Genomic DNA, 115,343 nt, shown 5'->3' on the forward strand with positions numbered 1-115,343 from the left:
TATGCCCGTCGCGTAGGTTCTGTCTCAGGCCACCTGCGCCCTGTGTGAGCCGGAGGGCCGTATGCCCACCCTGCGACGGGCTGACGCACCGGCCCACGGCCCCGACCCACCACGCACCTAAGGGGCGCGGGGCTGCGACATTAGCGGCTCCGCCGCGGGGCGCGACCAGCCACAACGCACCCGCACCGGACAACGAACCCAACCGCCCAACCGCCGGAGGCAACCCGCACCCGATAATGCGGGCATGGACGAGGGATCGGCACAACATCGTTGGGAGCGGCGTACTCAGCGACCGTTGATGGGGATGGCGGTGGTGTTCGCCGTCGCCTATGCGGTGCCGATCGTCTGGCCCGATGCCAGTCGGGGCGTGACCGGCGCGTGTGAGGTGGTCGAGTGGATGGTGTGGGGAGCCTTCTCCCTCGACTACCTCGTACGGCTCGTACTGGCCGAGCGGCGGGGCGAGTTCGTGCGTACGCACTGGCTCGACCTGTGCGCCGTACTGCTGCCGCTGATTCAGCCGCTACGGCTGCTCAGGGTCGTGGCCACGGTGCTGCTCGTCGGGCAGCGGGCCAGGATGGCCACGCAGATCCGGCTCACGACGTACGTCGCGGGCGCCGTGGTGGCGCTGATGATGTTCGGCTCGCTCGCCGTGCTGTCCGTCGAACGGGAGTCGCCGGACGGCAACATCAAGTCGATGGGTGACGCGGTGTGGTGGTCGTTCACCACGATGACGACCGTCGGCTACGGCGACCATGCGCCGACGACCGGTCTCGGCCGCGTGATCGCGGTCGGGCTGATGCTCTCCGGGATCGCCCTGCTCGGTGTCGTCACCGCCAATATCGCGGCCTGGTTCATCGCCCGCTTCGAGTCGGACGACGTGGAGGAGCGACGGCAGACGGCCGCGATCGAGGCTCTCACGGAGGAGGTACGGGCGCTGCGCGCCCAGGTCGCCGCGCTGTCCGAACCCTCGGCAAAGGTCCCCGAGAAGGGCCGTACATAGGGCCCGTGTACAGGTGACGGCCCCGCGCCCCTGACGGAGCGCGGGGCTCCCTCACGTCCCGCGGACCGCGGATCAGAACATTCCGGCCGCGGGAGTTCCTGCCCCGGCGAGCCAGACGATCGCCAGGACCGTGTCGATCGTGCCCAGCACCACGGCGATCAGTGCCGGTACCGGGCGGGCGCCGCTCCAGCTGCGTCCCATGGCGAGCCAGCCGCAGGCGATCGCCACCGGGCCGAGAATGATGCCCAGTGTGAAGAAGCCGGCGACCGCGCAGATGGCTCCGATGATTCCGAGCGTCGCGCGATCCGGCCCACTCCGTGACCTCGTCCGGCTACGTGAGCGGGGGTGCTTGCGCGTGGTGTGTCCGAAGCCCGCCATCATCAACTCCCTGGACTTTGCTGCTGGTTCGGGCTCGATGCGGCGAGTACCCCGGTTCGTAATCCCTAGACACGTTCTCTGGGAACACGGTTGAATCCGCGGCGCGCCATCCCCCTCCGGCGGCGCGCCGCGGCCTGGCCCGACTGCCGTGGCGTACGGATCAGTTGAACCACTCTGGCCGCCGATAAGGACCGTACGAAAGTCGTACGGACACCTGTCACCCTGATAGGCGAACGCCCCGCCGGGTGTACCCGACGGAGCGTCAGACACGGCGGCAGCTGCCTAGATGTGCCCCGCCCCCGGACCGGCGGCGTCCGCGTTGGCGCCGCGCTTGGTGAGGAAGGCGACGAGGACCGCGACGGCGGCGACCCCGGCGGCGACCAGGCTGGCCAAGCTCATACCGGAGATGAACGTGTCGTGGGCGACGTCCGTGATCTTCTCCGCGATCGGGGCCGGGGTGTCCGGCGGCACCGGCGCGGCGCCGACCTGGACCGCTTCGGAGGCCTGGTTGAGCTGGGCCTCGTTGAGCGGCGGAAGCTTGGCGTCCGCCCAGTTGCCCGCGAGGTCGTTGTCGACCTTGGAGGCCATCACGGCGCCGAGAACCGCCGTACCGAGGCTGCCGCCGATCTGCATGGCCGCCTGCTGGAGACCGCCGGCGACACCGGAGAGCTCCATCGGCGCGTTGCCCACGATGACCTCGGTGGCGCCGACCATGACGGGCGCGAGTCCGAGGCCGAGAAGGGCGAACCAGATCGACATGACGCCGCTGCCGGTGCCCTTCTCCAGCGTCGACATGCCGTACATGGCGATGGCCGTGCACGCCATGCCGCCCGCGAGCGGGATGCGTGGCCCCACCTTGGTGATCATGGCACCCGCGAGAGGCGAGCCGACGATCATCATGCCGGTGAGCGGCAGCAGGTGCAGGCCCGCGTCGATGGGGCTCATGCCGTGCACGTTCTGCAAGTAGAAGGTGACGAAGAAGAGGCCGCCCATGAAGGCGATGGCCATGAGCACCATCAGGACCACACCGGCCGAGAGCGGTACGGAACGGAACAGGGCCAGCGGGATGAGCGGTTCCCTGACCTTCGTCTCCCAGAGCGCGAACAGGGCGAAGCCGAGCACGGAGACGCCCAGGAACGTCCAGGTCATACCGTCGCCCCAGCCCCACTCGGGGGCCTTGATGAGCGCCCAGACCAGGCAGAACATGGCGCCGGACAACAGCCCGATGCCGAGCAGGTCGAAGGAGCGCGGCGCGTTCTTGGCGCGGTGGTCGGTGAGGATCACCACGCCGAGGACGACGGCCAGGATGCCGACGGGGACGTTGATGAAGAAGACGGACTGCCAGTTGACGTTCTCAACCAGCACGCCGCCGAGGATCGGACCGCCCGCGGTGGAGGCGCCGATCACCATGCCCCAGATACCGATGGCCATGTTCAGCTTCTCGGCGGGGAAGGTGGCCCTCAGCAGTCCGAGCGCGGCCGGCATCAGCAGCGCGCCGAACAGGCCCTGGAAGACGCGGAACGTCACGACCATGGCGATGGAGCTGGACAGCCCGATGACGCCCGAGGCCGCCGCGAAGCCCACGACGCCTATGAGGAAGGTCTGCCGGTGTCCGAACCGGTCGCCGAGCTTGCCGGCCGTGATCAGCGTGACGGCGAGCGCGAGGAAGTACGCGTTGGTGATCCACTGGACGTCGGCGAAGGTGGCGCCCAGGTCCGTGGCGATGGCTGGGTTGGCGATGGCCACGATGGTGCCGTCAAGGGCGACCATCATGACGCCCACGGCCACGGTGATGAGGGTCAACCAGGGGTGGCCGCGAAGCCCCCGGTCCGTTTTCCGGTCCGACGGGACGACTGGCGTCTTGTCCCCCGAGCCCGTCGTGTCGACAGTGGTCTGACTAGTCATGCCTTCGAGGCTAATGACAGCCACTGACACTTGACAAACCAATTCACAAGTCGGTAACTGTCACGTCACTCACGGATAGGGTGAGCTGGACAAAAAGGCTTGGGAGCGAACAAGGCTTGATGCGATCAGTTCGGACAGTCCGGAAGGGAGGCCCCATGGACACGCTGCCCCGGCCCGGGCTGCGCGAGCGCAAGAAGCAGCGGACCAGGGACGCGCTGGTGCGGGCCGCTCTGGAGCTGTTCACGAGCAAGGGGTACGAGCGGACGACGGTCGACGAGATCGCCGACGCCGTCGATGTGTCACAGCGCACGTTCTTCCGTTACTTCGCGGGCAAGGAGGAGGCAGCCTTCGCGGTCCTGGAAATGGCGGAGGCGCACTTCCTCGACCTGGTGCGCGAACGCCCGCCGCACGAGAGCCCGTTGGAGGCGTTGCGCCGGGCCGTCCTGGAGAACTGGGACACCCTGAACGAGACCATCGAGAGCGTCATCCCGGTCGAACTGCACATGCGCGCTTTCCAGCTGATCGAATCGACGCCCACCCTGCTCGCCGTCCATCTGCGCCGCACCGCGGAGTTGGAGGAGAAGCTCGCGCGGCTGATCGCCGAGCGTGAGGGCCTGGACGTGGACGCCGATCCGCGTCCGCGGGTGGCGGTGGCCGTGTTCACCGGGGTGATGCGAGTGACCGGGCAGCGGTGGAGCGCGGGCGACGACCTCAGTGTCGAGGCGATTCGCGCACTGACCACCGCTTATCTCGACCAGGTGGGGCCCGCGTTGGCCAAGAACTGGAACATACAAGGCAAAACGGATGATGACGCGGCGTGACGCTTCAACTTCCCTACGCAGCGTGACGCTTTAACTCCCACTGATTCCGGATTGCCCCAATTACCCAGTGAGAAACGTGATCCCCCTCACTCGGTTAACGCGAGACACTCTTGTTCTCTTAGTGTGTCCTCCCAGTGACTTCCTTCGACTCCCCTCCGCAACTCAACGTCTGGCGCGCTCTCCTCGCTCTGGCCGTCGTCTTCGTCATGCTGGCGACCACCGGCTGGACCGTCGTACGCAACCACAGAGCTGCCGCGACGCCGCTCGAGGCCTCCCTCTCCGCCTGGGAACGCGGCAGCATCGGCGGACGCGCGCTGCCGGACCCGGGCGCCGCTCCGGCCCGCCTCGCCCGCTTCTTCGCCTCGCTCGACGTCCACCAGCGCCACCGGCTCGCCGCCCGCTATCCGCTCGCGGTCGGCAATATGAACGGCGCGCCGGTGAGACTTCGCTACCGCGCCAACCACATCGCGCTCGACGAGGCACGCGAGACCGAGCGACAACGCATGCACGACGAACGGCTCTCGCCCGCGGGCCAGCACGAGGCGGGCCGCCGTATGCATCGTTACGAGGACCTGCTGCACAAGGACCGTCAGATCCTCGCCTTCGACCCGCTGGGCGCGGGCCGGATCGCCGAGGTCTTCGGAGACCTGGGCAAAGCGCAGCGGGTCTCGGTCGTCGTTCCGGGCGTCGACACGGACGTACTGAACTTCCAGCGCACCGACCGCGAGTTCTCCGCGCCCGTCGGCATGGCGAGGTCCCTGTATCTGGAGGAGCGCGCGGCGAGCCCGAGTACGCGTACGGCCGTGATCGCCTGGGCCGACTACACGGCTCCCAGCGGGCTCGGCATGGACGCGGCCACCGGCGTACGCGCCGAGGAGGGCGCGGTCCGGCTCAACACGCTCGTACGGACGCTGCCGGGCCGCTCGCCCATCGCGCTGTACTGCCACAGCTACGGCTCCGTGGTCTGCGGCGTCGCCGCGGACACGCTGCCGTCCCGGGTCTCCGACATAGCGGTCGCAGGCAGCCCCGGGATGCGAGTCGCGAACGCCTCGCAGCTGCACACCTCCGCACGGGTGTGGGCAACGCGGGACTCCGACGACTGGATCCAGGACGTGCCCTATATGGAGGTCGGCTGGCTCGGTCACGGCGCCGATCCGGTGTCCTCGGGATTCGGGGCGCGGGTGCTGTCCGCCTGGGGAGCGAAGGGCCACGCCGGCTATTTCGAGCCGGGTACGGAGAGCCTGCGCAACTTCGCCGAGATCGGCGTTGGCGCGTACCGGGCGGTGAGCTGCGCACACGAGGATGACGTGTGCCAGAAGGCTTTGTCCGACATGGCTGAAGCCGGACGCGCGTAGAGGACGAAGAAACTACGGTTCGCACGGGGAGGGGACGAGGAAGCGCATGACGCATACGATGGCCCGCATGGGTGACGTACTGGCCGGATTTCATGCCGCCTGGGAGTTCGAGTCCGACTCCGTGCTCATCCGCTTCGAACGGGGGATCCGTACGCCGAAGCTCTTCCAGGCGCTCGGCGAGCGCCGTATCCCCATCGAGGCGATCGCAGCGGTGACGCTGACCCCGGGCAGGCGCGGGACCGTCGTTCTGCGCGCCGAACCGAGACCGGGCGCGGATCCACTGATGGAGGCGGCGGCGGGACAGCTCAAGGAAGCATGCGATCCCTACCGTCTGGTGCTCCCCGGCGATCGCGAGACACTCGCCGAGTACTACGCCGACGAACTGCGGGCCCGGCTCGTGCCCGACGACGCGGCCGTGGCGGAGCGCTATCTGGTGAACGCGCCCGAGACGCCGCTGCAGTTCAAGGCGTACGACGGGAAGGCCTCCTTCGACGGCAAGTCGGTGTCCTTCCGCTGGTTCTGGACGGGTGCCTCGTCCGCCAAGTGGAAGGCCGGCGACCAGAGTTTCGCGGTCTCGGAGCTGAGCGGCGTCGAATGGCGCTCGCCCGAGGTCTTCGAGGGCCATCTGCGGCTGCTGCACCGCGAAACGTCCGTCGCCCAGCCCGCGCAGGCCGACCAGGACCCGGCGGCGGTCGTCTTCGGCCTCGGTTACGGGCCCGTGCACGAGTCGCTGCCCTTCGCGGCCTCGGTCCTCGCGGCGGTACGCGCGGCCGGGCCCCCGGCGAAGAGTGACGGCGCCCCGTCCGCCCGGCACCGCGATCCCGCGGACATCGCCGACCGGATCCGGCACCTTGGTGAGCTGCACCAGGCGGGGCTGGTGACGGACGAGGAGTTCACGTCGAAGAAGGCGGAGTTGCTCGCGGAGCTGTGACGGGACGTGTGGTGACTCGTCGTCATACCGCTCGTACCTGGGTATGAGGTGCGGCCCGGCTCTCAGGTAGGACGCGGCGGTGGGATCTTCGCGCCTACGCTGATCGGGCCATGAGCAATGCAGCGACTCCTCCCGGTCAGGAGCCCCGCGCACCGGCCGAGGAGCGGTCCGGGCACGGGGTGCGGCACCGTGCGCTCGCCGCGCTGCGTGAGGCCACGACGGCCTTCGTCCCGCCGAGCGGTGCGGCCGAGCCCCTCCTCGCGCATGCGCCCAAGCGCTGGATGCGACGGCTGCCGTATGTGATCGTGCTGGGCTTCGCCGCCGTCCTGGTCCCGGTCACGGCCCAGGTCCTGGGGAGCGACTACGGGGTGGACGACGGTCTCTCCGGGGCGCTCGGCTTCGCCCAGGCCGCGCCTCTGCTGCTGGCCGTGAGCCGACCGCTGGCCGCGTGGTGGATCGTCTTCGTGGCAGACGTCATCGGGGCGTTCGTGCTGCTGAACCACGACGACGGCCGGCCCTCTCCCTTCACCGCCATGGTCATCGTGGGCTATGTGGTGCTGTGCCTGGCGCTCTCCCTGCACGAGCCGCGCCGCACCGTGATCGGCGTCTGGGGGGCCACCGTGGCCGCGAGCCTCGTGCTGGGCGCGCTCCGGGTATCTGACAGCCAGGACACCAGCGTGCTGATGATCGTCCTCAGCGGTGCCGCACTGCTGCTCGGCACCCTGCTGCGCGAGCGGGGCGAGACCCGGCGGCGGCTCGTCGAGCAGGAGACGATCAGCGAGGCCGAGCGCGCACGGCGCACGCTGCTGGAGGAACGGGCGCGTATCGCAAGGGAGTTGCACGACGTGGTGGCCCACCACATGACGGTGATCTCGGTCCAGGCGGACTCCGCGCCGTACCGGCTCTCCGGTGTCTCCGACGACGTACGGGCGGAGTTCGAGTCGATAGCCGTCGGTGCCCGTGACTCGCTGGGTGAGATGCGGCGGCTCCTCGAGGTGCTGCGCAGTGAGGACGCGCGGGACGAGCGGGCCCCGCAGCCTGGCCTGGACAAACTGCGCCAGCTCGTCGAGGCGACCAGACGCGGCGGTGTGCCGGTCGAACTGTCGCTTCCGAAGCCGGTTCTCGAGAAGGACGAGGAGGAGTGGTCGAAGGTGTCACCGGCCGTGGACCTGTCCGCGTATCGCATCGTGCAGGAGGCCCTGTCGAACGTGGTGCGGCATTCCCCCGGCGCCCCCACCCAGGTGTCGCTGTCCACCGACGGCCGGCATCTGACGGTGCTGGTCGTCAACGGGCCCGCGGCGAAGACGGTTTCCGGGCTGGAGTCGAGCGGCACCGGGCACGGCCTGGTCGGCATGGGCGAGCGCGTCCGGCTGGTCGGCGGCACGCTGGATGTCGGGCCGCTCCCCGACGGGGGGTTCCGCGTCGCGGCCCGGCTGCCGGTGGCTGAGTCTCCGTCTTCCGCGGAGAAGCCCGTGGAACCCCTGGAATCCGTAGAGCCCGCGAAGGAGCCCGGCACTTCATGACCATCCGCGTGATCATCGTCGACGACCAGGCCATGGTCCGCGCCGGTTTCGCGGCCCTGCTGGCGGCGCAGAGCGATATCGACGTGGTGGGCGAGGCGGCGGACGGCAGAAAGGGGGTCGAACTGGCCCGTGGCACGCGCCCCGACGTCGTCCTCATGGACGTACGGATGCCGGAGATGGACGGTCTGGCCGCGGCGCGCGTGCTGCTGGACCCGCGGGAGGAGCACGAGGATCGCGAGGACACCTTGAGCCGGCCGAAGGTGCTGATGCTCACCACCTTCGACGCGGACGACTACGTCTACGAGGCGCTGCGCGCCGGAGCCTCCGGGTTCCTGCTCAAGGACGCGCCGCCCGCCGACCTGATCGCGGCGGTGCGTGTGGTGGCCGCCGGGGACGCGTTGCTCGCCCCGAAGGTGACGCGCCGTCTGATCGCGGACTTCGCGCAGCAGCGACCCGCGCCGCGCAGAAAACCGGCCGTCCAACTGGAGGGCCTGACGCCGCGTGAGACGGAGGTGCTGGAGTTGGTGGCCCGCGGGCTGTCCAACCAGGAGATAGCGGACCACCTGGTGCTGGCCGAGCAGACGGTGAAGACCCACATAGGCCGCGTACTGGCGAAGCTGGACCTGCGCGATCGCGCGCAGGTCGTGATCTTCGCCTATGAGTCGGGGCTGGTCACGCCCGGCGACCGGTAGGGCAGGCCGGGCGTGACCAGCGGTGCCGGACTCGTCCCGCGAAGTGGTGGAGCGCCTCGGAGTGTGTGACTCCGCAGGTCACTCCGGCAGAGCGCCGCTTCCGCCGCTGCGAGCGGCGCGGACGTGGCCGAGGAGCTCCTGAGGGCGTTCACCGAAGAGTCGGTCACCGGATCGCAACGGTCCGGATTCCTACGCCACTTCGAGGAACGCGACCGCGATACTCACTCGCGGCCCGCCGACGTGAACGTCATGTCGGCGTACCGGGTTCCGGCCACCTTGGAGGCGATCGGCTCCAGCAGAGCCATGTCATCCTCGCTGAGGACGATGCGGGTGGCCGCCACGTTCTCCTCGATGCGGCTGCGCTTGCGGGTGCCAGGGATCGGTACGACCGGCAGCCCGTGCATCGCCGCCTGCTGCTGCACCCACGCCAGCGCGATCTGCCCGAGCGAGGCGCTGTGGGAGTCGGCGACCGCCCGTATCGGCTCGAGGAGGGCCACATTGGCGGCCGCGTTCTCGCCCGTGAAGCGGGGCTGCATACGGCGGAAGTCGTCGGCGGTCAGGTCCTTCTCGGCGTTGGCGAAGGAGCCCGTGAGGAAGCCGCGGCCGAGCGGCGAGTACGGCACCAGGGCCACGCCCAGCTCACGGGCGGCCGGTACGACGCCGGCCTCGATGTCGCGGCTGAACAACGACCACTCCGACTGCACGGCCGCGATCGGATGCACGGCCTGCGCCGCGCGCAGCTCGCCGCCCGTGACCTCACTGAGCCCAAGGTGCTTGACCTTGCCCTCGCGCACCAGCTCGGCCATGACCCCGACGGTCTCCTCGATGGGGACGCTCGGGTCGCGGCGGTGCATGTAATAGAGGTCGATCACGTCGACGTCCAGGCGCGTCAGGCTCGCCTCGACGGCCTGGCGGATGTACGGCGCGTCATTGCGGATGATGCGCTTCGTCGGCTCGTCCGGCGGGATCGCCAGGGCGAACTTCGTCGCGATGACGACCTCGTCGCGGTGGGCCTTGAAGAACGGGGACAGGAACTTCTCGTTCTCGCCCTGGCCGTAGGCATCGGCGGTGTCATAGTGCGTCACGCCCAGTTCCAGCGCGCGCTCCAGGGTGGCCCGTGCCTCGTCGGCGTCCGTCGGGCCGTACGCGAAGCTCATCCCCATGCAGCCGAGGCCCTGTACACCGACCTCGGGGCCGCCCGTGCCGAGTTCCACCTTCGCGATCTTGCTGTCCGTCATCAGGACCTCTCCGACGCCAGGGCACGCCCGGCGTCCGCGTAGAAATTGATCTTTCGGTCGAGTACCGCGAGCGTGTCCTGGAGTTCGGCGATCCGGGACAGGACGTCCTGCCGGGTCGCCTTCAGGAGCTCGAAGCGGTCGCCATAGGTGTGGTCGCCCTCGCGCACCAGCTCCGCGTACCGCACCATGTCGGCGACCGGCATGCCGGTCAGCCGGAGCTTGCCGACGAGGTCGAGCCAGTCCAGGTCGCGGTTGCTGTAGCGGCGCTGGCCGGTGTGCGAGCGGTCGATGTGCGGCATCAGCCCGATGCGCTCGTACCAGCGCAGGGTGTGCGCCGTCAGACCGGTGAAGGCGACGACTTCGCTGATCGTGTACTTGTCCTGTCCGTCCGGGCGTCTGTCGACCTGCCGCGGGCCGGCGCAACTGTCGGTCCTGGTAGTACTCGTGGTCTCCATCACCGTCATGGCCCCCACGCTAAAACCTTGGAGTGCGCTCCAAGCAAGCGAATACGGTGAGAAAACCGGAGGACGTGACGTGAGCGCGGTGGTTAGCGTGCGGGACATGAGTCTCGTACGACGTGCCACAGTCGAGGACGCGGAAGAAGTGCTCCGGCTACGTCAGGTGATGATCAACTCGGTCTTCAGCGCGGACAGTTCAACCGAGTGGCACGCCGAGTCCCTGCCCACCGTACGCGCCAGACTCGCCGATGCGGACGGGGACTTCGCGGCCTTCGTCGTCGACCACCCAGACCGGCCGGACGCGCTCGCGGCGCTCGTCGTCGGGACCCTCGAGTACCGGATCGGGCGGGCGGACAATCCGCACGGCCGCGTGGGGTACGTCTTCAGTGTGGCCACCGACCCGGACGCGCGGCGCCGCGGGTACGCGCGCGCGTGCATGGAGAGCCTCCTCGACTGGTTCCGCGAGAAGGGCGCCGCCCAGGTCGATCTGAACGCCTCCGCCGAGGCCGAGCCGCTGTACGCGTCGCTGGGCTTCGTACGCAAGCCCGACCCCTCGATGCGGCTGACGCTGTGAGCCGCATAACCTCGTACGCATGTCACTGCACAGCCTGGCGTTGATCGAGAACTGGCCGGTGCCCTCCGCCGCCGCGGCCGTCGTACGCGCGGACGGCACCGTCCTCGGGTCGTACGGCGCGACCGGGCACCGCTTCCCCCTGGCCTCGGTCACCAAGCCGCTCGCCGCGTACGCCGCGCTGGTCGCGTACGAGGAAGGGGCGATCGAGCTGGACGAACCAGCGGGCCCGCCCGGCTCCACGGTCCGCCATCTCCTCGCCCACACCTCCGGGCTGGCCTTCGACGAGCACCGGGTGATGTCGGCGCCCGGGGAGCGGCGGCTGTACTCCAACGCGGGGTTCGAGGCGCTGGGAGATCATGTCGCGAAGGCGACGGACATCCCGTTCGCGGACTACGCGCGGCAGGCGGTGCTGGAGCCGCTGGGGATGACGTCGACGACGCTCGACGGCTCGCCCGCCAAGGACGGCGTCTCGAGCGTCGACGACCTGGTCCGCTTCGCGGCCGAGGTGCAGGCGCCGCGTCTGCTCGACCCGCGGACGGTCGCCGAGGCGATGACGGTCCAGTACCCCGGCACGAAGGGCGTCCTTCCGGGGTACGGCCACCAGAACCCCAACGACTGGGGCCTGGGCTTCGAGATACGCGACTCCAAGTCCCCCCACTGGACGGGCAGTTCATCCTCTCCACGGACCTGCGGCCACTTCGGCCAGTCGGGCACGTTCCTGTGGGTCGATCCGGACGCGCGCGCGGCCTGTGTCGCGCTGACGGACCGGGCGTTCGGGCCCTGGGCGATCGAGGCGTGGCCGGTGTTCACGGACGCGGTACTGGCCGAGCTGTAGCGCGTTCAGCAGCGAGGGTCTCGCCCTCTCCCTCCGTGTCGATGTGCGGCAGGATCTTGTCCAGCCACCGGGGCGTCCACCAGGCGTGTCGGCCCAGCAGGGTCAGTACCGCGGGCACCATGAGCAGGCGGACCACCGTGGCGTCGATGAGCACGCTGACGGCGAGGCCCAGGCCCAGCATCTTGACCACGATGTTGTCGCTGACGATGAAGGCTGCGAAGACGCTCACCATGATCAGGGCCGCGCAGGTGATCACGCGCGCGGTGATCTCCAGCGCATGGGCGACCGAGGCCTTGGCATCCCCCGTGCGCAGCCAGGCCTCGTGCACGCGGGACAGCAGGAAGATCTCGTAGTCCATGCTCAGTCCGAAGATGATGGCGAACATCATCATCGGCACATAGCTCTCGATGGGCACCTTGCCGTTGACGCCCAGCGCGGGCCCGCCCCAGCCCCACTGGAAGACGGCGACGACGACGCCGTACGAGGCGGCGATCGACAGGACGTTGAGGACGGCCGCCTTGAGGGCCACGAGCAGGCCGCGGAAGACCGCGAGGACGATCAGGAAGGCCAGGGCGACCACCACGCCGATGATCAGCGGCAGCCGGCTCGCGACGATGTCGCGGAAGTCGACCTGCGCGGCCGTCGTCCCGGTGACGTAGCCCTTGGCGTCGGTGCCGGAGACCGCCGCGGGCAGGGTGTCGTCGACGAGCCGGTTCACGAGGTCCGTGGTGTCCGCGTTCTGCGGGGACCCGGCCGAGTAGACGGTGCCGAGCAGGACGTCTCCGTCCTGCGTCGGCGTCAGTGGCGTGACGAAGGAGTTCCCGGACACGCCGTTCAGGGTCTGCTGGGCGTGCGAGGCGAGATCCGAGCGCTGTGAGTCCGGTACGGAGGTCTGGTCGATGACGACGGTGAGGGGCCCGTTGGAGCCCGGGCCGAACGCGTCGGTCATCAGGTCGTAGGCCCGCCGGTCGGTGAAGGACGTGGGGTCGGCGCCGTCGCCGATGTGGCCGAGCTGGATCGAGAACACCGGGATGGCCAGCACCGCGATGGTGGCGAGGCCCGCCGCCAGGAACTGCAGGGGTCTGCGCTCCACGCGCTGGGCGTAGCGGTGCCAGGTGCCCTGGGCCTCGGCGCCGTCGTCGGCACCGGTCTCGGCGACCGGGCGGCGCACCGTGTAGCGGTCGATACGCCGGCCGATCAGCCCCAGCAGGGCAGGGACCAGGGTGAGCGCGCCGAGGACGGCCGAGACGACCGTGACGGCCGCGGCCAGGCCCAGTTTGCCGATGAAGCTCACGCCGGACGTGAACAGGCCCATCAGGGCGACGATCACCGTGGTTCCGGACACCAGCACCGCGCGCCCGCTGGTGGCGTTGGCGTGGCCGGCGGCGCGCACCGGGTCCGCGCCGTCCATGAGGTTCTGCCGGTGACGGGTGATCAGGAAGAGCGCGTAGTCGATCCCGACGCCGAGGCCGATCATCGTGGCGAGGGTGGGTGACACCGTCGCGAACGTGAACGCGATGGCGAGCAACCCGAGGCAGGCGAGTCCGCCGACCACGCCGATCAGCGCGGTGATCAGGGGCAGTCCGGCGGCGATCACACTGCCGAAGCCGATGAGCAGGACGACGATGGCGACCGCGAAGCCGATCAGCTCGCTCACCCGGTCGTCGGCGTCGGGTCGCGCCAGCTCGCCCAGCGATCCGCCGTACTCGACCTCGACGCCGGCGTCCCTGAGCGGCTCGACGGCGTCGTCGACCCCGTCGAGGTAGCCGTCGCCGAGGAGGGACGGCTGCTCGTCGAAGCGGATGGTGACGTAGGCGGTCTTCCCATCTGAGGACACCGGGCCGACCTTCGAGGAGGTGGCCTCCAGCGGGTTCTGCACGGACAGGACGTGCGGCAGTTTCTGCAGGTCGGCGACGGTGGTCGACATCTGCGAGCCGAGCGAGGTGAGGGCCTTGTCGTCGTCGTGCAGGACGATCTGGCTGCTGTAGCCGCCGGCCTGCGGATCGTGCTCCTTCAGGACGTCCAGGCCCTCCTCGGACTGCACGTCGGACAGAGCGAAGTCGTCGGAGTACGTTCCGCCGTGGAGGTGGTTCAGCGCCTGCAGCCCGCCGAGGGCCACCAGCCAGGCGACGATCACGATCACGAAGTGGTGGGCACACCACTCCCCCAGCCGTCGCAGGCCCCCCTTCGGTGGCTTGCCCCGTCCCTCTGTGCTTTCGCGGTTGGCCATGGCCTCGGTTCTCTGCCGAGCGGGTGTCCGACCCCTTCAGTGGACACCTCTTGGATCACTTCGGCATCTCAAGCCCCACGCCTGTCCACCAGCCGCTAGCCGGCCATCTCCCAGATCAGCAGCTCCGCCGCGCTCACGCCCACCGCCTCCAGGTCTTTCGCGGCAGTGAGCCGCGCCGAGTCGCCGGGGCCCAGCTCCGTGCCGTCGAGCAGTACTCCGCCGCGTACCGCATGGACGTAGACGTGCGCCCCGTCCGGCACAGCCGTCCGCTCCCCCACCCCCAGCCGCCGCACATGCAGCATCGCCCCCGCCTCCGGAACCGCGTACGGCGTGGAGTCCGCGATGCCGTGGACGATCTCGTACGCGGGATCGCCGCCCGGCGACAGCGGGGCGAGCCACATCTGGACGAAGACCAGCGGCTCGGCGCCGTCGTTGCGCTCCACGTGCCGTACACCGCCGCCCGAGCTGAGCCGCTGCACATCCCCGGGCCGGACGACCGACTCGTGGCCCGCCGAGTCCCGGTGCGTCAGCTCGCCCGAGACGACCCAGGTCACTATCTCCGTGTGACTGTGCGGGTGCTCGTCGAAACCCGCGCCGGGCGCGAGCCGCTCCTCGTTGCAGGCGATGACCGCGCCGAAACGGAGATTGTCGGGGTCGTAGTGGGGCCCGAAGGAGAAGGCGTGCAGGGACTCGATCCCGGCCGCCGGGTCGCCTCCGCGGTAGCGCTCGCCGGAGCGCCGTACGTCCATCACAGGGCCCACCGTAGACCCGCGGCCACCCTCTTCTGAGACCCGCCGCCGCACACTCCCGTCCGGATAAGGCAGTCTTGTCCCGTGCCCGAACCCGAATCCCACGCCACCAAAGCCGCTGCGCACGCCGCCCACGCGCACGCCGCGACCCTGAAGCGGCTGGAGAAGTCCTCCGGAAGCCTCGCCGCGCAGGCCATCGCGCGCATGGACGAGACGCTGCCGTGGTACCGGGCGATGCCTCCGGAGAACCGGTCGTGGATCGGGCTCGTCGCCCAGGCCGGTATCGCCGCCTTCACCGAGTGGTTCCGGCATCCGGACGCCCCGCAGGCCATCTCCACCGACGTCTTCGGCACCGCACCCCGCGAGCTGACCAGGGCGATCACGCTGCGCCAGACCGTGGAGATGGTGCGTACGACCATCGAGGTCATGGAGTCCGCGATCGACGAGGTCGCGGCCCCCGGCGACGAGTCCCTCCTGCGCGAGGCTCTCCTCGTGTACGCCCGCGAGATCGCCTTCGCCACCGCCCAGGTGTACGCACAGGCCGCCGAGGCACGCGGTGCCTGGGACGCCCGGCTGGAGTCGCTGGTCGTCAACGCCGTCCTGTCCGGCGAGGCCGACGAGGGAGCCGTCAGCCGGGCCGCGGCCCTCGGCTGGAACTCGCCCGAGCATGTGTGCGTGGTGCTGGGCACGGCCCCCGACGGTGACAGCGAGCTGACCGTCGAGGCGATCCGGCGGGCCGCCCGGCACGCCAAGCTCCAGGTCCTCACCGGAGTCCTCGGCGACCGGCTCGTCGTCATCGCCGGTGGCAGTGACGATCCTCTGGGGGTCGCCAAGTCGCTGATCGGGCCGTATGCGGCGGGACCGGTCGTGGCCGGACCCGTCGTGCCCGATCTGCTCGCCGCGACCCGGTCCGCGCAGGCCGCCGCCGCCGGGCTCAAGGCGTGTTTTGCCTGGCAGGACGCCCCGCGGCCGGTACTGGCGGACGATCTGCTGCCGGAGCGCGCGATCGCCGGCGACCCCGCCGCGCGCGAGCAATTGGTGGAGGAGATCTACAGACCGCTGGAGGAAGCCGGGTCCGCTCTTCTGGAGACGCTGAGCGTGTATCTGGAGCAGGCGAGCAGTCTGGAGGGCGCCGCACGGATGCTCTTCGTTCACCCGAACACCGTGCGCTACCGGCTTCGACGTGTGACTGACGTCACCGGTTGGTCACCCTCCGATGTACGATCCGCCTTCACACTCCGGATCGCGCTGATCCTGGGGCGTCTGGCCGATGGAGATCCCCAGCTCTAGGCTTTTGTCGGGGCTCCACAAAACCCCCTGCTGTTCTTCGTCCCTGTCCCCACGGGCGGCGTCGGCCGTCCACAAGAGAGAGTGTGAGAGTGCTCGTACTCGTCGCTCCCGGCCAGGGCGCCCAGACGCCCGGCTTCCTGACCCCCTGGCTCGAACTCCCCGGCGCCGCCGACCGTCTCGGCACGTGGTCGGACGCCATCGGACTCGACCTTGCCCACTACGGCACGCAGGCCGACGCGGACGCGATCCGCGACACGGCGGTGGCGCAGCCGCTCCTCGTCGCGGCCGGACTCCTGTCGGCGTCCGCGCTCGGCGAGGTGGCACCGAGTGCCGTCGCGGGCCACAGCGTCGGCGAGATCACGGCCGCCGCCTTCGCAGGCGTACTGGACGACACGGCCGCCCTGGAACTCGTACGCAAGCGCGGTCTGGCCATGGCCGAGGCCGCCGCGATCACCGAGACCGGTATGTCGGCGCTGCTCGGCGGTGATCCCGAGACGACGATCCCGCATCTGGAGAAGCTCGGCCTGACCCCTGCGAACGTAAACGGCGCAGGCCAGATCGTCGCCGCCGGCACCATGGAGGAGCTGGCCGCTCTGGAGGCCGACAAGCCCGAGGGCGTACGACGCGTCGTGGCCCTCAAGGTCGCGGGCGCCTTCCACACGCACCACATGGCCCCCGCGGTCGCGAGCCTGGAGCAGGCCGCGGCGGAGCTGGCGCCGGCCGACCCGAAGATCACGTACGTCTCGAACAAGGACGGCCAGGCCGTCGCCACCGGCACCGAGGTGCTGTCCCGCCTGGTCGGCCAGGTCGCCAACCCGGTCCGCTGGGACCTGTGCATGGAGACTTTCAAGGAACTGGGCGTGACCGCGCTGGTCGAGGTGTGCCCCGGCGGCACGCTGACCGGTCTCGCCAAGCGCGCGCTGCCCGGTGTGAAGACGCTGGCGCTCAAGACCCCTGACGACCTCGACGCTGCTCGCGAGCTCATCGCCGAGCACGCTGCCTGACAAGGAGCCCGAGAGCATGTCGAAGATCAGGCCCAGCAAGGGCGCCCCGTACGCACGGATCATGGGCGTGGGCGGCTACCGTCCCACCCGGGTCGTGCCGAACGAGGTGATCCTCGAGACGATCGACTCCTCCGACGAGTGGATCCGCTCGCGCTCCGGCATCGAGACCCGTCATTGGGCCTCCGACGAGGAGACCGTCGCCGCGATGTCCATCGAGGCATCCGGCAAGGCGATCGCCGACTCCGGGATCACGGCCGAGCAGATCGGCGCCGTGGTCGTCTCGACCGTCTCGCACTTCAGCCAGACCCCGGCCGTCGCCACCGAGATCGCCGACAAGCTCGGCACGAACAAGGCCGCCGCCTTCGACATCTCGGCGGGCTGCGCGGGCTTCGGCTACGGCATCACGCTCGCCAAGGGCATGGTCGTCGAGGGTTCGGCGGAGTACGTACTCGTCATCGGCGTGGAGCGGCTGTCCGACCTCACCGACCTGGAGGACCGGGCGACGGCCTTCCTGTTCGGTGACGGCGCGGGCGCGGTCGTCGTCGGCCCCTCGCAGGAGCCGCACATCGGCCCGACCGTCTGGGGCTCCGAGGGCGACAAAGCCGACACGATCAAGCAGACCGTCCCCTGGGACCGTTTCCGGGTCGGCGATGTGTCCCAGCTTCCGCTCGACTCCAAGGGCGAGATCAAGTTCCCTGCGATCACGCAGGAGGGCCAGGCGGTGTTCCGCTGGGCCGTGTTCGAGATGGCGAAGGTCGCTCAGCAGGCGCTGGAAGCGGCCGGAATCACCCCGGACGACCTGGACGTCTTCATTCCCCACCAGGCCAACGAGCGGATCATCGACTCGATGGTGAAGACACTCAAACTGCCGGAGCACGTCACGGTCGCGCGTGACGTGCGCACCACCGGCAACACCTCGGCCGCCTCGATCCCGCTCGCTATGGAGCGGCTCCTGGCGACCGGCGAGGCGAAGAGCGGCGACACCGCGCTCGTCATCGGCTTCGGGGCGGGTCTCGTGTACGCCGCGACGGTCGTTACCCTCCCCTAGGCACCCCGTGCCAGGTCCCCGGACCCGGCGCGGACAACGCAACACCTGCCGCTGACGCGGCGGGCGCCACACCCTCTGGATATCTACGAAGGAGCGCCTCACATGGCCGCCACTCAGGAAGAGATCGTCGCCGGTCTCGCCGACATCGTGAACGAGATCGCCGGGATCCCCACCGAGGACGTCCAGCTGGACAAGTCCTTCACCGACGACCTGGACGTCGACTCGCTGTCCATGGTCGAGGTGGTCGTCGCCGCCGAAGAGCGCTTCGACGTCAAGATCCCGGACGACGACGTCAAGAACCTCAAGACGGTCGGCGACGCGACCGAGTACATCCTCAAGCACCAGGGCTGAGCAGGCCGCTGAGCCCCGGGCGCTGAAGGCCCCGCCACCCGGCGGTGGCGCCGCTGATCCTCGTAACGTTGGAGAAAGAATTCCCGTGAGCCCGACCAATCGCACCGTGGTCGTCACCGGTATCGGCGCAACCACACCGCTGGGTGGCGACGCAGCCTCGACCTGGGAGGGTCTCGTCGCCGGTCGTTCCGGTGTCAAGCCCCTGGAGCAGGAGTGGGCCGCCGAGCAGGCGGTCCGTATCGCGGCCCCGATCGCCGTGGAGCCGACCGAGGTCATCCCCCGGCCGCAGGCCCGCCGCCTCGACCGCTCGGCGCAGTTCGCGCTGATCGCGGCCAAGGAGGCCTGGGCCGACGCCGGTTACACCGACAAGGCGGGCGAGGGCGCTGACGTCGACCCGAACAGGCTGGGTGCGGTCATCGCCTCCGGCATCGGCGGCGTCACCACGCTCCTCGACCAGTACGACGTACTGAAGGAGAAGGGCGTACGCCGCGTCTCCCCGCACACCGTTCCGATGCTGATGCCGAACGGCCCGTCCGCCAACGTGGGTCTCCTCGTGGGTGCCCGCGCCGGCGTGCACACCCCGGTGTCCGCCTGTGCGTCGGGCGCCGAGGCCATCGGCTACGCGATCGAGATGATCCGCACCGGCCGCGCCGACGTGGTCGTCGCCGGTGGCACGGAGGCGGCCATCCACCCGCTGCCCATCGCCGCGTTCGGCAACATGATGGCGATGTCCAAGAACAACGACGACCCGCAGGGCGCCTCGCGCCCCTACGACACGGCGCGCGACGGCTTCGTCCTCGGTGAAGGCGCGGGCGTCATCGTCCTCGAGTCGGCCGAGCACGCCGCCAAGCGCGGCGCCCGCGTCTACGCGGAGGCGGTCGGCCAGGGCATCTCCGCCGACGGCCACGACATCGTGCAGCCGGAGCCCGAGGGCCTCGGCATCTCGCACGCCCTGCAGAACCTGCTCGACAACACCGACCTCAACCCGGCCGAGATCGTGCACGTGAACGCGCACGCCACCTCGACGCCGGCCGGCGACATCGCCGAACTGAAGGCGCTGCGCAAGGTCTTCGGTGACGACGCCGACCACTTCGCGGTCTCCGGCACCAAGTCGATGACGGGTCACCTCCTCGGTGGCGCGGGCGGCGTGGAGTCGGTCGCGACGGTGCTCGCCCTGTACCACCGGGTGGCCCCGCCGACCATCAACATCGAGAACCTCGACCCGGAGGCCGAGGCCAACGCCGATGTCGTCCGCGGCGAGGCCCGCAAGCTCCCCGTCGAGGGCCGCATCGCCGCGCTGAACGACTCGTTCGGCTTCGGCGGACACAACGTGGTACTGGCGTTCCGGACCGTCTGATCCGGCTGATTCCAGCCGCCGCAGAGCGATTTCCGGTCGTACGCGGTGTGATGTGCGTCTACACGTGCGAAGGGCCCCACCGTCTGGTGGGGCCCTTCGCACGTGTTTGAGCAGGCGTCAGACGACCTGATGGAGCCAGCGCACGGGGGCGCCCTCTCCCGCGTACCGGAAGGGCTCCAGTTCGTCGTCCCAGGGCTTGCCGAGGAGCTTGGTGAGTTCGGACTCCAGTTCCGTCTCGCCGCTCTGGGCGCGGACGAGGGCGGCGCGCAGCCGGTCCTCGGGGATCAGGATGTCGCCGTGGATTCCGGTGACGGCGTGGAAGATGCCCAGGTCAGGGGTGCAGCTGTAGCGCTCGCCCTCGGCGGTGGCGGATGGCTCGGCGGTGACCTCGAAGCGCAGCATCTGCCAGCCGCGCAGTGCCGAGGCCAGTTTGGAGGCGGTGCCGGCCTCTGCCTGCCAGGAGAACTCGGATCTCCAGGTGCCTGGCGCCGCCGGCTGCCGGATCCAGTCCAGGTTGACGCGTGTACCGAGCACGCCCGCGACTGCCCATTCGACGTGTGGGCACAGCGCACGCGGCGCGGAGTGCACGTAGAGAACTCCACGTGTCGTCACTGGGACCTCCGGGCAGAGCGGGACATCTTGTAACTTGGCGGAACCTCGTTGGCAGGCAGCCACGTGGCGAGGCTACCGCGCGAGGGCGCAAGGAGTGTGACGTACCGTCGGTCCCAGCGCCCCGAAACACCTAGGTTTCACCCGGCGGGACGCGCGTTCGGAGTCTCGGCCGGGGGTCCGGGGGTTGCCCCCCCGGGAAAACACAGCCACCCGGCGGGACGCGCGTTCGGAGTCCCGGCCGGGGGTCCGGCCCGCGGCGTAGCCACAAACGGACTACGCGTCCTCCGGAAAAACACAGCTACTCGGAGGACGCCAGAACAACGGGTTACCGTTGCACGACTAGCGAGGGGATCCGGGAATGCGGAAGCGTAGCTACCGATCACGTGCCGTTGCCGTCACAGCGGCGGCGGCACTTCTGGGCATCGTGGGGACGGCCGGCTGCGACGCGGTCGGCGGCAACGAAGCTGCCCCCACCGGTAGCACCTCGCGGTCGAAACCGTCCACGAAACCCACCCCCGCCTGGGACCTCTCCCCGAACTCGATCGCCGCGGTCGGCGATTCCATCACGCGTGCCTTCGACGCCTGCGAGGCGCTGTCCGACTGCCCCAAGGTCTCATGGGCGACCGGCACCGACGCGAAGGTCAACAGCCTCGCGCTGCGGCTGCTCGGGAAGGCCGGGGCCGCGCAGCGGAGCTGGAACTACGCGAAGACCGGCGCCCAGATGGCCGAGCTGGACGACCAAATTTCTCAGGCGGCAACAAGGAAGCCTGAACTGGTGACGGTGCTGGCCGGCGCCAATGACGCCTGCCAGCCGACGGTGGCCGCCATGACACCGGTGCCGGAGTTCCGCGCCCAGTTCGAGGACGCGATGAGCACGCTGCGCGAGGCGTCGCCCAAGACCCAGGTGTTTGTGGCGAGCGTGCCCGATCTGAAGCGGCTGTGGTCGATCGGCCGGACCAGCGAGGCCAGCAAGCGCCTATGGAAGCTGGGCATCTGCCCCTCGATGCTGGCGGACCCGGACGACCTGGGCGCGGCGTCGACGTCGCGGCGCGACAGCGTGCAGGACCGGGTCAAGGAGTACAACGCCGTACTGGAAGATGTGTGCGCGAAGGACAAGCTGTGCCGCTTCGACACCGGGGCCGTATACAAGTACCGGTTCGCCACTGCGCAGTTGAGCACCGTGGACTGGTTCCACCCGAGCACGAGCGGCCAGAAGCTGCTGGCGGAGATGGCGTATCGCGTGGTGACGGCGCCGAAGCCGGCCGACTTGAAACTGCCGACCGGCTGACGGACGCGGCGCGCGCAGGGGCCCGCAGGGGCCCCTCGGACGTCACACGTCGATCGTCGTCGTGACCCGCCGGTCCGCGATCGACCGCCCCGCCTCCACCTGGTACGAACCCTTCACGAACGCCCACGTGTTCGCGTTCTCGTCCCAGATCTCGAAGGCCCGGCGCGGAAGTTCGACCCCGACCTCGACGCTCTCACCGGGCCCGGCCTCGACACCCGCGAACCCGGCGAGCCACCGGACCGGCCGCTCGGAGTCGGCCTCCGTCGGCGCGAGGTAGACCTGGACGACCTCGCGGCCCGCGCGCGTACCGGAGTTGGTGACGCGGACCGTGGCCGTGCTGCCCTCGACCTTGACCGACTCGTACGTCCAGTCGGTGTAGCCGAGGCCGTGGCCGAAGGCGTACGAGGGGGTCCTGCCCTCCTTGTGCCAGGCGCGGTAGCCGATGAAAACGCCCTCCGTGTAAGGGAGTTCGCCGTCCACCGGGGTGACCTGGGTGACCGGGGCGTCCGTCAGCGAGCCCCAGGTGGTGGGCAGTCGGCCGCCCGGTTCGTACGCACCGGTGAGCACGTCCGCCAGCGCGGCGCCGCCCTCCTGGCCCGGGAACCAGTCGAGCAGTACGGCGGCGACCTCGTCACGCCAGGGAAGTTCCACCGGGGAGCCGGAGTTGACGACCACGACGGTGTTCGGGTTGGCGGCGGCGACCGCGCGGACGAGGTCGTCCTGGCGGCCGGGGAGCCGCAGGTCCTTCCGGTCGAAGCCCTCGGACTCCACGCGCTCGGTGGTGGCGATCACGACGACGGCGGTGTCGGCGGCGCGGGCGGCCTCGGCCGCCTCGGCGATCAGTTCGTCGGGGTCGCGCTGCGGCTCCTGGTGGGCGAAGGTGAAGGTGATGACCTTCATGGCGACGCCCTCAGGCAGGGTCACGACGTACTTGAGGGACACCTCCACCGGTTCGCCCGCCCGCAGTTCGGCCTCGGCACGCGGCACCGGGGGCGCGAAGAAGGCCTCGAACGGGTCGGCGTCCTCGGCGGGGAGCTGCTGCCCGTCGAAGTAGGTGGTGCCGTCCACCGTCAGCGTGAACTCGCCCAGGCCCCGGACGCCGAACGTGTGCGGGCCGCTCTCCCGCGGGGTGAAGGTGCCGGTCAGCTCGACGCTGTGCAGGGTGTCGTAGGTGACGCCCTCGGGGAGGTCGTCGCCCATCCACTGGAGGTGGCCGCTCGCTGCCGGCGTCGTCCCGATGACGTTGCCGTCGGCGTCCCGGCAGACGGCGCGCAGCTCAAATCCCTTGTCGGCGGGGGTGAGTTCCTCGTTCGGGTCGGCGCCGACCGCGTACGTCAGGCTGCCCTCGGGCAGGGCGGCGGTGAGTCCGTCGAGCGGTGAGACGATGCGGGCGGGGAAGACGGTGGCGGACCCGCCGCCGAGGACGCGGGCGTCGCGGGCGGCGGCGCCGATCAGGGCGACCCGGTGTCCTTCGGGCAGCGGAAGGGCGCCTTCATTGCGTACGAGGACGAAGGAGCGGCGGGCGATCTCGCGGGCCAGGGCCTCGCCGTCGACGGTCCCGGGCAGCTCGGTGACGGCGGGCTCGGCGCCCTCCAGGATGCCGGTGCGGGCTGCGAGCCGCAGCACGTTCCGTACCGCCGCGTCGAGCTTGGCCTCCGCGACCTGCCCTTCCCGTACTGCCTGCGCGAGAGCCGCGCCGTACACGGTCTGCGGGCCGGGCATCGCGATGTCGAGACCGCCGACGATGGCGGCGACGGTGGACCGGGCGGCCGTCCAGTCGGAGACGTTGATGCCGTCGAAGCCCCATTCACCGCGCAGGACTTCGTCGACGAGCCGGCGGTGCTCGGTCATTGTCGTGCCGTTGACCGAGTTGTAGGCGGTCATGATGCCCCAGGGGCGGGCGTCGGCGACGATGGCCTCGAAGGGGGCCAAGTAGAGTTCGCGCAGGGCGCGTTCGGAGACCAGGTTGTTGACCGTGAAGCGGTCGGTCTCGGCGTCGTTCGCGACGAAGTGCTTGACGGTGGTGCCGACGCCGCCCTCCTGCACACCGCTGACGTACCCGGTGCCGATCCGCCCTGTCAGATACGGGTCCTCGCTGTACGCCTCGAAGTGGCGCCCGCCGAGTGGCGACCGGTGAAGGTTGACGGTGGGCGCGAGCAGGACGTGCACGCCCTTGCGGCGGGCCTCCTGGGCGAGCAGCACCCCTGCCCTGCGGGCGAGTTCAGGATCCCAGGTGGCGGCGAGCGCGGTCGGGGACGGCAGCGCGACGGACGGGTCGTCGGCGGTCCAGCGCACGCCTCGTACGCCGATCGGGCCGTCGGACATGACCAGGGACTTCAGGCCGATTTCGGGCAGGGCGGGCAGGGACCAGGTGTCCTGACCTGCGAGCAACCGCGCCTTCGCGTCGAGGTCGAGCCTGCCGAGCGCGGCTTCGACCACGGCCTCGCGCGCCTGGTTGGCCGAGTGATTGCCCTGATTGTCCTTGCCAGCCGGGGGGTTGCCCTGCGTTCCCGCCATACCGGTGCCTCCTCATTGACGACGTCCGTCCCGTCCGTCCATCGTGCACCTGTCACCAGTAGATAGGTAGGTTCCGTTATCTCGTCGTTACATGAATCTTCACACACGTCGTGCGCATGTCGTACGGTGGCCATATGACGACGACCAGGGCAATCAAGGGTGCCGAGCGGCGTGCGGAGATTCTCCGGGCCGCCCTGGTGGTGATTGCCGAGCGTGGATACCGGGGGGCGAGTCTGGGTGCGGTCGCCGAGCGGGTGGGGCTCACCCAGCAGGGGCTGCTGCACTACTTCCCGACGAAGGAGGCCATGCTCGTCGCCGTCCTGGAGGAGCGCGACCAGTGGGACGCGATGCCGGACTCCCAATGGCGCCTCGACCTGCTCGCCTCACTCGTCGACTACAACGCGATGCGTCCGGGCATCGTGCAGACCTTCTCGGCACTGCTCGGCGAGAGCGTGACTGAGGAACATCCGGCACGCGAGTTCTTCACCGGCCGGTACGAGGCCGTGCGCGCGAACATGGCGGCGGTGCTTCGCTGCGAGTACGGCGAGCGACTGCCGAGCGGACTCACGCCGGAACGTGCGGCTCCGCTGCTCGTCGCGGTGATGGACGGGCTTCAGTACCAGTGGCTGCTGGCGCCGGAGAAGGTGGACATGCCCGGTGCGTTCCGGGACTTCCTCACGCTGCTTGGTGAGAACGGGAGTTGACACAGGGGGCTCGGTGACCGTGCCCCATGGCGTACGCCCCATCCGTCACGCAATACTGCCGCCACCCGGCATTTCGCGTGACGGAAGGACCTGAACTCCCTTGACCTATATACGTGTTCGGCTCGGCGCCCTCGGACTGGCGGCCGTCCTCGCAGGCCTCGCGACCCCGCCCGCCCTGGCTGCGCCCGCCGAGGAGCCCACGGCCGCGCCCACCGTTGAGGAACAGCGCCTCGACAGGGCGGCGCCCCAGGAGATCCTGCGCCGCTCCGGATTCGACACGGTGGCGCCGGAGTTGGCACGAGGGCTGGGCAGGGTGCGGTCGTATGCGGAGGCCGAGCGGTTGGTCGTACGGCACGGTGAGGAGCTGTGGCGCCGGGCGGTGGACCGGGCTCAGGGGCGGGGTCCGTCGGGCGGTGACCTGAGTCGGGACGATGACCGGCCACTGTACTGGGCGCGGCTCGGGATGACCCGAGAAGTACGCCAGTGGGAGCCGGAGTTCGGCCTCACCGATACCCAACGCACCAAGCTGCTCACATCACTTGAGCGAACGTCCCGAGGCCAGGACACCATCCGCTATCCGAATCGTAAGGGCGTCAAGCGGATCCTGGTCACCGGCTTCGACCCGTTCACGCTGGACCGCGACGTACGGATCTCCAACCCCTCCGGGGCCACAGCCCTCGCGCTCGACGGCACGGTGATCAAGACGGCGGATGGCCCGGCCCGTATCGAGACCGCGCTCTTCCCGGTCCGCTGGCAGGACTTCACCGACGGCACCGTGGAGCGGACGCTGCGCCCGTACCTCCCCCGCGTCGACCTGTTCACCACGGTCAGCCAGGGGCGCGTGGGCCGTTTCGACATCGAACGCACCAACGGCGCCTGGCGGGGCGGTTTCCCCGACAACGAGAACCTCTCGCGCACGGAGACCATCCCGGTGAAGGACCCGGACTCGCAGCCGCAATGGACGCCAACGACCCTGCCATACAAGGAGATTGTGGCCGCGAGCACCGGTCGCTTCCCCGTGTACGACAACACGGAGGTGACTGAGATCCCGGCGGGCGGCACGGATCCGGTCGTACGGCCCGGAGGGCCGACACCGGGTTCGACGGCGCGGGCCGGAGGCGGCGGGAACTACCTCTCCAACGAGATCGCATACCGGGCGACGTTGCTGCGCGACCGCCTGGGCCTGCGCGGCTCGCTGCCCGGCGGGCATGTGCACACGCCGGTGCTCCAGTTCGGCACGGGCAACACGGACCCGGCGACGGGTACGGTCACGGATCCGCAGTTCGTCCAGAACCGGCTGGACATCATCGCGCAGGTCCGGGAGATCGTGAGGGTGGCGGCGGAGGCGTCACGGTAGGTCAGGACGCGTATCGGCAGATCACCAGGCGACGGAGTCGCCCCGAACCTGCCCCCGGCCCTCGCCCTCGTCTTCTCCCTCTCCTTCTCCGGTCTGCTCGCCCAGCAGGTCGCGGGCCATCAGCGTGGCGCCCGCGACCGCGCCGGGCATCAGGAACACGGCGACGAACGGCACGACGAAGGCGAGGGCGAGGGGGGTGCCGAAGCCCCACACCAGGGCCTTGCGGGCGCGCAACAGGCGGAGGCGTTCGCGGAGGTCGACGCGACGGCGCTGCATTGCGACTGCCGTCAGCTCCTCGGTCAGGAAGAACCCGGTGACGAAGAAACCGATCACCGGCACGACGGTCTGCCCGGCAAACGGAATGAACCCGAGCGCGAAGAGCAACACGCCCCACACGGCCGCCCTGGCGACGATCCGCAGGCTGTCCCGCCCCGAGATCACCAACTCCCGCCACAACGGCAGCCCCGACTCGGGCGCCGTCCCGTCCGGCGAGACGTCCCGGTCCACCTTCTCGGAGAGGTTCTCGTAGAAGGGCTGCCCGATGAGCAGGGTCACGGCGGTGAAGGTGACGACAGCGAGGAGCAGGGCGAGCGCGAAGAGCACGGCGGTGAGGAACCCGCGGAAGAGTCCCAGCCAGGGGCTGTCCCAGTCGTCGGCGAAGGGGGTGGCCCAGGAGACGAGGTCACTCCCCCACAGCGCCAGGGTGACCAGGGCGCCCACGTACAGCACAAGCGTGATGAGCCCAGGGATCAGCCCCACCCCGAACTGCTTCCCATGCCGGGCCACCCAACGCTGCCCTTGCGCCAAGTAGCGGAACCCCACGCGCAGATCATGCATGGGGGCAGCCTATCGGGGTCCTCGTGCCCGGCCACCAGCGCCACTCGCCCGGGGCGGTGCTCGCACCGCCGCGCCCACGTCACACTGGTTGCACAGCCACCACAACGCCCGGCTCCGCCGCAGGCGACACCGCCGCCGATACGCGGATCGCCGCTTCCCGGGCCACCCGACCCGCCCGGGAGGCGGACGCCAGGAGCAGGGGCTGGAGGTGTTCCAGGCTGGACACCAGGAACTCCTCGCCGGCGATCAGGAGCGGGCGGCCCGCCTTGATGCCGGCGGCTGTCGCCTCTGTCAGGTCCGCCAGGGGCGGGAGTGTCGCGCGTACGACGCCCGCGCCCGCGGCAGCGGCCCGTTCCGCCAGGGCCACCTGCAAGGGCAGTAGCGGAGCCAGCGCGGCCGTCAGTGCGTCGGCTATGCGGCGGAGTTCGGGGGACGAGTCCCGGAGTACGTCTGCTGCGGTCCGTATCAGGGGAGACAGGGCGAGGAGTGTGCCCGCCGCCAGCCCGGCCGCCGCGGGGAGCAGTGGCGACGTTGCCTCCACCAGTTCGCCCAACGCCTCCGCCGCCTCCTCCAGCGCCGGGCCCACCGCGTCGAGGACCGGCAGCAGGCTGTCGCCCAGCGCGGCGAGCAGCGCCTGTGCGGGTTCGCTGACGGGGTGGGTGGCGAGCGGTGCCCCGCTCGTGCCGAGGCGCGTCAGCGTGTCCACGACGCGGTAGAAGGCTTCCTGCGCCTGTGGTGACGCGCTGGCCTCGGCCAGTTCGGCCGTGGTTTCGCGCAGTACGCGCAACGCCTCCGCCCCGGAACCGTCGCGCGGATCAAAAGTGTTGATGGCAATACGGGTGATATTGCCCGCGGTGTCCAGAAGTTGGCCGGTGATATCGGTCGTGTTCCGTGCGATACGCGCCACGTCATCCCTGCTGGGTAGCGACGGAATCGTTGCCATGGACTACTCCTCGCCTCACGCCCTGCGCTCCAGCGCCCGGCCCCCGTGGCGCCGACGCCCACTCACAGCATGCCCGCTCGCTCACGCCAACGCCCTCTTGTTGCAGGGGAATCGAACCGGTACACCTCCCGGTACCGATTAACAGGAGGTACGCGTGCGTCTACCGAGACCCGCCCTGATCGCCACCGCCACAGCCACCGCGGCGGCAACGCTCCTGCTCAGCCCGCACGGCGCCGTAGCAGATCCGACGCCCCAGCCCCCGACCCGCGAGTGGGAGACCGGATCCGCCTCGGAGGGAGCCGACACAGCTGCCAGAGCGCCCGAGAGCACCACCGACCGGGCCCTCACCTCCCCCGCCCCCGACCTCACCACAGAAGCCCGCGGTTACCCCCGCGAGCAGACCCTCACCCCGGACCCGCAGAACCCCGCGGACAAGTCCATCAAGCTCGGCCTCACCCCGTACCACGCCATCGCCCCGAAGCTGAACGCCCTCCAACAGCTCGGCGACCGCGTCAGCGTGGAGATCGCGGGCCGTTCGGCGGGCGGTCACCGCTTATACCTGGTCACCGTCACCGCCCCGGAGTCGGCGAAGCAGGCCCGCGCTCAGGAACGTATGCGCGAACTCATCGAGAACGCACCCCAGGCCGCCGCCAAGGACCCCGCCTTGAAAGCCGCGTACAAAACGCCCGTCTTCTTCAACAACAACATCCACGGCAACGAGTGGGAGGGCACCGACGCCGCCCTCAAGCTCATCGAACGGCTCGCGAAGGCCAAGGACAAGGACACCACCGGCCTCCTCGCCCAGCACCGCCTGTACTTCAACATCACCGCGAACCCCGACGGCCGTATCGCCGGCACCCGCGCCAACGCGAACGGCTTCGACCTGAACCGCGACTTCGTCACCGCCTCGCAGCCCGAGACCCGCGCGATGCGGCAGATCGAGATCGACAAGCAGCCGGCCGTCATGCTCGACCTGCACGGCTACGTCAACGGCACCCTCATCGAGCCGACCACTCCCCCGCACGGCGAGAACTACGAGTACGACCTGTTCCTCAAGAACACCTACGCCAACGCCCTCGACATGGAGTCCGCCGTCAACGGCCTCGGCTTCACACCCGAGAAGGACGGCGTGGAGCCTGTCCAGATCCCCTTCCGCGACCAGGAGGAGGGCTGGGACGACTGGCCGCCGATCTTCACCCCTCAGTACGCGGCCTTCCACGGCACGGTCGCCGCGCACACGGTCGAGATCCCGCTCGCGGTGAACAACGAGGAGTACGACGAGCTGCCGGTCGCCGAACTGCGCCGTCGCTCGGCGATCAACGTGGATGTGGCGGGCGCTGCGATGGACGCGACCCTCGACTACGCCCAGAAGCATCGCGCTTCACTCATCGCCGACCAGATCGAGGTCTTCCGGCGTGGCGCGACGGGTGCCGCGCAGGTGCCTGTCTCGCCGGAGACGGTGCCGGGTGTTCCGGGCATCGGACCCGAGGACGTCTACACGACCGACTTCCCACGCGCGTACGTCATTCCCTCCGGCGGCAATCAGCGTTCGGCCACCGCCGCGGCCCGTCTCGTCGACCATCTGCTCGCCAACGACGTTCAGGTCCGGCGCGCCACAAAGGACTTCAGGCTGGGCGGCACGTCGTACGCGAAGGGCTCGTACATCGTCGACATGCACCAGCCCAAGCGCGGTCTCGCCAATGTGATGCTGGCGGACGGGCGGGACATCAGCGACAAGGTGTCGACGATGTACGACATCTCCGGCTGGAGCCTGGGCCGACTGTGGGGCGCGACGGTCTCGGACATACGGACCGGCGGGTCCTCCGTCCCGTCCCGCACGGTCCACGAGGCCGCGCGCGTCGCCTATGTCGCCCCGTACGGCAATCTCCGTCTGCGACTGGACGACGCCCGTGAGATCGCGGCCCTCAACTCCCTTCTGCGCGACCGGGTTTCGGTACGCCGGTCGAGCGACGGCAGTGCGATCGTTCCTGGGTCGGCCCGGACGAAGGCGGCAGCACTCGCCAAGAAGTACGACGTCGCCTTCGACGCGACGAAGGCCACCGGCGGCACCCCGCTCCACCGCGTACGCGTCGCCGCGGCCGTCACCCCCGGTGAGCTCTTCGCGCTCCGCGAGATGAACTTCGACGTCACCCCCGTCTCGACGGCGATTCTCAACGCGGGCTTCGACTGGTCGAAGGCGGACGTCCTGTTCGCGTCAGCCGGACTCGACCACGAGGACCTCAACACGGCCGCCCGTACCGCCCTGGACGGCTTCCTCGCCCGCGAGGGACTCGTCGGCCGCGGAGCCACCGGAGCCGCGCTCAACGCCGCCGCGGATCTGCTCGCCGTCAAGCCCGTCGAGGGCAATGGAGATGCCAACGGCGTGGTGCGCGTGGTCAATTCACGCGGCGGCGTCACGCAGGGCGCTCCGGACCACAGCTTCGTCTACACCCCCATGTGGTTCACGGATCTCGGCTCCTCAGTCCGCGTGGAGCAGTCGTACGCGACCGGAAACCCCCTGGTCTCCGGTCACTGGCGTCCCCTGGACGACGGCACCGGCGGACCCGCACAGGCGGCGGGGCGGGCCTCGGTCGTCAGCGGCCCGCATGTCGTCCTGTTCGGCACGGAACCCCTCTTCCGCGCCCATCCGAAGGGGGAATTCCCCCAGGTGGCGCGAGCCTTGTTGACGGTGTCCCGCTGAAAACCTGAGGCACGACAGGCACGACGACTCGAGGAGTACGGATGACCCCTGAGATCCACGGCAGCGTCGCCGAGGGCTACGAAGCGGTGCGCGACGAGTTCGCGGCCGTCGTGGCCTCCGAACGTCCGGACTACGCGGGCCAGTTGAGCGCGTACGTCCAAGGGCGGCGGGTCGTCGATCTCTGGGCCGGTGCTCAGACGGACGGCGAGACGCTGTTCGGTGTCTTCTCGTCCACGAAGGGGGCGGCCCATCTGGTGGTCGCCCTCCTCGTGCAGGACGGGACGCTGGAGCTCGACCGTGAAGTGGCCCGGTACTGGCCGGAGTTCGCGGCCGAGGGCAAGTCGGCGATCACCCTGCGCGAGCTGCTCGCGCATCGCGCGGGCGTGGTCGGCTCCGACGCGGGCTTCACGGACGACGAGCTCGCCGACGACCGCGCGGTCGCCGAACGGCTCGCGGGCCAGCGCCCGTTCTGGCGGCCGGGCACCGCCTTCGGCTATCACGCGCTCGTGATCGGTGCGCTGACGGGCGAGGTCGTACGGCGGGCCACGGGCCGTACGCTCCAGGAGGTGTACGAGGAGCGGGTCCGCGCCCCGTACGAGCTGGACTTCTTCCTGGGGCTGCCCGAGGCGGAGGAGCCCCGCTTCCGCTCCGTACAGCCCTTGGTGCCCACGGCCGAGCAGCAGGCCGTACTGGACGCCAGGCCCGCCGGCCCGCACACGCTCACGTCGATCGCGTTCAACGAGCATGTGCCGGAGCCCGGAACGCTCGAGGGCTTCGCCAACTCCCGTACCGTGCGCGCCAAGGGCCAGGCGTCGGCGGGCGGTGTCGCCTCCGCGCGCGGGCTCGCGGGGATGTACGCGGCGGCGATCAGCCGGGTGGGCGGCCGGGCGCCGCTGCTGAAGCCGGACACGATGGCCGAGGCCGGGCAGGTCCACTCGATCGGCTTCGACCTGGTGATGCGCGCCCACAAGGCGTACGGGCTCGGCTTCCAGGCCACGGCGGAGAACTGGTACCCGTTCCTCGGCGCCGGGGCCTTCGGCCACAGCGGCGCGGGCGGCACCCAGGCCTTCGCCGACCCGCGCAGCGGCCTGGCCTACGGCTACACCCGGCGCCGTATGTCGTTCCCGGGCGGCGCGGCTCCGGAGAACGAGCGGCTGGTACGGGCGGTGCACATCGCCGCACTCGCCTGATCAGGGACCGCCTGGCCTCCATCGAGGAGGCCAGGCACGGGAACATCTTGTTCGGTCTATCGGACATCGTTCGAAAAGTGTTGACGGCCCCGTGTGCACCGGCTGACACTCTCGCAACACGGCGTCATACAGCCGAAACAGCAGGGTGCCCAGGCGTCAGGGCCCGCCACCCACGCTCCCTTTGTTCCTTGAGCGATGAACGACGTCTCAACGAGGAGACTTGACATGCCGCAGACCGACCGGCCTCGCCGCCGCGCGAGACGCCTGGCGGGCCATCTCGCCGGGCTGACCGCCACGTCACTGTTCCTGGGTCTCGCCGGACCCGTCGCCCCCGCACGGGCGGCCGAGATCACCGACGGCCTGGCCCTGTGGTACAAGCTCGACGCCACCTCGGGCACCGCGGCGGCCGACGCCTCCGGGAACGGCCGGAACGGCACGGTCAGCGGCACCGCCAACTGGTCCGGCAGCGGCGAGGGTCTCGCCTTCAACGGCTCCGACACCTACATCAAGGTGCCGGACAACATCATGAGCGGCATGGACTCGATCTCCGTCTCGATGGACGTGAAGATCGACTCCACCCAGACCACCCCGTACTTCGTCTACGGCTTCGGCAACACCAGCAACGGCGTCGGCAACGGCTATCTGTTCACCACCGGCAACTCGTTCCGGACCTCCATCGCGTCCGGGAACTGGTCCACCGAGAAGACGACCCAAGGCCCCGGAGCGCTGCAGCGCTCCGTCTGGAAGCACGTCACGTACACCCAGACCGGCACCACGGGCGTCTTGTACGAGGACGGCGTGGAGGTGGCCCGCAACACGTCGGTCTCCGTCACCCCCGGCTCCATCGGCTCCGGCACCACGACGGCCAACTACATCGGCAAGTCCGTCTACACCAGCGACAAGCTCTTCAAGGGCAAGATCCGCGACTTCCGGGTGTACGACAGGGCGCTGGCCGGCTCGGAGGTCGAGCAGCTCTCCCTCCCCGTCGCCACTCAGGGCGTCGCCGACGACAAGGCCGCTCTCACCCTCGGCGACACCAGCGCCGTCGTCTCCGACCTGACCCTGCCGGCCACGGGCACGGCGGGCGGCTCCACGATCAGCTGGGACAGCGACACCCCGTCGGTGGTGTCGGACTCCGGTGCCGTCACGCGCCCGGCCGCCGGCGAGCCGGACGGCCGCGCCACGCTCACGGCGACCCTGAAGAAGGGTTCGGTGACCGACACCAAGACCTTCGACATCACGGTCCCGGCCGCGTTCGACGACGCCTCGGCCGCCGAGCAGGCCGCCGAGGCACTGAAGGTCGACAACCTCGACGACGTGCGCGGCAACCTCACCCTGCCGGCGACCGGCCAGTACGGCACGGAGGTCGCCTGGTCCTCCGCGAAGCCGGACGTCGTCTCAGGCGACGGCATCGTCCACCGCCCGGCGCACGGCGACGGCGGCACCACCGTCGAGCTGACCGCGACGGTCACCAAGGGCGACGCGAAGGCGACCCGCGCCTTCACCGCCAAGGTGCCCGAACTCCCCGCCGAGGAGCCCCTCAAGGGCTATATGTTCAGCTACTTCACCGGCGAGGGCACCTCGGACGGCGAGCAGCTCTACGCCGCCCTCAGCAAGGGCAACGACCCGCTGAAATGGCGGGAGCTGAACGACGGCAAGCCCGTCCTGACGTCCACGCTCGGCGAGAAGGGTCTGCGCGACCCGTTCATCATCCGCTCCCCCGAGGGCGACAAGTTCTACCAGATAGCCACCGACCTGCGGATCTACGGCAACGGCGACTGGGACGCCTCCCAGCGCACCGGCAGCAAGTCCATCATGGTCTGGGAGTCCACCGACCTGGTGAACTGGACCGACCAGCGCCTGGTCAAGGTCTCGCCCGACGCGGCCGGCAACACCTGGGCCCCGGAAGCCTTCTACGACGAGAAGCTCGGTTCGTACGTCGTCTTCTGGGCCTCGAAGCTGTACGACAACCCCGAGCACTCCGGCGACACGTACAACCGCATGATGTACGCGACGACGCGCGACTTCCGTACCTTCAGCGAGCCCAAGGTGTGGATCGACCGCGGCTACTCGGTCATCGACTCCACGATGATCAAGCAGGGCGACACCTACCACCGCCTGTCCAAGGACGAGCGGAACAACACCTCCTCCACCCCCAACAGCAAGTTCATCTTCCAGGAGAAGAGCGACTCGATCCTCGACGAATCCTGGGACTTCGTCGCCGAGGGCATCGGCAAGGGCGCGATGAACGCCGCGGAGGGCCCGCTGGTGTTCAAGTCCAACACCGAGGAGAAGTGGTACGCGTTCCTCGACGAGTTCGGCGGCCGCGGCTACATCCCCTTCGAGACGACGGACCTCGCCTCCGGCAACTGGACGCCGTCCACGGGATATGACCTGCCGTCAAAGCCCCGCCACGGCACGGTACTTCCGGTCACGCAGGCCGAGTACGACCGGCTGTTGAGGGCCTACCAGTCGGACCAGCTCGTCGAGTCGGTCGAGGACGTCAAGGTGACGACGGGCGTCGGTGACGCACCGGTCCTGCCGGCCACCGTGATCGCCGAGTACGCCGACGGCGTCAAGCGGCCCGTCTCCGTCACCTGGGACGACGTCCCGGCCTCGGCGTACGCGCAGGCCGGCACCTTCACGGTCACGGGCAGCCTGCCCGACGGCGCCGCGCTCAAGGCCAAGGCAGAGGTCACGGTCTCCACGGAGGGCCCCGACGTGCCGGCCGACCTGCTGCTCCGCTACGACTTCGACGAGACCGGCGGCAACATCGCCCGTGACTCCAGCGGGCACGGCTACCACGGCACGTACGTCCGTACGCCCGACTTCGGAACGGGGGTGAAGGACGGCTCCTTCAGGATGTCCGGCGGTTCCAGCTCCTCCACCACCTCCCCGTACGTCAGGATCCCGAACGGCGTGCTGAAGGGCGCTGACAGCGTCACCGTCTCCACGTACGTGAAGTGGAAGGGCGGGGACAACTTCCAATGGCTCTTCGGGCTGGGCCCGGACAACAACAAGTACCTCTTCGCCACCCCGTCCAACGGCGCCGGCAAGGTCTTCTCCGCGATCACCAAGGCCACTTGGTCGGGTGAGAAGCAGATGATCGGCGGCTCGCAGCTCACCCCCGGTGCGTGGAAGCACGTCACCGTCACGGTGAACGGCGCGACCGAGACGGCGGTCCTCTACGTCGACGGCGCCGAGGCGGCCCGGGCGACCGGGGTCACCATCAAGCCGTCCGAGATGTACGACGCGTCGAAGGGCTACTCCGGCTACATCGGCAGGTCCATGTACTCCCCCGACCCCTACTTCGGCGGCGAGGTGGACGACTTCCGGATCTACAACCGGGACCTGTCGCCCGCCGAGATCCTGGAGCTCAGCGGGAACACCACGGGTATCGCCTCGGCGACCCACCCCGCGCTGAAGGTCGACGCGATCATCGACGACGCGGACAGCAGGATCACGCTCCCGCTGACCGAGGGCAGTGATGTGACCGCCCTGGCACCGGAGTTCGGCCTCGCCCACGGCGCGACCATCAGCCCCGCGTCCGGCTCGCTCCACGACTTCACCGAGCCGGTGACGTACGAGGTGACCGGCTCGGACGGCAAGAAGCGCACCTGGACGGTCCGGGCCCTCGAGATGAAGAGCCCGGTCCTGCCGGGGCTCAACGCCGACCCGAACATCGTCCGATTCGGCGACACCTTCTACATCTACCCGACCACCGACGGCTTCCCGGGCTGGAGCGGCACGCAGTTCAAGGCGTACTCCTCCAAGGACCTGGTGCACTGGAAGGACCACGGAGTCATCCTCGACCTGGGCCCGGACGTGACGTGGGCCGACAGCAGGGCCTGGGCTCCGACGATCGAGGAGAAGAACGGCAAGTACTACTTCTACTTCTCCGCCGACGCGAACATCGGCGTCGCGGTCTCCGACTCGCCCACCGGCCCGTTCAAGGACCCCCTGGGCAAGCCGCTGATCGCCTCCGGCGCCTTCACCGGCCAGATGATCGACCCGGCGGTCTTCACCGACGACGACGGCCAGTCGTACCTCTACTGGGGCAACGGCAGGGCGTACGTCGTGCCGTTGAACGACGACATGGTCTCCTTCGACTCCTCGAAGGTCACCAACATCACCCCCAGCGGCTACAACGAGGGCACCTTCGTCATCAAGCGCAAGGGCACCTACTACTTCATGTGGTCGGAGAACGACACGCGGGACGAGAACTACCGCGTCGCCTACGCCACCGGGTCCTCGCCCACCGGTCCCTGGACCAAGAAGGGCGTGATCCTGGAGAAGGACCTCTCGCTCGGCATCAAGGGCCCCGGCCACCACTCGGTGGTGAAGGTGCCGAACACCGACGACTGGTACATCGCCTACCACCGTTTCGCCATCCCCGGCGGTGACGGCACCCATCGTGAAACCACCCTCGACAAGCTGGAGTTCGACTCCGACGGCCTGATCAAGAAGGTCGTACCGACACTGGCGAGCATCGACCCGGTCACCATCGTCCGCGCCGGCCCCGACGCCGCCGGCACCGAGGGCGGCGCGATCTCGCTCACCGGCACCATCTCCGGAGCCGGTGACCCGAAGTGGACGGTGGAGGCCGGAGCGCCCTGCGCCTTCTCCGACCCCTCCGCCATCCTGACCACGATCACCTGCGACGACGACGGCGCGTACGAGGTCACGCTGACCGGCGGCCGCAGCAGCGACACGCTCACCGTCACGGTGGACAACGCGGCGCCGGTGATCACGGCGGGTACGGGCCCGAAGGACCCGGTGGCGGCGGGCAAGGAGACAGTCGTCACGGCCGACTTCACCGACCTCGGCTCCGGCGACACCCAGACCTGCCGGGTCGACTGGAAGGACGGCACCGAACCGGCCACCGGAACGGTCAGCGGCTCCCGCTGCGAAGCCGGCCACACCTACACCAAGGCGGGCATTCACCGTCCGGAGATCACGGTTACGGACGACGACGGCGGCTCGGACAGCGCCAAGCTCCCCGAACTGATCGTGTACGACCGGGCGGCCGGGCCGATCGCGGGCGTCGGCGTGATCTCCTCCCCGGCCGGCGCCTACCCCGCCAAGCCCACCCTGACCGGTCCGGCGGGCTTCTCCTTCGGCGCCACGTACAAGAGGGGTGCCACCGTCCCGAGCGGCAACGCGACCTTCGACTACGCGGCCGCCAAGCTGAAGTTCCGTTCCACCTCCTCCGACTGGTTGGTGGTCACCGCCTCCGATGCCCAGTACCAGGGCTCCGGCACGGTCAACGGCACCAGCGGCTACGGCTTCCGCATCACCGTCACCAACTCCCCCGACACGTACCGCATCAAGATCTGGAAGAAGTCCACCGGCGACGTCCTCTACGACAACCTCACCGGCAGCAAGGCCTACGGCATCATCTTCGGCTGACGGCCCAACTCCCCACGACGGAGCGGCGCCCGGGACATTGCCCCGGGCGCCGCTCCGTGTGTGAGGGGGCAGCAAGTTCGGCCGTACAACTGCAGCGACTCCGCCCTCGCTTTAGTCTTCAAATAGTAGTTTGTTCACCGGGGGCTCTTGCATTCCACAGCTCAAGCTCGCGGGGCGGGAGAAACGAGACCAGTAAAGGATGAGCCGGCACAAGGACACAGCGGGAGAAGGACCGAAGGACCCATTCGACGAGGCCGGTTCGGCGCAGGCCGTCATCGACAGCACCGGCGCCGTTGCCGAATGGGGCGAGGGCGCCCAACGGCTGTTGGGGCACACACCGCCGGACGTCGTCGGCCGGCCCGCGGAGCGGCTGCTGGCCCCGGGCAGCGAGATCGCACTTCCCGAGGCGGAGTCCGACCGCTGGAGCGGCACCCTCACCCTGCGCCACCGCGACGGCCATGAGGTGTCCGTGTGGCTGCTCGCCCATCGCAGGCGGCCGGAACTCGGCGACAGCAGCGGGTGGCTGGTGATCTGCCCACTGGAGGACAGAGATCCACTGCCGTTCGACGACCCTTTGTCGACAGCGGTGTTGGCGCAGTCTCCGTGCCCCATGGCGATCTACGACGATCGGTTGCGGCTGCGCAGAATCAACGAGGCGATGGAACGCGTCATCGGTCTGCCCGAGGAGCGCATCCGTGGCCTGACGCTCACGGAGATCGGCGGCAAGCAGCAGAGCGAGGAACTCGAGCGACATCTGCGCCGGGCCTTCCTCACCGGGCAACGGCAGGACGTGGACGTCTACTTACGGACGGGTGGGGAGGAGCACGCACACCCGTGGTCTGCGAAGTTCGCGCCGCTGACCGACGCCGACGGCGTGGTACGCGGGGTCTGTCTGACCGCCCACGACATCACGGAGCAGGACCTGGCCCGTCAGCGGCTGCAGTTGGTCAACGAGGCGAGCATCCGCATCGGCACCACACTCGACGTCACACGCACCGCCCAGGAACTGGCCGATGTGTGCGTCCCCGGTCTCGCCGACTTCGTGAGCGTCGACCTCATGGACCCGCCGGACGACAGCGGCGAGTACCCCGCGAGCACACTGGCCGCCCCCGTGGTCCTGCGCCGCGCAGCCCATCGGTCCATCACGCCGGGATGCCCCGAAGCCGTGATCGAGCCCGGCGAAGCCGACGCGTATCCGGCCTCGTCACCGCAGGCCGACTCCCTGCTGGCCGGCCGGACGACCGTGAGGTCGGACCCGGTCTCCGCTCTCCAGGAATGGCTCGCCGGGGACTCGATACGCACCGAGCGGGTCAAGGAGTACGGCGTCCACTCGGCGATGTCGGTCCCGATCCGGGCCCGCGGCGCGACACTCGGCGTCGCCGTGTTCGTGCGGTACCGCAGTCCCGAAGCCTTCACGCCCGAGGATGTGCTGCTGGCCGAGGAGATCACGGCCAGGGCGGCCGTCTGCGTCGACAACGCCCGCCGTTTCTCCCGCGAGCGCGAGACCGCGCTGGTCCTGCAGCGCAGCCTGCTGCCGCAGACACTGCCCCGCACGGCGGCGCTGCAGACGGCCTCGAGCTACCTTCCGGCGGCGCGCGCGGAGGTGGGCGGGGACTGGTTCGACGTCATTCCGCTGTCCGGTCTGCGCGTCGCCATGGTCGTCGGTGATGTCGTCGGCCACGGGATCCAGGCTTCCGCCACCATGGGACGACTCCGCTCGGCACTGCGTACGCTCGCCGACGTCGACCTGGCGCCGGACGAACTGCTGACGCACCTGGACGACCTCGTCATCCGGCTCTCCGCGGAGGCCGGGAACAGAGGGGCCACCGGCGAGGTGGGCGCCACCTGTCTGTACGCGGTGTACGACCCGGTCTCGCGCCGCTGCTCGTTCGCCAGGGCCGGCCATCCGCCACCCGTCATGGTTGTCCCGGGCCGTTCCCCCCAGCAGATCGACGTACCCGCGGGTCCGCCGCTGGGCGTGGGCGGACTGCCCTTCGAGTGCATGGAACTCGAACTGCCCGAAGGCACCGTGCTCGCTCTGTGCACCGACGGCCTGATCGAGAATCGCGGTCGGGACGTCGACGCGAGTTATGAGCTCCTGTGTCAGGTGCTGTCGCGATCCGCCGGTTCGCTGGACGAGACGTGCCAGGATCTCGTACGGACCCTGCTCCCCCCTGAGGGTGCGGCCGACGACGTGGCACTCCTGCTGGCCCGCACGCAGGGCCTGGAGGCCTCTCGGGTCGCGACCTGGGACGTTCCCCCTGACCCGGCCCTTGTGGCAAGGACCAGGAAGGACGCCGTCGAACAGCTGGACGTCTGGGGCCTGGACGAGACGGCGTTCGCGGCCGAACTCGTGGTGAGCGAACTCGTCACGAACGCCATCCGGTACGGCAGCCCGCCCGTCCGGCTGCGTCTGATCCACGAGGACGCCACGCTGATCTGCGAGGTGTCGGACGGCAGCAGCGCGGCCCCGCACCTGCGCCGGGCCAGGACCTTCGACGAGGGCGGTCGCGGACTGCTGCTCGTCGCCCAGCTCACCGAGCGCTGGGGCAGCCGCCACACGGACGACGGCAAGACGATCTGGGCGGAGCTGTCATTGAGCTGATGACCGCGACAGCGAGGGAGTCCCCTCCGAGGAGGGGACTCCCTCGCCTGCGCCGTTCGTTGACCGGAGCCTACGTCCGGTCAGGTCTTCTTACGAGCCGTCATCGCCCGCTGGATCAGGATGAAGGCGCACAGCAGCACACCGGTGGCGATTTTCGTCCACCAGGAGCTGAGCGTGCCCTCGAACTGGATGATGCTCTTGATCAGGCCCAGTACCAGCACGCCGAACAGGGTGCCGATCACATAGCCGGAGCCGCCCGTGAGCAGCGTGCCGCCGATGACGACCGCGGCGATCGCGTCGAGTTCCATGCCCGTGGCGTGCAGCGGGTCACCGGACTGGATGTAAAGGGTGAACAGCAGTCCGGCGAGCGCCGAGCAGAAGCCGCTGATCGTGTAGACGGCGATCTTCGTGCCGCCCTGCGGAAGGCCCATCAGCAGGGCCGACTGTTCGTTGCCGCCGACGGCGTACACCCGGCGTCCGAAGCGCGTGTAGTGCAGGACGTAGAACGCCACGGCGAGGACGACCAGCGAGACGATCGCACCGATCGAGAGGAAGCCCGCCCCCAGCGACACCTGCGCCCCGGCCATGCTGCTCACCGAAGAGTCGCCGATGGAGATCGACTCCTTGCTGATGACCAGGCACAGGCCCCGGAAGAGGAAGAGACCGGCCAGGGTCACGATGAAGGGCTGGATCTCGAAGTTGTGGATCACATAGCCCATCAGGAAGCCACCGAAGGCGCCCACGGCCAGCGCCATGGGGATGACGACCAGGATCGGCAGGCCCTGACGTTCCACCAGCCATGCCGTGAACATGGTCGTGAAGCCGATCACGGAGCCCACGGACAGGTCGATGCCGCCGGACAGGATGACGAAGGTGACTCCGACGGCGGCGACCAGCAGATAACCGTTGTCGATGAACAGGTTCATGAAGACCTGTGGTTCGCCGAACCCGTAGTTCTGGTACCGGCTCAGGCCCGCCACGTACATCGCCAGGAAGAGACCGGCCGTCACCAGGACGGGCAGCCGCCGGTCGCCGAGCAGCTGCGCTGCCTTGGACGGAGTACGGCTGTCCGGGGCCGGGGGGCGCTTGGTGGTCGTGGTCGTGCTCATCACGACACCTCCATCTTGGGAGCGGCCTCGGTCGCCTTGGCGGTCTGCGCCGGTGCCACGGCGGGCTGACCGGTGCCGCCCTTCGCGCCGGGCTTGTTTCCGAACCTGCCGCCGAGGACCTTGGCGCGGAACTTCGGGGACTGCAGCAGGCAGACGACGATGACGACGGCGGCCTTGAAGACCAGGTTGGTCTGGGTCGGCACGCCGATGGTGTAGATCGTGGTGGTCAGGGTCTGGATGACGAGGGCGCCGATCACCGTGCCGCCGATGGAGAACCGGCCGCCCAGCAGAGAGGTGCCGCCGATCACCACGGCGAGGATCGCGTCGAGCTCGATCCACAGGCCGGCGTTGTTGCCGTCCGCGGCCGAGGTGTTGGAGCTGATCATCAGGCCCGCGATGCCCGCGCACAGGGCGCAGAACACATACACCATGATCTTGATACGCCGGGAGCGGATGCCCACCAGGCGGCTGGCCTCCGCGTTGCCGCCGACCGACTCGACGAGCAGACCGAGCGCCGTGCGGCGGGTCAGCGCCACGGTGACGGCCACGACCACGGCCACCACGAAGATGGAGAAGGGCAGCGTCAGCCAGTAGCCGCCGCCGATGAGCTTGTACGGCTCGCTGTTGATGGTGATGATCTGGCCGTCGGTGACCAGCTGGGCGACCCCGCGTCCGGCGACCATGATGATCAGCGTGGCGATGATCGGCTGGATGCCCATCCTGGCGACCAGGAAGCCGTTCCACAGTCCGCAGACGACCGCGGCCAGCAGTCCGATGCCCATGGCGAGGAACACCCCGGACAGGGCGCTCTGATCGGACTGGTCGCTGATGTACGAACAGGTCAGGGCCCCGGTGATCGCGACCACGGCGCCGACGGAGAGGTCGATGCCGCCGGTGGCGATGACCAGGGTCATGCCGACCGCCACCAGGATGAGGGGCGAGCCGAACAGCACGATCGAGACGAGGCTGCCGTGGAGGTGGCCGTTCGTCATGCGGATCGAGAAGAAGTCAGGCGTAAAGGGAACGTTGACGAGCAGCAGCACGACCAGGACCACCACCGGCCAGAACAGGTGGTGGTGCGTCAGCGCTCGCCATCGAGGGGTGGTGGTCACTGGTGCTCTCCGCTCGCGATGGTCTCCAGGATCCGGCTGGGAGTGATCTCGGGCCCGTTGGCGATCTGCGCGACCAGCCGGCGATCGCGGAGGACTCCGATGGTGTGACTGAGCCGGAGTACCTCCTCCAGCTCGGCCGCGATGTACAGCACGGACATGCCCTCTTCGGAGAGTGAGACGACGAGCTTCTGGATCTCCGCCTTCGCTCCGACGTCGATGCCGCGCGTCGGTTCGTCGAGAATCAGCAGCTTCGGCTGGGTGATCAGCCAGCGGGCGAGCAGTACCTTCTGCTGGTTGCCGCCGCTGAGCAGGCCGACGCGGGCCTCCGGGTTGGCGGGGCGGATGTCCAGCGCCTTGATGTACTTGGCGACGAGTTCGTCACGCTGGGAGGCGGGGATGGGCCGGGTCCAGCCGCGGGCCGCCTGGAGGGCGAGGATGATGTTCTCGCGCACCGTCAGATCGGGTACGAGGCCCTCGCTCTTGCGGTTCTCGGAGCAGAAGGCGACACCCGCGCCGATCGCGTCGTTCGGGGCGCTCATCGAGACCTGCTTGCCGCCGATGGACACCTTGCCGCTGTCGGGCTGGTCGGCGCCGAACAGAAGCCGGGCGAGTTCGGTGCGGCCCGAGCCGAGCAGGCCGGCGAGTCCGAGGACCTCGCCCTTCTTGATCTCCAGGTCGAAGGGGGCGATGCCACCCGTCCTGCCGAGGCCGTCCGCCTGGACCAGCGTCTCACCGACTTCGGAGCGCAGCTGGTGCTCGTGGAGGCCCTCGAGCTGGCCCAGGGCTTTGCCGATCATGAGCTGGATCAGTCCGACCTGGTCGAGATCGCTCACCATGTGTTCGCCGACGAGAGCGCCGTTGCGCAGAACGGTCATCCGGTCGCAGATCTCGTAGATCTGGTCGAGGAAGTGGGAGACGAAGAGGATCGCGACGCCTTCGTCCCTCAACTGCCGCATCAGGCGGAACAGTTCGAGGACTTCGTCGCGGTCGAGGCTGGAGGTCGGCTCGTCCAGGACCAGCACCTTGGTGCCGGAACCCTCGCCGTCGCTGTCGCCGGTGCCCACCGACCGTACGATCGCGACCAGTTGCTGCACGGCCAGCGGGTACGAGGACAGGGGCGCGGTGACGTCGATGTCGAGGCCGAGCCGGTCGACCAGCTCCGCCGCCTCCTTGCGCATGCGCTTCCACTGGATGCGGCCCGCGCGGGTGGGTTCACGTCCGATGAAGATGTTCTCCGCCACCGACAGGTTGGGGCAGAGGTTCACCTCCTGGTAGACCGTACTGATGCCGGCCTGCTGCGCCTGCAGCGGGCTGTCGATCTGAACGGGCTGCCCGTCGAGGGTGATCGTGCCGCCGTCCAGCGAGTAGACGCCGGTCAGCACCTTGATGAGGGTGGATTTCCCAGCTCCGTTCTCGCCCATCAGGGCGTGGATCTCGCCGGGGAAGAGCCGGAAGTCGACACCCGACAGAGCCCGTACCCCCGGAAACTCTTTGACTATGCCCGTCATCTCCAGGACGGGCTGCGGCTCTGCCATGGCAGCGCTCCTCATGAATTTCGTTCAGGCCCGCAGGGAGCCCCCTGGCCGGCCCTCTGGACGGAGGGCTCGGTCGGGCGGAGGCTCCCTGCCGGTGGGTGCGGTCGGTCAGTACTTGCGGGTCGGGAGCGCTTCCTTGGCCTGGTCCTGCATGAAGTCGCTCTCCTTGGTCTTGATCCAGCGCTCGACCGTCTCGCCGTCCTTGACCTTCTGCACGACCTCCATCAGCTGAGGGCCGAGCAGCGGGTTGCACTCGACGATGGCGTTGATCTTGCCCTCGGACATCGCGACGAAGCCGTCCTTCACGCCGTCGACCGTGACGATCAGGATGTCCTTGCCGGGCTTCTTGCCGGCCGCCTCGATGGCCTGGATGGCGCCGATGCCCATGTCGTCGTTGTGCGCGAACAGCACGTCGATGTCCGGGTTGGACTGCAGGAAGGCCGCCATGACCTGCTTGCCGCCGGCGCGGGTGAAGTCACCGGTCTGGCTGACGACGATCTTCCAGTCGTCCTTGTGGTCCGCGTCCATGACCTCCTTGAAGCCCTTGGCACGCTCGATCGCGGGGGCGGCACCGGTGGTGCCCTCCAGCTGAGCGATCTTCACGGGGCCCTTGTGGCCGGCCTTCTCGAGGACCTTCTCCAGGATCTTGGCCGCGCGCCGGCCCTCGTCCGTGAAGTCGGAGCCGACCAGGGTCACGAACAGGGAAGGGTCGGAGGTGTCGACGGAGCGGTCGGTGAGGACCACCGGGATCTTCTTGGCCTTGGCCTCCTTGAGCACCGCGTCCCAGCCGGTGACGACCACCGGCGAGAAGGCTATGACGTCCACCTTCTGGGCGATGAAGCTGCGGATCGCGGAGATCTGGTTCTCCTGCTTCTGCTGCGCGTCGGAGAACTTGAGCGTGTAGCCCGCCTCCTTGGCCGCGCTCTTCACCGAGTCGGTGTTGGCGGAGCGCCAGCCGCTCTCCGAGCCGACCTGGGAGAAGCCGAGGGTGAGCTTCTTGCCGCCGCTGCCGCCGTCGGAGGAGCTCGAGGAGCTCTCGTCCTCCTTGGCGCAGGCCGCCAGGCCGCCCGCGGCCGCCACGCCGACCGCCGCGGTGAGGAAGTTCCTTCTGTTGAGCATGTCTTCTCCTTTGAAGTGCCGGCCCGGCGAGGGACTCGCTGGTACTCGGTGGAACGGCCGGCCACACTACGTCCAGCCTGTCGATCATTGTTCGAAATACCGGTCACGCTGGTGCGTGCAGGGCGACCGGTTGCGACCGCGTCAGTCGGGAGGGCCCTCCGGTTGGGAGGCGTACGGAGATTGAGGGCCGTACGGAAAAGTACTGGCGCGGACGACGAGTTGGGGTTCGATGGCGATCCGGGCTGTCCCGGAAGGGGTCCGGCCCTCCATGAGGTCGAGGAGCAGGGCGATGCTCCGCTCGCCCACAGTCGAGAAGTCCTGCCGGACGGTGGTGAGCGGAGGTGCGAAGAACTCCGACTCCGGGATGTCGTCGAAGCCGACCACCGCCACGTCCTGGGGGGTTCTCACACCCGCCTCACGCAAGGCCCGCAACACCCCCAGTGCCATCTGGTCGTTGGCGACGAAGACGGCGGTCAGCCCCCGGCCCACCCAGCCGGCCAGTTCCTGGCCGGCACGGTAGCCCGACAGCGGACTCCAGTCACCCCTCAGCGGCAGCGGCGGTTCGACGCCCGCCTCGTCGAGGGTCGCCCGCCAGCCGGCGGTCCGGTCCGCCGCCTCCTGCCAGTCCTCGGGCCCGGCGAGATGCCAGACCCTGCGGTGGCCGGCGGCCAGCAGATGACCGGTGGCCAGCCGCGCGCCCAGCTGCTGGTCCACATTGACGCTGGGGACCTCCGCGCCGGACCCGGTGCCCACCGCCACCACCGGGAAGGGGTAGCGGAGTTCGGCGAGGGCCTCGACCGCCGACCGCTGCGGGGCGATGGCGATGACGCCTTCCACCCCGCCCTCGCTGAGGCGGTCCAGGGCCTCGGACAGCGTCTCCACCGTCAGCCTGCGCAGACTGACCGTCGAGACGAGGTACCCCTCGGCGCGAGCCGCTTCCTCCAGCGCGAACAACGTGCTGGCCGGCCCGTAGAGCGTGGTGTTGGAGGCGACCACACCCAGGGTCCGGGTGCGCCGGGTCGCCAGTGCCCGTGCCGAGAAGTTACGGCGGTAGCCCATCTCGTCGATCGCGCGCAGCACCTTGGCCCGGGTCTCGTCCCGCACATTGGGGTGATCCCCCAGCACGCGGGACACGGTCTGGTGTGACACCCCTGCCAGTCGTGCGACATCCGCCATGGTGGGCGGCCGAAGCTGTGCTTGTGTCACGGCCACACCTCCTTGGATGCCGTTGAACACCGTTGGCCGACGACGAACGCCGACCGGTTGATGCGGACGTCATTGTGAGCGCTAACAATCCATGGCGGTCAAGAGGGCTGCAAGGAGAAGGCGTCACGGTTGAATAACACGGCAAACGGTGGGGGTTGAGGCGGCGGCCGACTGCGGCGGCGGAGCCCCTCCGAGACGAAAGCCCCGGCCACGAGGTATTGACGTGCGGTTCCTCATGGCCGTATATCGATGTGGGTCGCAACTCCCTTGGCGTGCACGGGACTTGGACAACGTTGTTAACGCCGTCCGCCGACGGCTCGACGACGCTCGCCGCACGCACGAGAAGCCGTACACACCGAAGAGGCCGCACCCTTGCCGGCGGGTGCGACCTCTCGCCTGTCGGCCCAGGAGGCAGTCAGTCAGAGCTTGACGATCATCTTCCCGGTGTTATCGCCGCGCAGGACGCCGAGGAACGCCTCCAGGTTGTTCTCGATGCCCTCGACGACGGTCTCGCGGTACTTGAGCTCCCCGGAGCGGACCCAGGGGCCGACTTCCTGGACGAACTGGGGCTGCAGGTCGTAGTGGTCGCCGACCAGGAAGCCCTCGATGCGGCCGCGGGTCTGGATGAGGCGGGCAAGGTTCCTCGGGCCGGGGGCGGGCTCGGTGTTGTTGTAGACGGAGATCATGCCGCAGACGGCGATCCGGCCGTCCCGGTTGAGGGAGCCGATGGCCGCCTCCAGGTGATCCCCGCCCACATTGTCGAAGTAGATGTCGACACCATCGGGAGCGGCCTCGCGCAGCTGCTTGCTCACCTGGCCGTTCTTGTAGTTGAAGGCGGCGTCGAAGCCGTACTCCTCGACGAGCAGCCTGACCTTCTCGTCGGACCCGGCGGACCCGATGACGCGCGAAGCGCCCTTGAGCTTGGCGATCTGTCCCACCTGGCTGCCGACGGCACCGGCCGCGCCCGACACGAAGACGGAGTCGCCCTCCTTGAAGGAGGCGGTGCGCAGCAGGCCGGCGTACGCGGTGAGTCCGGTCATGCCGAGGACACCGAGGTAGGCGGACGGGGGGGCGAGCTCCGGGTCGACCTTGACGGCCTGAGGGGCGTTCACCAGGGAGTACTCGCGCCAGCCGAGCCAGTGCAGGACGTGGTCGCCCACCGCGAAGCCCTCGGCGTTGGAGGCGATGACCTCGCCGACGGCGCCGCCCTGCATGGCCTTGCCGAGCTCGAAGGGCGCGACGTACGACTTCGCGTCGCTCATACGGCCGCGCATGTACGGGTCCACGCTCAGGTACTGGTTGCGTACCAGCACCTGGCCCGGGCCCGGCTGCTCGACCTCGGTCTCGACGAGGGCGAAATCCTCGGGCTTGGGCCAGCCGACGGGGCGGCTGAGAAGGTGCCATTCGCGGTTGATCATGAGAGCCTTTCCATTTACTTCAGTACCTGAAACAAGCATGCTCCCGAATATTTCAGGTTGTCAAGTAATGGGGGTACGCTGGAGTCCATGGCAGCTCCCCAGAAGACCCGCCCCGATGCCCTCACCCTCGAGGTCGTCGACCTCATCGGCACGGTGGTGGCCCGCTACCACGAGGAGTACGACGACGCTGCCGCCGAGCATGCGCTGACGGGCGCGCAGGCGCGCTTGCTGAGCCTGCTCTCGCTGGAGCCGCTGCCCATGCGGCGGCTGGCACAGAAGCTCAAGTGCGAGCCGTCGAACGTGACCGGGATAGTGGACCGGCTGGAGTCGCGCGGGCTGGTCGAGCGGCGGCCCGATCCGGGTGACCGGCGCGTGAAGCTGGCGGCGGTGACGGATGAGGGGCGACGGGTCGCCCGGGGACTTCGTGACTCGCTGCACTTCGCGCGCGAGCCGCTGGCCGAGTTGTCGCGGGATGAGCGGTTGGCTTTGCGGGACCTGCTGCTGCGGATGCTTGGGACTCCGTCCTGAGGCCGGGGCGCCTACGGGGGTGGGGAGTTGAGGCCGCGGGCGGCTGCGGGTCTGTCGCGGCTGGTCGCGCGCACGCGGCGGAGCCGCATATGTCACAGCTCGCACCTCTTTAGGGCGCGCCGCCCGAACCGTGACGCACCTGAGAGCACCGTCCGACACGCCCCAAAATTAGAACCATTCTTTTTCTTGAACCATTCGTGTTTGTAGGGGTAGGTTGGGCGCATGACCACCTCCCAGCCTGCGACCACCGCCGCTGAGCTGCGCGGTGTCGGCCTGCGGGTGACGGCCGGCCGTGTCGCTTTGCTGGAGACTGTCCGCCGCGGTGACCACCTCGGAGTCGAGGCGATCGCCTCCGGGGTGCGCGAGCGTGTGGGCCAGGTCTCCCTGCAGGCCGTGTACGAGGGCCTGCACGCGCTCGTCGCGGCGGGCCTCGTACGCCGTATCGAACCGCCCGGCAGCCCGGCCCGGTTCGAGGGGCGTGTCGGGGACAACCATCACCACCTCGTGTGCCGGTCGTGCGGCGTCCTCGCCGACGTCGACTGCGCGGTCGGCCACGCCCCCTGCCTTGCCGCATCCGACGACCGCGGCTTCGCCATCGACGAGGCCGAGGTCATCTACTGGGGCCTGTGCCCCGACTGTTCCACCCCCGCGGTACCTGAGCACCGTGATCACTAGTAGTTCGGAAGGATTCCCCCATGGCCGAGAACCCCGACGCAATCGTCACCGATCCCAAGGCGGAGGGCGCGGGCGGCTGCCCGGTCGCGCACGGGCGTGCCCTGCACCCGACGCAGGGTGGCGGCAACCGCCAGTGGTGGCCTGAGCGGCTCAACCTGAAGATCCTTGCCAAGAACCCCGCCGTGGCCAACCCGCTGGGCGAGGAGTTCGACTACGCCGAGGCGTTCAAGAACCTCGACCTGGCGGCGGTGAAACAGGACATCGCCGAGGTGCTCAGCACCTCGCAGGACTGGTGGCCCGCCGACTTCGGCAACTACGGCCCGCTGATGATCCGTATGGCCTGGCACAGCGCCGGCACCTACCGCATCAGCGACGGCCGCGGCGGCGCCGGGGCCGGGCAGCAGCGCTTCGCCCCGCTCAACAGCTGGCCGGACAACGGCAACCTGGACAAGGCGCGCCGTCTGCTGTGGCCGGTCAAGAAGAAGTACGGCCAGAACATCTCCTGGGCCGACCTCATGATCCTCACCGGCAACGTCGCCCTGGAGCAGATGGGCTTCGAGACCTTCGGCTTCGCAGGCGGCCGTGAGGACGTCTGGGAGCCCGAGGAGGACGTGTACTGGGGCCCCGAGACCACCTGGCTCGACGACCAGCGCTACAGCGGTGACCGCGAGCTGGAGAACCCCCTCGGCGCCGTCCAGATGGGCCTCATCTACGTCAACCCGGAGGGCCCGAACGGCAACCCGGACCCGATCGCCGCGGCCCGCGACATCCGGGAGACGTTCCGCCGCATGGCGATGAACGACGAGGAGACGGTCGCCCTGATCGCGGGCGGTCACACCTTCGGCAAGACCCACGGTGCGGGCCCGGCGGACGCCGTCGGCAACGACCCCGAGGCCGCCTCCATGGAGGAGATGGGCCTGGGCTGGAAGAGCACCCACGGCACCGGCAAGGGCGGCGACGCCATCACCTCCGGCCTGGAGGTGACGTGGACGGAGACGCCCACGCAGTGGAGCAACAACTTCTTCAAGAACCTCTTCGAGTACGAGTACGAGCTCACCCAGAGCCCGGCCGGCGCGAACCAGTGGGTGGCGAAGAACGCCGAGGCGATCATCCCCGACGCGCACGACCCGTCGAAGACGAAGCTTCCGACGATGCTCACCACCGACCTGTCGCTGCGCTTCGACCCGATCTACGAGCCGATCTCGCGCCGCTTCTACGAGAACCCCGACCAGTTCGCGGACGCCTTCGCCCGCGCCTGGTACAAGCTGACCCACCGCGACATGGGCCCGAAGTCGCTGTACCTCGGCCCGGAGGTCCCGGAGGAGACCCTGATCTGGCAGGACCCGCTGCCGGAGGCGGAGGGTGAGGCCATCGACGCCGCTGACATCGCGTCCCTCAAGGCCAAGCTCCTCGACTCGGGCCTGACCGTCTCGCAGCTGGTCAGCACCGCGTGGGCGTCGGCCTCGACGTTCCGCGGCAGCGACAAGCGCGGCGGCGCCAACGGCGCGCGCATCCGCCTGGAGCCGCAGCGCAGCTGGGAGGCCAACGACCCCGACCAGCTCGCGACGGTCCTGCGCACCCTCGAGGGCATCCAGCAGGAGTTCAACAGCTCCGGCTCCAAGAAGGTCTCCCTGGCCGACCTGATCGTGCTCGGCGGCTCGGCGGCCGTGGAGAAGGCCGCCAAGGACGCGGGCCACGACATCGAGGTGCCCTTCACCCCGGGTCGTGTCGACGCGACGGAGGAGCACACCGACGCGGAGTCCTTCGCCGCGCTGGAGCCCTTCGCCGACGGCTTCCGCAACTACCAGGGCAAGGGCAACCGCCTGCCGGCCGAGTACCTGCTGCTCGACAGGGCGAACCTGCTCACCCTGAGCGCTCCCGAGATGACGGCCCTCGTCGGTGGCCTGCGTGTCCTGGGCGCGAACCAGCAGCAGTCGCAGCTCGGCGTGCTCACAGAGACGCCCGGCAAGCTGACGAACGACTTCTTCGTCAACCTGCTCGACCTGGGTACGACCTGGAAGTCGACGTCCGCCGACCAGACCACGTTCGAGGGGCGCGATGCCGCCACCGGCGAGGTCAAGTGGACGGGCACCCGTGCCGACCTCGTCTTCGGCTCGAACTCCGAGCTGCGGGCGCTCGCCGAGGTCTACGCGAGCGATGACGCGAAGGCGAAGTTCGTGAAGGACTTCGTCGAGGCGTGGGACAAGGTCATGAACCTGGACCGGTTCGACGTGGTCTGATCTCGGCTCATCGCTCCGGTCATTCCGAGTACGACCTGAGTACGAAGTCCGGGCCGGCCCGCTGGGGCCGGCCCGGACTTCTCAGTTCCGGCCGGCAGGACGGGCAGGACCGGCGCGCGAAGCTACGAGCACCAGAACAAGACCTGCCTGCACGTCTCCGAAGGCGTCGGCTCCGGGGACGGAGGCCTCGTCGTCGGGCGGGGATCCGGTGTGTCGGGGTCCGACGGGGCGGTGGTCGGGGCCGGGGCCTCAGGCGTGGGGTCCTCAGACGTCTGCGTGGGCGAGGGCTTCTTGGTCTTGTCCGCGTCCTTGCCCTCCGGCTTCTTCGAAGGCGAAGGAGAGGGCGACGCTTCCGGCGACCGCGTGTCCGTCACGGCGGAGCCCGCCGCCCCGCCCTCCGACGAGCCCGACGACCCGTCCTTCGACGTCCCCGAACCCGAGCCCTCGTCGTCCCTGGCGGTGTTCGGTTCCGCCGACGGCGACTCCCTGCCCAGCTCCGCCAGACTCAGCCCGCCCGCGGCGAGCAGCAGCCCCGCCCCGATCAGCAGGGCCCGCTGCCGGCGACGCCGGTGCAGCGCGGCCCGTCTGTCCCGCCGGGTGCCCGGCACCCCACGACGGGACCGGCTCCGGGACCGGCGTCCAGCGGCAGCCGAGGACTCCTCGGACCCGTCGGGATCGGAGTCGTCGTATCCGTCGTCGTCCGCGCCGTCACCCGCCTCCTCCCGCGCGTGTGGAGCGGCCAGCGACTCGGCGTACGCCCGGCAGGCTTCGGCCGGTGTGCCGCACCCAGGGCAGGCGAGGGCGCCGTTGAGGTGCCGTTGGCACGGGTGGCAGTAGTCCATGACGCCGGAAGACTAGGTTCCGGACGGGTAACGTTCCTAGGGGCAGCTGTGAAAGTTGTGTACGGAGTGGCCTGTTCAGGCATGCCGGAGCGAGGACAGCCCACACCATTCCCCGCCATCCCACCTCCTTCGCGTCAAAACCGTTATGTGTTCGACCGCTCGACCCATTGACACTCCGACCGCCGGATCCTTACTGTCGCGACAGCATTTCGAACGTGTGACGAAATATCGAACAGAGCCGCCGAGTACAGGGAGCATCTGCAGTGCGCATCACTGGAATCAGCACGCACGTGGTAGGGACGCCGTGGCGGAACCTGACCTACGTCCAGGTGCACACCGACGAAGGGCTCACCGGAGTCGGTGAGACCCGCATGCTGGGCCATACCGACGCGCTGCTCGGTTATCTGCACGAGGCAGAGGCCAACCACATTCTCGGCTCGGACCCGTTCGCTGTCGAGGACCTCGTCAAGCGCATGAAGTACGGCGACTACGGCCGCGCGGGCGAGATCGTGATGTCCGGTATCGCGGTGATCGAGATGGCCTGCTGGGACATCAAGGGCAAGGCCCTCGGCGTCCCCGTCTGGCAGCTGCTCGGCGGCAAGGTCACCGACAAGGTCAAGGCGTACGCCAACGGCTGGTACACCACGGAGCGGACCCCGGAGGCATACCACAAGGCCGCGCAGGAGGTCATGGCGCGCGGCTACAAGGCCCTCAAGATCGACCCCTTCGGCACCGGCCACTTCGAGCTGGACCACGAGGCGACCCTCTACTCCGTCTCGCTCATCGAGGCCGTACGGGACGCGATCGGGCCCGACTCCGAGCTGATGCTGGAGATGCACGGCCGCTTCTCCCCCGCCACCGCCGTGCGGCTCGCCAAGGAGCTCGCGCCCTTCAAGCCGGCCTGGCTGGAGGAGCCGGTTCCGCCGGAGAACCTCAAGGCGCTGGAGAAGGTGGCGGCGAAGGTCGACATGCCGGTCGCGACCGGTGAGCGCATCCACGACCGCATCGAGTTCCGCGAGCTCTTCGAGAGCCAGGCCGTGGACATCATCCAGCCCGACGTCGGCCACATCGGCGGCATCTGGGAGACGCGGAAGCTCGCCGCGACCGCCGAGACCCACTACATGCTCGTCGCCCCGCACAACGTAGGTGGCCCGGTCCTGACCGCCGCCTCCCTCCAAGTCGGCTTCAGCTCCCCGAACTTCAAGATCCTCGAGCACTTCAACGACTTCGCGGACGCGGAGATCAAGAAGGTCGTCAAGGGCGCGCCCCAGGTCGTGGACGGGTACTTCCACCTCTCCGACGCCCCCGGCCTCGGCGTCGAGCTGGACACGGACGCCGCGGCCGAGTTCCCGCAGCAGCAGGCCCGCTTCGACCTGTGGGCGGACGGCTGGGAGCAGCGCAAGCCGAAGGGGTCGCAGTGAGCAGCACCGCGGTCGTCATCGAGGCGCCGGGCGAGCACCGGCTGGCGCCGCACGAGCCGGTCGCTCCGGGCGCCGGGGAGGCCCTCGTACGGGTCCATGCGAGCGGCATCTGCGGCAGTGACCGTGAGGTGTACCAGGGCAACAGGCCAGAGGGGTACGTCCGTTATCCGCTCACGCCCGGTCACGAGTGGTCCGGGACGGTCGAGGCGGTCGGCTCCGGGGTTCCGGCGTCGCTCGTCGGCCGCAAGGTCGTGGGCGAGGGCTTCCGCAACTGCCAGGTCTGCGACCGCTGCCACGCGGGCGAGACGACCCTGTGCTCCGCCGGGTACGAGGAGACGGGCTTCACACAGCCGGGCGCGATGGCGGCCACGCTGACGCTCCCGGCACGGCTGCTCCACGTCCTCTCCGACGACGCCGACCTGACCGCCGCCGCCCTGCTGGAGCCGGCCGCCTGCATCGCCGCCGCCGCGCTCAAGGCGAACGCCCTGCCGGGCGAGAAGGTGGCCGTCGTCGGCACCGGGACGCTCGGGATGTTCGCCGTGCAGTTCCTGAAGGCCGGCTCCCCGGCCGAGCTGCTCGTGGTCGGCACCCGCCCGGACCGCGCGACCCTCTCCAAGGACTTCGGCGCCACGGACTTCCGTACGAAGGACGAGCAGCTCCCCGACGACTTCGACGTCGTCATCGAGACAGCCGGGTCCGCGGACGCGGCGCGCACCGCCGCCGCTCTGCTCAGACGAGGCGGACGGCTCGTCCTGACCGGTATCCCGGCTCCGGGTGCCGACGGACTCGACCCCACCGATCTCGTCGTACGGCAGCTGGAGGTGCACACCGTGTTCGGGGCGCCTCCGGAGGCCTGGTCGCACACGGTGCGGGTGTTCGGTGCCGGTCTGCTCAACCCGCTGCCCCTGGTCACCCACGAGCTGCCGCTGGAGGAGTTCGCGCACGCCATCGAGCTCGTCGGCTCCGGCGATCCGAAGGTCGGCAAGGTGCTGATCAAGCCATAGTCCACGTGGCGCCCGCACCGCCCCACGAGCCGCACGCCGGTACGGAGACCCTGACGCTCCGTACCGGCGTGCTCCCAACCGACACGAACCATGTCCGAAACTTCGAACGCGAAGGACAGCTTGTGACCGACCCTTCCGCCACTGCAGCCCGACGACCCGGTGAGCCGGCGCTCGCCGCGCTCGGCCTGGGTACGCCCGCCCCCGATCCCGCCGACGCCTCACCGCACACCTTCCCCGGAGGCGGCCGCTGGCGCACCGAGGTCCCCTCGTGCGAGGGGCCCGAGGCACTGGCCGTGGTCCTCAAGGAGTCCTCGCGCCTCGATGTCCCGATCCACCGGATCAGCCAGGGCAGCGGCATCTGGATGCTGACCGACGCCGAGATCACCGAGATGGTCGAGGCCACCGCCGAGCGCGACATCGAGCTCTGTCTCTTCACGGGCCCGCGCGGCACCTGGGACATCGGCGGCTCGACCCGTACCGACTCCCGTGGCGCCGGCCTGCGCGCCCGCGGTCAGGATGCGGTGGCCGGATGCGTCGAAGACGCCGTCCGCGCAACAGAGTTGGGCGTAAAGTGCCTCCTTGTGGCTGACGAGGGCGTGCTGTGGACGTTGCACCGGGCACGTGCCGCCGGCATCATCCCGGCCGACACGACGCTCAAGGTCTCCGCGCTGATCGGCCCGGTCAACCCGGCCGCGTACGCCGTGTACGAGCAGCTCGGCGGGGACTCGATCAACGTGCCCAGCGATCTGACCCTGGACCATCTCACGGAGATCCGCCGGGTCAGCGCGGCCCCCATGGACATGTACATCGAGGCCCCGGACGATCTCGGCGGCTATGTGCGGATGTACGAGGTCGCCGAACTGATCCGGCGCGGCGCACCGCTCTACCTGAAGTTCGGCCTGTCCAAGGCCCCCGGAATCTACCCGTACGGTTCTCACATGCGGGACCTGACGCTGAGCACGGCCAAGGAGCGGGTGCGGCGCGGACGGCTGGCTCTCGACCTGCTCGCGCGGCACGGAGCGGACGGCGACATGGCGCCGCTGGGCTCGAGGCTGCCCGGCAAACTGAACCGATTCGAAATTCCCTCATAACGTTCCGGACAAACCCTCTTCACAAAAGCTCACGCAGCCGCACACAATCCGACAGCCTCGTCAGATCCGGCGCACCCTCACACCTCAAGGATAATGATCATGCGCAACCGCAGAAGTGCCCTCGCCGTCATAGCCGCAGCCTCCTCCCTCGCCCTCACCCTCTCCGCCTGCGGCCAGAGCAGCGAGGGTGGCAGCGAGGACACCAAGGGCGACGCCAAGGGCTCCACGGTGGGGATCGCCATGCCCACCAAGTCCTCCGAGCGCTGGATCGCCGACGGCGCCAACGTGGAGAAGAACCTCAAGGCGGCCGGCTACAAGACCAAGCTGGCCTTCGGTGAGGACGACCCCGACACCCAGGTCTCGCAGATCGAGAACATGATCACGCAGGGTGTCTCCGCGCTGATCATCGCCGCGATCGACAACAAGTCGCTGGACAACGTTCTCCAGCAGGCCAAGGACGCCGACATCCCGGTGATCTCCTACGACCGCCTGATCCTCAACTCGCCGAACGTCGACTACTACGCGTCGTTCGACAACGAGAAGGTCGGCGAGCTGCAGGGCACCCAGATCGTCGAGAAGCTCGGTCTGAAGGACGGCTCCAAGAAGGGCCCGTTCAACGTCGAGCTCTTCGCGGGTTCGAACGACGACAACAACACCCAGTACTTCTTCAACGGCGCGATGAAGGTCCTCCAGCCCTACATCGACAAGAAGCAGCTCGTGGTCAAGTCGGGACAGACGAAGCTGACCCAGGTCACCACGCTGCGCTGGGACGGTGGCACCGCCCAGAAGCGCATGGAGGAGCTCCTGACCGCGGCCTACAGGAAGGACAAGGTCGACGCGGTGCTCTCGCCGTACGACGGCATCTCCATCGGCATCCTGTCGGCGCTGAAGTCGGACGACTACGGCAAGAGCAAGCCGATGCCGGTCGTCACCGGACAGGACGCCGAGGTCGCCTCGCTGAAGTCGATCAAGGCGGGCGAGCAGACGGCGACCGTCTTCAAGGACACCCGTGAGCTCGCGAAGGTCGCCGCGAACATGGTCGACTCGGTACTCAACGACAAGAAGCCCGAGATCAACGACACCAAGTCGTACAACAACGGCACGAAGGTCGTGCCCGCGTTCCTGCTGACCCCGGTGAGCGTCGACAAGACCAACTACCAGAAGGTCGTCATCGACTCCGGCTACGTCAAGGCCAGCGACGTCAACTGACCGCCGCCCCCTAGGGATTGGAAGGCACGACCATGGCGGGACCCGTCCTGGAAATGCGCTCGATCGTCAAGACCTTTCCGGGCGTCAAGGCGCTCTCGGACGTCTCCCTGAGCGTCCGGCCGGGCGAGGTCCACGCCATCTGCGGTGAGAACGGCGCCGGAAAGTCGACCCTCATGAAGGTCCTCTCCGGCGTCCATCCGCACGGCAGCTACGAGGGCGAGATCCTCTTCGAGGGAGAGGCCTGCTCGTTCAAGGACATCCGGGCGAGCGAGCAGCACGGCATTGTGATCATCCACCAGGAGCTCGCGCTGGTGCCGTATCTCTCCATCGCGGAGAACATCTTCCTCGGCAACGAGCACGCCACGCGCGGGTTCATCAGCTGGAGCGAGACGCTGAAGCACGCGACCGAACTGCTGCGCAGGGTCGGGCTCGACGAACACCCGGACACCCGGGTCGCCGACATCGGCGTGGGCAAGCAGCAGCTCGTCGAGATCGCGAAGGCGCTGTCGAAGAAGGTGAAGCTGCTGATCCTCGACGAGCCGACGGCGGCTCTGAACGACGAGGACTCCGGCAAGCTCCTCCAGCTCATCCTGGGGCTGAAGGAGCAGGGCATCACCTCGATCATCATTTCGCACAAGCTCAACGAGATCGAGAGCGTCGCGGACTCGGTGACGATCCTGCGCGACGGGCGCTCCATCGAGACGCTCGACGTGAAGGCGCCGGAGACCACCGAGGACCGGATCATCAACGGCATGGTCGGGCGCGACCTCGACCACCGCTTCCCGGAGCGCACCCCGCACGACACGGAGGTGGGCGCGGCTCCGGCCCTGGAGATCCGCAACTGGACCGTCCACCACCCGATCGACCAGCAGCGCAAGGTGGTCGACGACGTGTCGATCCAGGTGCGCCGCGGGGAGATCGTGGGCATCGCGGGGCTCATGGGCGCCGGGCGCACCGAGCTCGCGATGAGCGTCTTCGGGCGCACCTACGGCCGGTACGCGGGCGGCACCGTCCTCAAGGACGGCAAGGAGATCCGTACGAAGACCGTGCCCGAGGCGGTCAAGCACGGGATCGCGTACGTCACCGAGGACCGCAAGCACTACGGCCTCAACCTCATCGACACCATCAACCGGAACATCTCGCTCAGCGCCCTCGGCAAGGTCGCCAAGCGCGGTGTCGTCGACGAGCACGACGAGCGGCAGGTCGCCGAGGGCTTCCGCAAGTCGATGAACATCAAGGCGCCGACCGTCTTCGAGCCGGTGGGCAAGCTGTCCGGCGGCAACCAGCAGAAGGTCGTCCTCAGCAAGTGGATCTTCGCCGGTCCGGACGTGCTGATTCTGGACGAGCCGACCCGCGGCATCGACGTGGGCGCCAAGTTCGAGATCTACACGGTCATCGACAAACTGGCCGCCGAGGGCAAGGCGGTCGTCTTCATCTCCTCCGAGCTGCCGGAACTGCTCGGAATGTGCGACCGCATCTACACGATGGCCGCCGGAAAGCTGACCGGTGAGGTCCCGCGGGCCGAGGCCACGCAGGAAGTGCTGATGCGCCAGATGACGAAGGACAAGAGGTAAGACGGATGAGCACGAACGTGACCGCCAAGTCCCCGACCCCGGCGCCCGCCGGCAAGGGCGGCTCGACCGGGGGCGACGGCCTGCTGCAGCTGATGATGGACGGCATGCGCCGCAACATGCGGCAGTACGGCATGCTGATCGCTCTCGGCCTGATCGTGGTGCTGTTCGCGGTGTGGACGGACGGCGACCTGCTGCTGCCGCGCAACGTCTCCAACCTGGTGCTGCAGAACAGCTACATCCTGATCCTCGCGATCGGCATGATGCTCGTCATCATCGCGGGCCACATCGACCTGTCGGTCGGCTCACTCACCGCCTTCGTGGGCGCGGTCGGTGCCGTACTGATGGTCAATCAGGACGTGGCCTGGCCGCTGGCCGTGGTGCTGTGCCTGCTCCTGGGCGCCGCCGCCGGTGCCCTGCAAGGGTTCTTCATCGCCTATCTCGGCATACCATCCTTCATCGTCACCCTCGCGGGAATGCTGCTCTTCCGCGGTCTGACGGAGATCTTCCTCGAAGGCCAGACGATCGGCCCGTTCCCCAAGGGTCTGCAGGACGTCTCCAACGGCTTCCTTCCCGAGGTCGGACCGGACACCAACTACCACAACCTCACCCTGCTCCTCGGCTTCGCCGTGATCGCGTTCGTGGTGCTGCAGGAGGTCCGTGACCGCAGGCGGCAGCAGGAGTTCGCGCTCGACGTGCCGCCCACCAAGCTCTTCCTGCTGAAGATCGTGGCGCTCGTCGCCGCCGTCCTCACGGTCACGATGATGCTCGCCAGCTACAAGGGCGCCCCGGTGGTGCTGCTCATCCTCGGCGTCCTCGTCGTCGGCTTCGGCTACGTCATGCGCAACGCCGTCATCGGCCGCCACGTGTACGCGATCGGCGGCAACCTGCCGGCGGCGAAGCTGTCCGGTGTGCGGGACAAGAAGGTCACCTTCCTGGTCTTCCTCAACATGGGCATGCTCGCGGCGCTGGCCGGTCTGGTCTTTGCGGCCCGCTTCAACGCGGCCTCGCCCAAGGCCGGTGTGAACTTCGAGCTCGAGGCGATCGCCGCGTCCTTCATCGGCGGCGCGTCGATGAGCGGCGGCGTCGGCACGGTCCTCGGCGCGATCATCGGTGGTCTCGTCCTCGGCGTGCTGAACAACGGCATGAACCTCGTCGGTGTCGGCAGCGACTGGCAGCAGGTCATCAAGGGCCTGGTGCTGCTCGCGGCGGTCGGCTTCGACGTGTGGAACAAGCGCAAGGTCGGTTCGTAAGTTTCCTTTCCGTACGGGGGCCCGCAAGGGCCCCCGTACCCATGTCCGCCCACGGCCACAGGAGGCAGGAAGCCCGTGAAGGAGCTCTTCGGCAGGCTCGCCGACGGGACGGAGATCCACCGCTGGTCGCTGGAGAACGGCGGCACGCGACTGAAGGTCCTGTCGTACGGCGGGATCGTCCAGTCCCTGGAGATCCCCGACCGGCACGGCCATTACGCGAACGTGTCCCTCGGCTTCGCCGCCATCGAGGACTACGTCGCCTCCAGCCCGTACTTCGGCGCGCTGATCGGCCGGTACGGAAACCGCCTGGCCAAGGGCAGATTCACGCTGGACGGCCAGACGTACCAACTCGACGTCAACGACGACGAGAACAGCCTGCACGGCGGAGCGACGGGCTTCGACAAGCGTGTCTGGGACGTCGAGCCCTTCACCGCCGGCTCCGACATGGGCCTCGTACTCCACCACACCAGCGTCGACGGCGAGATGGGCTACCCCGGCACGCTGAGGACGAAGGTCACGTACACCCTCACCCGGCAGGGCGACTGGCGCATCGACTACGAGGCCACCACCGACAGGACCACGGTCGTCAACCTCACCAGCCACGTGTACTGGAACCTGGCGGGCGAGGGCAACGGCTCGGTCCACGACCACGAGCTGGACATCGCCGCGTCCCGCTACACGCCGGTCGACCCGGGCCTGATCCCCACCGGCGAGCCGGCCGAGGTCGCGGGCACCCCCTTCGACTTCCGCCGTACGAAGACCGTCGGCGAGAACCTCCGCGAGGCTCACCAACAGCTCCTGTACGCCAAGGGCTTCGACCACAACTGGGTCCTGGACAAGGGCGTCACGGCGAAGCCCGAGCGCATCGCGAGGCTGCGCGACCCGCACTCCGGCCGCACCCTGGAGATATCGACGACCGAGCCGGGCCTGCAGTTCTACTCCGGGAACTTCCTCGACGGGACGCTCGTCGGCACCGGCGGCACCATCTACCGCCAGGGCGACGCGCTGTGCCTGGAGACCCAGCACTTCCCGGACTCGCCGAACAAGCCGGAGTTCCCGTCCACCACCCTCCGGCCAGGCCAGACGTACCGCTCGGCGACTGTCCACTCGTTCGGCCGCTGAAACATGCTGGGGAGAATCAAATCCCCCCACGTTTCCCATGAGTTGAACACCGACGCACCTTCGTCCGTACAAGGGAGCGGCCCGCATATGTCCGCGCGGGCCGCCCCCACGGACGGAGGGTCCATGGCCGACAACGTCACCTCGCTATTCCGCACCGGCGCGCACAGCCCGTCAATGGCCGCGCTGGCACGAGAGAGCGGGGAGTCGGGTCCGCTGGACTTCTGCATCCCGTGCAATCCGTACTTCCCGACGCCGGCGATGTTCGAGGAGCTGACGCACCGGCTGCGCGACATCATCACGTTCTACCCGAGCAGCGCCGACACCATCACCGGTGAGCTGTGCAATCTGCTCCAACTGCCCCCGCAGTGCGTCGCGATGGGCAACGGATCGACCGAACTGATCACCTGGATCGACCACTTGCTGGTGCGCGAGTCCCTGGCCATCCCCGTCCCCACCTTCGGCCGCTGGACCGACCAGCCGATGGAGACCGGCAAGCGTGTCGACATGTTCCCGCTCCAGGAGAGCAACGGCTTCGCGCTCGACCCGGCGCAGTACATCCAGTTCATCCGCTCCCGGGGCAGCCGGGTCGCCGTCATCTGCAATCCGAACAACCCCGACGGCGGCTTTCTGCCCCGCCAGACGATCAACGCCTTCTGCGACGCCCTCGCCGATCTGGACCTGATCGTCATCGACGAGTCGTTCCTGGAGTTCGCCGACGCGGAGGCCGAGCCGAGCGTCGTCGAGGACGCGGTGATGCGCCCCAACGTGATCGTGCTGCGCAGCCTCGGCAAGAACTTCGGCCTGCACGGCATCCGCTTCGGCTACATGGTCGCCAACCCCTCCCTGGCCGGCCAGATCCGCTCGATGCTGCCCAAGTGGAACCTCAACTCCTTCGCCGAGACCGTGGTGTTCATGCTCCGGGACCATGGCGCCGAGTACATGGAGAGCCTGCACCAGGTCCGCCGTGACCGCCTGGACATGGCTCGCCAGCTGTCCCAACTGCCCGGCCTGACGGTGTATCCGTCCCAGGGCAACTTCCTCTTCGTGCGCCTCCCCGTGGGCGCCGAGGGCACCGTGGTCCGGGATCGGCTGCTCACCGAGCACCGGATCCTGGTCCGCGAGTGCGGCAACAAGATCGGCTCGTCCAGTCGCTTCCTGCGGCTCGTGGTCCGGCCTCAGGTGGATGTGCGTCGCCTGGTGTCCGGCCTGGAGTCGGTGCTCTACGGGTCCAGGAGGGGAGCCGCCGTGCCCGAGCTGGGCGGAAACAACAACTACAGCTCGGGTACGGCGGCCGTGGACCGGCTCGTCAGCTCCACCAACGGCTCGGGCATGCAGGGCCTCGCCGCCGCGGCCCAGGGGCAGGGCCAGCAGCAGCAACCGCAACCGCAGCTGGCACCGGTGGCCCAGGGGCGGCAGCAGCAGGGACTACTGACCGCTGTGGGCGCCATGGGTCAGGGCCAGCAAGGTCAGCTGGGCCAGCAGCCTCAGCAGCAGCCCATGACCGCCATGGCTCAGGCCCAGCAGCAGGCCGGTCTGAGCCCGGTGGGCGCGGGCCAGCAGCAGGGGCTAAGCCCGGTGGCCGCAGGCCAGCCCCAGCAGGAACCGTGGCTGACCCCCGTGGGCCAGCCCCAGCAGCAACAGCCCGGCCTGACGCCGGTCGCCCAGCCCGGTCCGCAGCCGATGCCGCAGCCCACGCGCTGGCCGGCCGCCGCCGCGTCACGCGGCACGCCCTGGCCGGACGCCCCCGCAAACAACCGGGTCGGCTGACCGACGAGCCGGACCGGTTGCCCGGAGGCCTCGCTTTCCCGCACGAGGCCTTCGCCGGCCGGGAGGATCGGGCCGCGTCGCCCAGGACCTTCGCCAGCGGGTCCCATGTCCTCCCGGCCACGGCTCCCACCGTGGTGGGATCGCTCAGGCGGGCCTGGGCTACCACTGCCGGCAGTTGTTGTTCAGTCAGGCCCACTGCCGTACGTCCCCTCCGTCGGGGTGGAGCAGTCGGCGACGTCGGCGACCTTGCCGGTGGCCTGGTTGACGATCCGTACGTAGCCGCCGCTCGTGGCGTGGAACCGGAACCGCCGGCAGGTGTTGTTCAGCCTGCCGGTCGTCGAATCGCGTTCGAACCCCTACCTGCTCACCTGTCGCACAGGCGGCTTGACGTCACAGCGGGATCGGCGGGGCGGCTGCGCGAGACGACGCGCAGGCCGGTGGCGTCCACGACGCGCACCTGGAGCGATCCGCAGCCACAGCGGGTCCACACCGTGACGCCCGCCGCGGTGGTGTGCCGGGACACCACCTGGAAGGGCTCGGCGTGGTCCGGCCATCCGCAGTGCGGGCATGCGCCGCCGGTCCTGCCGTGGGCTGTGCTGGTCATCTCGGACTCCTTGTGATGAGACGGCTGGGCTGACCGTCGCGACACAGCCAGGGTGTACCGGTGCCTTTGTGTACGTCCAGGTTGACTTCCTGGACCTCACCGTGAAGCGTGGGCTTCATGATTGACCTGCGCCGACTGCACGTCCTGAGGGCGGTCGACCACTACGGAACGGTCACCGCCGCCGCCCGCGCCCTGCACTTCACCCCGTCCGCCGCCTCGCAGCAGATCCGGCAGCTCGCCCGCGACCTGGGCGTCGACCTGCTGGAACCGCAGGGCCGTGGCATACGGCTCACTCCGGCGGCCCGGAGCCTGCTCACACACGCCGACGCCATCCAGGCCCGTTGGGAGCGCGCGGAGCTCGACCTGCGGGCCGACCACAGCGAGCCCGCCGGGCTGCTACGGGTGAGCGGCTTCCCGGTTGCCATCTCGATCCTGCTCGCCCCGATGGCCGCGCATCTGCGCGAACGCCACCCACGCCTCGCCGTCCAGATCCAGGAGTTGGAGGTACCGGCGAGCTTCGACCTGCTCTTCGAGGGCGAGATCGACTTGGCGGTCGTCGAGGCGACCCCCCGCAACCCGCCGCTCAGTGACACCCGCTTCGACCAACAGCCCCTCCTGGACGACCCGTTCGACCTGGTCGTCCCGAAGGGGCACCGCCTGGCCGGGCGAGACCGCGTCGACCTCACGGAAGCCGCGCACGAGGCCTGGATCGCCCCCGTCCCGGACAGCCCCTGCCGCCCCCACGTCCTCTCCGCCTGCGGCGCGGCCGGCTTCACCCCCGACATCGTCCACCACGCCCTGGACTGGAACGTCACGGCCCATCTGGTGGCCCACGGCCTGGGCGTAGCCCTGATCCCCCGCCTGGCCCACCTCACGCCGCACTTGCCGATCACCCGAGTCCGCTGCTCCGGCGACCCGCACCGCAAACTCCTCACGTGCACCCGCGCCTCCGGCCACGACCGCCCAGCCGTGGCGGCAGCGTTGCGCGAACTACACGAACTGGCGCCTACGGCGGTGGCGTAAGCCCGTACCGTCCATACGCCCGTATCGCTCTAGCCCGGGCGCAGCGCGAGGAAGACGAACTCCAGGCCTGGCCGATCGGGTGCATCGCGCACGTCCTCCACGACGTACCCCTGTGTGGCCAACTCCGCCTCGACCTCCTCCCGTTCACGGAATCGAAGCGTCGAGTCCGACGTCAGTACCTGCCCGTCCGCAGCGAAGACATAAGTCCCGCGGAACGTCACCAGCGGCGCACTGACGTCGATCAGGTCCAGCCATGTCTCGACCGCGCCGACGCCCGGAATCTCCGTGACGCGGTACGTGGCCTCCCGGTTCCACGCCTCCCAGGCGCGTTCGCGGGATCCCGGGTCTCGAACACGAAACGCCCGCCCGGCCGCAGCGCATCATGGACTCCTCGCAGGGTCTCCTGCCAGACCCGCGGGTCGACGATGGCCTGGGCGGCGTTGCCCGTCATGGTCGCGAGGTCAACTTGCAGCGGCGGAAGCGCTGTTGCATCGCCATGAATCCAGCGCACCCGGTCGCCGCCCGGCTTGGCCCGGGCCACATCGAGGGACGCGGCGGCAGGATCAACACCGACAACCTCGATCCCACGATCGGCCAGCCGAAGCGCGAACACGCCCGTCCCACAACCGACATCCAGCACCCTGCGCGCCCCGAACTCCTCCACCACACGCACGTACGCATCGAGATCGCGGCGATCGGAATCGACGGCATCGTAGATCGAGGCCAGCCGCGGATGCCCGAACAACTCGTCAGCCATGCGACCGAACGTATCCGGAGTCGACACTCAGCGGCTGCTCATTTTCGCCTGGGTTCCCTGAGCAACTCCGCCAGGCCGCTTGCGAATTCGATGAGCCGCTCCAATTGTGGTCCGCTGCGGGCGACACGGAATCCGTGGCGGCGGCCGTGGAACGCGGCCTGGACGACGTGGAACTGGGCCCAGCGCCGGGCGCGTTCACGATCGAGCTCCGCGGCTTCGGCGAACACGTCCAGCGCGCGGCGGACAGCCTTGCGCAGATCGTCCGCTTCGAGGAGCCTCAGTGCGCGCGCCTTGAGCAGGGTGCCGCCGTCGTAGGCGGGGTCGCCCGCGTACCCCTTCGGGTCGACGACCAGCCAGGGCTCGCGGTCGGCGCGCAGGATGTTGCGGGCGTGCAGGTCGCCGTGGATGACAGTGTCCGGTTGGGTGCGGCCCAGTTCGCGGACGGTCACCAGAGCGGCGTCCAGGACATGGCGCGGCACGGTGTGCGGCAATTCCTTGGCGTCCCTGTGCAGTTGCTCCTCCCAGGCGTCGGCCTGCTCGCGCAGCCGGGGCAGCCCGGGTGGCGCGGGGACGGCAAGGCGGCGGCTGAGCCGCCCGGCCACCGTCACCACCTCGTCGTCGTCCTCGACCTCGGCCAGAGTTGCAGTCCCGGCCCGCTCCAGCAGCATCGCGAACCGGTCGTCGTCACGCTCGTACAGCCGGACGGCCCCGCGCCCGCCCCACACCGTGAACGCGTCCGGCTCATGGACGTTGCCGGGATGCGGAAACGACACCTTCAGCACAGCGGCGCCCTCGTCCCGCCGCCGCACCGGGACGATGACCCCGACCCCACCATGCATGACGTCACCGTCGGGCACGCACTCCCAGCGCTCCAGCAACTCGTCCACGATCCTGTGCAGTTCGGCAAGCCACGCGGCTCCGGCCTCTCCTTCACGCTCGACCGTGCTCCGCGCGAACACCTCTGGTATTCCGACCACGCGGGCACACTACGCCAGCGGCAGGCCGCCCCTCACTGCCCCGCTGGCGTGGCGCGCGCTGCGGGGGTGAGGGTGGTGTTTCGGGGCCGCGCACAGTAGAACTGGGCCTTATGTCTGATCAGCAGCCAGCCCCTCACCCTGCCCAGATGCCCGGTGCGCCCTGGTGGTACGCGCCACCGCAGGAGCGGCCGGTCAGTGCCAGCTACCGGCGATGGGCCGGCATTCTCACATGGCTCACAGTCATCTTCGCGGTCTTCGTGGTGGTTGCGCTCGTGACGAGCATTGTCTTCCTTGTAGTTGCGAGCGGGGACGATCGGAAGTCTGCCCTCGGTTACCTCGCCATCGTTCTCTGGATCGGGATCGTCGCCGCGACCCCGGTCCTGTTCGCGCTCGCCGGCCACAGTGCGACCATGAGGCGGCGTGTGCGGCAGCAGCGGCAGGCGGGGATCACACCCTGGTAAGGCGCCGCCAGGCGTGCGGTGGTCGCGCGGCCCGCCCTTCGGTTGCCCGAAATGCCGAACTGCGCTCGTGAATTCGGACGAACCGTGGAGTCGAAGCGCTTCCGCGTCACGGTTCGCGCAGGCATCCACGCAACCGTCCTGACAGATGTCATCCGCAGACGTGACAACGCCACGCGCCCACATACGGGTTCGGCACTACTGGCGGGCCCGGCCCGGTCGCAGTCTGGAGGTGTCGGAGTTGCCCCACCTGGTACGGAAAGAGGGCCTGTCCTGTCATGCAGACACGAAACTTGAATCCTCCCCTCCCTGACGGACCCCGTTGCTGATCTCTCAAATCTGCCCTCGTCCCACTTGCGGCCGGTGTCCTCACGCTGCCTGGCGACCTTCTTGTGCGCCTTAGCCCGCAGCTTCTTCGCCTCGCGGTAGCCCTTCGATCCGGCCTGCCCCTTCTTCGGTTGACGGCGGGCCATCATCCGGTCGTACCGGGTCAGCTTCTGCTGCGCCTTCTTGCCGTGCTCGGCGTGGGGGAGGTCGTGCGCGTCGGACGTGGTGGTGGCGGTCTCCTTCACACCCCAGTCGATACCGATCACGCGGCCGGTCTCTGGCAGCGGGTGCGCCTGGGCGGGCACGACGAACGAGCAGTACCAGTGCCCGAGGCTGTCCTGGTACACACGCACCGAGGACGGCTCGGCGGGCAGTTCCCGCGACCACACCACGGTCACATCGATGTCGCCTGCCAGGTGCAGCCGGCCGTCCTTCAACCGGAACGACTTGGCGACACATTCGTTCCACACCCAGCGGCATCGGTCCCACTCGGCTGCCAGGGCGGTGCGGGCGGCGGACGCCACGCGCAGCCGGTAGGTGTACCGGGCATGCCCGACCTCCGCAGCCGCCGTCACCTGTGCCATCTCGCCCCCTCACGGTCCCGGCCGGGACACTGTGCCGTCCCGAACCCTGCGAAGGACCATATGTGCGAGGCCAGCACAAACGCCCCCCGATCCCACGGCCACCACCCCGACCAGCGATCACGGGCACGCGTGTTCGCATCACCCTCGGCGATGCCGACTGCGGTACGGGCGCTCCGCGCCCGGAACCTGACGCGGCGACCCTCCGCGCCGCGACACCCGGATGCGAACCCTCCCCGGCGCGAACGCCGGAGCCTCCTCGCAAGAAACAGGTGATCGTCAGGATGCTGGTCCTCGGCGCGAAGGCGGCGCTGCGCGCGCATCGCTGCCCGACGTCGAGGAACGGACTCGGCACTTCGCGACGCACCGCTCGCGCTGAGCGTGGCGCGCACCGCGTCCCTCAGGTCGCGCAGCTCACCGGGCGCAGGGTCTGACTGCCCGGCGAGCTGCGCGCAGAGGCGGTGGCGGCTTGGGCACGCACCGAAGACCCGTAGTTCAGGCCGTGACGGGCTGCCGCTCCTCGGCGGACTCGGTCTCCGCCACCTGCTCCTTGCGGTAGGCGCGGATCGAGTACGTCAGGGCGGCAGCCCACAGCGCGTACAGGAGTACGTAGACGGGAGTGCTCAGCGAACTGGACGCGCCGACCCAGTCGCTCTTCAACAGCGTACGGACATTCGTCACGATGATGACGCCACCGACCGCGGACCCAAGAACGCGCGGCGGAACCAGCCGTACCAGCCACGCCGCGATCGGCGCCGCGATCAGCCCGCCGAGCAGAAACGCCGCGACCCAGCCCCAGTTGAGCCCCTGCGAGCCGAGCGAGAAGAGGAAACCCAGACTCGCCGCCACCGCGACCAGGAACTCGCTCGTGTCGATGGAGCCGATCACCTTGCGCGGCTCCATACGCCCGCTGGCCAGCAGCGCCGGCGTACCCACCGGGCCCCAGCCGCCCCCACCCGTCGCGTCCAGGAACCCGGCGACCACCCCGAGCGGCGACAGGAACCTCTTGCGCAGCGGCTTGCCGAGATTGCCCTTGGGCATGCCGCGGAACGTGAACCGGGACATCACGTACAGCCCGAGCCCGAGCAGGATGAGCGACATCACCGGCTCGGCGACCGCGGTGGACAGCTGGGACAGCACGGTCGCACCGAGGAAGGCACCGACCGCCCCCGGCACCCCGATCTTGGCGACGACCTTCCAGTCCACGTTCCCGAACCGCCAGTGCGCGGCGCCGGACATCAGCGTCGTACCGATCTCCGCGAGGTGGACCGTGGCCGAGGCCGCGGCAGGGTTGGTGCCCATGGCGAGCAGCAGGGTGGTCGAGGTCACGCCGTAGGCCATGCCCAGGCTGCCGTCGACCAGTTGGGCACCGAGGCCCGCCAAGGCGAGCAGTACCAGGGTGCGCATACGAGTCCGTCCCGCCTTTCCTAGCTTTCCTACCGGTTGAGTAGGGATCGACGGCCGACTGTAGAGGCGCAAGCTGAGAAGAGGTTAAAAACGATGTGAAGATGCCTTGGAGCCGGGCACCTCTCGCGTCCGCGATGGCACTGCGCTCCCCAACCGTCGCAGCCCTAGTGAGGCAAGCGTCACCTCCAGCGGCAACGGCTCCGTACGGCCGGGCCTTCGAGATCCTCGGCGGTCCGTCCACGGTCACCGACCACCCGCCACGCGAGAGCGTGAGGGTGCCGTCCGGGTCGATCCGGACCCGCGCCCCGTACACCGGCAATCCCGCCCTCGCGGTTGAGCCGGTGACGGATCCGCTCCAACTCGTCCCTTAACGGGTCTTCGAAGTTAAGCGGTGCGAAGGTGTCCGCGGGCTCGGCGGGTGGTGACGCACCGTGTCCGTAGACGCTGACTGTCAGCGTTGCGGAACCCGAACGCGTTGCGGGCAACGAGCTTGATCGCGGTTGATGCCCTCGCTCTTGGCGTTGCTGTGACCGGTGTCGATGAGCGCGGCGAATTCGGGCCACCAGCTGTCGACGGTGGCGGGGAGGGTGCGGACTTCGGGAATGTCGGCGTCCGCGCACCAGGTCAGGAACTTCCATCGGGCATGGCTTACTTGCTCGGGTGCGGGCCAGGGCAAGGAGGGTGCGCAGTCTCTCCTTGGCGATCCACGCGGTCAGCAAGAGCTGTCCGCTCTTCCTTTCGTCGAGCAAGGGGTTCCACATCTTCGCGAACTGCTCGTCGGTGAGGTCTTCCCGGTTGCGCAGGAGTCGGCGCCTGGCCTTCCACTCTGGGTCCGCGGCCCATCCGCGCAGGCCCCGGATCTCGGCGGTGGTGCGGCGCCGCACCACGGAGAGCATCTTGTTGGCGAGCTGGACGACGTGAAAGTGATCGACGACCACGATGGCGTCGGCCAGACCGGTGCGGATCGCGGCCCGGTAGGTGGCCGTCATGTCGATGGCGACATGACGGATGGTCTTGCGCCAGGCCAGGACGTCAGCGACGGTGCGGCCCTCGACCTGCAGGAAACCCGTTCTTGTCGCGCTCCCCCATCCGGCCAGCCCATCCTGCCGCGTAATCATGCACGAAAGCCTCGACCCGGACCGCGAGAAGTGAGTGGCGCGCGTCCTCGCTGAGGTTGGCTGTGTACGGCGGAATGAGGTGATCGAACCAGACCTGTTCCTGCTGTATGGCCATGAGGACCCGGTTCTCCCGAACCCAGTTCTCCTTCCAACCGAATTCACGGCCGAGGCCATGTACGACGGCGACCGCCTCTCCCAGGATCCCGAGAACGTATTTGGGAACCCCGAAGACGGCCACTGTCGGAATCGCCGCAACAGGACGATGGTGGTCACGTCCACCAGACGAGCACGCCGCGGACACGAGGCCGCCGTGTCCCGGAGGAAGGCCACGTGTCCGCTCACACTCGCCGGGATCTCTTGCCGCCCCTTCGGATTGGCATCGGGACTCAGTTTTCCAGGATCGTCTTCTTGTCCCAGCTGCGCACCAAGGCGAGTGGTACTTGCTCCGGCACGCGTCGGGTGGCCTGTCCGAGCGCGTTCTGGCCGCCGTACACGACCACCGGCACGCTGTAGATGTCCAGCAGGGGATACACGTACAGCGCTTGGGTGCGGCCCTGCGGCGCCGCGGGGATGGTGGTCTTGACCTCGATCTGCAGCGAGACGGTGTTCGCGAAGGTCCGGCTGCGTGACACAGTGCTGGTGACCTGGCGGGCGACGGAGTCGGACCAGTGGACGCCTCTGCCGGCCGAGGTGCTGAACTTCTGGCCGAGGCTGAAGAGCTTGTCGACGGTAAGGCCCGCGCTGAACTCTGCACTCTCGGTGATCTGCCGGCTGACCTCCTTCATCGTGGTCCGCGTACTGCTCGCGCTGGTCGTCAGCTGTCCGCCGCGGGTGTCCGTGATCGATGTCGTGAGATTCAGGCTGACCGGCAGCGGCCGTGGGTCCGAGTTGCCGAGCAACCGGTGCCAGTGCTCGATGTGCTCCTTCGGGTTGCTCAGCGACTGCCGCCCGGTCAGCCTCCGCTGCTGGGTGAGCACTTCGATCGGGGAGACAAGGTAGAAGGCCAGGCTGGTGCTCTGGTAGTAGGTGCCACTGGGCTCGCGCCAGTGGTACTCGACGTCGAGCCAGTGCAACGGTTCATCCGGGTCGTACGCGCTCAGGCGCGTGTCATGGGTGAGATGGAGCTGGATGACCTCGGAGCTCTCGTCCGCCAGTTCCTTGGAGGGAATGGTCAGCCAGGGCGCTCCCCGCTGGTTCTCCAACTGGACGGTCCTCGACTGCTGGTCGGCAGTCTTGGCCCGCAACCGCACCTTCAGTACGGGGCGGGAGAAGTTGATGACCCTGTTGGTGTTGGTCACCTTGAGGTTGAAGAGGGACGGGCCTCCGCCGTGCGGGCCCGTGGTCAAGTAGTACAGATGGCCGGCGCCGTCGCCGCCCTGGATCGTCGTGAGGTCCTGCCACTCCAGGCGGGCGGCGGGCGAGCGGTTAGGCGCAGGCGCGCGGACGGCGGTGTCCTCCACCTCGGTCACAGCGGTACGTCGGGCGCGGTACAGGGCGGTCATGGAGACCTCCTCGGGAAGACGTTGGGGAGGGGCAGTGCCGCTCGCCGGCGTCGCTACGGCGGCGAGCAGGTGGTCCAGGTCCAGGCGCCCGGCACCGGCCCGGTAGGAGTCGTGATCATCGAGGTCCCCCGGGCCTCCGGGTCCTGCCGGCCCCGGTGGATACGGCACCGAGGCCATGCTGAGCACGCGCCGTACCTCACTGACCTCCAGAAGTCTGCCGGCCTGCCCGTACAGCTCGTACAGACAGGCCACGGCACCGGCCAGATGGGGTGCGGCCATGCTCGTACCCGACTTGCGGACCAGCTCGTACGGGGCGCCGGGGCCCCGAATCGAACGGGCTGCCAGCACGCGCACACCCGGGCAGAGGAGATTGGGCCTGCGTCGGCCGTCGGCGGTCGGGCCGGAGCTGCTGAACGACCCGACCGGCAGGCCTGGCAAGTGGGCGTCGTAGGCGCCGACCGCCATGGTGTGGAAACCGCAGGCGATACTGCCCAGAGTCACCTTTCCGGCGGCGCCGCCCGGCCCGAAACGGCTCTGGTGGCGTGGGCTGTCCCGTTCGATCCACAGGTCGACCCGGCCGTCCACGACATCCGCGCCGTACAGAACGATCCGCCAGGTTCCGCCCGGGGCACGGGGGTTCATGAAGATCCGTACGGTGTTCAGTCCGGTGTCCGGCTCCAGCCGACGGTGGTAGACCGTGCAGCAGGTCGTTCCGTCGGGTCCCGTCAGCGACTTTGCCTCGCCGAGGGGGACCGTCGTGGTCGTTCCGCCAGGGTCCACCAGCGCGAAGCCGAGGGTGTCACGGCCCGAGTACCAGGCCTCCAGCTCATTAGCGGTCGGATCGCCGGGGTCCACCAGCCAGTCGATGCGGCGCTCGGCGCCGGGGGCGATCTCCACTGCGGCGTGGGCCCGCCGCCGGTAGTAGTTTCCCGCGCTCTGCGCCACGAACCGGCCGGGTCCCGCAGTCACCAGATGATCCAGGGCCCGTTCCACCGGGGTCACCCCGCGGTGGTGACCGGCCTGCCGCCCCGCGCTGATGTTGACCGCGCAGGGCCTTGCGCCCGCGACCCGGTCGGCGAAGTCCAGAGCCTCCAGGAGCGATACCGAGGTGCCGAGACCGCTTCTGCCCGCCCTCGCATCCAGCTGGCGGTCCGCGAGATGCACGAGGATCAGATCGGCTTCCGGCGCGACGCCCGCCACCCCGCCCCACCGCGAGCCCGCGGCAATCGAGGCGACGTGGGTGCCATGGGTGCCCACGTCGGAGTCGGGACCCTCCCAGGGACGGTAGGCCAACTCCTCATACGGGTCGGGCGAGCGCAGACACCGGTCGATGTCGGCAGCCCCCAGCACCCTGCCGTACCCGTACCGGGACGGTACACGGCCCGGCCCTGGCACCGGGCGCTGGTCCCAGAAGGCCAGCACCCGGGTCCGTCCGTCGGGACGCCGGAAGGCTGGATGGGCGAGGTCGAACCACCAGTCGAGGACAGCAATGGCAGTGCCCGCGCCGGTGGGCCAGTCGGTGGTGGGCCGCCACAGATCCGAGGGCAAGGGCCGTAAGTCCTGGTCGGTTTCCTCTTCCCGTCCCTTCCCCCCGGCCAGGTGACCGTCGATGTCGCTGTCCGCGGGCCGGACCGGCACAGCCGCTTTGAAGCTGGTCACGTCGTCCAGCGCATGGATCCGGGGAATGTCCGCCCGGCGCACACGGGCGGTCACCACATCCCCGAACCTGGCCACCACACGCACCCCCTCCGGGTCGGCCAGGGCGGTGCCGAGCCGGAGCACGGCATCGGCCTCCTCGTCGTCGGGGCCACGGGCCATCTCCTCGTACAGCCCCGGATCCATCTGCTCCATGCGAACCGCCTACCGGGTGCGGCCCGGGGTCTCGCCCTCCACCGCGTGGATCAGTTGCAGGGTCGCCTGCTGGAAGTTGTTCCAGAAGTCGTTCGCGGCCTGGAGATCCTCCTTGTCGTTGGCGAGAGTCCCCTCGAATTCCCCCAGCGCCCACTGAGTTCTGTGGACCTTTTCCAGTACGTCCTCGTCTCCCGTCCGCAAGCCGGCGGGCGGGAGCAGCGGGGCCTGGACCGCCGCGTCGGGCCGGCGCTCCCGACGTATGGCTGCCTCGACCAGGATTGCGCCCATCAGCGGGGACGGGGCCGCGGCACCCAGGAACGAGATCCTGGCTGCCTCCTCCTCCGGCAGGTCTGCTTTCTGGGCGAGCGAGCGGCCGACCATCAGCCCGATCAGATTCACCATTCGAACCGCCCTCCTCAGGGGGTGCCACTGCCGAGCGCGCCGCTCAACGCCAACGCGAGCAGGAGTGACGAGTTGCCACCGCCACCGCCACCGCCGAGGAGGCCGCCGCCCTGGCCCTGGCCGTCGCCGCCCAGTCCGCCGCCCGGATCCGCGAGCAGCAGAAGCAGCAGGAGCGACGAATTGCCGCCGCTGCCGCCGCCGCCGCCCAACAGGGATCCGAGAACACCCATTTCGCGGGCGCCGGCCAGCCCACGCTCGAACTGCGCGGCCTGCTGGCGCTGGCTGAGCTGGGCGTTGGTGAGGGCTTGGCCGGTGCGCTGGGACAGGTCGTTGAGCTGGCTGGTCGTAGCCCGGGAGCCCGTCTTGAGCAGGTCGATGTCGGCTGCGATCCGTTGGAGGGCCTTGTTGAGGTCAGTGCGCGTCACCGTGCGGTGATCCGCCTGCTGCGGGATGTAGTTGGGAGGCTGCGGGCGCTTTTTGCCCGGCACGGTGGGGGGATACTGCCCCTTGCTGCCCGGCCTCGGCCTCGGCTTGCTCTGCCCAGCCTCAGGTTCGTACTCCGGCCACTGGTCCTCGCCGGAGTAGTCGAAGTCGTACGCCTCCGGCTCGTACTCAAAGGTCATCGCGGACACGAGATCCTCCCGTCGGTTCGCACACGCTGTTCAGGTTCAGAAGAGGCTGGACAAGCCGCTGAAAAGACGGCTCGTCGACCTCGAAGGCACCGGAGACTCCGGCCCCGGCGCAATAGCGGCACTCCGTCTCGGTCCCCAGGCAGGCCGAACAGGCACCCAGAGCTCCAGCGGCCTGCTGCAACAGTCCGTGGCAGCGGCGGAGTTCCGCTTCCACGCCACGGATACCGCGGTACGCGGCACCTCGGTCTGCCAGCAGGTCGGGGACCGAGGCCGAGTTCGGGACCGGGGTTGAGTTCCGGACCGGTTCCGGGTCCGGGGTCCGGACCGGCTCCGGCACCAGGATCGGTATCGGTTGGACCGGGCGGTCGGGCGGCAGAGGAACCGGGGGCACGGATGTCAGCGGCCCGGCTGGTCCCATTTCGATGCCGAGCAGCGGCAGGAGCTGCCGAAGCTGTGGATCGGTCGCCGCCCGTGCACTGATGAGCTGGGCCAGGAGCTGGTTGTTCATGGAGGTTCCCGCTCTCGTCACTTGGGCTCGGCGCTGCCGAGGATGTCGTCGAGGGACTGCTCGAAGTCCCATTCGGCATCGGCCAGCTCCGCCTCGGCTTCGGCCCGCTCCGCGTCGATGTTGTAGCGAGTCGGGCCCTGGGTTCCCAGATCGGGCGGCTGGTAGCCGCTGAAGGGCGCCCCACCGGTCGCGGGGGCCGCGGCGACCTGCGGCTGACCAGCCCCGGGCGCCACCTGGGCGACGGGGCCGAACGGGGGCACGGGGACGACTGGCACGGCGGCCACCGGCATGGTGACCCTGTTCCGGTACGGCTCGTCGAGCAGCCGAAGCAGTACGGCCGCGCGCAGCGCCGGGTCCAGGCTGCTGCCCGAGTGACGGCGCTCGGCCCCGGCAAGGTACTCGGGCAGATCCTCAGCAGATTCGGCGAGCCCCAGTGCCTCCTGCTCGGCCAGCACCTGGTCGGCGGTCTCGCGGATCAGTTCGGCGAAGGCAGCGGCCGGCACCTCCTGCCCACCGGGCAGTGCCACCTGAGGTTTGGCGCCCTGGCCGAGCGCGAGCTGCATCAGCGCCTGCTGAACCGTCGGGTCGGACAGCAACGTCGCGAAGGACGCCGCCATTCCGCCCGGCGGGGCCGCAGGAGCGGGAACCGCACCGTTCGGCGCGGGCTGGCCCTGCGTGGGCGCGGCCCGCATGCTCGTACCGGTGCGAACTCGGCGCCGTACCACCGTCGGTCGTCCCGAGCCGATTGCGGGGGCGGGCGTGGGTGCGGCAGGCGGCGCGGTCAGGCCGCCCGCCAAGGCTCCGCCGAGGCCACCGATCAAGGTGCCCCAAGGGCCGAATGCCGTGCCCATGCTCGCGCCGCTCAGCGCACCGGTCCCGATCGAAGGCAGCCGACGGCCCAGCTCGCCGAAGAAGTCCTCGGCCGCCAGGGCATCGAGCCCGAACTCCGTGCCGAGTGCCTCGACGAATTCGGCATCCGGCAGTTCCGCCAACTCTGGACGGACGACACTCCTCAGGTAGGGGAAACCGGTGACCCTGGTAGTGGCAGTGGTGGTGGTATAGGGCTGGTAGCGCATGTGCCCTCCTCGGGTCCGGAGATTCAGGGTCTGCTGTCTACCGCCCGAGGCGTACCAGGCCGCCATCTCCGCGTGAGTGCCGCGTGACCGTGGCGTGAGCACGCATTCAACTGCCTTGCTCCCGGGGTATGTTCAGGTAGCGTCGCGAACGGCCTGCGGTCGGGAGAGAACCGGTCGCGCGATGCAGCGTCGGAGGGGGACTCCGTGATGCGGACGACGCCCACAGTGCCCTTGACACTGTCCACCGGGCAATCGCGGCAGGGACGTCTGACCCTGCTGGGTGCCTTCGAGCTGAGCACGGCCGACGACCCGCTGCCGATGCCCCGCACTGCACAACGGCTGCTCGCCTTCCTCGGCCTGGCCAGTCCGGTGGACCGGATGACGGCCGCCGGACGGCTCTGGCCAGACGTGACCGGCCCCCGGGCCGCGTGCAGCCTGCGCACGGCGCTGTCGAAGGTGCACCGACTGGCCGGGAAGGCGGAGAACGGGACCACGTCGGCGATCATTCGTGAGGGCACGACCCTTGGCCTGGACTCCAGCATCACGATCGACGCACAGGCACTGCGGCAGGTGGCCGCGCAGGTGGCGGCGAGCACAGGTTCGGCCGTGGACGCGGCCCTCCGATTGCTGGACCTCCGGGGCGAACTGCTGCCCTCCTGGGACGAGGAGTGGCTGACCATCGAGCGCGAGGAACTCAGGGAGATCCGCCTTCAAGCGCTGGAGCAATGTTCCATCCGCCTCTGCCGATCGGGTTCCTACGCAGCAGCCATGATGCTTGCGTACGAGGCCCTTCGCAGCGACCCACTCCGCGAGAGCTCACACCGCCAACTGATCGCCATCCACCTCGCCCAGGGCAACCGCGCGCAGGCCCTTGTGGTCTACCGCGCGTGCGTACGTCAATTGCGGCGCGAGTGCGGAACCCCGCCGTCCTCGCTGCTCAGAGGACTGCTCACGGAGAGCTAGTGTCCTGCGCCGGGAATTCGATCAAGATATGAGGGGCTTCGAACCTGAGGGCTGCAGCATCAGTGCGCGCTGACTGCCCGTCACGGTCTGTGTTGGGTGGGCTGCTCGGCCAGGTCGAAGGCCGCACCGTCGCTGACGTCCCCGCGATCTCCCTCCACGCCCGTGCCTTCGAGCGCCTCGTCCCAAAGCAGGGCCTTGTTCAGGTCGGTGGTCGAACCCCACTGGAACCCTGCAGATCGATGCTGGCGAGCAGGTTCAGGAGGGTTGGCGGTGCTTGAAGTCGCCCCCAAGACGGAGCTCGAACAGGAGGATGACCGTCCTGCAGTCCCCTCGGGCTTGCTGAGCGCTACCGGAGCAGACGGTTACAAAGCGATCGGGCGTACCGTCTCGACCTCTTCGTCATTTCATCGCAGACTTCCCCACATGGGGGATTTTCTGCACTACAGCTCCGACCGGGCAGGTATCACGGATCTCTTCACAAACGCGGTTCGGCTGTGCCCTCCAGAGCGAGAAGATCCTCGGCACTGGCTCGGACCGATCGGTCACGGTCCGCCCGAGCAACTGCTGACCTTCCTCCATGAGGTCACCCACCACTGGTGCTTCCGCTCTGACGTCGGACAGGCTCTGCTTTTCCTCGCGGCCCGTGCCGACATGAACGCCCATGCATTGAGCGCGCTGAGCGACGACATCGACGAGCGTCCCAACAACGACGTATCCGACGATCTGTGGGGCGAGTTTGTCCGTGATCTCGGGCCGCTTCTCCGCGCAGCGGTCGAGGATCCCCGCTCCCGCCTCGGCTCCCGGCTGGAGTCCGTGCGAAACGATCTTGGTCTCGCAGTACATGACGACGTCATCCGTATCCAGGTCGCGCTGGCCCTACTGCGCCCACTTGCCGAAGGGCTGGCACTCTTCGCCGAGTTCGATGCCATATCGCGCATTCAGAGCGAGGTATGGAGTCCACTGCCGTACTCAGTCGCACTCAACTTCGCCGGGCGGGAGCGGCTTGCTCAAGGTCCCCACGTCGAACCGTTCAACATCATGCTCATCGCAGGTGAGTTGTTGAGCCGAGTACGGTCAAGCCCCCTTGCCCTCTCCCGTAAAGCCAGCATGCTCGGCTCTCCACTCAAAACAGGCTCTCCGCTCACAAGAGGATCCGGCGGATATCTGCTGGGCTACCTGACAGTCAAGAGTCTCTGGCGGCACTTGCTGACACAGGACTTCCGTCTGTTTGCCGAGACGGACCTGTCGCTCATGTATATGCGCAGCTTCTTCTACGACGACCTTGGGCTTGCGGCGTTGCTGGTTCAGCCGCCGATCTCCGACTGCATGCTGAGCACGCAGCGCATCATCGATCACCTGCAGGAAAGAATCACGGTCTTCGAAGGGGTGCGGAAGGCCGATGTTCGAGCCTACGAAGAGCACGTGCTGAGCAGCGGCGGAGCCGATTGGGTGCGCCGCTCTGGGCTGCTGCGCAGCGCAGCGGAGGACGAACGCGACATTCGTCTCATGAGGCGGGCGCGGGAGGACATCAAGAGCAGCGCGGCCGCCGAAACCTTCGGATTTGCCGCGAGCCTCGCTGTAGAGCGGTTCAACAGGATCGCGCCACGGCGTACTTACCTCACTGCCTGTTCCGTGCCCGTGCGAGTGACCGATGCCCACGATCCGCCCGGAGCACTCAACGTGGTCTGGAAGGAACTGCCCATCCTGACGATCCCCGCTGAGGACCTCGTCAGAGAAACCTCCGAGGAGCTGACGGCAGTTGGCGGCACCGATGGTTCCTCACTGCAACTCGACATCGTTTTGGGCACGGCGACGGCCAGGGGTGACTTCCTCGCCAGAGGGGCCGTCCTGTGTGACGGCAAACGTGTCATGGCCTGCTCAGTTTCGGGCTTGCCCGAGCACCAGGCGCGCATCCGGGAGGAGATGGTCGCAGGCTTCCGCGCTCGTGACGCTCTCCTGAAGGAGAGCGAAACCCTGCAGAAGATCGCGGGCAGGATCGTCGAGAACGACTGGGGGCTGCGATGGAACCGCGACCATGTCTTAGGCCAGCTGGACAACATCGTCGACCAGCTCTACAGGCCGACCGCGCTGTGCTTCGCCCGGGAGGGAACCGATCTCGACGCGCTGGCGGATCGGATGGACCAGCGTGGCCTCCTGAGCGTGCTGGGTTCCAGCACGCTGCTCCGCAACATGACACTTCTCGGGTTGAGCGCCGGGCTCAACGCGCACGAATCCGTGGTCGCGGAGCACTTCCAGGAGCTCGGTCTCATCTTTGACGACACTCTGCGGGAAGCCGCACGACTGTGGGAGACCGAAGGATTCCCACCGCGAGTGGTGAGGAGCGGAGGACCCGATGGGTGGGTCATGCCGTTCCTCTGACCACCGCATGCGCTGATCCCACCCAATCAAAGGGGCTCATGGTGAGCGGAAGCATCCTCAGCATCGAGATGGCGGGACTCGACCTCCTGGACCTTGCGGAACTCCAGGAGGAGCTTCCCGACGCTGTGCGCGAACTCCCCGACAAACCCGCCGAGACGGGACTTCACGGCGAGCCCGGCACCATCACGGCTCTGCTGCTCCTCACGGCCACGGGTGTCCAGGCCTTCTCCGCCTGGATGGCCCGGCGCCGTGCGCCAGGTCCCGGGCAGCCCGGGTTCACCATCGAGGTCCGGCCAGATGGGACGGTATTCATCCGCCTCGAACAGCACACAGCGGACGCCCCTGCCACGCTCGGGCCAGCGGATCTCAACGCACGCGTGGAGGAGGTCAGCCAGATGATCTCCTCCATAATTCCTCCAGCCGGATGAACGACGCACTTCCGGCCTTGCGGCGCCTTGAAGTTGATCCGAGCACGGCCTTCGGCGTCGCTGCCATCCACCGGTGGCGTCGCCTCCCAGCCCCAGTGCTTCGATGATCCATTGCGGCGGGAATGTGACACTCGGTGCCTGAAGTGTCACATTCCTGCAGATACCCCCTTCATCCAGGGACCTTGTCGCCGTAGGGACATCAGGGCAGCGCGTTCATGCTTGCAACCTGCGTAGCCGGATGCGCAGCATTCGGGGGTCGGGCCGGACGAGGTGGGCGTGGGCGCGGTCGGCCCATACGGTGCGGCCGGGCCCGGAGTTGGTGTGTTCGTAGGCGATCTCGACGGTGTCGGCCGGATCGGTGATCGGTTCGTCGCGGTGTCGGCAGACCCGTAGGGTCATGACGCCCCCGCCTGGGACCAGTGGTGGCAGGGGCACCCGCAGCGGCGGACGAGCAGTACTCCTACGGAGTGCGGCAGCGGTACGTCTTCGGTCTGGCGGCAACTGGTGTGCAGGTGTGCGTAGTCGGGGCGTTGGGCAAGAGTGCACTCGGCGGAAAGCGTCTCGGGGGCTGCGGCGACGGCTCGTCCCGTCCTGGAGTGGTTGGGGAGCGGGGTGTGCGCCTTCACGGCCGCGCCTGTTCTGGACTGGGCGTTGACGTGGGCGAGGCCCGTGCTCAGGGCCTTGGTGAGGAGGGCGGGGCGCAGGTTGTCGGGCCGCGCGTCCCATTCCCGGCCTCCGCCGATGGGCCGCAGTTGCACGTACAGGCCGACGAACCCCATGACTCTGCCGATCTTGCCGGTGCCAGTGTCCTCGACGCCAGTGCCCGCGTGCACTCCTCGGGCGGCGGCACGTAGGCGCGTACGAGGGCACTCGTGACGGAGTCGTCCGCGTGAGTGGGTAGCCACGAGTGTGGGGCCTTGCGGCGGTGGGGTCCGGAAAGGGTGGTGCCCCATGTTCGGGACGACGGGTGGTCCAACGGCAGTACCGGCAGGTCTGTCCTGCGCGCGGTGTGACCCAGTTCAGGACTGGGTGCAGGCGATCCGAAGAGCACCGCTCCTGCCCAGGCAAGTACCCGTGTTACAAGGTGCATTGTCGATCCCATCTGCCGGTTTCTGTGCGTGGGACAGATGGTGAGGGCTGGGAAGGGCCACAAGTACCCCAGCGAGGGGTAGTTGGGGGTTTCATTCAGGTGGCGGCGCACCACTCGGCGAAGTTGGTGAGAGCCTCCGAGTCGGCCCGCTTCAATCGGCGGAGGGTGGCGGCGTCCTCACGGACCCAGGGGTGCTCGCGGGTGTGCTGCGGGGCGATCCGCCGGGCGACTTGCAGTGACTCGAACGCCTCGCCCCGGCGTCCGGACCACAGTTGGGCGCGGGCGAGTTCGATGTAGAAGCCGGAGCGCCGCTCGGCTGGGATATCGGCGGGCGGCTGCCAGGCACCAGCGATCACAAGAGCCCGACCTGCGTGGTCGTCGCCCAGACTGACCGCGACAGATAGCTCGTGGATGCGGACGGTGTCGCGTCCGAACGCGGTGCCGCAGTAGATACCTTCGGGGATCTGGTCGGCGAGCTTGCGGGCCTCGGCGAGGTGTGTCTCGGCAGCCGCGGCATCGCGGGCGCGGCCAGCGATAACGGCCGCGCGCATGTGCAGAGCGCCCTTGGACGCGATCGCGCCCACCGTGCTGGGAGCGGGGGCCGAGTCCATGGCCTGCTCCAAGTGGCGCAGCCCAGCGGAGTAGGCGCGGGCGGCGAAGAACGTCTCGGTCCGAACGTAGGCGACGGAAGCGGTGAGCAGCGGGTCGCCCGCGTCGGGGGCCGCCCATCGCATGAGGTCGATCAGGCGCGCTGACAGGTCGTAGGCTCCGAACTTGTAGGCAACGGCATCGGCGGAGCGGTAGGCACTGACCAGGAGTTGTGCCGGCTGGGGACGCTGGTGGGTGGGCGCGGCATGGTAGGCGTGGGCCAGTTCGGTGAGCAGGCCGGGGAGCGTGCGGGCGAGGCGTGTGTACTGGGCGGAGAGCCGCCAGTGAGCGGCCTCGGTGACGGCGACTTGCAGGCTGGGGAGAGGACGGGTGGGACCGTCATCGGGGATGTCGTAGGCGGCGATGGCAGCAGAGAGTGCCGGAAGTGTGTCGTGGACGGGAGTGTGCGTGACGGCCCGGTCGTGACGGAGGCGGGCGGGGTCGATGCCAAGGGCGGCGGCGATGGCATCGAGGGTCGCCTCGGTGACGCCTCGCTCCCCGCGCTCGATCTTGCGGATGGTTCCCAGGGCGACGCATGCGGCGTCAGCGAGTTGCTGTTGCGTCATCTTGGGGCGGGCGACGCTGCGGTAGAAGGCGATGCGCTTGCCCACGCCGCTGCCGGCGTACACGGACATACAGGCTCCAATGCGGGGACGTCCACTCCGAAACGTACCCGCGCGCGCACGCTGCGGATACGCGAACGGCTCAACAACCACGGCAGTCAGGGCCGTTATCACCCGTCAGCCAGCGAGGATCTCCGTGAGCTGGGTCAGGGAGTCGATCCGCCAGTCCGCCGCCGCGACGATGGCAGGGTCGTCGGCCCACAGGTGTCCCCACGGACCCCGGCGGATGTGGGCCGCGCGCAGCCCGCCGGCCTTGGCCGGGTACAGGTCGTTGGCCGGGTGGTCGCCGACGTAGACAGTCGCGTCTGGCGCGGCCTGCGCCACCTCGAGAACGCGCTCGAAGAACGCCGGGTCGGGCTTGGCCACACCCCACTCGCCGGACGTCACGATCAGGTCGGCCGACAGGTCCAGGCCACGCAACAACTCACCCGCACGCCTCGTCTGGTTCCCGGCGACGACGACCCTGGCACCGAGCTCACGCAGGCGGGTCAGGGCGGGGCGGACATCGTCGTACAGATCCGACTCGTCCAGGAACTCACCGCGCCCGGCAGCCTCACGGGCGCGGTACTCGGCGGCAAGGTCGACGTCGGGCCTCGCGAGGCGTACGGCGTCGGCGTTGTCGCGGCCCTGGGCGACGACCGCGCCGACGAGGGCGGAGAGCGTGTGGCGGGGAATTCCGAGCCAGTCGGCCCACGAGTTCCAGTAGCGGTCGTCGCAGGTGATGGTCTCACCGATGTCCAGGACGATGGTCTCGATCACTCCACAAAGCCTATGACCTCACAGCGGTCGGGTCCGGCAGGTCCTGATGAGTAACCCCACCCGCACCACCGCCGCAGCCCGGGACCTGGGCGCGGAGATCGAGGCCTTCCCTGCGAACCGGCCGGTTCTGCCCCGTGGGTAGGGTCCGAGGCATGTACCCGGTCTCGCGTTCCGGCCCGCGCCTCGATCTTCGTGGGCTTTTTACGGGGTGGGGTCATGGGCCCGTGAGGCGTGGCCCTCCCCCACGCCTCCGCACGACGAGCCGCTGCCAGCGGACGTACTAACGAAGCCGGATCACGTTCCAGGACAAGGGCTCCAGGAAAGCGTTCAGCGTGCCGTCCTGGAGGGTGGTGCCGTCGACAGGGTGCGGGGTGATGCGGTCCGGGTTGTCGAGGGTGTTGCGGGCGTCGGGGTCGGCGTCCGCGAGTGCGGTGTGCTCGACCAGGGAGGTCAACTCCAGGCCGTTCAGGGCTACTTGGAGAGGGAGCGCCTCCGTACGGCTGCGGTTGACCGCGAATACCGTCACCGAGCCGTCCTCCGCCCGTACGGCTGTGGCGTGCAGCAGGTTCGTCTCGCCGTACTTCTTCGTCTCGTACGTGGGTGAGTCGACCCGTACGTCGAGGACCTGGCCGCGCCCGTACCGCGAGGCCTGCGCGAACGGGAAGAACGTCGTCTGGCGCCAGGCCGGGCCGCCCGGCTCGGTCATGATCGGCGCGATGACGTTGACGAGTTGGGCAAGGCAGGCCACGGTCACGCGGTCCGCGTGCCGGAGCAGCGCGATGAGGAGCGAGCCGAAGACGACGGCGTCGGTGACGCTGTAGTTGTCCTCCAGGAGGCGGGGCGCCTCGGGCCAGTCGTCCTGCTCGAACGTCTTCGCGTGCTCCTCCCACTTGGGCAGGTACCAGACGTTCCACTCGTCGAAGGAGAGGTTGATCCGCTTCGTCGACTTGAGCCTCGCGCCCACGTGGTCGGCGGTCGCGACGACGTTGTCGATGAAGGACTCCATGTCGACGGCGGAGGCGAGGAAGGAGTCGACGTCACCGTCCTCCGGCCAGTAGTAGGCGTGCAGCGAGATGTAGTCGACGAGGTCGTACGTCTCCTTGAGGACCGTCGCCTCCCACTCGGCGAAGGTGGGCATGCTCTGGCTGGAGGAGCCGCAGGCGACCAGCTCGACGGCCGGGTCGAGCTGGCGCATCGCGCGGGCCGTCTCGGCGGCGATACGGCCGTACTCCTCCGCCGTCTTGTGGCCCGTCTGCCAGGGGCCGTCCATCTCGTTGCCGAGGCACCAAAGTTTGATGCCGAAGGGGTCCTTGTCGCCGTGGGCGATGCGCTTCTCTGCGAGTGCGGTGCCGGAGGTGTGGTTGGCGTACTCCTGGAGTTCCAGGGCCTCGGCGACGCCACGGGTGCCGAGGTTGACCGCCATCATGGGCTCTGCCTGGGGGCCGACCTTGCGGAGGAAGGCGATGTATTCGGAGAGGCCGAAGCGGTTGGTCTCGGTCGAGTGCCAGGCGAGGTCGAGGCGGCGGGGGCGGCTCTCGGCGGGGCCCACCGAGTCCTCCCACCTGTAGCCGGATACGAAGTTGCCGCCGGGGTAGCGGATCGTGGTGACGCCCAGTTCGCGGACGAGTTCGAGTACGTCCGTCCGTACGCCGTTCTCGTCGGCCGAGGGGTGGTCGGGCTCGAAGATGCCGGTGTAGACGCAGCGGCCCAGGTGCTCGACGAAGGAGCCGAAGAGCCGGGGGTTGACCTCGCCGACGGTGAAGGCGGGGTCGAGGGTGAAGCGGGCGGTGGTGCGCATGTTTTCCTTCCGGGGCGCGTTCTGTGGAGGGGTTGGGAACTGCTGCCGACGTACCAGGCGGGAGTGACCTCTGGTGAGTGTGAGTGAGTGCCGTGGCCGGATGCGCTCGGCTGCCGCCCGGCACCTGCGCTGATGATCTTCCTTGCCATGGGGTGCGTTCTCGGTCTCCGCTCTTCGGGAGGGGAACGCGGGTTCTTGGGTCGAATGGGTGGCCTTTGCGGGTGGTGCTCGTTGACCGCCGTGACGGGATCTTCGACCGGGCGGGGGTGACGGGGGGGGGCGGATTGCGGGAGTTGGCGGCGCCGATCGTGGTGCCCGGCCCCGCCGGGGTGGCCATCCGGGACCGGCTGCGGGTATCGGAGACGGATGCGGCGGTGCTGCGTGAGGTCGGGATGTTCCTGGGTTCGCTGGCCGCGGGTGATCTCGGATGCGACCGTACGGTTCCAGCATCGCGGGCAGGAGTGGCGCGACCGGATCACCGCCAACCGGGCGGTGGCCTACCGCATCCACCACGACACGGTGCGCGGCCGCTGGTACGTGACCGCGTCCTGGCAGCGCGCCGCCACCCCCGTCCTGCCGCTGCAGGCGGCGCTTGCCCGGGGAGTGGTGGGGGTGGACATGAACGACGACCACCTGGCCGCCTGGCACTTGGACAGGCATGGCAACCCGGTCGGTGAGCCGCAGCGCTTCTTCTACGACCTGAGCGGCAGTGCCGAACACCGGGATGCGCAGATCCGGCATGCGCTGAGTCGGCTGCTGCACCACACCCGCCGTTGCGGGGCCGCCGCGATCGCCCTCGAGGACCTCGACTTCAGCGATGGCACGAGCCGGGAGAAGCACGGCCGCAACAAACGCTTCCGCCGCCTGCTCGCCCGCTTCCCCACCGCGAAACTCAAGGCCCGGCTGATCTCGATGGCCGCCGAGCAGGACATCGCCGTCGTGGCGGTGGATCCGGCGTACACAAGCAAGTGGGGTGCGCAGCACTGGCAGAAACCGCTGACCACCCCACGACGTGAGATTTCCCGGCACGATGCGGCGAGCATCGCGGTCGGGCGACGCGCCCTCGGACACCCGATCAGGCGACGGACGGCACCGCCCCCGACACACCAGAGCGATGTGTCGGGGCATCGGACCAGCCAAGCCCGACCGGAGACCCGAAGGCGTGAGGAGACCCGCCCCCACCAGCCCGGACCGCGCACGGGATGCGCGCCGCCCGGTGGTGGAGCGAAAGCGGGCGACCAGGGTGCCCAACACCGTTCGGGGCACGCGGCTGAGCATGGGTTCTGGTACCAGGACTCACTCCCACTCAGTCTTTAGGAACGGTTGCCCCACTGGAAGGTGGAGTCCTTCACGTCGATGCCGGGATTTTCCTTACGGAAGGCGTCCAGCATCGCGATCATGTTGGCGCCGTCGCCGCCGCTGAAGAGGTTCCAGTAGCGCACCCGGGTGTCCGCGCCGGGGGCAAGCGCATCGGCGCCGGTGCCCAGCGCGGCGAAACCGAAGCTGCCCGCGACCGCTAATCCGCCGATCCCGCCCAGCAGTTGCCTGCGATTCAGGTCAGGTCGTCCCATTCCCCGCCTTACTGTCGAGGTGTCTACAGGCCATTCGTGATTTCGAATGATGCCCGTAACTTCGAACGGGACCGTAGAATCGAAGCGCTTGCGCGTCAAGGGTTCACGCAGAAAGCGCTTTCCCCGTCCAGTTGCTGGACCGGGGAAAGCGCCGGGCGCTCCGCGGGGCGGGTTGGATTACGGCTACGGGTCCGTCGTGGCTGGGCGCGCAGCCCTTGCGCCCCCACGGGGCGCAAGAGTGGCTACCCGGCGAACGCCGGCTGCGCCAGCCCCTTCCCCGCGTCCGGCACCACCAGCACCGAGCCGGACATCGGATGCGGCGCCTGAAGGCCCGTACGGGCCGTGGTGATGTAAAGGTCCGTCAGGTCGGGGCCGCCGAAGGCACAGGCCGTGGGGCGGCGGGTGGGGAGCGGGATCACCCGGTCCAGTTCGCCGGAGGGGGTGTAGCGGTGGACGGCGGCGCCGTCCCAGAGGGCCACCCAGACGCAGCCGTCGGCGTCGACGGTGAGCCCGTCGGGGAAGCCGACGCCGTCCTCGATGGCCGCCAACTGACGCCTGTTGACCGGTCGTTGGTCGTCGCCGACGTCGAAGACGTCGATGCGGCGCGTCGGCGAGTCGATGTAGTACATCAGGCTGCCGTCGGGGCTCCAGCCCGTGCCGTTGCTGACGGCCACGTCGTCGCGGACGACCTCCACCGTGCCGTCGGCGGTGTAACGGGAGAGTGTGCCGCCGCCCGGCGCTTCGTCGTAGCGCATCGTGCCCGCCCACAGCGAACCGTCGGATGCGACCGCCGCGTCGTTGGCGCGGCGGCCGGGGACGACCTCCCGGTGCAGCCACCGGAAGCCGTCAGGGCCGTCAGCGCCGTCGGGACCGAGGAGTGCCACGCCGTCCCGGAGGTTGAGCACCAGACCGCCGCCCGTACGCGGCTTCGCGGCGCCCACATGCTGTTCGGTCGTCAGGACCGTACGGCGGCCGGAGACCGGCTCGTACGTATGGACCCTGGAGCCGAGGATGTCGACCCAGATCAGCCGCTGGGCGTCGGCATCCCAGGTCGGGCCCTCGCCCAGGGTGGCGTATTCACGTATGGCCACTTCGACGGTCACGCCACGCTCCGGTGCCCGAGTCGCTCCGACAGTTCCGCGGCGCCCTTGGCGGCGAGCTGCTCCAGCTCACCGCGGCGGTCGTCGCTCCAGCGGATCATCGGTACGGAGATGGAGAGCGCGGCGACGACCTGGCCCGTGCGATCGCGTACGGGGGCGGCTACACAGCTGACGTCGGTGTTCGACTCTCGGTTCTCCACGGCGACGCCCCGGCGCCGGATGTCGGCGAGGGTCTCGCGCAGGGCGGCCGGGTCGGTGATGCTGTTCGGTGTCATCGCGGGGAGCTCACCGCTCTCGGGGATCCGCGAGGCCAGCTCGGAGTCGGGAAGCGAGGCGAGCAGCATCTTGCCCACGGAGGTGCAGTGCGCGGGGAGGCGGCGGCCGGCGGCGGACACCATGCGCACGGCGTGCGTGGAGTCGACCTTGGCGATGTAGATGACGTCCGTACCCTCCAGGATCGCGACGTGCACGGTCTCGTCGCAGGTCTCCGCGACGGACCGGGCGACCTGCTGGCCCTCGGCGGCGAGGTCCAGCTGCTCGGCGTACCGGCTGCCGAGCTGATACGGGCGCACACCGAGGCGGTAGCGTCCCGGCTGGCCCGGTACCTGCAGGATGTACGAGCGGGCGGCGAGCGTGGTCACCAGCTCATGCACGGTGGTGCGGGGCAGCTGGAGCTTGCGCACGATGTCGGGGGCGGACAGTGTTCCGTCCCCGTCGAGAAAGAGCTCGAGAATGTCGAGAGCCCGGGTCACGGCTGGTACGAGACGTCCCACGACCGGCCCCCTCCCTAGTGTTCGATATTTCAACAGACGATCGGCATGACGAACACAGGCTACTCATAGTGGGTTTCGACAGGCAATATGCAGGTAATCACGGCCGCCTGAGCAGGCAAAACACGGCGAGTGACGCCCCTCTAGGGGAGCGGGGCTGTGACATATGCGGTCCTTGGCCGCAACGCTCAGCGCCGAGCCCGCGGATCCCCCAGCTCCCCTCGGAGCCGTTGCGCACGCAGCACCAGCTCCAGCTCGAACCGCCGATCGGGGTCATCGATCTCGTCCCCCCACAGTTCGCGGATCTGCCGAAGGCGATACCGCACGGTCTGCGGGTGGACCCCGAGCCGAGCGGCCACCTCGGGAGCACCGCCCCGCGTCTCCAGCCACGCCAGCAGTGTCTCCGCCAGCCGCCGCCCATGGGTGGGCCCGCAATGGGCGAGCGGCGCCAGGCACCGCAGCGCCAGGTCGTCGATCAGTTCCTCAGGCTGGAGGAGAACCAGGGCCTCCGTGTGTTCGGTGCAGTAGAGGACGTCCCCGGAGGGGAGCAGTCCGCGCTCCATCAGCCGTACCGCCGCGTCGGCCCAGCGCAGCGACTTCGCCGCGTCGGCCAGGGGCACGGGCGGGCCGATCGCGCCCGCCCAGCCGGTCATCGCGCGCCGCAGCAGCTCGGGGCGCCCGGCGGCGTCCGGGTCCGGGACGACCATCCGGGGCTGTTCGTACTCCATGTCCAGCAGTACGCCCTGCCCGACGGCGGGGGCGACGGCCTCCCGGGCGGGCCGCAGCAGTACGCCCACCGCGACCTTGCCGGGCAGCGGCCAGCCGATGCGCGCGGCCCGTTCGCCGAGTGCCTCGGTCGGGTCGCCCCGGTGGTGCTCGGCGAGCAGCAGCTCCATGAGCCCGCGCTGGAGGCGGAGCCGTTCGCCCGCCTGCCGGGCCGCGGCCTCGGCGTAGCCGCGTACGGACTGGTCGACGAGCCCGTCCAGGTACTCGTAACCGGCGTCGACCAGCTCGTACATCGCGGGCGGCGGGATCTCCACGCGCTGCCCGATCTCGGCGAAACGACGCCAGGCGAGGCGTACTCCCATCCGGTAGATCGCCTGGAGCGAGTCGAGACTGCGGCCGTTCAGGCCCTCACCGCGGCCGAACTCCTGGAAGACCTCGGGGTGGACGCGCGGGCGGCCCTCGGCGGTCTCCAGGTGCTGGACGAAGACCTCGATGGCCCGGCGGATGCCGATCAGCGCCATGGGCTCGCCGGAGTCGTCGAGCACGACCGGCAGATGGGGATACTCGCGGCGGATCTCCCGCAGGATCTCCTCGGCGAGGTCGGGCGCCTCGGCCATGGCGATGGCCGCGAACTGCCGGACCTGGAGGCGTGGTACGTCATGCCAGGCCGAGCGCACGGTGATGGTTCCGGTGGTTCCCGGGCGGAGCGCCATGGTCAGCGCTCCTGGCCGGCCGTCTCATACGTGATGAGTGGGGTGTTCGGCTGGTCGGGCGTCGCGTTCAGCAGCGCGACGATGCCGACGGCGGCACCAACGGCGAGTACGGCGGCGGCGGTTACCGTCAGCAGGGCGGCAAGCAGTCTGGGCATCGAAGGGTCAGCCCTCTCAGTCGGCAGGTGGTCCCACCGGGTTGAATGGTGGTCCCACCCCGGTCGACCGCATCAGAAATCTGTGCGGCTGCCTGCCCATTCATACGCCCCAGCCGGCCCCTTCCGGCAGGGGACAGTCTCGACAATGCATTGACACTTCGTCAAGGGTGCGCTTACGGTTCCCGGCCCATACCGCTTGTGCACCCTCCCACCACTGTGTCCGCACATCCCTGTGCCGTGTCACCACAAGCCTCTGGAGTGCCCGGATGCGCCGCACTGCCTCACCGTTTTCGCTGATCATCCTGGGTCTGGGCGTGTTTATGCTCGTCCTGGCCCCCCTGCTCGCCTGGTATGTCGAACCGCGCGCCAAGCAGAATCCGATCGACATCGACACCAAGACCGTGTTCACCGGCACGGGCAGCTATTTCGACACGGACGAGATCGAAACCGTTCACAACAAAAAGATCACGATCACCCGGCAGGTCCGCGGCGATGTCGCCGACAGCGAGAAGAGCGGCCGGGCGGTCTGGGACGTTTCGACGACCCTGGACACCGAGAAGTCGCTGCCGGCGGCCGACCCGCATGACGCGCTGCGCTGGACGATGGAGCGCTGGGTGACCGACCGGAAGACGAACCGGCCGGTGCACTGCTGCCAGGAGGAGCCGTACTTCGAGGGTGAGGCGTATCTGAAGTTCCCCTTCGACGTGCAGAAGCGCGATTACCGCTGGTGGGACAACATTCTCGGCTCGACGATCACCATGGAGTACCAGGGCAAGAAGAAGATCCAGGGGTACGAGGGACTCCGGTTCACCGCGAAGGTGCCGCCCGCCAAGAACGGCACCCGGATGGTGCCGGGCACCCTCGTGGACCAGCCCGAGCGCAGCCAGGTGCTCGCCGAGGAGTGGTACGCCAACCACGGTCTCGAGCTGGTCGTCGACCAGGCCACGGGCCGGATCATGTTCGCGGCGACCGGGATCCGTCAGACGCTGCGGGCGCCAGGCTCCGACGAGGACGCCGCGGTGCTGCTGGACGCCAAGCGCATCGCCTTCACCACGGACACACAGAAGAAGCAGGTGGAACTCGCCAAGGCCGACTCTCGCCAACTGCGCATGGTGGGGCAGACGTTGCCCATCGGGGCGGGCGTGGCGGGCGGACTGCTCGCCATCGTGGGGGTCATTTTGGTGGTACGCGGGCGTCCGCATCCCGAAACGTCCGAGTCGTCCCAGCAGCCGCTCACAATGTGATGAGACGTCAGCTGGATAAAGGCCGGAATTTGTCACCTGGGTGAGTAGCAGCATCGAACCGGTGGGCGAAAACTATCCACCCCCACCCAAACACAGCCTGCCCACACCATCGCCACAGCCGGTCCCACAACCACCACACATCCGCACCGCGTGAGCTTGCCGAAAACGCCGCACTTGCCGTACCCCCCACGCTGGTTCCGCACCCCGAGACGAGTTGGAGCACCAATGCCCCAGCACGTGCCTTCGTCGTTGCGCGCTGCTTTCCCCCGCACCGCAGAGCGACCCCCGGCGCATCCCCCACAGCCGCGCCGTGTCGTCTTCCTCGCCCGCCGTGACTTCGGCAACGCGGCGGCGGGCGGTTCCGAACTCCTCGTCGACAAGCTCGCCGAGGGCCTGACCCAACTCGGCCACCAGGTCACCCTGCTGTGCGGGGGGCCGGCCGCGTACCGCGACTACCGAGTCGTGTCGGCCGGCGGCGACCTCGGCCACTATCTGAAGGTCCGTTCGGCGTTCCAGCGCCAGGTCGGCGACTGCGATCTGCTGGTCGAGGTCTGCAACGGGATGCCGTACCTGGCGCCGTTGTGGCATCGCGGACCGACCCTGTGCCTGGTCAACCATGTGCACACCGATCTGTGGAAGATGCGGTTCGGCGGTCCGCTGGCGCCCGCCGCCCGCCTCGGCCGAAGACTTGAGCACTGGGCGCTCGCGGGCGCCCAGCGCAAGAATCTGCTGGTCGCCGTCTCCCCGTCGACGGCACACGCGCTGCGCGACATCGGGGTCGAGCGTGAGCGCATACGGGTCGTCCACAACGGCGTCGAGGAGCCGGGCCCGCGGGCCGAACGCTCCCCGGAGCCGCTGTTCCTCGCGATGGGACGGCTCGTCGAGTACAAGCGCATCGATCTGCTGCTGCGGCTGTGGGAGCGGGTCCGCCCCGTCACCGGCGGCCGTCTGGTGATCGTCGGCGACGGGCCCGAACGCCAGCGCCTGGAGCAACTCGCGGGCCCCGGCGTCGAGTTCAAGGGCCATGTCTCCGAAGCCGAGAAGCACCGGCTGCTCTGCGCCGCCTGGATGCTGCTGCACCCATCAGCCGTCGAGGGCTGGGGTCTGGTGGTGACCGAGGCAGCCGCCCGTGAGACCCCGGCCATCTCCTTCGACGTACCCGGTCTGCGGGACTCCATCGTGGACGGCGAGACCGGGCTGCTGGCCCGCGGCGAGTCGTCGTTCGCGGCGGCCTGGTGCACCCTCGCCCTGTCCGCCGAACGCCGCACCCTGATGGGCAAGGCAGCCCGTGAACGTGCCGCCCAGTACCGCTGGCACCAGACCGTGCGGCAGTTCCGCGCGGTGGCGGCGGAGGCGGTGAGGAGCTACCAGCCATGAGCACTTCCACGGGTTCCGGCAGAGGCACGGGCAAAGGCAGACGTACGGGGACGGGTCTGAAGGACCCTTCGCTGCGCCGTTCCATCGCCCTCTTCCGCGCCTTCCTCCATGAACAAGAAGACCCGGAGGCCTGCTACTCGCTGCTCGCCCGTGACGCCGTCGACCAGGTGGAGGCGTACGACGGTCCGGTCAACGGCCGGACCGTCGTGGACGTGGGCGGCGGGGGCGGCTATTTCACCGAGGAGTTCCAGCGGCGCGGCGCGCACGCCTACCTCTTCGAACCGGACGTACAAGAACTCGGCGAGAAGCCGCCCCAGGGCGCTGTCGTCGCCGACGGCTATCTGCTGCCGCTGGCGGACGGCGTCGCCGACGTCTGCTTCTCCTCCAATGTCCTCGAGCATGTGGCCGACCCGCAGACCTTCATCAGCGAGATGGTGCGGGTCACCAAGCCCGGCGGACTCATATACGTGTCGTTCACCAACTGGCTGTCCCCCTGGGGCGGCCATGAGTGGGCGCCTTGGCACTACTTCGGCGCCGAGCGGGCCCGCGCCCGCTATCAGCGGCGCACCGGCAAGGACGCCAAGCACACCCTCGGCGAGAACCTCTTCGCCGTACACATCGGAACCACCCTCAGGCAGGTGCGCGCCAGGGACGACGTCACGGTCGTCTCGGCGCGCTCCCGCTACTGGCCGTTCCTCGCGGAAACCGTCGCGAAGGCGCCGGGGCTGCGCGAGTTCGCCACCTGGAATCTCCTCCTCATACTCCGGCGGTATCCATGACCAGTACGGTCCAGTCGGCTCCTCCCCCGGCGCCGACACGTCCCCTCCCTCCTGTGCCCGACCCCCCTGAGGGGCCGCGGTCACGACGGTGGCTTCTGGGATTCTGGGCCGTGGTGTTCGTGCTGTTCCTGGCCGTGGACCCGGGCCGGCAGACCTTCGAGACCAAGCTCGGAGTCACGGTCGACCCCTGGCAGTTCATGGCCGATCTCGGTCAGCTCTGGCACGATCGCGGCGGCTTCGGCGGCATCGCGGACCAGTACATCGGTTACGCCTTCCCGATGCTGCCGTACTACGCGCTGACCGACCTGCTGGGCATACCGGTGTGGCTGGCCGAGCGCCTGTGGCTGTCGCTCGTCGTGAGCGTCGCCTTCTGGGGTGCGCTGCGGCTGGCCGAACGGCTCGGCATCGGCAACCGCCCCTCCCGGCTGCTGGGCGCGGTGGTGTACGCGCTGTGGCCGGTGTTCACGATCGTCGTCGGCTCGACCTCGGCGGCGGCGCTGCCGGGCGCGATGCTGCCGTGGGTGCTGCTGCCGCTGACGAACGAGCGCTACAGCGCGCGGATCGCCGCCCTGCGCTCGGCGCTGCTCATCCCCTTCATGGGCGGCGTCAACGCGGCGACAACTCTGGCCGCTCTCCTGCCCGTCGGCCTGTATCTCCTCTCCCGCCCGCGCGGCCCGAGGCAGCGCAAGCTGATCGCCTGGTGGGTGCCGGGGGTGATCCTGGCGACGGCCTGGTGGGTGATCCCGCTGCTGCTGCTCGGCATCTACGGCGAGAACTTCCTTCCGTACATCGAGAGTTCACAGACCACCACGGCCACCATGTCGGCCACGGAGATGCTGCGCGGTGCCGGTAACTGGGTCGCCTATCTGCACTTCGGCGAGGCCTGGCTGCCCGCCGGCTGGACTGTCGCCTCCTCGGTCGTCGTGATCGTCTGCTCGGCCCTCGCGGCCGGCCTCGGGCTCGCCGGGCTCGCCCGCCGCGATCTGCCCGAACGGCGCTGGCTGGTCCTGGTCGTGCTGTCGGTCGCGCTCATCACCCTTGCCGGATACGGCGGTTCGTTCGGCGCGCCCTTCCACGAGACCTTCCAGGGCTGGCTGGACGGCGGCCTCGCTCCCTTCCGCAACATCTACAAGTTCCAGGTGGGCCTCGCACTCGCGCTGGTCTTCGGGCTGATGCATCTGGTCGGTGTCGCCTCCGAGACGCGGGGTGCACGTCCCGTACGCGGCCGGCGGTTCGCCCCGCTGATCGCGGCGGTCCTCGTGCTGCCCGGTCTCGCCCTGCCGTACTTCAACGGGTCGATCCTGCAGCCGGGTTCGTTCCAGGAGCTCCCCAAGTACTGGCAGGCCACGGCCGACTGGCTGGAGGAGTACTCTCCCGACTCCCGCGCTCTCGTCGTCCCCGCCACCGCGCACGGCATCTACACCTGGGGCTCCACCATCGACCAGCCCCTCGACGTGCTCGCCGAGTCCCGCTGGGCACAGCGCGACTATGTGCCGTTCGGCACCGCGGGCAACCGGCGCGCCATGGACGCGGTCGAGCAGGCACTGCTGACGGGCGGCGAAGTCCCGGGCCTGGGCGACTACTTGAGCCGGGCCGGGCTCCACTACGTCGTCGTGCGCAACGATCTCGACCCGGACCAGATGGGCTACGTGCCGACCACGACCGTCAAGCGCACCCTGGAGGAGTCGGGCTACCGCCGGGTGACCGGCCTCGGCCCGGTGATGACGGGCGGGACGATCGCGGAAGACACTCCGGTGCAGGTCGAGGGCCTGTATCCGCGGCACCGCGCCATCGAGATCTACGAGCCGGCCGAGGACGTGCAGCGGCCCGGGCAGGCAGGCCTGAAGGCCGTCGCCGACACGGCCGTGGTCTCCGGCGGCCCTGAGGCACTGCTGCCGATGTCCGCCGATCCGGCATTCCGGGACCGGCCCGCCGTGCTGACCGGTGACAACCACCCCGGGCTCGGCGCTCCCCCGCTCCAGGTGACGGGAGACGGGCTGCGGCGCGCCGACACACGGTTCGGTCTTGTCAACGCCAACACCTCGTACACGTACACCCGCGACGAGCGCAATCACTCCGGCAGCTTCCAGGACGCCGGTGAGAAGCCGCACCAGATCCTGCCGACGGAGGGCATCGGGCATCAGACGGTGGCCGAGCTGCGCGGCGCCCGCTCGGTGACCGCGTCGTCGAGCGGCAACTGGATGTTCTATCTGCCGCAGTACGACCCCGTGAACGCCTTCGACGGCAATCCGGACACCGCATGGGCCGAGGGCGCCGCGGATTCGGCGAACGGTGAGTGGCTGCGGATCGGCTTCACGGAGAAGACCGACATCCCCTCCTCGATCCGGGTCACTCCGCTGCCGCAGGACAGTGTGCGGTCGGCGCCCACGCGGGTGCGGGTGGAGACCGAACGCGGCTCCGCGACGAGCTACCTCCAGGCCAACGGCATGCGGCAGCGGATCAAGGCGCCTGAGGGCGAGACGGACTGGCTGCGGATCACCATCGTCAACTCGGTGGCCCGGCACACCGGTCTCAGCGGTGCCGGGTTCTCCGAGATCAGCATCCCCGACGTCCAGGTGACCCGCATGCTGCGGCTGCCGAAGGACGCCGAGCGCACCGACGCCGCCGCCGAGGTCGTCTCGCTCCACCGGGCCTCCGACCCGGGCGGCTTCTCCCCGACGGGCACGGAGTCCGGGCTGCACCGCCGCTGGAACTCCGAGGCGGCGGGCTCGTACGAGGTGAAGGCGAGCGCGGTCCCGATCCCGAGCGCCGAACTCGACGAACTGCTCTACCGGGTGGCGCCCGAGCAGCAGAGCCAGATCACCGCGACCGCCGACTCCACGGCCAACCTCGGTGTCGGTCTGTCGCCGCGCAATCTCACCGACGGCGATCTGACCACCGCCTGGATCGCCGGGGACAACCCCACGATCCATCTGCGCTGGCCGGACAAGCAGGCCGTCGACGAGATCGTCCTGCCGCCCGCGGGCGGTCTGTCCACCCGGCCCACCAAGGTGAACATCAGCTCGCCGGACGGCGCGGCGATCGCCGGTGTCGACGAGAACGGCATCGTCCGCTTCCCCGCGATCACCACCGACCGGCTGGACATCACGATCACCGACACCGCGGAGCTGACCGTCCACAACCCGGTCGTCGACGACGATCTGCAACTTCCGGTCGGCCTCACCGAGGCGTACGTCCCGGCGCTCGACCAGTACCGCACCCCGCAGCCCGACGCCGACCGCACCTTCGACGTGCCGTGCGGTCAGGGCCCGACGCTCGCCATCGACGACGAGCTGTACGAGACCAGCGCGTCCGGGACCGTCCAGGACCTGGTGGAGCGGCGGCCCATCGAGGTGACGCTCTGCCAGCAGGGCCGCGCGGACACCTCGCTCTCCCTCGACTCGGGCGCGCACCGCGTCGAGGCGGGCGACGCCGGTCCGCTCGCGGTCACGGACGTCACGCTGACCCGCGGCACGGTCTCGGCCCCCTCCACCGCCGAGCGTGAGCTGGAGATACGGGACTGGCTGGGCGACCTCCGCGAGGTGAGCGTCGCCTCGGGTGCGGCCTCGTACCTGACGACGTACGAGAACTTCAACGAGGGCTGGAAGGCCACGCTGAACGGCGACGAGCTGGACCCGGTCCGGCTCGACGGCTGGCAGCAGGGCTGGCGGATCCCGGCGGGTGAGGGCGGCACCATCAAGATGTCGTACGAGCCCTCCACGACGTACGAGGCCGGGCTGATCGGCGGCGGGGTCGGGGTGCTCGCACTCGCGGGTCTCGTCCTGTACCGGCGCAACTCGCCCAACACCGACCAGCCCTCACCGCTGCCGCCCGCCCCCGGGATGATCCTGGGTGTCGTGGCGCTCACGCTGGTGGCTGCCGTGATCGCCGGGTTCTTCGCCCTGCTGGTGCCGGTGCTCGCGCTCATCGCCTGGAAGCGGCACGCGCTGCTGGTGCCGATCGCGTTCCTCGCGCTCGCGGGTGCCGGGATCGCCGCCGCCACGGGCGCGGGGACGGCGGCCTCGGCGGACGAGGGGACGTTCGGGCCCGCGGCCCAACTGCTGGCGCTGATCGGGCTGTTCGCGGGGCTGGTGTCGACGCGGGGTGCTGCGCTGGAGCCTCAGGGGGCTCAGGGGGCTGTGCCTCCGGGGTCGCAGCCCGGAGGTCCCGGTGGCTTCGGTGTTCTCCCGCCTGTGCCGCCGCCCGCCCCCGGCTCGGAGGCGCCTACGGCGCCGCTGCCGAATCGGCAGCGCGGGGAGACGTACGGGCCGCCCGCGACAGCTTCTCCGTCGGGGGCGCCCGAGGCCGGGTCTCCGTCGGGACCGGGCGCGGGTGCGGCTCCGGCGCCGGGTGCGAGTCCGGGTGCAGGTGCCGGTGCGCCGGGACTGCTGCCGCCGCCCCGGACGCCTCAGGAGTCGTCTGAGACGCCGGAGTCGCAGTCGCAGGAGTCGCAGGAGGCAGCGCCGGAGACGCCGCCGAAGTACGAGGCCGGGCCCACCGTCTCCGCGCGGGGCCCCGAGTCCGACCGGCGGATAACCGATCCACCGACCGTCCGCTTCCCGCTCAGCAAGCCGAAGTCCAAGGCGACACGTCCCGAAGAGACGGAAGCGACGGAACCGCGGGACAAGGAAGTGCGAGACAAGGAAGAGACGGGGGAAGGCGAACCCACATGACCACCCTGGACCACCCGGCGCGTGACGGCACGGACGGACCCGTACGGCCGCCCGCCCGGATCCCGTTCCCCGTCGTGGACGAGGTCGCCCGGCACTGCCTCCAGGAGGAGGAGCCGGAGACCGTCCACATCGAGGTCCACCTGCCGGGCCATCTCGACCCGGCCCGCCTGAAGACGGCCTTCACCGGGGCCCTGCACCGCCACTCGCGCATCCTGATGCGCGAGGCGGCGGGGCCCTGGTACCGCCGCCGCTACGAATGGGAACTCACCCGCGACCCGGACGTGGAGGTGGTGACGTTCCCGGCGCCGGACCGCGACGCCCTGAAGCACGCCCGGGACAGGGCGCTCGCCTCCGCCCCGCCGCTGTCGGCTTCCCCGCCGATCAGGCTGGAGGTCGTCCGCGATCCGGAGGACGACGGCACCGTTCTCTTCCTCACCATCAACCACACCGCCCTGGACGGCCCCGCCTGCCTCAGGGTCCTGGCCACCGCGGCCGAGCTCTACGGAGGCCGCGACAACGCCCCCGCCGCGCCCCCGACCCGTACAGCAGGCGCCGCCCCCACGGAAGTTGACGCCCCTTCCAGCTGGACCCCGCCCGCCCGGGTCGCCCACGGCACCCCCGAGCCCTCCCCCGGCAACGGCATGCTCGTGTCCGAGCTGAACGTGCCGCACCGGCCCAAGGGCTCCCCCTACACCGTGAACGACCAGCTCATGGTGGCCACCGCGATGATGATCGCCCACTGGAACCGGGAACACGGCGCCCATCCCCGGCCGCTGCGCATCACGATGCCGGTGGACGACCGGCCGCGCGGCACGGACATGCCCATCGGCAACGGCACCCGGCTCGTCGAAGTCCCGTTCAGCCCCGCGGAGTTGGACGACTCCGACCTGCCCGGCCTGTTGCGTCGTACGGCGGACCGCACGCGCGCCCTCAAGGCCCAGCCGCGTCCCCAACTCGGCCACGGAGCTGCCCTGTTGACCGCTCCCTGGGCCCCCGTGCCCTGGCGGGCCGCGCTCACCAGAGGCCTGCGCAGAGCCGCCGCGCCCTGGACGTCGACGACCCTGCTGAGCAACATCGGCCGCGTCCCGTACCCCCTCGACTTCGGCGAGGGAGCGGGCCGCGCGCACGCGGTGTGGTTCTCCGCCCCCGCCCGTATGCCCCGCGGCCTGACCGTCACTACGGCCGCCACGGCGGGCCGGCTGCACCTGGCGCTGCGCTGGTCCCGCACCCTCCTCAGCCACGGCGACGGCTGCCACCTCCGCGACCTGTTCGAGCACTACCTGCACGCGACGGAACACGCGGAGGAGCCCGCGAGGGAGAAACCCACGCGGGAGAAGCCCACAACGGGGAAGCCCACGAGGGGGAACGGCCCATGACCACCGCCCCGCCCCGCCGCGAACGACCGCACGGACTACGGGACTTCTACGAGGACCCGGACGTCACCGTCGCCTCCGGCACCCCCCGCAGCCTCCGCCAGGCCCGGATGCTCGCCGAAGCCCTCGGCCCGGCCACATCCGGCGCACGGACCGTCATCGACATCGGCTGCGGCGACGGCAGCGCCGCCGCGACGGCCGCCCCGCTCCTCGCGGGCCACCGCATCATCGGCGTCGACTGGTCCCAGGACGCCCTGAAACGCGCGCACACCCACATCCCGTACGCGGTACGCGGCGAACTCACCGACGGCGGGCTGCCGTTCAGGTCCGGCTGCGCCGACGCCGTCCTGTTCAGCGAGGTCGTCGAACACCTCGTGGACCCCGACGCGGCCCTCGACGAGATCCACCGGATCCTGCGCCCCGGAGGTCATCTCATGCTCTCCACCCCGAACCTGGCCGCCTGGTACAACCGGGCCCTGCTCCTCGCCGGAGTCCAGCCCGTCTTCTCCGAGGTGAGCCTGCGCGCCATCCACGGCCGCCCCGGCCAGGAGGTCGTGGGCCATCTGCGGCTCTACACCGCCCGCGCGCTACGGGAGTTCGTGGCCGCGTCGGGCTTCGAGGTCGTACGACTGCGGGGGGCGCCCTTCCACGGGGTACCGCGGCCGATGCGCCCACTGGACCGGCTGGCCTGCCGGGCGCCATCCATGGCCTCGATCCTGCTCCTGCACGCACGGAGGACGTAGCCCATGTGGTGGGGGGTAGCCGCGGCGCTGTTGGCGAACGTTCTGTACAGCACCGGTTTCGTCCTGGAGAAACGGGCGCTGGCGGCCATGCCCTCGGTGAACGTCCGCGAACCGGCGCGGCTGCTGCGCCTCGTCCTCGGCAGCCCACTGTGGATCGGCGGCTCCCTCGCCCTGGCCAGCGGTTTCGGCGCCCAGCTCGTCGTCTACCGCACCCTGCCGATCGCCGCCGCCCAGGGCATCTTCGTCTCCGGCCTGGTCATCCTCGTCCTGCTCTCCTCGGTCCTCCTCGGCGAGGAGACCTCCGGCCGCGAGCGGTACGCAATCGGCGCCATCCTCGCCGCCCTGCTGATGGTCGTGCTGTCGCTGAACGAACGCTCCGACACGGTCAGCCGCAGCGCGCCCGTCTCAATGATCCTGCTGGTCTGCCTGCCGACCCTGGCGATGGGCGTCTGGCTGTACGGCTCCGCCGAGCACCGTGCCCGCCGTCGGCACCGTATGCCGACCACGGGGGTCGAATACGGCGTGGCGGTGGGCCTGTTGTACGGGGTGAGCTCGCTGGCCATCAAGGGCGTGTCGAGCTACCTGACGGCCAGTGGCCTCGGCGGGGCGCTGCTCGACCTGCTGGTCTCCCCGTATCCCTACATCCTGCTGTTCACCGGCGCGTTCGGCCTGATCATGTCGCAGGCGGCGCTGCAACGCTGCCGGGCCTCGCTGATCGTTCCGGTCTGTACGACGGTGACCTGCCTGTTCACGGCGGTGCTCGGCACGTTCGCGTTCGGCGAGGCACTTCCCGAGGACCCGGTACGGCTCGCGCTGCGCCTCGGCGGTACGGCGCTGGCGGTCTCCGTACTCCTCGCGATGCCCAAGCACGACCCGCCGGCGAAGCCGGAGCCCCGTCCGTCGGAACCGGAACCGCCGTCGGAACCGGAACGGCCCTCGGAACACGAGCCGCTCTGGGACTCCGAACGACCCTCGGAGTCCGCGCAGTCCCCGTCGGAGCCCGAATCCCCATCGGAGCCCGCGCAGCCACCCTCGGAACCCGAGTCCCCCTCGGAGTCCGCGCAGCCCCCGTCGGAGCCCGAATCCCCATCGGAGCCCGCGCAGTCACCCTCGGAACCCGAATCCCCATCGGAGACCGAACCGGCGCCCTCGGAACCCGAATCCCCGTCGGAGACCGAACCGGCGCCAGAGCCCGAACACCCCACGCCCACCCGGGAGTTGACCCCACCATGAACCCTGACGACCCGCTCCTGAAGATCCTGGCGTGCCCGCTGGACAAAGGGCCCCTGCACCTCCTCGTACAGGAACCGGAGGAATCGGGCGACGCCCTCTACAACCCACGGCTGCAACGCCGTTACCCGATCGTCGACGGCATACCCCAGCTCCTCCCGTCCTCCGGCGAGCAGGTGACGGAGGACGAGCACGAGGAGCTGGTGCTGCGTATTTCCGGGGGCAGTGACATCAGCGGCTCCCTCCGCGGGCCCCAGACCCCCGGGATCACCCCATGACCCTGGCCGCCCGCCTCGCCCCCTTCATCCCCCTGCGCCTCGTCGCCGCGGCGGCCCGGCTCGTCTACCCGCGCTTCGAGCCCGAGCTGGCACGGCTCCCCGAACTGTGCCCGCCGGACTGCGGCACGGCCGTGGACGTAGGCGGCTGGTACGGCCCCTGGACGCGCCGTCTGTCGGACCGGGCCCGCCGCGTCGTGACCTTAGAGCCGGTCCCGCACCTGGCCCGCCTGCTGACCGACGCCACCCCCGGCAACGTACGGGTGGTCCGCGCCGCCGCCAGCGACCGCCGGGGCACCGCCCGGCTCTGGCTGCCGCCCGGCGACCAGGGCGACCGCGGCGTCTCCTCACTCATCCGCCGGGACATCCACGCCCGCGCCCTGGACGTCCCCTGTCTCACCCTCGACAGCCTGGACCTCCACGACGTCGGCTTCGTCAAGATCGACGTCGACGGCAACGAACTCGCGGTCCTGCACGGCGCCACCGCCCTGCTGACCCGCGACCGGCCGGCCCTGTTCATCGAACTGGAGGCACGCATCCAGCCGATCGCCCCGGTCGTCTCCCACCTGGCCCAGCACGGCTACGAGGGCTGGGTCCTGCCCGGCGACACGTGGCTCCCCCTGTCCTCCTTCGACCTGGAGGCCCACCAGGCACGCGCCTCCCACGTCGTCTCCCAGGGCCTGCTCCGCCGGGTGCTGCCGTTCCGCGGCCACCGCTACGTCCGCTACGTCAACTCCGTCCTGTTCCTCCCCGACGGCCGCCGCCCGGGCGAGCGACTCGTACGCGAAGAGCGACCCGTACGCGACGACGGGACGCGTGTCCGCGAGGATGGGACGCATGCCCGCCGCGAAGCGACCCACCGGCCCGTTCACCCGGCTCGACTTCCAGCTCGTCCTGCTACGCCGCATGGCCGACCACAATCCGGACCTGGTCGAGGAAGCCCGTCATGAGCTGGGCGTCTCGATCGCCGAGATGCGCGAGGCCAACCGCCGCTGGCAGGCGATGATCCGCGGCCCCCGCTCCCGCTCGGCCGCATCCCGCTACCACTCGGTCCTCGGCCAGCCGGAGGCGGTGGCGACCCGGAAGATCGGCGATCTGGAGTGCGAGGCCCGGCTCTGGCCCGTACCCCTGTGGCCGGATCTCCGCTTCGAGGTGCTCCTCGCCCCGAACGGAGTGGTCTGGAACGAGTGGCTGGTACGGGCGCCGGGTGCGGCGGAGCCTTCCTTGCGCACGCTCGACGACCTGACCCCCTGGTCCTGCACGGTGGACGAGGCGGCCCGCGCCTTCGCTCCCGCCCGGCCGCTGGAGGGAACGGCGCCGACGAGGTGGGGGCTGAGGTTCCAGGCACCGGACTCGTCGGGCGTACGACGGGACTGCGTGGCGGAGTTCACCTGGGGGCTGTTGCAGCGGGTGGCCGTCAACGGCGGCCAGGGCGTCGCCGTCAGCGGGCGGCCTTGACGATCGCCTCCGCGACGACCGGCACCGAGTCCGTGTGCAGCGAGAGGAAGAGGTTCGGCTCGATCAGCTCCAGCTCCATCACGCGGGGCTCGCCGTCGTCCCCGTCCACGAGGTCCACGCGCGCGTAGAGCAACTCGGGTTCGCCGGGTACGGTGGCCAACGCCCGTTCGGCGACGGCGAGTTCGGCAGGGGTCGGCTGCCAGGGCCGGAGGTTCGGGTGCGGGACCTTGTCCTCGTCGTACGCGGTCCCGGGTTCGAGGACGGCGCCCTTGCGTATGGCGTGGAGGAAACGCCCGCCGAAGAACTGGAGGGCCCGTTCACCCGCCGTATCGATGCTCCGTACGTACGGCTGCACGATCGCGGTCAGCTCCTCCGCGTGCATCCGCGCGAGATGGCGTACGGCTGTCTCGTGTTCCCCGGGCGCGTAACGGGCGGCGTACCGGGCCCCTGCCCCCGAGGTGGGCTTGATGACGTACTCCTGCTCCTCGGGCAGATCGACCGGATCCCCCGGAGCGAGAAAGCGCGTGTCGACGACAGGTACCCCTGCTGCGCCCAGATCCCCCAGGTACCGCTTGTCGGCGTTCCAGCGCACGACGTCGGCCGGATTGGCGAGCGTCGTTGCCTGCCCGCACCGCTCGGCCCACGCCACGAACTCGGCGACCCGCCAGGTGTAGTCCCAGGTGGACCGGATGACGGCAAGATCGAAGTCGCCCCACCCGACGTCCGGGTCGTCCCAGCACACGACGACCGCCTCGGCCCCGGCCTCCTGCACCGCTCCCGCGAGCACCGGCAGGTCGCGGTCGTAACCGGTCTCCCGCACCTCCCGGCAGGTGACGAGTGCGATGCGGGTACTGCGTGTCACGGGGACTCCTCGTCCGTACGTCGATTCCATACGTCGATTCCAGCGGTTCGGCCCGCAGGGTAACAATCCGACCGGAACCGAAGCACATGGAATTGACCTTCCCCTTTGGGGAGGCCACAGCATCGGTGGCGAGACGAGGAACGACCGGCTCGCGAGGGGGGCGCATGGAGATCGCGCATGGAGGTCGCATGGAGATGCTGACGATCGGGGCGTTCGCCAAGGCGTGCCGGCTGTCGCCGAAGGCGCTTCGGCTGTACGACGAGCTGGAGTTGCTGCGGCCCGCGCGGGTGGACCCGGAGAGCGGGTACCGCTACTACGCGCCGCACCAGTTGGAGCAGGCGCGTCTGGTGGCGTGGCTGCGGCGGCTCGGGATGCCGTTGGCCCGGATACGGGAGGTCTGCGCGCTCGAACCGGCGTCCGCGGCCACGGAGATCCGCGCGTACTGGGCGCAGGTCGAAGCCGAGACGGCGACCCGCCGTGACCTGGCGGCCTTCCTCGTCGACCACCTTTCACAGGTTCCGAGGAAGGACACCACCATGCTGGAACTGCGTTACGCCGCTCTCTCCGACACGGGCCTAGTCCGCCCCGCCAACCAGGACACGGCATACGCGGGCACCCGCGTCCTGGCCGTCGCAGACGGCTTCGGCCCTGCGGGAGCCCCCGCCAGTACGGCCGCGGTCGAGGCCCTCAAGTTCCTGGACACCGAGCCGCTTCCGGCGGGCAGTGTCCTCAACCTCCTGGAAGACGCGGTCCAGGGCGCGACACAGGCGGTCCAGGACGTGACCCGGAACCCGAAGGAGGACGGCACCACGCTCACCGCGATGCTCTGGACCGGCTCCCAACTGGCCCTGGTCCACATCGGCGACAGCCGCGCCTACCTCCTGCGCGACGGCTCCCTCTTCCAGATCACCCACGACCACACGATGGTCCAGTCGATGATCGACGAGGGCCGCCTCACCCTGGAGGAAGCCATGGCCCACCCCCAACGCGCGCTGCTCCTCAAGGCGTTGACGGGCGCGGGCCCGGCTCCCGCTCCGGACGTACGGCTGCACGACGCGCTTCCGGGCGACCGCTATCTCCTCTGCTCCGACGGCCTCTCGGGGGTTGTCCCGGACTCGGAGATCCAGGAAACCCTGACCACAATCCCCTCGCCGGAGCAGGCGGTTCGCGCCTTGGTCATCGCGGCGAACAACTCCGGTGGCCCGGACAACGTGAGTTGCGTGGTGGCCGACGTGGTGACGACCGATTCGCGCTGAGCGCGGGGCTGAGCCGTTGTCACGACCGGATCGGCACCCACAGCTCGATCTGGTCGTGGCGGCGGTAGAACTCGACCAGGGGCCGGGCGTCATCGGCGGGCAGCATCGCCTCGAGCTCGGCCATCCCGTCGGCTATCTGCCCATAGATCTGGGGCGGCTCGCCGACCAGGCGACCGCGGAGGTAGCAGCCTCCCGGCAAGGTGCCGAGCTGCAGGCCCACGCGGTCGGGGCGGTCGTCCTCCTTGACCGGCGTGCAGACGGTGTAGGTGTTCTGGCGTACGTCGATCTGCGCGTACATCTTGCGTCCACGCAGCCCGACCAGCTTCTCGAACGACGGCCAGAGCTGCTGAATGCTGCTCAACTCATCGACGGTGGTCTGCTGCATGACGGTGACGTCCGGCCGCTGAATGCGATCGGGCGGAGCGGAAAATACGGTTGGCGTCATGGCACCGAATAGAAGCACCCGGCGTTGAGAGGGCGGTAGGTGAGTACATAGGTGATTCGTCGTCACCTGAAGGTGTGGCAGGAAGGTGTCCTGGCCGGCCGGCGGCCATGGGCGCTGATCCCCGGCGACGGATTCACGCCGGCTCGCTTGGTGTGTGGACGGTGAGATCGGCTGTGAGGCGTACGGCGCCGGCGGAGGAGCCGACGTCGAGATGGAACGTGCCCGGCTCGAGGCTCCAACGGCCGTCTGTGGTGTCCCAGTGCTGGAACGCTCGCGTGGTCAGCCGCACCGTCGCGGTGACCTCTTCGCCCGGTGTGGCGCTGATGGCGGTGAACCCGGCCAGCCAGCGGGCTGGGCGTTCGATGGCGCTGCCGGGCCGGCGCAGGTAGACCTGCACAACCTCCCGGCCGGGCCGCCGGCCGCTGTTGCGTAGGTGGACGGTGATGTCCACGTCCCTGTCCGGGTCCACGCTGGTCGGTGCGTCGATCGACAGGTAGTCCCACGTCGTGTAGCCCAGTCCGTGTCCGAAGGGGTACCGGGGTGCTGGGGCGCCGGCCCGGTACCTGCGGTATCCGACGTGTAGTCCCTCGTCGTAGCGCAGCGCACCGTCGGTGGGTTGTGTGGACGGCAGAGCGTGTTCGGTGTCGGGCCAGGTGGTGGGCAGCCGACCGCCCGGTTCGACGAGGCCCAGCAGGACGTCGGCGAGGGCGTTGCCGAACTCCTGGCCGGGAAACCAGGCGAGCAGGATCGCGGCGACGTCGTCGGCCCAGGGCAGCAGTACCGGGGCGCCGGAGTTGACGACCACGATGGTCCTCGGGTTCACCGCGGCTACGCGCCGTACCAGTTCGTCCTGTCGTCCGGGCAGGGCCAGGCTGCTCCGGTCGAAGCCCTCGCTTTCCACCTCCTCGTTCGTGCCCACGACCACGACCGCGACGTCGGCGTCACGAGCCAGCGCCACGGCCCGTTCAAGGTCGGCCTCGTCGGTCTGGCGTGGCGGTTGCAGGTTGACCTGGAAGCTGGTGAAGACGCCGGGCGGCGCCGATTCGCTCGCGGCCTCGAGGTGATGGGTCAGGATGACTTCGACGTCCTCGCCCCCGTCGAGGTGGACGGTGTGCGTACGCTGCGGCGGGGCCGTCATGGCGGTCATCATGTCGGCTTCCGGTGGCAGTTCGAGTGTGGCGTCGAAGGCAGGTGAGCCGTCGATGGCCAAGTCGAAGCGGCCGATGCCGGAACAGCCGACCTCGTAGGCGCCCGGCTCGATGGCCCGTATCCGTGTGTGTACCTGGATTCGGGTGACCGCGTGGGCCGGCACGGCGGGGCCGAAGGAACCGAGCCAGGTGTATGAGCCCGCGGTGCGTGTTTCGCCCGCGAGTACCGTTCCGTCGGCGGCGAGGAAGCTCACTCGTACTCCGACGCCGGTGCCGTCGGGAAGTCGCAGCCAGGGCGCGCGGGCGATCGGGGTGCGGGTGTGGGGTTGGACGCCGACCGCGTAAGTGACCTCTGTGGTGCCCCGTAGGGCGGTGCGGAGGCCCTCCAGCGGTGAGATTGTGTACGGCGGGCAGACGGTCGCGCTGCCACCACCGAGTGTGCGGGCGTGTTCGGCGTTGGGGCCGAGAACGGTCACTCTCCGGAGCTCCGTGCGTGTCAGTGGCAGCGCGCCGTTGCGGTTGTGGGCCAGCACGAACCCGGCTGCGGCGGCGTGGCGCAACTGTGCGGCGACGGCGGCATCGTCGTACGTGGCTGGTTGCGGGACCGGTGGCAGGCCGTCGAGGGCGCCGACCCTGGCGGCCAGGCGCAGCAAGCGCAACACCTTGTCGTCGACGGTCGCCTCGGCCACCAGACCGTTGTGGACGGCGGCGACCAATGCCTCACCCCAAGGTCCTTGCGGGCCCGGTATCACCAGGTCGAGGCCGGCGTTCGCCGCCGCCACGGTGGATCGGGTGGCGAACCAGTCGGACATCGTCACGCCGTCGAAGCCCCACTCGGCGTGCAAGACCTGGCGTAGCAACGGACTCTCGGTCATCGTGAAACCGTTGACCGCGTTGTATGCGGCCATCACCGCCCATACGCCGGCGTCGCGGACGATCGCTTCGAAGGGCGCCAGGTACACCTCGCGCAGAGTGCGCTCGTCGACGCGGGCGTCGAGTGTCATCCGCTCGGTCTCCGAGTCGTTGGCCACGAAGTGCTTCACGGTGGCCGCGACGCCGCCGTCCTGCAGCCCGCGTATGTACGCCGCCCCCATGCGTGCGGTCAGCAGCGGATCTTCACTGAAGCACTCGAAGTGCCGCCCGGCGTACGGCGAACGATGCATGTTGACGGTCGGTGCCAGCAGTACGTCTATGCCCTTGCGCCGGGCCTCGAACGCGAGCAGCCCACCCAGCCGACCTACCAGAGCCTCGTCCCAGGTGGCCGCCAAGGCCGTGGGCGCGGGGACGTTGGCCGACGGCTGCCGCTCGTCCCAGGTCTCTCCCCGCACGCCGGCCGGCCCGTCCGACATCACCAGCCGGCGTAGCCCCACGGCCGGCTCCGGGGACAGCGACCAGGCGTCGGCGCCGGTCACGAGCCGGACCTTCTGCTCCAGGGTCAACGCGGCGAGCCGGCGAGTCAGTTCGCCCTCGTCGATGGTGGTCCCTACCTGTTGCTGGGCCACAGTGGTTGTCCTCCTGGACATAAGGTGCATGCGACGGATCGCGGTGAGGAGCGGGCGGGGGCGGGCACGCCGAGGGGAGCCTGGGAGGAACGCCCCCCAGGCTCACTCCTCTCGTTGATCAGGCAGCGGGTCGCAGGGACAGCACGTCGGGCAGGCTCCCGTTGCCCGCCTTGTCGATGTCGCCGAGGCGGTCGCCGACGACGAGGATGCCGGCGACCCGCGCCACGGGCGCGAACCAGGACAGCTCCGAAAGGCGCGCGGTGGCCTGCTGGTACACGGCGGCCTGCTTGGCGGGATCCGGTTCCGCCGCCGCCTTGGTGAGCAGTTGATTCAGCTTCTTGTCACCGGTGCCGAACGGGTTGAAGGGGTTGGGCGTCGGCAGCATGAAGTTCTGCGCCGACAGATATGTGGGGAGGGCGCCGTAGCCGAACCCGGTGACGGGGAACTTGCCCGACATCACGTTGGCGATCCACTGCGGCGGCTGTGCGTCGGTGGTCAGCTTGACCTTGACGCCGATCTTCTTCCACTGGGCGATGACGGCCTGGGTGACGACGTTGATGCCGAAGAAGCCCTGCGTCTCGACCTTGAGTGTGAACCCGTTGGGGTATCCCGCGTCGGCCAGCAGGCTCTTGGCCTGGGCTCGGTCGTACGGGTAACGGGTGTCCAGCGCCTTGCTGTAGCCGTCGTAGCCAGGGATCGACGTCTGACTGGTCGGTTCGGCGAAGTCGCCGAAGATCGCCTTGGCCACCGCCGCCCGGTCGATGGCGTGGTTGAGCGCCTGGCGTACCCGCACGTCTTTCAAGGGCGCGGCGATGGTGCCGCTGCGGTCGGCGAGCACCATGCCCATCATCGCTGTGCCGGCTTTGACGTGCTGCAGGCCGGCGGCGGTGAGTGCCGAGCCGGCGTCCGGCCCCACGATGGCGGCGTCGACCTGGTTGGTCTGGATCGCCTGCACCGTGGCGTTACCGTCGGGGATGATCCGGACCACGACCTTCTTCCAGCGCTGCTGCGCCTTGTTCCAGTAGTTGGGGTTCGCGGTATAGGTGTAGTGGTCGTTCGGCACGGTGGCGGCTGGGTCCAATGTGTACGGACCGGCTCCGAAGGTCTCCTTGGCCAGCTTGCTCGGATCGGCCAGTCCCGCCGGGGAGATGATCGAGCCCGACAGCAGTGCCTGACTCATCAGCATCGGCATCACGGGGTTGGATGTGCTGTTCTTGATCACGACGGTCGAGGGGTCCGGCGCGGTGATGCTCGAGATCGAGCCGCCCCAACTGGCGGCGTTGACCCCGACCTTGCGGAAATGCTTCAGCGAGGCCACCACGGCAGCGGCGTCCACCGGCGTACCGTCGGCGAACTTGACGCCGGGGCGCAGCTTCAGCTGGAAGACCTTGTTCTTCTTGTCGGTGTAGCCGAACGACTTGGCCAGGTCGCCGGTGAACGTCCGGTCGGGGTTCATCCGGATCAGTGCGGCGTAGGCGAGGTTGATGTTCGTCGAGCTGTTGGGGTCGAGGTTGGCCTTGTACGGGTCGAGTGTCGGGGCTCCGGCCACTGCGTAGGTCAGGGTGTCCCCGACCGAGGTGCCGCTGCCTTTGCCGCTGCCTTCACCGCTGCCCGAGGAAGCAGTCGAACAGGCGGTCAGGAGCAGGGCGGCGGCAACCGGGAAGGCGGCCCAACGGGATCTTCGGCCCAGTGGTGCGCCGGCGAAGCGGATCGACATGAGTTTTCCTTTCGCGTCCCATGCGGGGGAATGCAAGGGGGTAAGAGGGGATGGGGATGCCGCAAGCGGTGGGTCAGCGGGCGGCGTTCGAGTGATCGGGTTGTGAGTGAGCCGCCGGGTCCGTCGCGGCAGGGTTGCCGATCTCGTCGTGGCGCAGGCAGGCGACCAGCGCGCCGCTCTGGGTGGGCACCAGCGGCGGGCGCTGGCGGGTGCACGCGTCGATCACGTATCGGCAGCGCGATGCGAATCGACAGCTCTCCGAGGGGAGGTTCCGCTCGGCCTGCTCGCGCGGTGCGGCCGCCGCCCGGGCCCTTGCCGCCTTCGGGTCGGGGATCGGCGCCGCGGCGATCAACGCCTGGGTGTACGGGTGTGCGGGGCGGGCGTACACGAGGGAGGCCGGTCCCGACTCCATGACCTGCCCGCGGTACAGGACGACGATGCGTTGCGAGAGATACCGGACCACGCCGAGGTCGTGGGCGATGAACAGGTAGCTGAGCCCGAGCTCGGCCTGCAGGTCGGCGAGCAGGTTCATGACCTGTGCCTGGATCGACAGGTCGAGTGCGCTGACCGGCTCGTCGCAGACGACGAGTCGCGGCGAGGCCACCAACGCCCGGGCGATCGCGATGCGCTGCCGCTGCCCGCCGGAGAACTGGGCCGGGTAGCGCCCTGCCGCCTCGGGTGCCAGCCCAACCCGCTCCAGGGCCTGTCGCACCAGTGCCGGACGTTCTCGCGGGTTGATCTCCCGGCGGGCCAGCAGCGGCTCCACCAGTGTGGCGCCCACCGTCTTGGCGGGGTTGAGTGAGCTGTACGGGTCCTGGAAGACCATCTGCAGCGAGGCGCTGAGTTCGCGGCGCCGTCCGCCGCGCGCGTGGGTGATGTCCTCTCCGGCAAAGGTGATCGCCCCGTCTGCCACCGGCGTGAGGCCGACGATCGCCCGTCCGATCGTTGACTTGCCCGACCCGGACTCACCCACCAGGCCGACCGTTTCGCCCGGCGCCACGGACAGGCTCACGTCGTCGATGGCTCGCACGGCACCGCGCCCGCGGCCGTAGTCGACGCGCAGTCCGCGCACGTTCAGCAGGGCCCGATGGTGTCCCGTCTCACCGGCTTCATCCGGTCCGCGCTCCTCGCTACTCATGCCGACACCTCCTGAAGGCGAAGGTCGTCGCTACGCAGGCAGCGCGCCACGTGTGCGGGACCGGTGTTGCTCAGCTGGACCGATGCCCGGCGGCACTCGGTGATGACGTGGTCGCACCGATCGGCGAACCGGCAGCCGGCCGGCCAGTCGGTGGGGGCGGGTACGGTGCCTGCGATCGTGGGCAGCCGCTCCCCGTCGACCACCCGGTGCGGATCGGAGCGCAGCAACCCAAGCGTGTAGGGGTGGCGGGGCTGCGCGAAGATACTGTCCACCGTGCACGCCTCGACGATCTGGCCGGCATACATCACGATGGCGCGGTCGCACAGTTCGGCGACCACACCCCAGTCGTGCGTCACCATGAGCACCGCCATGCCGCGCTCGCGGCTCAATGCCCGCAACAGCGCCAGGATCTCCGCCTGGACGGTGACGTCCAGGGCGGTGGTCGGCTCGTCCGCGATGAGTAGCTTCGGGCTTCCGGCCAGGGCGAAGGCGATGGCCACCCGCTGGGCCATGCCCCCGGACATCTGGTGCGGGTAGCGGCGGGCCACGTCGGCCGGGTCCGGTAGGCGAACGCTGCTCAGCAGCTCGATGACGCGTCGACGTGCCTCACGGCGGCTCACCTTCGTGTGTCGGCGTACCGCCTCGGCCAGCTGTACCCCTGCCCGGACGGTGGGGTCGAGGCTGACCATGGGCTCCTGTGCGACGAACCCGATGCCCCGGCCGCGTACCTCGCCCCACTGTCGTGCCGACGCGCGAACGAGGTCCGTTCCGGCGAAGTGGCAGGATCCGCCGGTTGTCGAGCCGCCGCCCGGGGTCAGGCCCAGGACGCTCAGCGCGGTCACGCTCTTGCCGCAACCCGACTCGCCTACCAGTCCGACGATTTCACCGGGACTGATGTCGAAGGAGACGTCGTCCACCACCGTCGTCAGCGTCCGGTCACCGGTTGCCGAACGCAGCGGGATGGCCACTGAAAGGTGGCGCGCCGAGAGCAGGCTGTTCTCCGGGATCGTGCTCTCACCGGGGTGGCCGGGTGATGATGCGGCGCGCTTCGCCGTGCGCCGTACCAGTTTGGTCGAAGCCCAGGACTGGGTTGCCGTGTCCCGCACGGCATCGCCGAGCAAGCTGAATGCCAGGACGGTCAACGCGATCGCCGCTCCGGGAGGAACCAGCGCCCACGGGGCCTGCACCACGACGCCGCGCGCCTCTTCGACCAGACCACCCCAGCTCGGTTGGGGCGGCGGCGGTCCGAAGCCGAGGAAAGCCAGGCCAGTCTGGGTGACCAGCGCGAAGGCGGCGATCAACGCAGCCTGGACGATGACCAGGCTGGTCAGGCGCGGCAGCACGTGCCGGTACAGAATCCGCGCGTCGGACAGGCCGGACACCTTGGCGGCGGCGACGAACAGCTCTTGCCGTACGGACATCGTCGCGGAGCGCACGACGCGGATCAGACCGGAGGCGAGCAGGACACCGAAGGTGACCATCGCTGCGGTCACGTTGTTCGGGAACACGGCGAAGACGACCAGCAGGATGATGACGCCCGGGATCGCGAACAGCAGTTCGGCGACGCGCACGGTGATCGCGTCGACAACGCCACCGAGGTAGCCGGCGACCAGGCCGAGGGCCACGCCGATGACGACGCTCACCACTGTGGCGACGAGAACGCCCCACAGCGTGGTCGCCCCACCGTGTACGAGCCGGCTGAGCAGGTCCTGACCGAGGCGGTCCGTACCGAGCGGGTGCGCCGCGGAGGGACCCTGCAACGAGGCGAGCAGATCCTGCTCCAGTGGGTCGCGGCCGGTCACCATCTCCGGGAAAAGCGAGCAGAACACGACGGCGAGCAGCCACAGCAACGAAACCAGCGCCAGTGGGCGCCGTAGCAGGCCACCGAGGAAGCGCCCAACACCGACGGCCGCGCTCACTTGGTACGCACCTTGGGGTCGAGCCAGGCGTGACATACGTCGACGACCAGGCCGACGACGATGACGATGAGCGTGAAATAGATGACTGCCCCCTGAAGCAGTGGGATGTCATGCTGCACGGCGGCCAGCGCGGCGCCCGATCCCAGTCCCGGAAGGCCGAAGATGTTCTCGACCAGCACGGCCGCGCCGAGGAGGCTCGCGCAGATGACCCCGAGGACGGATACGACGGGGATCGCGGCGTTGCGCAAGGCGTGCCGGTAGACGATCGACCAGCGGGACAGGCCGTTGGCCTGCATCACCCGCACGAAGTCGTGATTGAGCGCGTCCAGCATCGAGTCCCGCGTCTGCTTGGCCACCGCGGTCACCGCGCCGAGAGAGACGGCCGCGACCGGCAGGACCAACGACCGCAGCCACTCCGCCGGGGATGCCGTGAAAGCGGTGTAGCCGGTGGCGGGGAACAACCGCCAGCGCACCGCGAACCAGGAGACGAGCAGCAGCGCCAGCCAGAAGCCGGGAACGGCCAGCCCGACCATGGACAGCATGTCGACCAGCCGCCCCAGCACGCCACCGCGTACCGCGCTGGCCACCCCCAGGACGATCCCCACCAGCGCCGCCGTCAGCGTCGCCGGGATGATCAGCGAGAGCGTGGCGGGCAACCGTGGCGTGAGCAGCTGCCCCACGTCGGTCCCGGTGACCAGTGATGCCCCCAGGTCCCCGCGCACGGCGTCGCCCAGCCAGCTCGCGTACTGCTCTGGCAGCGGACGGTCGAGCCCCATCTGCTGGTGCAACGTGTCGACCTGCTCCTGCGGTGCCAGCGGTCCCAGCACCGACCGGGCCGGGTCACCGGGAACGAGCGACACCAGCAGGAAGGAGAAGAACGAGACGAGCAGCAGCATGGGTACGCCCCACAGCAGTCGCCGTGCGACTAGCCTCCCCACGGTCACCACCCCACCCGTGGCCAGGGGATTCTCATGTCGATGCCATCCATTGATGACTCCACTTCGCAGGCGTTACGCCGGGGTTTCGAGGTTGTGAGCCGAGACCGTAGCCCCAAAACAGGGGATGTACAAGGTTTTCGTGTGCCGGTATATTGCCTGACGTGGCCAGCTCAACACCCCCGGCTCGAGGGCCGTACGCCAAGACCGCCCAACGCCGCCGCGAGATCCTGCAGACCGCTGTCGAGGTCTTCGCCGAGTACGGCTACCACGGGTCATCGCTGCGCGAGATCGCCGCCCGCGTCGGGCTCAGCGATACCGGGCTGACCCATCACTTCGGCGGCAAGCGGGCGCTGCTGTCCGCGATAATCCAGGAACGCGACGACGAGGACCAGGCCGCATTCGCTGACGCACACCTCACCGGCGTCCCCGAACTGGTGCGCCTGAACGCCCAGCGACCCGGACTCGTCCAACTGTTCGCCCTGCTGTCGGCCGAGGCCACCGTGGCGAAACACCCGGCCCATGAGTTCTTCACCGAACGCTACGAGCGGCTGCGTGAACAGGTCAGTGGATACCTGAGTGGAGCCCAGCGGGAGGGCCACATCCGCGCAGACCGCGATCCCGACCAGGCGGCTGTCGTCCTTCTCGCGCTACTGGACGGCCTGCAGATCCAATGGCTCTACGACCGCGACGTGGACATGGTCGCCGCCTTCGACGCCTTCTACGAAACCTGGCTTGCCCCGCCCTCAGGCCTGACGGACCAGCCCAGCGACACGCCACCGTAAGACACAGAAAGGCCAGCGTGAGCGGGCGGTATGAGGATTGATGCCGCGCTTCCGCAGCAGGCGGCGGTACTTGTCGAAGTCGTAGCCCCGGTCCGCGCACAGACGCCGGGGCTTGCGGCGGGGACGCCTCCGCTTGAGCCGGAACGGGCGCGGTCGACGGCGAGGGACCGACGTGATCCCCCCTTTCAGGGCCCGGGACGTGCGACCCGTCCACGGAGCAGTCGTCCAGGTCCAGCAGGTCGGCGCGCCGAAGCTCGGCCAGCAGGGCGGCGTGCAGGCGTGGCCAGACGCCGGCCTCGGTCCAGTCCCGCGGCCGACGCCAGGCCGTCACTCCGGAGCAGCCCACGGTCCCTCGACCAAGATCGCCGAGCACAGGACCCGCGACTCAACTCACTGAAGCGATCAGTAAGGAGCACGGCCCGTGGCGCCCACCGCTGTTCGCGCCGCCGCCACGAATGCTGCGATCGCCGGGTGGGCGCCGCCGCCCGCGCGGAAGGCGACCCTCGAACGGCGGAAGAGGGGCAGCCGGGTCAGGACCACGTCCTCGGGGGCGTGTGCGATGGCCATCTCCGGTACGAATCCGGCGCCTTGCCCGATGGCGGCCAGTGCCAAGACCGTACGGAAGTCGTTGACCTGATGGCGGATGCGCGGCTGGAATCCGGCCGCCTGACAGGCGCGTACGGCCATCGCGTGACCGGTCGTGCCGTCCCGGGCCGTGATCCATGGGCACATGGCCCACGGTCCGAGCAGCTCCGCCAGCGTGTCGCCGCGGGCGACGCGGCCGGTAGCGGGAGCGCTGTCGGTGGCCAGGTACATCGGCTCCTCCAACAGAGGCACCTGGTCGACCGTGGTGTCCGGTGACGCGGGCACGAAGTCGTAGTCGTGGACGAGGGCCACGTCGAGTTCGCCGGCGCGCAGGCCGTCGGAGACCCGCGCCGAGTCGATCTCCTGCACCATCGGTTCCAGCGCGGGATGCCGCTGGGCCAGTTCGGCCAGCGTGGCGGGCACGATCGCGGGGCCGCCAGAGGGAAACGTCCCGATCCGCAGCGGCCCGCCGATGCCCTCGCGTGCCCCGGCCAGCTCGGAGACCGCCAGTTCGAGGCGTTCGAGGACGGCATCGGCGTGGGTGACGAGGGTGCGGCCCGCAGGGGTGAGCACCACCCGTCTGCCGCTTCGTTCCAGCAGGGGTACGCCCGCCTCGCGCTCAAGCACGCTCAGCTGCTGGGAGACGGCCGAGGCGGTGAAGGTCAGCGCCTCGGCGACGGCCGCGATGGTGCCGCGTCGGTCCAGTTCGCGCAGCAGGTGGAGACGTCGAACATCGAGCATAAGGTCAGCTTACGTATAAGCGAAGAAATATGAACTGGATCTACCGGGTTTGGGTCGGTCAGGCTGGGCGCATGAAGCCCGAAGTGAA

The 115,343-nt window shown here is 69.3% G+C and carries 90 protein-coding genes and 7 pseudogenes (1 of these 97 running past the window's edge); 49 read left to right on the forward strand and 48 right to left on the reverse strand.

What is annotated here, in order from left to right:
* The first annotated feature begins 244 nt into the window (after positions 1–244).
* Positions 245–1,000, forward strand: coding sequence for a potassium channel family protein (locus ACGFNK_RS00005; RefSeq protein ID WP_393410257.1), 756 nt, complete (start codon positions 245–247; stop codon positions 998–1,000).
* Between the two features lie 72 nt (positions 1,001–1,072).
* On the opposite strand, the gene ACGFNK_RS00010 is transcribed toward ACGFNK_RS00005, so the two are convergent.
* Both ACGFNK_RS00010 and ACGFNK_RS00015 read right to left on the reverse strand, forming a co-directional pair.
* Entirely contained in the window at positions 1,073–1,381 is a 309-nt protein-coding gene (locus ACGFNK_RS00010) for a small hydrophobic protein (RefSeq protein ID WP_393410260.1), read from the reverse strand.
* Positions 1,382–1,660: 279 nt separating this feature from the next.
* Positions 1,661–3,283 carry an MFS transporter gene (locus tag ACGFNK_RS00015; protein ID WP_393410262.1) on the reverse strand — a complete coding sequence of 541 codons (1,623 nt, stop codon included), beginning with the start codon at positions 3,281–3,283 and terminating at the stop codon, positions 1,661–1,663.
* Positions 3,284–3,438: 155 nt separating this feature from the next.
* Between ACGFNK_RS00015 and ACGFNK_RS00020 the strand changes: the two genes are divergently transcribed.
* The 5 genes from ACGFNK_RS00020 (at position 3,439) to ACGFNK_RS00040 (ending at position 8,605) form a co-directional block, all read left to right on the forward strand.
* On the forward strand, positions 3,439–4,104 hold the full coding sequence (locus ACGFNK_RS00020) for a TetR family transcriptional regulator (protein WP_393410264.1): 666 nt from the start codon (positions 3,439–3,441) through the stop codon (positions 4,102–4,104).
* A 134-nt stretch (positions 4,105–4,238) separates the two neighbouring features.
* Positions 4,239–5,459 carry an alpha/beta hydrolase gene (locus ACGFNK_RS00025; protein ID WP_393410266.1) on the forward strand — a complete coding sequence of 407 codons (1,221 nt, stop codon included), beginning with the start codon at positions 4,239–4,241 and terminating at the stop codon, positions 5,457–5,459.
* A gap of 46 nt (positions 5,460–5,505) precedes the next feature.
* Positions 5,506–6,390, forward strand: a complete 885-nt coding sequence (locus ACGFNK_RS00030) for a DUF4429 domain-containing protein (protein WP_393410269.1) — start codon at positions 5,506–5,508, stop codon at positions 6,388–6,390.
* 110 nt (positions 6,391–6,500) lie between these two features.
* Positions 6,501–7,913 (forward strand): sensor histidine kinase, encoded by a 1,413-nt coding sequence (locus ACGFNK_RS00035; RefSeq protein WP_393410271.1) that lies wholly within the window; start codon positions 6,501–6,503, stop codon positions 7,911–7,913.
* Positions 7,910–8,605, forward strand: coding sequence for a response regulator (locus ACGFNK_RS00040; RefSeq protein WP_393410274.1), 696 nt, complete (start codon positions 7,910–7,912; stop codon positions 8,603–8,605). The genes ACGFNK_RS00035 and ACGFNK_RS00040 overlap by 4 nt, the downstream gene beginning before the upstream one ends.
* 221 nt (positions 8,606–8,826) lie before the next feature.
* Here the strand turns inward: ACGFNK_RS00040 and ACGFNK_RS00045 are convergent, their stop codons facing one another.
* Positions 8,827–9,843, reverse strand: a complete 1,017-nt coding sequence (locus tag ACGFNK_RS00045) for an aldo/keto reductase (RefSeq protein ID WP_393410277.1) — start codon at positions 9,841–9,843, stop codon at positions 8,827–8,829.
* Positions 9,843–10,307 carry a MerR family transcriptional regulator gene (locus tag ACGFNK_RS00050; protein ID WP_393410280.1) on the reverse strand — a complete coding sequence of 155 codons (465 nt, stop codon included), beginning with the start codon at positions 10,305–10,307 and terminating at the stop codon, positions 9,843–9,845. Before ACGFNK_RS00050 ends, ACGFNK_RS00045 begins: the two co-directional genes overlap by 1 nt.
* Positions 10,308–10,404: 97 nt before the next feature.
* Between ACGFNK_RS00050 and ACGFNK_RS00055 the strand changes: the two genes are divergently transcribed.
* Together ACGFNK_RS00055 and ACGFNK_RS00060 are read left to right on the forward strand one after the other, a co-directional pair.
* Positions 10,405–10,875 (forward strand): GNAT family N-acetyltransferase, encoded by a 471-nt coding sequence (locus ACGFNK_RS00055; protein ID WP_393410283.1) that lies wholly within the window; start codon positions 10,405–10,407, stop codon positions 10,873–10,875.
* 19 nt (positions 10,876–10,894) lie between these two features.
* Positions 10,895–11,710 carry a serine hydrolase domain-containing protein gene (locus ACGFNK_RS00060; RefSeq protein ID WP_393410286.1) on the forward strand — a complete coding sequence of 272 codons (816 nt, stop codon included), beginning with the start codon at positions 10,895–10,897 and terminating at the stop codon, positions 11,708–11,710.
* Here the strand turns inward: ACGFNK_RS00060 and ACGFNK_RS00065 are convergent.
* Positions 11,682–13,940: an MMPL family transporter gene (locus ACGFNK_RS00065; RefSeq protein ID WP_393410289.1), complete on the reverse strand. Its 2,259-nt coding sequence runs from the start codon at positions 13,938–13,940 to the stop codon at positions 11,682–11,684. The two genes, ACGFNK_RS00060 and ACGFNK_RS00065, sit on opposite strands and share 29 nt — an antisense overlap.
* 95 nt (positions 13,941–14,035) lie before the next feature.
* A complete protein-coding gene (locus ACGFNK_RS00070) occupies positions 14,036–14,689 on the reverse strand; it encodes a pirin family protein (RefSeq protein WP_393410291.1) in 654 nt (217 codons plus the stop codon).
* 84 nt (positions 14,690–14,773) lie between these two features.
* On the opposite strand from ACGFNK_RS00070, the gene fasR reads away from it, so the two are divergent.
* The 5 genes from fasR to ACGFNK_RS00095 all read left to right on the forward strand — a co-directional run bounded on the left by fasR (position 14,774) and on the right by ACGFNK_RS00095 (position 19,739).
* Complete coding sequence (fasR, locus tag ACGFNK_RS00075; RefSeq protein WP_344393142.1) at positions 14,774–15,979, forward strand: fatty acid biosynthesis transcriptional regulator FasR; 1,206 nt, start codon at positions 14,774–14,776, stop codon at positions 15,977–15,979.
* Between the two features lie 89 nt (positions 15,980–16,068).
* Positions 16,069–16,983 (forward strand): ACP S-malonyltransferase, encoded by a 915-nt coding sequence (locus ACGFNK_RS00080; RefSeq protein ID WP_393410294.1) that lies wholly within the window; start codon positions 16,069–16,071, stop codon positions 16,981–16,983.
* 16 nt (positions 16,984–16,999) lie between these two features.
* Positions 17,000–18,031 carry a ketoacyl-ACP synthase III gene (locus ACGFNK_RS00085; RefSeq protein ID WP_393410297.1) on the forward strand — a complete coding sequence of 344 codons (1,032 nt, stop codon included), beginning with the start codon at positions 17,000–17,002 and terminating at the stop codon, positions 18,029–18,031.
* Positions 18,032–18,133: 102 nt separating this feature from the next.
* Entirely contained in the window at positions 18,134–18,382 is a 249-nt protein-coding gene (locus ACGFNK_RS00090; protein ID WP_119106693.1) for an acyl carrier protein, read from the forward strand.
* An 85-nt stretch (positions 18,383–18,467) separates the two neighbouring features.
* The gene (locus tag ACGFNK_RS00095; RefSeq protein WP_393410300.1) at positions 18,468–19,739 is read left to right on the forward strand and encodes a beta-ketoacyl-[acyl-carrier-protein] synthase family protein; all 1,272 of its coding nucleotides are present in this window, start codon (positions 18,468–18,470) and stop codon (positions 19,737–19,739) included.
* A 117-nt stretch (positions 19,740–19,856) separates the two neighbouring features.
* On the opposite strand, the gene ACGFNK_RS00100 is transcribed toward ACGFNK_RS00095, so the two are convergent.
* Entirely contained in the window at positions 19,857–20,351 is a 495-nt protein-coding gene (locus ACGFNK_RS00100; protein ID WP_386356620.1) for a DUF3145 domain-containing protein, read from the reverse strand.
* A gap of 358 nt (positions 20,352–20,709) precedes the next feature.
* Between ACGFNK_RS00100 and ACGFNK_RS00105 the strand changes: the two genes are divergently transcribed.
* Positions 20,710–21,639, forward strand: a complete 930-nt coding sequence (locus tag ACGFNK_RS00105; RefSeq protein ID WP_393410302.1) for an SGNH/GDSL hydrolase family protein — start codon at positions 20,710–20,712, stop codon at positions 21,637–21,639.
* Between the two features lie 42 nt (positions 21,640–21,681).
* Here ACGFNK_RS00105 and ACGFNK_RS00110 read toward each other — a convergent pair whose 3' ends face one another.
* Positions 21,682–24,156: a glycoside hydrolase family 3 protein gene (locus ACGFNK_RS00110; protein WP_393410305.1), complete on the reverse strand. Its 2,475-nt coding sequence runs from the start codon at positions 24,154–24,156 to the stop codon at positions 21,682–21,684.
* Positions 24,157–24,272: 116 nt separating this feature from the next.
* On the opposite strand from ACGFNK_RS00110, the gene ACGFNK_RS00115 reads away from it, so the two are divergent.
* Both ACGFNK_RS00115 and ACGFNK_RS00120 read left to right on the forward strand, forming a co-directional pair.
* Positions 24,273–24,860 carry a TetR/AcrR family transcriptional regulator gene (locus tag ACGFNK_RS00115; protein ID WP_393412110.1) on the forward strand — a complete coding sequence of 196 codons (588 nt, stop codon included), beginning with the start codon at positions 24,273–24,275 and terminating at the stop codon, positions 24,858–24,860.
* Between the two features lie 100 nt (positions 24,861–24,960).
* On the forward strand, positions 24,961–26,217 hold the full coding sequence (locus ACGFNK_RS00120; RefSeq protein WP_393410307.1) for a pyroglutamyl peptidase: 1,257 nt from the start codon (positions 24,961–24,963) through the stop codon (positions 26,215–26,217).
* A 21-nt stretch (positions 26,218–26,238) separates the two neighbouring features.
* On the opposite strand, the gene ACGFNK_RS00125 is transcribed toward ACGFNK_RS00120, so the two are convergent.
* Entirely contained in the window at positions 26,239–27,054 is an 816-nt protein-coding gene (locus tag ACGFNK_RS00125) for an EI24 domain-containing protein (RefSeq protein WP_393410309.1), read from the reverse strand.
* A 79-nt stretch (positions 27,055–27,133) separates the two neighbouring features.
* Positions 27,134–27,997, reverse strand: coding sequence for a hypothetical protein (locus ACGFNK_RS00130; RefSeq protein ID WP_393410311.1), 864 nt, complete (start codon positions 27,995–27,997; stop codon positions 27,134–27,136).
* 154 nt (positions 27,998–28,151) lie between these two features.
* On the opposite strand from ACGFNK_RS00130, the gene ACGFNK_RS00135 reads away from it, so the two are divergent.
* From ACGFNK_RS00135 to ACGFNK_RS00150, 4 genes are all read left to right on the forward strand, one after another.
* Positions 28,152–30,698 (forward strand): M14 family zinc carboxypeptidase, encoded by a 2,547-nt coding sequence (locus tag ACGFNK_RS00135; protein ID WP_393410314.1) that lies wholly within the window; start codon positions 28,152–28,154, stop codon positions 30,696–30,698.
* 41 nt (positions 30,699–30,739) lie between these two features.
* Positions 30,740–31,888, forward strand: coding sequence for a serine hydrolase domain-containing protein (locus ACGFNK_RS00140; RefSeq protein WP_393410316.1), 1,149 nt, complete (start codon positions 30,740–30,742; stop codon positions 31,886–31,888).
* Positions 31,889–32,113: 225 nt separating this feature from the next.
* On the forward strand, positions 32,114–37,297 hold the full coding sequence (locus ACGFNK_RS00145) for a family 43 glycosylhydrolase (RefSeq protein WP_393410319.1): 5,184 nt from the start codon (positions 32,114–32,116) through the stop codon (positions 37,295–37,297).
* A 199-nt stretch (positions 37,298–37,496) separates the two neighbouring features.
* Positions 37,497–39,902: a SpoIIE family protein phosphatase gene (locus ACGFNK_RS00150; RefSeq protein WP_393410321.1), complete on the forward strand. Its 2,406-nt coding sequence runs from the start codon at positions 37,497–37,499 to the stop codon at positions 39,900–39,902.
* An 80-nt stretch (positions 39,903–39,982) separates the two neighbouring features.
* Here the strand turns inward: ACGFNK_RS00150 and yjfF are convergent, their stop codons facing one another.
* The 6 genes from yjfF to ACGFNK_RS00180 form a co-directional block, all read right to left on the reverse strand.
* The gene (gene yjfF, locus ACGFNK_RS00155) at positions 39,983–41,011 is read right to left on the reverse strand and encodes a galactofuranose ABC transporter, permease protein YjfF (protein ID WP_393410323.1); all 1,029 of its coding nucleotides are present in this window, start codon (positions 41,009–41,011) and stop codon (positions 39,983–39,985) included.
* Positions 41,011–42,123: an ABC transporter permease gene (locus ACGFNK_RS00160; RefSeq protein WP_393410325.1), complete on the reverse strand. Its 1,113-nt coding sequence runs from the start codon at positions 42,121–42,123 to the stop codon at positions 41,011–41,013. Before ACGFNK_RS00160 ends, yjfF begins: the two co-directional genes overlap by 1 nt.
* Positions 42,120–43,658, reverse strand: a complete 1,539-nt coding sequence (locus ACGFNK_RS00165) for a sugar ABC transporter ATP-binding protein (RefSeq protein WP_393410327.1) — start codon at positions 43,656–43,658, stop codon at positions 42,120–42,122. Before ACGFNK_RS00165 ends, ACGFNK_RS00160 begins: the two co-directional genes overlap by 4 nt.
* Before the next feature lie 108 nt (positions 43,659–43,766).
* Positions 43,767–44,777 (reverse strand): ABC transporter substrate-binding protein, encoded by a 1,011-nt coding sequence (locus ACGFNK_RS00170; RefSeq protein ID WP_393410330.1) that lies wholly within the window; start codon positions 44,775–44,777, stop codon positions 43,767–43,769.
* Positions 44,778–44,918: 141 nt separating this feature from the next.
* Positions 44,919–45,983, reverse strand: coding sequence for a LacI family DNA-binding transcriptional regulator (locus ACGFNK_RS00175; protein WP_393410333.1), 1,065 nt, complete (start codon positions 45,981–45,983; stop codon positions 44,919–44,921).
* Positions 45,984–46,402: 419 nt separating this feature from the next.
* Positions 46,403–47,401, reverse strand: coding sequence for an NADP-dependent oxidoreductase (locus tag ACGFNK_RS00180; protein WP_393410336.1), 999 nt, complete (start codon positions 47,399–47,401; stop codon positions 46,403–46,405).
* Positions 47,402–47,488: 87 nt separating this feature from the next.
* Here ACGFNK_RS00180 and ACGFNK_RS00185 point away from each other — a divergent pair, with 87 nt between their 5' ends.
* From ACGFNK_RS00185 to katG, 3 genes are all read left to right on the forward strand, one after another.
* Positions 47,489–47,929, forward strand: coding sequence for a MarR family winged helix-turn-helix transcriptional regulator (locus tag ACGFNK_RS00185; RefSeq protein WP_386348239.1), 441 nt, complete (start codon positions 47,489–47,491; stop codon positions 47,927–47,929).
* A gap of 222 nt (positions 47,930–48,151) precedes the next feature.
* Positions 48,152–48,604, forward strand: a complete 453-nt coding sequence (locus tag ACGFNK_RS00190; RefSeq protein ID WP_393410339.1) for a Fur family transcriptional regulator — start codon at positions 48,152–48,154, stop codon at positions 48,602–48,604.
* 20 nt (positions 48,605–48,624) lie between these two features.
* Entirely contained in the window at positions 48,625–50,844 is a 2,220-nt protein-coding gene (gene katG, locus ACGFNK_RS00195) for a catalase/peroxidase HPI (protein WP_393410341.1), read from the forward strand.
* Positions 50,845–50,966: 122 nt separating this feature from the next.
* Here the strand turns inward: katG and ACGFNK_RS00200 are convergent, their stop codons facing one another.
* Positions 50,967–51,686, reverse strand: coding sequence for a hypothetical protein (locus ACGFNK_RS00200; RefSeq protein ID WP_393410344.1), 720 nt, complete (start codon positions 51,684–51,686; stop codon positions 50,967–50,969).
* A 263-nt stretch (positions 51,687–51,949) separates the two neighbouring features.
* Between ACGFNK_RS00200 and ACGFNK_RS00205 the strand changes: the two genes are divergently transcribed.
* From ACGFNK_RS00205 to ACGFNK_RS00240, 8 genes are all read left to right on the forward strand, one after another.
* Positions 51,950–53,107 (forward strand): mandelate racemase/muconate lactonizing enzyme family protein, encoded by a 1,158-nt coding sequence (locus tag ACGFNK_RS00205; RefSeq protein ID WP_386348251.1) that lies wholly within the window; start codon positions 51,950–51,952, stop codon positions 53,105–53,107.
* A complete protein-coding gene (locus ACGFNK_RS00210) occupies positions 53,104–54,111 on the forward strand; it encodes a zinc-binding dehydrogenase (RefSeq protein ID WP_388672384.1) in 1,008 nt (335 codons plus the stop codon). Before ACGFNK_RS00205 ends, ACGFNK_RS00210 begins: the two co-directional genes overlap by 4 nt.
* Positions 54,112–54,233: 122 nt before the next feature.
* On the forward strand, positions 54,234–55,202 hold the full coding sequence (locus ACGFNK_RS00215; protein WP_393410346.1) for a hypothetical protein: 969 nt from the start codon (positions 54,234–54,236) through the stop codon (positions 55,200–55,202).
* A 99-nt stretch (positions 55,203–55,301) separates the two neighbouring features.
* Positions 55,302–56,411 (forward strand): multiple monosaccharide ABC transporter substrate-binding protein, encoded by a 1,110-nt coding sequence (chvE, locus tag ACGFNK_RS00220; protein ID WP_393410349.1) that lies wholly within the window; start codon positions 55,302–55,304, stop codon positions 56,409–56,411.
* A 32-nt stretch (positions 56,412–56,443) separates the two neighbouring features.
* Positions 56,444–57,985, forward strand: a complete 1,542-nt coding sequence (gene mmsA / locus ACGFNK_RS00225) for a multiple monosaccharide ABC transporter ATP-binding protein (protein WP_393410351.1) — start codon at positions 56,444–56,446, stop codon at positions 57,983–57,985.
* A 5-nt stretch (positions 57,986–57,990) separates the two neighbouring features.
* Positions 57,991–59,235 (forward strand): multiple monosaccharide ABC transporter permease, encoded by a 1,245-nt coding sequence (gene mmsB / locus ACGFNK_RS00230; RefSeq protein ID WP_352371735.1) that lies wholly within the window; start codon positions 57,991–57,993, stop codon positions 59,233–59,235.
* 75 nt (positions 59,236–59,310) lie between these two features.
* Positions 59,311–60,357, forward strand: a complete 1,047-nt coding sequence (locus ACGFNK_RS00235) for an aldose epimerase family protein (RefSeq protein WP_393410354.1) — start codon at positions 59,311–59,313, stop codon at positions 60,355–60,357.
* A gap of 123 nt (positions 60,358–60,480) precedes the next feature.
* Entirely contained in the window at positions 60,481–62,124 is a 1,644-nt protein-coding gene (locus tag ACGFNK_RS00240) for a pyridoxal phosphate-dependent aminotransferase (protein ID WP_393410356.1), read from the forward strand.
* A gap of 186 nt (positions 62,125–62,310) precedes the next feature.
* On the opposite strand, the pseudogene ACGFNK_RS00245 reads toward ACGFNK_RS00240, so the two are convergent.
* Together ACGFNK_RS00245 and ACGFNK_RS00250 are read right to left on the reverse strand one after the other, a co-directional pair.
* Positions 62,311–62,450 (reverse strand): annotated as a pseudogene (locus ACGFNK_RS00245) (RICIN domain-containing protein); the annotation flags it as partial.
* 38 nt (positions 62,451–62,488) lie between these two features.
* The gene (locus ACGFNK_RS00250) at positions 62,489–62,728 is read right to left on the reverse strand and encodes a hypothetical protein (protein ID WP_393410359.1); all 240 of its coding nucleotides are present in this window, start codon (positions 62,726–62,728) and stop codon (positions 62,489–62,491) included.
* Positions 62,729–62,845: 117 nt separating this feature from the next.
* Between ACGFNK_RS00250 and ACGFNK_RS00255 the strand changes: the two genes are divergently transcribed.
* Positions 62,846–63,751 (forward strand): LysR family transcriptional regulator, encoded by a 906-nt coding sequence (locus ACGFNK_RS00255; RefSeq protein WP_393410362.1) that lies wholly within the window; start codon positions 62,846–62,848, stop codon positions 63,749–63,751.
* A gap of 29 nt (positions 63,752–63,780) precedes the next feature.
* Here the strand turns inward: ACGFNK_RS00255 and ACGFNK_RS00260 are convergent.
* From ACGFNK_RS00260 to ACGFNK_RS00305, 10 genes and pseudogenes are all read right to left on the reverse strand, one after another.
* Positions 63,781–64,508: pseudogene (locus ACGFNK_RS00260) on the reverse strand (class I SAM-dependent methyltransferase).
* A 38-nt stretch (positions 64,509–64,546) separates the two neighbouring features.
* Complete coding sequence (locus tag ACGFNK_RS00265) at positions 64,547–65,485, reverse strand: aminoglycoside phosphotransferase family protein (protein ID WP_393410365.1); 939 nt, start codon at positions 65,483–65,485, stop codon at positions 64,547–64,549.
* Positions 65,486–65,816: 331 nt separating this feature from the next.
* The gene (locus ACGFNK_RS00270; RefSeq protein WP_393410368.1) at positions 65,817–66,854 is read right to left on the reverse strand and encodes a transposase; all 1,038 of its coding nucleotides are present in this window, start codon (positions 66,852–66,854) and stop codon (positions 65,817–65,819) included.
* Between the two features lie 492 nt (positions 66,855–67,346).
* The gene (locus ACGFNK_RS00275; protein WP_393410371.1) at positions 67,347–68,258 is read right to left on the reverse strand and encodes a sulfite exporter TauE/SafE family protein; all 912 of its coding nucleotides are present in this window, start codon (positions 68,256–68,258) and stop codon (positions 67,347–67,349) included.
* 451 nt (positions 68,259–68,709) lie between these two features.
* On the reverse strand, positions 68,710–68,934 hold the full coding sequence (locus ACGFNK_RS00280; RefSeq protein WP_393410373.1) for a transposase: 225 nt from the start codon (positions 68,932–68,934) through the stop codon (positions 68,710–68,712).
* Positions 68,933–69,550, reverse strand: a pseudogene (locus ACGFNK_RS00285) (transposase); the annotation flags it as partial. The gene ACGFNK_RS00280 and the pseudogene ACGFNK_RS00285, both read right to left, overlap by 2 nt.
* Before the next feature lie 212 nt (positions 69,551–69,762).
* Positions 69,763–72,729: a S8 family serine peptidase gene (locus ACGFNK_RS00290; RefSeq protein WP_393410375.1), complete on the reverse strand. Its 2,967-nt coding sequence runs from the start codon at positions 72,727–72,729 to the stop codon at positions 69,763–69,765.
* Positions 72,730–72,738: 9 nt separating this feature from the next.
* Positions 72,739–73,131 (reverse strand): hypothetical protein, encoded by a 393-nt coding sequence (locus ACGFNK_RS00295; protein WP_393410377.1) that lies wholly within the window; start codon positions 73,129–73,131, stop codon positions 72,739–72,741.
* A gap of 14 nt (positions 73,132–73,145) precedes the next feature.
* On the reverse strand, positions 73,146–73,754 hold the full coding sequence (locus ACGFNK_RS00300; protein ID WP_393410379.1) for a hypothetical protein: 609 nt from the start codon (positions 73,752–73,754) through the stop codon (positions 73,146–73,148).
* A gap of 534 nt (positions 73,755–74,288) precedes the next feature.
* Positions 74,289–75,347: a hypothetical protein gene (locus ACGFNK_RS00305; RefSeq protein WP_393410382.1), complete on the reverse strand. Its 1,059-nt coding sequence runs from the start codon at positions 75,345–75,347 to the stop codon at positions 74,289–74,291.
* A gap of 231 nt (positions 75,348–75,578) precedes the next feature.
* Here ACGFNK_RS00305 and ACGFNK_RS00310 point away from each other — a divergent pair, with 231 nt between their 5' ends.
* The 3 genes from ACGFNK_RS00310 to ACGFNK_RS00320 all read left to right on the forward strand — a co-directional run bounded on the left by ACGFNK_RS00310 (position 75,579) and on the right by ACGFNK_RS00320 (position 79,117).
* On the forward strand, positions 75,579–76,310 hold the full coding sequence (locus tag ACGFNK_RS00310) for a BTAD domain-containing putative transcriptional regulator (protein ID WP_393410384.1): 732 nt from the start codon (positions 75,579–75,581) through the stop codon (positions 76,308–76,310).
* A 270-nt stretch (positions 76,311–76,580) separates the two neighbouring features.
* A complete protein-coding gene (locus tag ACGFNK_RS00315) occupies positions 76,581–78,689 on the forward strand; it encodes a hypothetical protein (protein WP_393410387.1) in 2,109 nt (702 codons plus the stop codon).
* 41 nt (positions 78,690–78,730) lie between these two features.
* Positions 78,731–79,117, forward strand: a complete 387-nt coding sequence (locus ACGFNK_RS00320) for a hypothetical protein (RefSeq protein WP_393410389.1) — start codon at positions 78,731–78,733, stop codon at positions 79,115–79,117.
* Between the two features lie 213 nt (positions 79,118–79,330).
* On the opposite strand, the gene ACGFNK_RS00325 is transcribed toward ACGFNK_RS00320, so the two are convergent.
* The 5 genes from ACGFNK_RS00325 to ACGFNK_RS00345 form a co-directional block, all read right to left on the reverse strand.
* Positions 79,331–79,516, reverse strand: a complete 186-nt coding sequence (locus ACGFNK_RS00325) for a hypothetical protein (RefSeq protein ID WP_393410391.1) — start codon at positions 79,514–79,516, stop codon at positions 79,331–79,333.
* Positions 79,513–79,896, reverse strand: a complete 384-nt coding sequence (locus ACGFNK_RS00330; RefSeq protein WP_393410393.1) for a hypothetical protein — start codon at positions 79,894–79,896, stop codon at positions 79,513–79,515. Before ACGFNK_RS00330 ends, ACGFNK_RS00325 begins: the two co-directional genes overlap by 4 nt.
* A 406-nt stretch (positions 79,897–80,302) precedes the next feature.
* The gene (locus ACGFNK_RS00335; protein ID WP_393410395.1) at positions 80,303–81,490 is read right to left on the reverse strand and encodes a helix-turn-helix domain-containing protein; all 1,188 of its coding nucleotides are present in this window, start codon (positions 81,488–81,490) and stop codon (positions 80,303–80,305) included.
* Positions 81,491–81,595: 105 nt separating this feature from the next.
* A complete protein-coding gene (locus ACGFNK_RS00340) occupies positions 81,596–82,237 on the reverse strand; it encodes an HAD family hydrolase (RefSeq protein WP_393410397.1) in 642 nt (213 codons plus the stop codon).
* A gap of 280 nt (positions 82,238–82,517) precedes the next feature.
* The gene (locus tag ACGFNK_RS00345) at positions 82,518–84,035 is read right to left on the reverse strand and encodes an alpha-N-arabinofuranosidase (RefSeq protein WP_393410399.1); all 1,518 of its coding nucleotides are present in this window, start codon (positions 84,033–84,035) and stop codon (positions 82,518–82,520) included.
* A gap of 414 nt (positions 84,036–84,449) precedes the next feature.
* Between ACGFNK_RS00345 and ACGFNK_RS00350 the strand changes: the two are divergent.
* A pseudogene (locus ACGFNK_RS00350) lies at positions 84,450–85,352 on the forward strand (IS200/IS605 family accessory protein TnpB-related protein); the annotation flags it as partial.
* 5 nt (positions 85,353–85,357) lie between these two features.
* On the opposite strand, the pseudogene ACGFNK_RS00355 reads toward ACGFNK_RS00350, so the two are convergent.
* The 5 genes and pseudogenes from ACGFNK_RS00355 to ACGFNK_RS00375 form a co-directional block, all read right to left on the reverse strand.
* Positions 85,358–85,606 (reverse strand): annotated as a pseudogene (locus ACGFNK_RS00355) (sugar transporter); the annotation flags it as partial.
* Between the two features lie 242 nt (positions 85,607–85,848).
* On the reverse strand, positions 85,849–86,709 hold the full coding sequence (locus ACGFNK_RS00360) for an SMP-30/gluconolactonase/LRE family protein (protein WP_393410401.1): 861 nt from the start codon (positions 86,707–86,709) through the stop codon (positions 85,849–85,851).
* A complete protein-coding gene (locus ACGFNK_RS00365; RefSeq protein WP_393410403.1) occupies positions 86,706–87,479 on the reverse strand; it encodes an IclR family transcriptional regulator in 774 nt (257 codons plus the stop codon). Before ACGFNK_RS00365 ends, ACGFNK_RS00360 begins: the two co-directional genes overlap by 4 nt.
* Before the next feature lie 185 nt (positions 87,480–87,664).
* The gene (locus ACGFNK_RS00370; RefSeq protein WP_393410405.1) at positions 87,665–88,915 is read right to left on the reverse strand and encodes a helix-turn-helix domain-containing protein; all 1,251 of its coding nucleotides are present in this window, start codon (positions 88,913–88,915) and stop codon (positions 87,665–87,667) included.
* Between the two features lie 2 nt (positions 88,916–88,917).
* Positions 88,918–89,070 (reverse strand): hypothetical protein, encoded by a 153-nt coding sequence (locus ACGFNK_RS00375; protein WP_393410408.1) that lies wholly within the window; start codon positions 89,068–89,070, stop codon positions 88,918–88,920.
* Positions 89,071–89,336: 266 nt separating this feature from the next.
* Here ACGFNK_RS00375 and ACGFNK_RS00380 point away from each other — a divergent pair, with 266 nt between their 5' ends.
* The 10 genes and pseudogenes from ACGFNK_RS00380 (at position 89,337) to ACGFNK_RS00425 (ending at position 102,222) form a co-directional block, all read left to right on the forward strand.
* Positions 89,337–90,314, forward strand: a complete 978-nt coding sequence (locus tag ACGFNK_RS00380; RefSeq protein ID WP_393410410.1) for a DUF3068 domain-containing protein — start codon at positions 89,337–89,339, stop codon at positions 90,312–90,314.
* 225 nt (positions 90,315–90,539) lie between these two features.
* The gene (locus tag ACGFNK_RS00385) at positions 90,540–91,691 is read left to right on the forward strand and encodes a glycosyltransferase family 4 protein (protein ID WP_393410412.1); all 1,152 of its coding nucleotides are present in this window, start codon (positions 90,540–90,542) and stop codon (positions 91,689–91,691) included.
* Positions 91,688–92,470 (forward strand): class I SAM-dependent methyltransferase, encoded by a 783-nt coding sequence (locus tag ACGFNK_RS00390; protein ID WP_386354287.1) that lies wholly within the window; start codon positions 91,688–91,690, stop codon positions 92,468–92,470. Before ACGFNK_RS00385 ends, ACGFNK_RS00390 begins: the two co-directional genes overlap by 4 nt.
* Positions 92,467–97,143: an alpha-(1->3)-arabinofuranosyltransferase gene (locus tag ACGFNK_RS00395; RefSeq protein WP_393410414.1), complete on the forward strand. Its 4,677-nt coding sequence runs from the start codon at positions 92,467–92,469 to the stop codon at positions 97,141–97,143. Before ACGFNK_RS00390 ends, ACGFNK_RS00395 begins: the two co-directional genes overlap by 4 nt.
* Positions 97,140–98,519: a condensation protein gene (locus ACGFNK_RS00400; RefSeq protein ID WP_393410417.1), complete on the forward strand. Its 1,380-nt coding sequence runs from the start codon at positions 97,140–97,142 to the stop codon at positions 98,517–98,519. The genes ACGFNK_RS00395 and ACGFNK_RS00400 overlap by 4 nt, the downstream gene beginning before the upstream one ends.
* A complete protein-coding gene (locus ACGFNK_RS00405; RefSeq protein ID WP_386354295.1) occupies positions 98,516–99,259 on the forward strand; it encodes a methyltransferase domain-containing protein in 744 nt (247 codons plus the stop codon). The genes ACGFNK_RS00400 and ACGFNK_RS00405 overlap by 4 nt, the downstream gene beginning before the upstream one ends.
* Before the next feature lie 3 nt (positions 99,260–99,262).
* Positions 99,263–100,177 (forward strand): annotated as a pseudogene (locus tag ACGFNK_RS00410) (hypothetical protein); the annotation flags it as partial.
* Between the two features lie 311 nt (positions 100,178–100,488).
* A complete protein-coding gene (locus ACGFNK_RS00415; RefSeq protein ID WP_393410420.1) occupies positions 100,489–100,767 on the forward strand; it encodes a Trm112 family protein in 279 nt (92 codons plus the stop codon).
* Entirely contained in the window at positions 100,764–101,714 is a 951-nt protein-coding gene (locus ACGFNK_RS00420) for an FkbM family methyltransferase (RefSeq protein WP_393410422.1), read from the forward strand. Before ACGFNK_RS00415 ends, ACGFNK_RS00420 begins: the two co-directional genes overlap by 4 nt.
* Entirely contained in the window at positions 101,602–102,222 is a 621-nt protein-coding gene (locus ACGFNK_RS00425) for a hypothetical protein (RefSeq protein WP_393410425.1), read from the forward strand. The genes ACGFNK_RS00420 and ACGFNK_RS00425 overlap by 113 nt, the downstream gene beginning before the upstream one ends.
* Here the strand turns inward: ACGFNK_RS00425 and ACGFNK_RS00430 are convergent.
* Positions 102,206–103,084 (reverse strand): RimK family alpha-L-glutamate ligase, encoded by an 879-nt coding sequence (locus ACGFNK_RS00430; protein ID WP_393410427.1) that lies wholly within the window; start codon positions 103,082–103,084, stop codon positions 102,206–102,208. The genes ACGFNK_RS00425 and ACGFNK_RS00430 overlap by 17 nt on opposite strands.
* Before the next feature lie 188 nt (positions 103,085–103,272).
* On the opposite strand from ACGFNK_RS00430, the gene ACGFNK_RS00435 reads away from it, so the two are divergent.
* Positions 103,273–104,340 carry a MerR family transcriptional regulator gene (locus ACGFNK_RS00435; protein ID WP_393410429.1) on the forward strand — a complete coding sequence of 356 codons (1,068 nt, stop codon included), beginning with the start codon at positions 103,273–103,275 and terminating at the stop codon, positions 104,338–104,340.
* A 19-nt stretch (positions 104,341–104,359) separates the two neighbouring features.
* On the opposite strand, the gene ACGFNK_RS00440 is transcribed toward ACGFNK_RS00435, so the two are convergent.
* From ACGFNK_RS00440 to ACGFNK_RS00465, 6 genes are all read right to left on the reverse strand, one after another.
* A complete protein-coding gene (locus tag ACGFNK_RS00440; RefSeq protein ID WP_393410431.1) occupies positions 104,360–104,725 on the reverse strand; it encodes a GyrI-like domain-containing protein in 366 nt (121 codons plus the stop codon).
* A gap of 193 nt (positions 104,726–104,918) precedes the next feature.
* Entirely contained in the window at positions 104,919–107,435 is a 2,517-nt protein-coding gene (locus ACGFNK_RS00445; RefSeq protein WP_393410433.1) for a beta-glucosidase, read from the reverse strand.
* Positions 107,436–107,553: 118 nt separating this feature from the next.
* Complete coding sequence (locus ACGFNK_RS00450) at positions 107,554–109,152, reverse strand: ABC transporter substrate-binding protein (protein WP_393410436.1); 1,599 nt, start codon at positions 109,150–109,152, stop codon at positions 107,554–107,556.
* Positions 109,153–109,225: 73 nt separating this feature from the next.
* Complete coding sequence (locus tag ACGFNK_RS00455) at positions 109,226–110,290, reverse strand: ABC transporter ATP-binding protein (RefSeq protein WP_393410439.1); 1,065 nt, start codon at positions 110,288–110,290, stop codon at positions 109,226–109,228.
* Positions 110,287–112,209, reverse strand: coding sequence for a dipeptide/oligopeptide/nickel ABC transporter permease/ATP-binding protein (locus ACGFNK_RS00460; RefSeq protein ID WP_393410441.1), 1,923 nt, complete (start codon positions 112,207–112,209; stop codon positions 110,287–110,289). Before ACGFNK_RS00460 ends, ACGFNK_RS00455 begins: the two co-directional genes overlap by 4 nt.
* On the reverse strand, positions 112,206–113,147 hold the full coding sequence (locus tag ACGFNK_RS00465; RefSeq protein ID WP_393410444.1) for an ABC transporter permease: 942 nt from the start codon (positions 113,145–113,147) through the stop codon (positions 112,206–112,208). The genes ACGFNK_RS00460 and ACGFNK_RS00465 overlap by 4 nt, the downstream gene beginning before the upstream one ends.
* 161 nt (positions 113,148–113,308) lie before the next feature.
* Here ACGFNK_RS00465 and ACGFNK_RS00470 point away from each other — a divergent pair, with 161 nt between their 5' ends.
* Positions 113,309–113,929, forward strand: a complete 621-nt coding sequence (locus ACGFNK_RS00470; RefSeq protein ID WP_393410446.1) for a TetR/AcrR family transcriptional regulator — start codon at positions 113,309–113,311, stop codon at positions 113,927–113,929.
* A 21-nt stretch (positions 113,930–113,950) separates the two neighbouring features.
* Here the strand turns inward: ACGFNK_RS00470 and ACGFNK_RS00475 are convergent.
* Together ACGFNK_RS00475 and ACGFNK_RS00480 are read right to left on the reverse strand one after the other, a co-directional pair.
* Positions 113,951–114,308: pseudogene (locus ACGFNK_RS00475) on the reverse strand (IS5/IS1182 family transposase); the annotation flags it as partial.
* A 23-nt stretch (positions 114,309–114,331) separates the two neighbouring features.
* Positions 114,332–115,255: a LysR family transcriptional regulator gene (locus ACGFNK_RS00480; protein ID WP_393410448.1), complete on the reverse strand. Its 924-nt coding sequence runs from the start codon at positions 115,253–115,255 to the stop codon at positions 114,332–114,334.
* Between the two features lie 71 nt (positions 115,256–115,326).
* Between ACGFNK_RS00480 and dapA the strand changes: the two genes are divergently transcribed.
* Positions 115,327–115,343, forward strand: the 5' portion of a protein-coding gene (dapA, locus tag ACGFNK_RS00485) for a 4-hydroxy-tetrahydrodipicolinate synthase (protein WP_393410450.1). The gene runs 910 nt beyond the window's last position; 17 of the gene's 927 nt are visible here — the first part of the coding sequence; it begins with the start codon at positions 115,327–115,329; its stop codon lies off the right edge, out of view.

It is taken from the genome of Streptomyces sp. NPDC048825, from assembly GCF_043198355.1.
Classification (GTDB): Bacteria; Actinomycetota; Actinomycetes; order Streptomycetales; family Streptomycetaceae; genus Streptomyces; species Streptomyces xiangluensis.

Coding starts and splice junctions, on each gene's coding strand:
- ACGFNK_RS00045 (WP_393410277.1), bottom strand. CDS start 9,843: ATGACGGACAGCAAGATCGCGAAGGTGGAACTCGGCACGGGCGGCCCC.
- ACGFNK_RS00295 (WP_393410377.1), bottom strand. CDS start 73,131: ATGGTGAATCTGATCGGGCTGATGGTCGGCCGCTCGCTCGCCCAGAAA.
- ACGFNK_RS00145 (WP_393410319.1), top strand. CDS start 32,114: ATGCCGCAGACCGACCGGCCTCGCCGCCGCGCGAGACGCCTGGCGGGC.
- ACGFNK_RS00110 (WP_393410305.1), bottom strand. CDS start 24,156: ATGGCGGGAACGCAGGGCAACCCCCCGGCTGGCAAGGACAATCAGGGC.
- ACGFNK_RS00185 (WP_386348239.1), top strand. CDS start 47,489: ATGGCAGCTCCCCAGAAGACCCGCCCCGATGCCCTCACCCTCGAGGTC.
- ACGFNK_RS00010 (WP_393410260.1), bottom strand. CDS start 1,381: ATGATGGCGGGCTTCGGACACACCACGCGCAAGCACCCCCGCTCACGT.
- ACGFNK_RS00275 (WP_393410371.1), bottom strand. CDS start 68,258: ATGCGCACCCTGGTACTGCTCGCCTTGGCGGGCCTCGGTGCCCAACTG.
- ACGFNK_RS00130 (WP_393410311.1), bottom strand. CDS start 27,997: ATGGCAACGATTCCGTCGCTACCCAGCAGGGATGACGTGGCGCGTATC.
- ACGFNK_RS00035 (WP_393410271.1), top strand. CDS start 6,501: ATGAGCAATGCAGCGACTCCTCCCGGTCAGGAGCCCCGCGCACCGGCC.
- ACGFNK_RS00090 (WP_119106693.1), top strand. CDS start 18,134: ATGGCCGCCACTCAGGAAGAGATCGTCGCCGGTCTCGCCGACATCGTG.
- ACGFNK_RS00180 (WP_393410336.1), bottom strand. CDS start 47,401: ATGATCAACCGCGAATGGCACCTTCTCAGCCGCCCCGTCGGCTGGCCC.
- ACGFNK_RS00345 (WP_393410399.1), bottom strand. CDS start 84,035: ATGCGCACCACCGCCCGCTTCACCCTCGACCCCGCCTTCACCGTCGGC.
- ACGFNK_RS00480 (WP_393410448.1), bottom strand. CDS start 115,255: ATGCTCGATGTTCGACGTCTCCACCTGCTGCGCGAACTGGACCGACGC.
- ACGFNK_RS00060 (WP_393410286.1), top strand. CDS start 10,895: ATGTCACTGCACAGCCTGGCGTTGATCGAGAACTGGCCGGTGCCCTCC.
- mmsB (WP_352371735.1), top strand. CDS start 57,991: ATGAGCACGAACGTGACCGCCAAGTCCCCGACCCCGGCGCCCGCCGGC.
- ACGFNK_RS00335 (WP_393410395.1), bottom strand. CDS start 81,490: ATGTCCGTGTACGCCGGCAGCGGCGTGGGCAAGCGCATCGCCTTCTAC.
- ACGFNK_RS00050 (WP_393410280.1), bottom strand. CDS start 10,307: ATGACGGTGATGGAGACCACGAGTACTACCAGGACCGACAGTTGCGCC.
- ACGFNK_RS00305 (WP_393410382.1), bottom strand. CDS start 75,347: ATGCGCTACCAGCCCTATACCACCACCACTGCCACTACCAGGGTCACC.
- ACGFNK_RS00380 (WP_393410410.1), top strand. CDS start 89,337: ATGCGCCGCACTGCCTCACCGTTTTCGCTGATCATCCTGGGTCTGGGC.
- ACGFNK_RS00105 (WP_393410302.1), top strand. CDS start 20,710: ATGCGGAAGCGTAGCTACCGATCACGTGCCGTTGCCGTCACAGCGGCG.
- ACGFNK_RS00190 (WP_393410339.1), top strand. CDS start 48,152: ATGACCACCTCCCAGCCTGCGACCACCGCCGCTGAGCTGCGCGGTGTC.
- ACGFNK_RS00015 (WP_393410262.1), bottom strand. CDS start 3,283: ATGACTAGTCAGACCACTGTCGACACGACGGGCTCGGGGGACAAGACG.
- ACGFNK_RS00330 (WP_393410393.1), bottom strand. CDS start 79,896: ATGGGGTTCGTCGGCCTGTACGTGCAACTGCGGCCCATCGGCGGAGGC.
- ACGFNK_RS00405 (WP_386354295.1), top strand. CDS start 98,516: ATGACCACCGCCCCGCCCCGCCGCGAACGACCGCACGGACTACGGGAC.
- ACGFNK_RS00150 (WP_393410321.1), top strand. CDS start 37,497: ATGAGCCGGCACAAGGACACAGCGGGAGAAGGACCGAAGGACCCATTC.
- ACGFNK_RS00270 (WP_393410368.1), bottom strand. CDS start 66,854: ATGGCACAGGTGACGGCGGCTGCGGAGGTCGGGCATGCCCGGTACACC.
- ACGFNK_RS00400 (WP_393410417.1), top strand. CDS start 97,140: ATGACCACCCTGGACCACCCGGCGCGTGACGGCACGGACGGACCCGTA.
- ACGFNK_RS00325 (WP_393410391.1), bottom strand. CDS start 79,516: ATGACCCTACGGGTCTGCCGACACCGCGACGAACCGATCACCGATCCG.
- ACGFNK_RS00290 (WP_393410375.1), bottom strand. CDS start 72,729: ATGGAGCAGATGGATCCGGGGCTGTACGAGGAGATGGCCCGTGGCCCC.
- ACGFNK_RS00300 (WP_393410379.1), bottom strand. CDS start 73,754: ATGACCTTTGAGTACGAGCCGGAGGCGTACGACTTCGACTACTCCGGC.
- ACGFNK_RS00435 (WP_393410429.1), top strand. CDS start 103,273: ATGGAGATGCTGACGATCGGGGCGTTCGCCAAGGCGTGCCGGCTGTCG.
- ACGFNK_RS00070 (WP_393410291.1), bottom strand. CDS start 14,689: ATGGACGTACGGCGCTCCGGCGAGCGCTACCGCGGAGGCGACCCGGCG.
- katG (WP_393410341.1), top strand. CDS start 48,625: ATGGCCGAGAACCCCGACGCAATCGTCACCGATCCCAAGGCGGAGGGC.
- ACGFNK_RS00065 (WP_393410289.1), bottom strand. CDS start 13,940: ATGGCCAACCGCGAAAGCACAGAGGGACGGGGCAAGCCACCGAAGGGG.
- ACGFNK_RS00115 (WP_393412110.1), top strand. CDS start 24,273: ATGTCGTACGGTGGCCATATGACGACGACCAGGGCAATCAAGGGTGCC.
- ACGFNK_RS00390 (WP_386354287.1), top strand. CDS start 91,688: ATGAGCACTTCCACGGGTTCCGGCAGAGGCACGGGCAAAGGCAGACGT.
- ACGFNK_RS00375 (WP_393410408.1), bottom strand. CDS start 89,070: ATGCCCAGACTGCTTGCCGCCCTGCTGACGGTAACCGCCGCCGCCGTA.
- ACGFNK_RS00055 (WP_393410283.1), top strand. CDS start 10,405: ATGAGTCTCGTACGACGTGCCACAGTCGAGGACGCGGAAGAAGTGCTC.
- ACGFNK_RS00250 (WP_393410359.1), bottom strand. CDS start 62,728: ATGACCAGCACAGCCCACGGCAGGACCGGCGGCGCATGCCCGCACTGC.
- mmsA (WP_393410351.1), top strand. CDS start 56,444: ATGGCGGGACCCGTCCTGGAAATGCGCTCGATCGTCAAGACCTTTCCG.
- ACGFNK_RS00085 (WP_393410297.1), top strand. CDS start 17,000: ATGTCGAAGATCAGGCCCAGCAAGGGCGCCCCGTACGCACGGATCATG.
- ACGFNK_RS00440 (WP_393410431.1), bottom strand. CDS start 104,725: ATGCAGCAGACCACCGTCGATGAGTTGAGCAGCATTCAGCAGCTCTGG.
- ACGFNK_RS00450 (WP_393410436.1), bottom strand. CDS start 109,152: ATGTCGATCCGCTTCGCCGGCGCACCACTGGGCCGAAGATCCCGTTGG.
- ACGFNK_RS00240 (WP_393410356.1), top strand. CDS start 60,481: ATGGCCGACAACGTCACCTCGCTATTCCGCACCGGCGCGCACAGCCCG.
- ACGFNK_RS00385 (WP_393410412.1), top strand. CDS start 90,540: ATGCCCCAGCACGTGCCTTCGTCGTTGCGCGCTGCTTTCCCCCGCACC.
- ACGFNK_RS00040 (WP_393410274.1), top strand. CDS start 7,910: ATGACCATCCGCGTGATCATCGTCGACGACCAGGCCATGGTCCGCGCC.
- ACGFNK_RS00415 (WP_393410420.1), top strand. CDS start 100,489: ATGAACCCTGACGACCCGCTCCTGAAGATCCTGGCGTGCCCGCTGGAC.
- ACGFNK_RS00165 (WP_393410327.1), bottom strand. CDS start 43,658: ATGGCAGAGCCGCAGCCCGTCCTGGAGATGACGGGCATAGTCAAAGAG.
- ACGFNK_RS00200 (WP_393410344.1), bottom strand. CDS start 51,686: ATGGACTACTGCCACCCGTGCCAACGGCACCTCAACGGCGCCCTCGCC.
- yjfF (WP_393410323.1), bottom strand. CDS start 41,011: ATGAGCACGACCACGACCACCAAGCGCCCCCCGGCCCCGGACAGCCGT.
- ACGFNK_RS00170 (WP_393410330.1), bottom strand. CDS start 44,777: ATGCTCAACAGAAGGAACTTCCTCACCGCGGCGGTCGGCGTGGCGGCC.
- ACGFNK_RS00420 (WP_393410422.1), top strand. CDS start 100,764: ATGACCCTGGCCGCCCGCCTCGCCCCCTTCATCCCCCTGCGCCTCGTC.
- ACGFNK_RS00125 (WP_393410309.1), bottom strand. CDS start 27,054: ATGCATGATCTGCGCGTGGGGTTCCGCTACTTGGCGCAAGGGCAGCGT.
- ACGFNK_RS00030 (WP_393410269.1), top strand. CDS start 5,506: ATGACGCATACGATGGCCCGCATGGGTGACGTACTGGCCGGATTTCAT.
- ACGFNK_RS00395 (WP_393410414.1), top strand. CDS start 92,467: ATGACCAGTACGGTCCAGTCGGCTCCTCCCCCGGCGCCGACACGTCCC.
- ACGFNK_RS00005 (WP_393410257.1), top strand. CDS start 245: ATGGACGAGGGATCGGCACAACATCGTTGGGAGCGGCGTACTCAGCGA.
- ACGFNK_RS00370 (WP_393410405.1), bottom strand. CDS start 88,915: ATGGCGCTCCGCCCGGGAACCACCGGAACCATCACCGTGCGCTCGGCC.
- ACGFNK_RS00140 (WP_393410316.1), top strand. CDS start 30,740: ATGACCCCTGAGATCCACGGCAGCGTCGCCGAGGGCTACGAAGCGGTG.
- ACGFNK_RS00255 (WP_393410362.1), top strand. CDS start 62,846: ATGATTGACCTGCGCCGACTGCACGTCCTGAGGGCGGTCGACCACTAC.
- chvE (WP_393410349.1), top strand. CDS start 55,302: ATGCGCAACCGCAGAAGTGCCCTCGCCGTCATAGCCGCAGCCTCCTCC.
- ACGFNK_RS00425 (WP_393410425.1), top strand. CDS start 101,602: ATGCCCGCCGCGAAGCGACCCACCGGCCCGTTCACCCGGCTCGACTTC.
- ACGFNK_RS00020 (WP_393410264.1), top strand. CDS start 3,439: ATGGACACGCTGCCCCGGCCCGGGCTGCGCGAGCGCAAGAAGCAGCGG.
- ACGFNK_RS00455 (WP_393410439.1), bottom strand. CDS start 110,290: ATGAGTAGCGAGGAGCGCGGACCGGATGAAGCCGGTGAGACGGGACAC.